This window comes from Demequina aurantiaca, from assembly GCF_050598105.1.
In the GTDB taxonomy this organism is placed as follows: Bacteria; Actinomycetota; Actinomycetes; order Actinomycetales; family Demequinaceae; genus Demequina; species Demequina aurantiaca_A.
This window is the reverse complement of record NZ_CP192436.1, coordinates 400,706-514,126: the sequence shown is the minus strand read 5'-3', so window position 1 is coordinate 514,126 and position 113,421 is coordinate 400,706. Positions and strand designations below refer to the sequence as shown.

The 113,421-nt window shown below is 66.7% G+C and carries 106 protein-coding genes and 2 tRNA genes (1 of these 108 running past the window's edge); 30 read left to right on the top strand and 78 right to left on the bottom strand.

The window, feature by feature from the left end; all coding sequences use genetic code 11:
- From ACQU6B_RS02320 to purN, 4 genes are all read right to left on the bottom strand, one after another.
- Positions 1 to 256, bottom strand: partial view of a DUF6395 domain-containing protein gene (locus ACQU6B_RS02320; RefSeq protein ID WP_430868433.1) — the 5' end (the start) only. Its footprint begins 833 nt before the window's first position; 256 of the gene's 1,089 nt are visible here — the first part of the coding sequence; it begins with the start codon at positions 254 to 256; its stop codon lies off the left edge, out of view.
- A 280-nt stretch (positions 257 to 536) separates the two neighbouring features.
- A complete protein-coding gene (locus tag ACQU6B_RS02315) occupies positions 537 to 806 on the bottom strand; it encodes a DUF3017 domain-containing protein (RefSeq protein ID WP_430868432.1) in 270 nt (89 codons plus the stop codon).
- A 35-nt stretch (positions 807 to 841) separates the two neighbouring features.
- Positions 842 to 2,401 (bottom strand): bifunctional phosphoribosylaminoimidazolecarboxamide formyltransferase/IMP cyclohydrolase, encoded by a 1,560-nt coding sequence (gene purH, locus ACQU6B_RS02310; protein WP_430868431.1) that lies wholly within the window; start codon positions 2,399 to 2,401, stop codon positions 842 to 844.
- A gap of 13 nt (positions 2,402 to 2,414) precedes the next feature.
- Entirely contained in the window at positions 2,415 to 3,065 is a 651-nt protein-coding gene (gene purN / locus ACQU6B_RS02305; RefSeq protein ID WP_430868430.1) for a phosphoribosylglycinamide formyltransferase, read from the bottom strand.
- 50 nt (positions 3,066 to 3,115) lie between these two features.
- Between purN and ACQU6B_RS02300 the strand changes: the two genes are divergently transcribed.
- Positions 3,116 to 3,529 (top strand): hypothetical protein, encoded by a 414-nt coding sequence (locus ACQU6B_RS02300; RefSeq protein ID WP_430868429.1) that lies wholly within the window; start codon positions 3,116 to 3,118, stop codon positions 3,527 to 3,529.
- Here the strand turns inward: ACQU6B_RS02300 and ACQU6B_RS02295 are convergent.
- From ACQU6B_RS02295 to ACQU6B_RS02275, 5 genes are all read right to left on the bottom strand, one after another.
- Positions 3,516 to 4,769, bottom strand: coding sequence for a cell division protein PerM (locus tag ACQU6B_RS02295; protein WP_430868428.1), 1,254 nt, complete (start codon positions 4,767 to 4,769; stop codon positions 3,516 to 3,518). The genes ACQU6B_RS02300 and ACQU6B_RS02295 overlap by 14 nt on opposite strands.
- Before the next feature lie 74 nt (positions 4,770 to 4,843).
- The gene (ptsP, locus tag ACQU6B_RS02290; protein WP_430868427.1) at positions 4,844 to 7,264 is read right to left on the bottom strand and encodes a phosphoenolpyruvate--protein phosphotransferase; all 2,421 of its coding nucleotides are present in this window, start codon (positions 7,262 to 7,264) and stop codon (positions 4,844 to 4,846) included.
- On the bottom strand, positions 7,261 to 7,905 hold the full coding sequence (gene dhaL, locus ACQU6B_RS02285) for a dihydroxyacetone kinase subunit DhaL (protein WP_430868426.1): 645 nt from the start codon (positions 7,903 to 7,905) through the stop codon (positions 7,261 to 7,263). The genes ptsP and dhaL overlap by 4 nt, the downstream gene beginning before the upstream one ends.
- A 12-nt stretch (positions 7,906 to 7,917) precedes the next feature.
- Positions 7,918 to 8,916, bottom strand: coding sequence for a dihydroxyacetone kinase subunit DhaK (gene dhaK, locus ACQU6B_RS02280; protein WP_430868425.1), 999 nt, complete (start codon positions 8,914 to 8,916; stop codon positions 7,918 to 7,920).
- Positions 8,913 to 9,695 (bottom strand): MIP/aquaporin family protein, encoded by a 783-nt coding sequence (locus tag ACQU6B_RS02275; RefSeq protein ID WP_430868424.1) that lies wholly within the window; start codon positions 9,693 to 9,695, stop codon positions 8,913 to 8,915. The genes dhaK and ACQU6B_RS02275 overlap by 4 nt, the downstream gene beginning before the upstream one ends.
- 176 nt (positions 9,696 to 9,871) lie before the next feature.
- Here ACQU6B_RS02275 and ACQU6B_RS02270 point away from each other — a divergent pair, with 176 nt between their 5' ends.
- Positions 9,872 to 10,639: an IclR family transcriptional regulator gene (locus ACQU6B_RS02270; protein WP_430868423.1), complete on the top strand. Its 768-nt coding sequence runs from the start codon at positions 9,872 to 9,874 to the stop codon at positions 10,637 to 10,639.
- Between the two features lie 125 nt (positions 10,640 to 10,764).
- On the opposite strand, the gene sucD is transcribed toward ACQU6B_RS02270, so the two are convergent.
- On the bottom strand, positions 10,765 to 11,655 hold the full coding sequence (sucD, locus tag ACQU6B_RS02265; protein ID WP_430868422.1) for a succinate--CoA ligase subunit alpha: 891 nt from the start codon (positions 11,653 to 11,655) through the stop codon (positions 10,765 to 10,767).
- Positions 11,656 to 11,668: 13 nt separating this feature from the next.
- Complete coding sequence (gene sucC, locus ACQU6B_RS02260; protein ID WP_430868421.1) at positions 11,669 to 12,835, bottom strand: ADP-forming succinate--CoA ligase subunit beta; 1,167 nt, start codon at positions 12,833 to 12,835, stop codon at positions 11,669 to 11,671.
- A 210-nt stretch (positions 12,836 to 13,045) separates the two neighbouring features.
- Between sucC and ACQU6B_RS02255 the strand changes: the two genes are divergently transcribed.
- Complete coding sequence (locus tag ACQU6B_RS02255) at positions 13,046 to 15,115, top strand: choice-of-anchor U domain-containing protein (protein WP_430868420.1); 2,070 nt, start codon at positions 13,046 to 13,048, stop codon at positions 15,113 to 15,115.
- A 71-nt stretch (positions 15,116 to 15,186) separates the two neighbouring features.
- Complete coding sequence (locus ACQU6B_RS02250; protein WP_430868419.1) at positions 15,187 to 16,020, top strand: L,D-transpeptidase; 834 nt, start codon at positions 15,187 to 15,189, stop codon at positions 16,018 to 16,020.
- Positions 16,021 to 16,034: 14 nt separating this feature from the next.
- On the opposite strand, the gene ACQU6B_RS02245 is transcribed toward ACQU6B_RS02250, so the two are convergent.
- The 5 genes from ACQU6B_RS02245 to ACQU6B_RS02225 all read right to left on the bottom strand — a co-directional run bounded on the left by ACQU6B_RS02245 (position 16,035) and on the right by ACQU6B_RS02225 (position 21,027).
- Positions 16,035 to 16,991 (bottom strand): L-lactate dehydrogenase, encoded by a 957-nt coding sequence (locus ACQU6B_RS02245; RefSeq protein ID WP_430868418.1) that lies wholly within the window; start codon positions 16,989 to 16,991, stop codon positions 16,035 to 16,037.
- A gap of 93 nt (positions 16,992 to 17,084) precedes the next feature.
- Positions 17,085 to 18,173, bottom strand: coding sequence for a hypothetical protein (locus ACQU6B_RS02240; RefSeq protein ID WP_430868417.1), 1,089 nt, complete (start codon positions 18,171 to 18,173; stop codon positions 17,085 to 17,087).
- A 52-nt stretch (positions 18,174 to 18,225) separates the two neighbouring features.
- Positions 18,226 to 18,804 carry a GNAT family N-acetyltransferase gene (locus ACQU6B_RS02235; RefSeq protein WP_430868416.1) on the bottom strand — a complete coding sequence of 193 codons (579 nt, stop codon included), beginning with the start codon at positions 18,802 to 18,804 and terminating at the stop codon, positions 18,226 to 18,228.
- Between the two features lie 48 nt (positions 18,805 to 18,852).
- Positions 18,853 to 20,088 carry a molybdopterin molybdotransferase MoeA gene (locus ACQU6B_RS02230; protein WP_430868415.1) on the bottom strand — a complete coding sequence of 412 codons (1,236 nt, stop codon included), beginning with the start codon at positions 20,086 to 20,088 and terminating at the stop codon, positions 18,853 to 18,855.
- Positions 20,089 to 21,027: a UTP--glucose-1-phosphate uridylyltransferase gene (locus tag ACQU6B_RS02225; RefSeq protein ID WP_430868414.1), complete on the bottom strand. Its 939-nt coding sequence runs from the start codon at positions 21,025 to 21,027 to the stop codon at positions 20,089 to 20,091. It abuts the gene before it with no gap.
- A 78-nt stretch (positions 21,028 to 21,105) separates the two neighbouring features.
- Between ACQU6B_RS02225 and ACQU6B_RS02220 the strand changes: the two genes are divergently transcribed.
- Positions 21,106 to 21,732 carry a 5-formyltetrahydrofolate cyclo-ligase gene (locus tag ACQU6B_RS02220; protein WP_430868413.1) on the top strand — a complete coding sequence of 209 codons (627 nt, stop codon included), beginning with the start codon at positions 21,106 to 21,108 and terminating at the stop codon, positions 21,730 to 21,732.
- A 9-nt stretch (positions 21,733 to 21,741) separates the two neighbouring features.
- Positions 21,742 to 22,008, top strand: coding sequence for an FmdB family zinc ribbon protein (locus ACQU6B_RS02215; protein WP_430868412.1), 267 nt, complete (start codon positions 21,742 to 21,744; stop codon positions 22,006 to 22,008).
- Positions 22,009 to 22,036: 28 nt separating this feature from the next.
- Here ACQU6B_RS02215 and ACQU6B_RS02210 read toward each other — a convergent pair whose 3' ends face one another.
- The 5 genes from ACQU6B_RS02210 to ACQU6B_RS02190 all read right to left on the bottom strand — a co-directional run bounded on the left by ACQU6B_RS02210 (position 22,037) and on the right by ACQU6B_RS02190 (position 30,134).
- Positions 22,037 to 26,443: a hypothetical protein gene (locus ACQU6B_RS02210; protein WP_430868411.1), complete on the bottom strand. Its 4,407-nt coding sequence runs from the start codon at positions 26,441 to 26,443 to the stop codon at positions 22,037 to 22,039.
- Between the two features lie 320 nt (positions 26,444 to 26,763).
- Positions 26,764 to 27,210 (bottom strand): arsenate reductase ArsC, encoded by a 447-nt coding sequence (locus ACQU6B_RS02205; RefSeq protein ID WP_430868410.1) that lies wholly within the window; start codon positions 27,208 to 27,210, stop codon positions 26,764 to 26,766.
- Complete coding sequence (locus ACQU6B_RS02200; RefSeq protein WP_430868409.1) at positions 27,200 to 27,646, bottom strand: ArsR/SmtB family transcription factor; 447 nt, start codon at positions 27,644 to 27,646, stop codon at positions 27,200 to 27,202. The genes ACQU6B_RS02205 and ACQU6B_RS02200 overlap by 11 nt, the downstream gene beginning before the upstream one ends.
- The gene (arsB, locus tag ACQU6B_RS02195) at positions 27,643 to 28,764 is read right to left on the bottom strand and encodes an ACR3 family arsenite efflux transporter (protein ID WP_430868408.1); all 1,122 of its coding nucleotides are present in this window, start codon (positions 28,762 to 28,764) and stop codon (positions 27,643 to 27,645) included. Before arsB ends, ACQU6B_RS02200 begins: the two co-directional genes overlap by 4 nt.
- Positions 28,765 to 28,832: 68 nt before the next feature.
- The gene (locus ACQU6B_RS02190) at positions 28,833 to 30,134 is read right to left on the bottom strand and encodes an MFS transporter (RefSeq protein WP_430868407.1); all 1,302 of its coding nucleotides are present in this window, start codon (positions 30,132 to 30,134) and stop codon (positions 28,833 to 28,835) included.
- A gap of 191 nt (positions 30,135 to 30,325) precedes the next feature.
- Here ACQU6B_RS02190 and ACQU6B_RS02185 point away from each other — a divergent pair, with 191 nt between their 5' ends.
- The 5 genes from ACQU6B_RS02185 to ACQU6B_RS02165 all read left to right on the top strand — a co-directional run bounded on the left by ACQU6B_RS02185 (position 30,326) and on the right by ACQU6B_RS02165 (position 33,960).
- Positions 30,326 to 31,063 carry a response regulator gene (locus ACQU6B_RS02185; RefSeq protein WP_430868406.1) on the top strand — a complete coding sequence of 246 codons (738 nt, stop codon included), beginning with the start codon at positions 30,326 to 30,328 and terminating at the stop codon, positions 31,061 to 31,063.
- Complete coding sequence (locus ACQU6B_RS02180) at positions 31,060 to 32,199, top strand: sensor histidine kinase (protein WP_430868405.1); 1,140 nt, start codon at positions 31,060 to 31,062, stop codon at positions 32,197 to 32,199. The genes ACQU6B_RS02185 and ACQU6B_RS02180 overlap by 4 nt, the downstream gene beginning before the upstream one ends.
- 117 nt (positions 32,200 to 32,316) lie before the next feature.
- The gene (locus ACQU6B_RS02175) at positions 32,317 to 32,607 is read left to right on the top strand and encodes a hypothetical protein (RefSeq protein ID WP_430868404.1); all 291 of its coding nucleotides are present in this window, start codon (positions 32,317 to 32,319) and stop codon (positions 32,605 to 32,607) included.
- Positions 32,608 to 32,609: 2 nt separating this feature from the next.
- Complete coding sequence (locus tag ACQU6B_RS02170; protein WP_430868403.1) at positions 32,610 to 33,269, top strand: DUF3105 domain-containing protein; 660 nt, start codon at positions 32,610 to 32,612, stop codon at positions 33,267 to 33,269.
- A 58-nt stretch (positions 33,270 to 33,327) separates the two neighbouring features.
- Positions 33,328 to 33,960 (top strand): CueP family metal-binding protein, encoded by a 633-nt coding sequence (locus ACQU6B_RS02165; protein ID WP_430868402.1) that lies wholly within the window; start codon positions 33,328 to 33,330, stop codon positions 33,958 to 33,960.
- A 48-nt stretch (positions 33,961 to 34,008) separates the two neighbouring features.
- Here ACQU6B_RS02165 and ACQU6B_RS02160 read toward each other — a convergent pair whose 3' ends face one another.
- The 7 genes from ACQU6B_RS02160 to manA form a co-directional block, all read right to left on the bottom strand.
- Positions 34,009 to 36,099: a heavy metal translocating P-type ATPase gene (locus ACQU6B_RS02160; protein WP_430868401.1), complete on the bottom strand. Its 2,091-nt coding sequence runs from the start codon at positions 36,097 to 36,099 to the stop codon at positions 34,009 to 34,011.
- A 119-nt stretch (positions 36,100 to 36,218) separates the two neighbouring features.
- Positions 36,219 to 36,291, bottom strand: a tRNA-Arg gene (locus ACQU6B_RS02155).
- A gap of 25 nt (positions 36,292 to 36,316) precedes the next feature.
- Positions 36,317 to 37,303 (bottom strand): aldo/keto reductase, encoded by a 987-nt coding sequence (locus ACQU6B_RS02150; protein ID WP_430868400.1) that lies wholly within the window; start codon positions 37,301 to 37,303, stop codon positions 36,317 to 36,319.
- Between the two features lie 126 nt (positions 37,304 to 37,429).
- A complete protein-coding gene (locus ACQU6B_RS02145; protein ID WP_430868399.1) occupies positions 37,430 to 38,155 on the bottom strand; it encodes a C40 family peptidase in 726 nt (241 codons plus the stop codon).
- A 182-nt stretch (positions 38,156 to 38,337) separates the two neighbouring features.
- Positions 38,338 to 39,021, bottom strand: coding sequence for a metal-dependent transcriptional regulator (locus ACQU6B_RS02140; protein ID WP_430868398.1), 684 nt, complete (start codon positions 39,019 to 39,021; stop codon positions 38,338 to 38,340).
- The gene (locus ACQU6B_RS02135; RefSeq protein ID WP_430868397.1) at positions 39,018 to 40,352 is read right to left on the bottom strand and encodes a UDP-glucose dehydrogenase family protein; all 1,335 of its coding nucleotides are present in this window, start codon (positions 40,350 to 40,352) and stop codon (positions 39,018 to 39,020) included. The genes ACQU6B_RS02140 and ACQU6B_RS02135 overlap by 4 nt, the downstream gene beginning before the upstream one ends.
- Positions 40,353 to 40,362: 10 nt before the next feature.
- Positions 40,363 to 41,562, bottom strand: coding sequence for a mannose-6-phosphate isomerase, class I (manA, locus tag ACQU6B_RS02130; protein ID WP_430868396.1), 1,200 nt, complete (start codon positions 41,560 to 41,562; stop codon positions 40,363 to 40,365).
- A 43-nt stretch (positions 41,563 to 41,605) separates the two neighbouring features.
- Here manA and serC point away from each other — a divergent pair, with 43 nt between their 5' ends.
- Both serC and ACQU6B_RS02120 read left to right on the top strand, forming a co-directional pair.
- The gene (gene serC / locus ACQU6B_RS02125) at positions 41,606 to 42,730 is read left to right on the top strand and encodes a phosphoserine transaminase (RefSeq protein WP_430868395.1); all 1,125 of its coding nucleotides are present in this window, start codon (positions 41,606 to 41,608) and stop codon (positions 42,728 to 42,730) included.
- Positions 42,727 to 43,530: a CAP domain-containing protein gene (locus ACQU6B_RS02120; protein WP_430868394.1), complete on the top strand. Its 804-nt coding sequence runs from the start codon at positions 42,727 to 42,729 to the stop codon at positions 43,528 to 43,530. Before serC ends, ACQU6B_RS02120 begins: the two co-directional genes overlap by 4 nt.
- On the opposite strand, the gene ACQU6B_RS02115 is transcribed toward ACQU6B_RS02120, so the two are convergent.
- The 3 genes from ACQU6B_RS02115 to ACQU6B_RS02105 are packed head-to-tail and all read right to left on the bottom strand — an operon-like array spanning position 43,527 to position 46,126.
- A complete protein-coding gene (locus tag ACQU6B_RS02115; protein ID WP_430868393.1) occupies positions 43,527 to 44,744 on the bottom strand; it encodes an MFS transporter in 1,218 nt (405 codons plus the stop codon). The genes ACQU6B_RS02120 and ACQU6B_RS02115 overlap by 4 nt on opposite strands.
- 8 nt (positions 44,745 to 44,752) lie before the next feature.
- A complete protein-coding gene (locus tag ACQU6B_RS02110; protein WP_430868392.1) occupies positions 44,753 to 45,736 on the bottom strand; it encodes a DUF3027 domain-containing protein in 984 nt (327 codons plus the stop codon).
- A 6-nt stretch (positions 45,737 to 45,742) separates the two neighbouring features.
- Entirely contained in the window at positions 45,743 to 46,126 is a 384-nt protein-coding gene (locus tag ACQU6B_RS02105; protein WP_430868391.1) for a cold-shock protein, read from the bottom strand.
- A gap of 195 nt (positions 46,127 to 46,321) precedes the next feature.
- Between ACQU6B_RS02105 and ACQU6B_RS02100 the strand changes: the two genes are divergently transcribed.
- From ACQU6B_RS02100 to ACQU6B_RS02090, 3 genes are all read left to right on the top strand, one after another.
- On the top strand, positions 46,322 to 47,041 hold the full coding sequence (locus ACQU6B_RS02100; protein WP_430868390.1) for an HD domain-containing protein: 720 nt from the start codon (positions 46,322 to 46,324) through the stop codon (positions 47,039 to 47,041).
- A gap of 118 nt (positions 47,042 to 47,159) precedes the next feature.
- A complete protein-coding gene (locus ACQU6B_RS02095; protein WP_430868389.1) occupies positions 47,160 to 47,450 on the top strand; it encodes a WXG100 family type VII secretion target in 291 nt (96 codons plus the stop codon).
- 46 nt (positions 47,451 to 47,496) lie between these two features.
- Entirely contained in the window at positions 47,497 to 47,772 is a 276-nt protein-coding gene (locus tag ACQU6B_RS02090; protein ID WP_430868388.1) for a DUF4031 domain-containing protein, read from the top strand.
- Positions 47,773 to 47,884: 112 nt separating this feature from the next.
- On the opposite strand, the gene groL is transcribed toward ACQU6B_RS02090, so the two are convergent.
- The 3 genes from groL to ACQU6B_RS02075 all read right to left on the bottom strand — a co-directional run bounded on the left by groL (position 47,885) and on the right by ACQU6B_RS02075 (position 50,680).
- Positions 47,885 to 49,513 (bottom strand): chaperonin GroEL, encoded by a 1,629-nt coding sequence (gene groL, locus ACQU6B_RS02085; protein ID WP_430868387.1) that lies wholly within the window; start codon positions 49,511 to 49,513, stop codon positions 47,885 to 47,887.
- A 243-nt stretch (positions 49,514 to 49,756) separates the two neighbouring features.
- Positions 49,757 to 50,368, bottom strand: a complete 612-nt coding sequence (locus ACQU6B_RS02080) for a LytR C-terminal domain-containing protein (protein ID WP_430868386.1) — start codon at positions 50,366 to 50,368, stop codon at positions 49,757 to 49,759.
- A 9-nt stretch (positions 50,369 to 50,377) separates the two neighbouring features.
- Positions 50,378 to 50,680, bottom strand: a complete 303-nt coding sequence (locus ACQU6B_RS02075; RefSeq protein WP_430868385.1) for a DUF3263 domain-containing protein — start codon at positions 50,678 to 50,680, stop codon at positions 50,378 to 50,380.
- Positions 50,681 to 50,810: 130 nt separating this feature from the next.
- On the opposite strand from ACQU6B_RS02075, the gene ACQU6B_RS02070 reads away from it, so the two are divergent.
- Positions 50,811 to 51,500, top strand: coding sequence for a uracil-DNA glycosylase (locus tag ACQU6B_RS02070; RefSeq protein WP_430868384.1), 690 nt, complete (start codon positions 50,811 to 50,813; stop codon positions 51,498 to 51,500).
- Here ACQU6B_RS02070 and ACQU6B_RS02065 read toward each other — a convergent pair.
- The 7 genes from ACQU6B_RS02065 to ACQU6B_RS02035 form a co-directional block, all read right to left on the bottom strand.
- Positions 51,497 to 52,315 (bottom strand): hypothetical protein, encoded by an 819-nt coding sequence (locus ACQU6B_RS02065; protein ID WP_430868383.1) that lies wholly within the window; start codon positions 52,313 to 52,315, stop codon positions 51,497 to 51,499. The two genes, ACQU6B_RS02070 and ACQU6B_RS02065, sit on opposite strands and share 4 nt — an antisense overlap.
- Positions 52,312 to 52,866, bottom strand: coding sequence for a signal peptidase I (locus ACQU6B_RS02060; RefSeq protein WP_430868382.1), 555 nt, complete (start codon positions 52,864 to 52,866; stop codon positions 52,312 to 52,314). Before ACQU6B_RS02060 ends, ACQU6B_RS02065 begins: the two co-directional genes overlap by 4 nt.
- Before the next feature lie 37 nt (positions 52,867 to 52,903).
- Complete coding sequence (locus ACQU6B_RS02055; protein ID WP_430868381.1) at positions 52,904 to 53,320, bottom strand: hypothetical protein; 417 nt, start codon at positions 53,318 to 53,320, stop codon at positions 52,904 to 52,906.
- Positions 53,321 to 53,621: 301 nt separating this feature from the next.
- Positions 53,622 to 53,697: transfer RNA gene (locus tag ACQU6B_RS02050), tRNA-Thr, on the bottom strand.
- An 84-nt stretch (positions 53,698 to 53,781) separates the two neighbouring features.
- Positions 53,782 to 54,555 (bottom strand): DsbA family protein, encoded by a 774-nt coding sequence (locus ACQU6B_RS02045; protein WP_430868380.1) that lies wholly within the window; start codon positions 54,553 to 54,555, stop codon positions 53,782 to 53,784.
- Between the two features lie 3 nt (positions 54,556 to 54,558).
- Positions 54,559 to 55,086, bottom strand: a complete 528-nt coding sequence (locus tag ACQU6B_RS02040; RefSeq protein ID WP_430868379.1) for a MauE/DoxX family redox-associated membrane protein — start codon at positions 55,084 to 55,086, stop codon at positions 54,559 to 54,561.
- Positions 55,087 to 55,218: 132 nt separating this feature from the next.
- Entirely contained in the window at positions 55,219 to 56,832 is a 1,614-nt protein-coding gene (locus tag ACQU6B_RS02035) for a protein kinase domain-containing protein (protein WP_430868378.1), read from the bottom strand.
- Between the two features lie 167 nt (positions 56,833 to 56,999).
- On the opposite strand from ACQU6B_RS02035, the gene ACQU6B_RS02030 reads away from it, so the two are divergent.
- Together ACQU6B_RS02030 and ACQU6B_RS02025 are read left to right on the top strand one after the other, a co-directional pair.
- Positions 57,000 to 58,160 (top strand): ABC transporter ATP-binding protein, encoded by a 1,161-nt coding sequence (locus tag ACQU6B_RS02030; protein WP_430868377.1) that lies wholly within the window; start codon positions 57,000 to 57,002, stop codon positions 58,158 to 58,160.
- A 166-nt stretch (positions 58,161 to 58,326) separates the two neighbouring features.
- A complete protein-coding gene (locus ACQU6B_RS02025; RefSeq protein ID WP_430868376.1) occupies positions 58,327 to 59,826 on the top strand; it encodes a DUF4032 domain-containing protein in 1,500 nt (499 codons plus the stop codon).
- Here ACQU6B_RS02025 and rlmB read toward each other — a convergent pair.
- The 5 genes from rlmB to ACQU6B_RS02000 form a co-directional block, all read right to left on the bottom strand.
- Positions 59,823 to 60,791 carry a 23S rRNA (guanosine(2251)-2'-O)-methyltransferase RlmB gene (gene rlmB / locus ACQU6B_RS02020; protein WP_430868375.1) on the bottom strand — a complete coding sequence of 323 codons (969 nt, stop codon included), beginning with the start codon at positions 60,789 to 60,791 and terminating at the stop codon, positions 59,823 to 59,825. The two genes, ACQU6B_RS02025 and rlmB, sit on opposite strands and share 4 nt — an antisense overlap.
- 26 nt (positions 60,792 to 60,817) lie before the next feature.
- On the bottom strand, positions 60,818 to 62,236 hold the full coding sequence (gene cysS / locus ACQU6B_RS02015) for a cysteine--tRNA ligase (RefSeq protein WP_430868374.1): 1,419 nt from the start codon (positions 62,234 to 62,236) through the stop codon (positions 60,818 to 60,820).
- A 96-nt stretch (positions 62,237 to 62,332) separates the two neighbouring features.
- Positions 62,333 to 62,812: a 2-C-methyl-D-erythritol 2,4-cyclodiphosphate synthase gene (gene ispF / locus ACQU6B_RS02010; RefSeq protein ID WP_430868373.1), complete on the bottom strand. Its 480-nt coding sequence runs from the start codon at positions 62,810 to 62,812 to the stop codon at positions 62,333 to 62,335.
- Positions 62,809 to 63,546, bottom strand: a complete 738-nt coding sequence (locus ACQU6B_RS02005; protein ID WP_430868372.1) for an IspD/TarI family cytidylyltransferase — start codon at positions 63,544 to 63,546, stop codon at positions 62,809 to 62,811. The genes ispF and ACQU6B_RS02005 overlap by 4 nt, the downstream gene beginning before the upstream one ends.
- A complete protein-coding gene (locus tag ACQU6B_RS02000) occupies positions 63,543 to 64,025 on the bottom strand; it encodes a CarD family transcriptional regulator (protein WP_430868371.1) in 483 nt (160 codons plus the stop codon). The genes ACQU6B_RS02005 and ACQU6B_RS02000 overlap by 4 nt, the downstream gene beginning before the upstream one ends.
- Positions 64,026 to 64,186: 161 nt before the next feature.
- Here ACQU6B_RS02000 and ACQU6B_RS01995 point away from each other — a divergent pair, with 161 nt between their 5' ends.
- Positions 64,187 to 64,684 carry a hypothetical protein gene (locus ACQU6B_RS01995; RefSeq protein WP_430868370.1) on the top strand — a complete coding sequence of 166 codons (498 nt, stop codon included), beginning with the start codon at positions 64,187 to 64,189 and terminating at the stop codon, positions 64,682 to 64,684.
- Between the two features lie 88 nt (positions 64,685 to 64,772).
- On the opposite strand, the gene pstB is transcribed toward ACQU6B_RS01995, so the two are convergent.
- The 6 genes from pstB to ACQU6B_RS01965 all read right to left on the bottom strand — a co-directional run bounded on the left by pstB (position 64,773) and on the right by ACQU6B_RS01965 (position 70,710).
- Positions 64,773 to 65,552, bottom strand: coding sequence for a phosphate ABC transporter ATP-binding protein PstB (gene pstB / locus ACQU6B_RS01990; RefSeq protein WP_430868369.1), 780 nt, complete (start codon positions 65,550 to 65,552; stop codon positions 64,773 to 64,775).
- 18 nt (positions 65,553 to 65,570) lie between these two features.
- Positions 65,571 to 66,536 carry a phosphate ABC transporter permease PstA gene (gene pstA, locus ACQU6B_RS01985; RefSeq protein WP_430869268.1) on the bottom strand — a complete coding sequence of 322 codons (966 nt, stop codon included), beginning with the start codon at positions 66,534 to 66,536 and terminating at the stop codon, positions 65,571 to 65,573.
- Positions 66,537 to 66,550: 14 nt separating this feature from the next.
- Complete coding sequence (gene pstC, locus ACQU6B_RS01980) at positions 66,551 to 67,558, bottom strand: phosphate ABC transporter permease subunit PstC (protein WP_430868368.1); 1,008 nt, start codon at positions 67,556 to 67,558, stop codon at positions 66,551 to 66,553.
- 82 nt (positions 67,559 to 67,640) lie between these two features.
- Positions 67,641 to 68,771 carry a phosphate ABC transporter substrate-binding protein PstS gene (locus ACQU6B_RS01975; RefSeq protein WP_430868367.1) on the bottom strand — a complete coding sequence of 377 codons (1,131 nt, stop codon included), beginning with the start codon at positions 68,769 to 68,771 and terminating at the stop codon, positions 67,641 to 67,643.
- A gap of 134 nt (positions 68,772 to 68,905) precedes the next feature.
- Positions 68,906 to 69,601: a response regulator gene (locus ACQU6B_RS01970; protein ID WP_430868366.1), complete on the bottom strand. Its 696-nt coding sequence runs from the start codon at positions 69,599 to 69,601 to the stop codon at positions 68,906 to 68,908.
- Positions 69,598 to 70,710 (bottom strand): sensor histidine kinase, encoded by a 1,113-nt coding sequence (locus ACQU6B_RS01965; protein WP_430868365.1) that lies wholly within the window; start codon positions 70,708 to 70,710, stop codon positions 69,598 to 69,600. Before ACQU6B_RS01965 ends, ACQU6B_RS01970 begins: the two co-directional genes overlap by 4 nt.
- 141 nt (positions 70,711 to 70,851) lie before the next feature.
- On the opposite strand from ACQU6B_RS01965, the gene phoU reads away from it, so the two are divergent.
- A complete protein-coding gene (phoU, locus tag ACQU6B_RS01960; RefSeq protein WP_430868364.1) occupies positions 70,852 to 71,511 on the top strand; it encodes a phosphate signaling complex protein PhoU in 660 nt (219 codons plus the stop codon).
- A gap of 109 nt (positions 71,512 to 71,620) precedes the next feature.
- Here phoU and ACQU6B_RS01955 read toward each other — a convergent pair whose 3' ends face one another.
- From ACQU6B_RS01955 to dacB, 19 genes are all read right to left on the bottom strand, one after another.
- Positions 71,621 to 72,361 (bottom strand): phosphoglyceromutase, encoded by a 741-nt coding sequence (locus ACQU6B_RS01955; RefSeq protein ID WP_430868363.1) that lies wholly within the window; start codon positions 72,359 to 72,361, stop codon positions 71,621 to 71,623.
- Between the two features lie 75 nt (positions 72,362 to 72,436).
- Complete coding sequence (locus tag ACQU6B_RS01950; protein WP_430868362.1) at positions 72,437 to 73,420, bottom strand: lactonase family protein; 984 nt, start codon at positions 73,418 to 73,420, stop codon at positions 72,437 to 72,439.
- Positions 73,421 to 73,576: 156 nt separating this feature from the next.
- Complete coding sequence (locus ACQU6B_RS01945; RefSeq protein ID WP_430868361.1) at positions 73,577 to 73,891, bottom strand: histone-like nucleoid-structuring protein Lsr2; 315 nt, start codon at positions 73,889 to 73,891, stop codon at positions 73,577 to 73,579.
- Positions 73,892 to 74,252: 361 nt separating this feature from the next.
- Positions 74,253 to 75,719, bottom strand: coding sequence for a lysine--tRNA ligase (gene lysS / locus ACQU6B_RS01940; RefSeq protein WP_430869267.1), 1,467 nt, complete (start codon positions 75,717 to 75,719; stop codon positions 74,253 to 74,255).
- Between the two features lie 49 nt (positions 75,720 to 75,768).
- Positions 75,769 to 76,668 (bottom strand): carboxylating nicotinate-nucleotide diphosphorylase, encoded by a 900-nt coding sequence (gene nadC / locus ACQU6B_RS01935; RefSeq protein WP_430869266.1) that lies wholly within the window; start codon positions 76,666 to 76,668, stop codon positions 75,769 to 75,771.
- A 40-nt stretch (positions 76,669 to 76,708) separates the two neighbouring features.
- Positions 76,709 to 78,409 carry an L-aspartate oxidase gene (locus ACQU6B_RS01930; protein ID WP_430868360.1) on the bottom strand — a complete coding sequence of 567 codons (1,701 nt, stop codon included), beginning with the start codon at positions 78,407 to 78,409 and terminating at the stop codon, positions 76,709 to 76,711.
- 97 nt (positions 78,410 to 78,506) lie between these two features.
- Positions 78,507 to 78,995: an aspartate 1-decarboxylase gene (panD, locus tag ACQU6B_RS01925; RefSeq protein ID WP_430868359.1), complete on the bottom strand. Its 489-nt coding sequence runs from the start codon at positions 78,993 to 78,995 to the stop codon at positions 78,507 to 78,509.
- 89 nt (positions 78,996 to 79,084) lie between these two features.
- The gene (gene panC / locus ACQU6B_RS01920; RefSeq protein WP_430868358.1) at positions 79,085 to 79,927 is read right to left on the bottom strand and encodes a pantoate--beta-alanine ligase; all 843 of its coding nucleotides are present in this window, start codon (positions 79,925 to 79,927) and stop codon (positions 79,085 to 79,087) included.
- Complete coding sequence (locus ACQU6B_RS01915; protein ID WP_430868357.1) at positions 79,924 to 80,907, bottom strand: Rossmann-like and DUF2520 domain-containing protein; 984 nt, start codon at positions 80,905 to 80,907, stop codon at positions 79,924 to 79,926. Before ACQU6B_RS01915 ends, panC begins: the two co-directional genes overlap by 4 nt.
- A complete protein-coding gene (locus tag ACQU6B_RS01910) occupies positions 80,900 to 82,507 on the bottom strand; it encodes a PH domain-containing protein (protein ID WP_430868356.1) in 1,608 nt (535 codons plus the stop codon). Before ACQU6B_RS01910 ends, ACQU6B_RS01915 begins: the two co-directional genes overlap by 8 nt.
- Positions 82,504 to 82,983, bottom strand: coding sequence for a PH domain-containing protein (locus ACQU6B_RS01905; protein ID WP_430868355.1), 480 nt, complete (start codon positions 82,981 to 82,983; stop codon positions 82,504 to 82,506). The genes ACQU6B_RS01910 and ACQU6B_RS01905 overlap by 4 nt, the downstream gene beginning before the upstream one ends.
- Positions 82,984 to 83,025: 42 nt before the next feature.
- Positions 83,026 to 83,517 (bottom strand): DUF3180 domain-containing protein, encoded by a 492-nt coding sequence (locus tag ACQU6B_RS01900; RefSeq protein WP_430868354.1) that lies wholly within the window; start codon positions 83,515 to 83,517, stop codon positions 83,026 to 83,028.
- A 3-nt stretch (positions 83,518 to 83,520) separates the two neighbouring features.
- Positions 83,521 to 84,576: a 2-amino-4-hydroxy-6-hydroxymethyldihydropteridine diphosphokinase gene (gene folK / locus ACQU6B_RS01895; protein WP_430868353.1), complete on the bottom strand. Its 1,056-nt coding sequence runs from the start codon at positions 84,574 to 84,576 to the stop codon at positions 83,521 to 83,523.
- A 4-nt stretch (positions 84,577 to 84,580) separates the two neighbouring features.
- Positions 84,581 to 85,438 carry a dihydropteroate synthase gene (gene folP / locus ACQU6B_RS01890; protein ID WP_430868352.1) on the bottom strand — a complete coding sequence of 286 codons (858 nt, stop codon included), beginning with the start codon at positions 85,436 to 85,438 and terminating at the stop codon, positions 84,581 to 84,583.
- Positions 85,439 to 85,442: 4 nt separating this feature from the next.
- Positions 85,443 to 86,027, bottom strand: coding sequence for a GTP cyclohydrolase I FolE (folE, locus tag ACQU6B_RS01885; RefSeq protein WP_430868351.1), 585 nt, complete (start codon positions 86,025 to 86,027; stop codon positions 85,443 to 85,445).
- Between the two features lie 9 nt (positions 86,028 to 86,036).
- Positions 86,037 to 88,148 (bottom strand): ATP-dependent zinc metalloprotease FtsH, encoded by a 2,112-nt coding sequence (ftsH, locus tag ACQU6B_RS01880; RefSeq protein WP_430868350.1) that lies wholly within the window; start codon positions 88,146 to 88,148, stop codon positions 86,037 to 86,039.
- Positions 88,149 to 88,240: 92 nt separating this feature from the next.
- Positions 88,241 to 88,777 (bottom strand): hypoxanthine phosphoribosyltransferase, encoded by a 537-nt coding sequence (hpt, locus tag ACQU6B_RS01875; RefSeq protein ID WP_430869265.1) that lies wholly within the window; start codon positions 88,775 to 88,777, stop codon positions 88,241 to 88,243.
- A gap of 14 nt (positions 88,778 to 88,791) precedes the next feature.
- On the bottom strand, positions 88,792 to 89,799 hold the full coding sequence (gene tilS / locus ACQU6B_RS01870; protein WP_430868349.1) for a tRNA lysidine(34) synthetase TilS: 1,008 nt from the start codon (positions 89,797 to 89,799) through the stop codon (positions 88,792 to 88,794).
- 34 nt (positions 89,800 to 89,833) lie between these two features.
- Positions 89,834 to 91,261 carry a D-alanyl-D-alanine carboxypeptidase/D-alanyl-D-alanine endopeptidase gene (gene dacB / locus ACQU6B_RS01865; RefSeq protein WP_430868348.1) on the bottom strand — a complete coding sequence of 476 codons (1,428 nt, stop codon included), beginning with the start codon at positions 91,259 to 91,261 and terminating at the stop codon, positions 89,834 to 89,836.
- Positions 91,262 to 91,327: 66 nt separating this feature from the next.
- Here dacB and ACQU6B_RS01860 point away from each other — a divergent pair, with 66 nt between their 5' ends.
- Positions 91,328 to 91,849 (top strand): inorganic diphosphatase, encoded by a 522-nt coding sequence (locus ACQU6B_RS01860; RefSeq protein ID WP_430868347.1) that lies wholly within the window; start codon positions 91,328 to 91,330, stop codon positions 91,847 to 91,849.
- Between the two features lie 77 nt (positions 91,850 to 91,926).
- Here the strand turns inward: ACQU6B_RS01860 and ACQU6B_RS01855 are convergent, their stop codons facing one another.
- A complete protein-coding gene (locus tag ACQU6B_RS01855; protein ID WP_430868346.1) occupies positions 91,927 to 93,345 on the bottom strand; it encodes an NlpC/P60 family protein in 1,419 nt (472 codons plus the stop codon).
- A 230-nt stretch (positions 93,346 to 93,575) separates the two neighbouring features.
- Between ACQU6B_RS01855 and metX the strand changes: the two genes are divergently transcribed.
- Positions 93,576 to 94,772, top strand: coding sequence for a homoserine O-acetyltransferase MetX (gene metX, locus ACQU6B_RS01850; protein ID WP_430869264.1), 1,197 nt, complete (start codon positions 93,576 to 93,578; stop codon positions 94,770 to 94,772).
- A 91-nt stretch (positions 94,773 to 94,863) separates the two neighbouring features.
- Here the strand turns inward: metX and ACQU6B_RS01845 are convergent, their stop codons facing one another.
- Both ACQU6B_RS01845 and ACQU6B_RS01840 read right to left on the bottom strand, forming a co-directional pair.
- Positions 94,864 to 95,124 (bottom strand): hypothetical protein, encoded by a 261-nt coding sequence (locus ACQU6B_RS01845; RefSeq protein ID WP_430868345.1) that lies wholly within the window; start codon positions 95,122 to 95,124, stop codon positions 94,864 to 94,866.
- 242 nt (positions 95,125 to 95,366) lie between these two features.
- Positions 95,367 to 99,302 carry a fibronectin type III domain-containing protein gene (locus ACQU6B_RS01840; protein WP_430868344.1) on the bottom strand — a complete coding sequence of 1,312 codons (3,936 nt, stop codon included), beginning with the start codon at positions 99,300 to 99,302 and terminating at the stop codon, positions 95,367 to 95,369.
- Between the two features lie 551 nt (positions 99,303 to 99,853).
- On the opposite strand from ACQU6B_RS01840, the gene galE reads away from it, so the two are divergent.
- The 7 genes from galE (at position 99,854) to ACQU6B_RS01805 (ending at position 108,176) form a co-directional block, all read left to right on the top strand.
- Positions 99,854 to 100,813, top strand: a complete 960-nt coding sequence (gene galE, locus ACQU6B_RS01835) for a UDP-glucose 4-epimerase GalE (protein WP_430868343.1) — start codon at positions 99,854 to 99,856, stop codon at positions 100,811 to 100,813.
- Positions 100,810 to 102,270, top strand: coding sequence for a GT4 family glycosyltransferase PelF (gene pelF, locus ACQU6B_RS01830; protein ID WP_430868342.1), 1,461 nt, complete (start codon positions 100,810 to 100,812; stop codon positions 102,268 to 102,270). The genes galE and pelF overlap by 4 nt, the downstream gene beginning before the upstream one ends.
- Complete coding sequence (locus ACQU6B_RS01825) at positions 102,267 to 103,772, top strand: hypothetical protein (protein ID WP_430868341.1); 1,506 nt, start codon at positions 102,267 to 102,269, stop codon at positions 103,770 to 103,772. Before pelF ends, ACQU6B_RS01825 begins: the two co-directional genes overlap by 4 nt.
- Positions 103,769 to 104,494, top strand: a complete 726-nt coding sequence (locus ACQU6B_RS01820; RefSeq protein WP_430868340.1) for a spherulation-specific family 4 protein — start codon at positions 103,769 to 103,771, stop codon at positions 104,492 to 104,494. The genes ACQU6B_RS01825 and ACQU6B_RS01820 overlap by 4 nt, the downstream gene beginning before the upstream one ends.
- Positions 104,491 to 105,483, top strand: coding sequence for an endo alpha-1,4 polygalactosaminidase (locus tag ACQU6B_RS01815; protein ID WP_430868339.1), 993 nt, complete (start codon positions 104,491 to 104,493; stop codon positions 105,481 to 105,483). Before ACQU6B_RS01820 ends, ACQU6B_RS01815 begins: the two co-directional genes overlap by 4 nt.
- Positions 105,484 to 105,599: 116 nt before the next feature.
- Positions 105,600 to 106,733, top strand: a complete 1,134-nt coding sequence (locus ACQU6B_RS01810) for a glycosyltransferase (protein ID WP_430868338.1) — start codon at positions 105,600 to 105,602, stop codon at positions 106,731 to 106,733.
- A 75-nt stretch (positions 106,734 to 106,808) separates the two neighbouring features.
- Positions 106,809 to 108,176: an O-antigen ligase family protein gene (locus tag ACQU6B_RS01805; protein WP_430868337.1), complete on the top strand. Its 1,368-nt coding sequence runs from the start codon at positions 106,809 to 106,811 to the stop codon at positions 108,174 to 108,176.
- On the opposite strand, the gene ACQU6B_RS01800 is transcribed toward ACQU6B_RS01805, so the two are convergent.
- From ACQU6B_RS01800 to ACQU6B_RS01785, 4 genes are read right to left on the bottom strand one after another with little or no spacing between them, the layout of a single operon-like run.
- Complete coding sequence (locus tag ACQU6B_RS01800) at positions 108,149 to 109,339, bottom strand: glycosyltransferase (RefSeq protein ID WP_430868336.1); 1,191 nt, start codon at positions 109,337 to 109,339, stop codon at positions 108,149 to 108,151. The genes ACQU6B_RS01805 and ACQU6B_RS01800 overlap by 28 nt on opposite strands.
- Positions 109,336 to 110,805, bottom strand: coding sequence for a lipid II flippase MurJ (locus tag ACQU6B_RS01795; RefSeq protein ID WP_430868335.1), 1,470 nt, complete (start codon positions 110,803 to 110,805; stop codon positions 109,336 to 109,338). The genes ACQU6B_RS01800 and ACQU6B_RS01795 overlap by 4 nt, the downstream gene beginning before the upstream one ends.
- A complete protein-coding gene (locus ACQU6B_RS01790) occupies positions 110,802 to 112,007 on the bottom strand; it encodes a glycosyltransferase (RefSeq protein WP_430868334.1) in 1,206 nt (401 codons plus the stop codon). Before ACQU6B_RS01790 ends, ACQU6B_RS01795 begins: the two co-directional genes overlap by 4 nt.
- A gap of 13 nt (positions 112,008 to 112,020) precedes the next feature.
- Positions 112,021 to 113,403, bottom strand: a complete 1,383-nt coding sequence (locus ACQU6B_RS01785; RefSeq protein ID WP_430868333.1) for a sugar transferase — start codon at positions 113,401 to 113,403, stop codon at positions 112,021 to 112,023.
- Positions 113,404 to 113,421 lie beyond the last annotated feature (18 nt).

The following is a 113,421-nucleotide window of genomic DNA, read 5'->3' as shown; positions in this document are numbered from 1 at the left end:
TGGCCACAGGGTTCTCTACGAGCTGGAGGACGGCGGCAGAGTCCACCCCTCCCGAGAACGCGACCGCGGTTCGATTACCCGGAGCGGAGCCCGACTCGAGCACCTCAATCTTTTCCCCATAGGGCGTGAGGAGGACGTACTCGGCAAGCGACAGGATCGCTCGGCTTGGCATCGAGAATCCGGCCGGCATAACCCAATAGAGGTCGCCCTTCGGATGATGCAAAATGAGCTTGGTCTCAGTTAACGACCACTCCATCGACTACACGCTCACTTTCGTATCCACATCTCGTTGCCTTAGTTCACGTCCCCGGTACCGACGGTCCTGAAAACCCCTCAACCGGCATCGGGCGGTTCAGTGTTTATTCGGCGCACGGCAGCCCCGCCAAGGCCTTGGAATTCACACCTAGCAACGTCGCTAGGTTCGTCACTATACTTCACGGCACCCTGTCCAATTGAGGCTACTCGCCTGGGGCGGCGGACTCGCGAGCCTACGATTGCAAACCCGACAATGTCGCTTTCACTAGGACTCTCGTGGTCTAGCCGAGCGGCGTGGTGAACGCCAGGAAGAGCAGCACCGCGGCGAGCACCGCGAGCATCGCCACGTCAACTGCGCGGCGCCTCACCGCGAAGGCCTTTTCCACGGGCATCACGATGCGCGCGACCGCGCCGCCCAGCGCGAGCAACCCAAAGAGCACCAGCGCCAGCTGGACGTTGACCAGTAGCGCCACGGCGACGATCACGAAGCACGCCGCGACCGCGCCGACGGCGAGCCGGACCGGCACGATCCTGATCTGCTTCGGTGACATGTGATCCCTACGGTTCAAATGAGGGCGCCAGGCGCCTAGTGGAAGAAGTGCCTGGTACCGGTGTGGTACAGCGTGATTCCGGCATCGGCCGCGGCCTGGATGACCTCGGCGTCGCGCACCGAGCCACCCGGGGAGACCACCGCGCGCACGCCGGCGTCGATCAGCACCTGGAGCCCGTCCGCGAAGGGGAAGAAGGCGTCGGAAGCGGCGACGGACTCGCTCGCACGTTCGGCGCCCGCGCGCTGGACTGCCAGCCCGCAGGAGTCGACGCGGTTGACCTGGCCCATGCCGATTCCGACTGCCGCGCCGTCCTTGGCCAGCAGGATCGCGTTGGACTTGACCGAGCGGCACGCGCGCCACGCGAACTCGAGGTCCGCCAGCAGCGCGTCATCCGCGGCGGGCCCGGCTACTAGCTGCCAGGTCGCGGCGGCGTCGCCCGGGGCGTCGATGTGGTCGGCCACCTGCACCAGCAGTCCGCCGGTGATGCGGCGCATCTCGGTGGCCATGGGCGCGGGATCAATCTGCAGTATGCGTATGTTTTTCTTGCGGCTCAGGATCTCTACCGCCTCGTCGTCGAACCCGGGGGCGACTACCACCTCGGTGAAGATCTCCGCGATCTGCGCGGCGGCCTCCGCCGTCACCACCCCGTTGGCCGCGATCACGCCGCCGAAGGCGGAGATCGGGTCCGTCGAGTGCGCGCGACGGTGAGCCTGCGCGATCGACTCCCCCACCGCGATGCCGCAGGGGTTGGCGTGCTTGATCACTGCCACGGCGGGCAGCGAGTGGTCGTACGCCGCGCGCACGGCGGCGTCGGCGTCGATGTAGTTGTTGAACGACATCTCCTTGCCGTGCAGTTGGCGCGCGTTGGCGATGCCTCCGGCCTGGCTGGGGTCCGCGTAGACCGCGGCGGCCTGGTGCGGGTTCTCCCCGTAACGCAGCGTGGCCTTGCGCTCGAACGAGGCGCCGGTCCACGCGGGCAGCGCGCCGGCATCCGGCTCGGGCGCGACAACCTCGGTCATCCACGTCGCGACGCCAAGGTCGTAGTCGGCGGTATGGCGGAACGCCGCGGCGGCCAGGCGCTGGCGCTCGACCAGCGTGAAGCCGCCGTCCGCGACGCCCGCGACAACGTCGCCGTAGGAAGCGGGGTCAACGACAACCGCGACCGACGGGTGGTTCTTAGCCGCGGCACGCACCATTGACGGCCCGCCGATGTCGATCTGCTCCACCGTGTCGCCCTGGCTCGCGCCGGAGGCGACGGTGTCCGCGAACGGGTACAGGTTCACCACCACCAGGTCGAACGCCTCGATGCCGAGCTCCTCGAGCTGTGCCACGTGGTCGGGCAGCCTGCGGTCCGCGAGGATGCCGGCGTGCACGCGGGGGTGCAGGGTCTTGACGCGTCCGTCGAGGCACTCGGGGAAACCGGTGACGTCCTCGACCTTGGTGACCGCGACGCCGGCGGCGGCGATGCGCGCGGCAGTGGAGCCGGTGGAGACCAGCTCGACCCCGGCATCGGCCAGTCCACGGGCGAGGTCCTCGAGCCCCGTCTTGTCGTAGACGGAGATCAGCGCGCGGCGCACCAGTTGGCGTTCAGACATTTAGATACCTTTCCTAGGCTTGACCCACCGTGACGGTGCGTCCCTCTACGGTCCATCCCTCGCGCGCCATGCGGCCCACCGTCGTCACGACCAGCTCGCGCTCGACGTCCTTGATGCGCGCGTGCAGGGAATCCTCGGAATCATTGTCCCAGACATCGACTGCGGCCTGCGCGACGATGGGACCGGTGTCGATCCCTGCGTCGACGATGATCACGGTGCACCCGGTGACCTTGGCGCCGCCCGCGAGCGCGTCGCGCACACCGTGGGCCCCGGGGTAGGCGGGCAGGAGCGCGGGATGGGTATTGACGATGCGGCCGCCGAACTGCTCGAGCGCTGCCGGGCCCAGAATCTTCATGAAGCCCGCGCACACCACCAGATCTGGGGAGAACGATGCGACGGTCCGGGCGAGCGCGTCATCCCAGGTCGCGCGGTCGGGGAAGTCCTTGAGGGACACCACCGCCGTCGCTATCCCCGCGGCGCGAGCGATCTCGAGCCCCGCCGCGTCCGCGCGGTCCGCGATGACGCCCGCGATCCGGGCACCGTAACTGGGCTCTCGGCTGGCCTGCTCGATCGCCGCCATAATGGACCCGGTACCCGAAATCAGGACCACAAGGGCCTCGGACGATGCTCGGGCTGGGCTGGGATGCGGGTTCCGGTTTGTCACAGGGCGAGCCTATCGGCATGCTAGAGGCCACACCTAGTACAAGGAGACGCGTGACCGACGCATCGAAGCAGCCCCCCGAGGCGTCGCCGCGCGCCCGCAGGTACATCCAATTGTTCATGGGCTTCCTGCTGCTGACGCTTCTGCTCTACTTCTTGTCTATCCCGTTCCTGTACTTCACCTGGATCTCCGCGCCCGCCACCATCGTGTTCGCGATCCTGGCGCTGGTCGCCTCACGGACCAGGACCGGCATCACCGGCCTACGCGTGGGACTGTCCCTGGGAATCGCCATGTCCTGCCTGGCGATGCTGCTCGCGCTAGGCACGTTCTTCTTCCAGGACTCGTTCATCGCGCTGCGCGACTGCCAGGCGCGTGCGCTCACCATCAGCGCTCAGCAGCAGTGCCAGGACGACTACGACGCCGCGTACGAGAAGGAACTCGAGAAGTTCGGGGTCACACTTCCGTAGTCACCGGCTCGGCAACAGGCTTGGCCGCATCGGCCCGCCCGAATCCTCGCTTCAATCGCGGCGCGATCACCCGCGTGACCAGCAGTTCAATCCCGGCCACCGCGGCGAACCCTCCGGCCACCAGTCCGGCGGTGACGAGCGTCACCGGCAACCACGCGATGCCGACGTCCGCCATCCGGCCGGGGCCCATCGCTCCCGATGCGACCATGCTGAGCGCGGCGACGCTCACCGCCACCACGCCCACGGCGATCGCCGAGCTCGTGACGTCCGCCCAGCGCAGGTCGAGCTTGCGCCTCATGGCCAACCGCGCGATAACCGCGACCGCGACGATCACGACCGGCGCCCACACCAGCAGCCCGCCAGACGCGCTGGGCAGGGCTCCGAGGATTGGCACGTGCGGCAGCGCCCCTGCCTCAATGGCGTGAGGGGAGTAGAGGCTGTTCTCGCCAACGATGAAGCCCTGACCCGTGAGCCAGGCGAGCATCCAGATCACCATGACCGGGATGTAGAGGGTCTCGGTGACCGCGAGTAGGGTTCCGCCCACGGCGTCCAACCCCAGCGAGGACGCGGAGTCCGCGATCGCCCCCCTGCCCACGAAGGCGAACGCGGCGCCCGCGACCGCTGCGGCGCACAGCATCAGGAAGACGGTGCCCGACGCGAGGCGTAGACCGGTGCGCACCTGCATCGGCACGCGCATCAGCCAGCCGAACTCGGCGCCGTGGGCGCGCCAGATTCCCCAGGCGACGGACGGCGCGGCCATGATGACCGCCACCACCGTCGCAGTGACGACGGCGCTAGCCGCGTCCGCGGACGTGGCGTACATGACGGCCGTGACCAGCGCGACCGTACCCGCGTAGGAGCCTACGGCGATCGCCCAACTGCCCCACGACCGCGTGGCGAACCTGCGGGCAATCGCAACCAGCATCGCCATGGCGATGAGCGTCAGCCCAAGCGGCGGGATGGAGAAGGTCGCGGCCTGCGTCACCAGCGGCACGCCGTGCGCGAGAAGCCAGAAGTGGGTCCCGATGCTGGCAGCGCCGGCCCAGTCCACCGCGCTGGAACTATCGGCCGTGGGGGCCGAGGCAGCGATGGTGAGGGCCGGAGCGATGACCATCAGCAGCGACAACAGCGCCGCCTGCGAGCCCACCAGAATTCCGCCGAACCACTCCGGGACGCCGGTGAGCGACTCGCTCACTCGTTTACGCGCGCCGCGGAGGTCGACTGTCAGGGATCTGGCCATGGTTCTATGGTCGCCCGTTCATGCCTCAAACCCCCGCAGCGGCTCGCACGCGTCTGCGACTAGGCGCCGCCCCCTCAGCCGCCCTGGGCCTCCGTGAGCACCAGTTTCGCGGCCGAGCGGGCCTGGCTCACGCTGGGCGATGACAGCGCCGCATCGGCCGCCATCCGGCAGTCCGCCATGGTCACCGAGGCGATGGACGCGCCCACCGGCGGGATGGCTCGCGGGCTCATCGACAGGCTCGTCACTCCCATGCCCACCAGTACCGCGGCCAGTTCCGGGTTGGCTGCGGCCTCGCCGCACACTCCCACGGGGGTGCCCGTCTTCTTGCCGGCCGCGGCCACTAGCGCGATGCTCCTCAGCAGCGCGGGTTGCCACGCGTCGGTGAGGTCGGCCAGTTCGGTGGCCATGCGGTCGGCGGCCATCGTGTACTGAGCCAGGTCGTTCGTGCCGATGCTGATGAAGTCCACCACGTCGCACAGCTCCTCCGCCATCAGGGCGGCGCTCGGCGTCTCGACCATGATGCCGGCGCGCTCGATTCCCGCGGCGCGCGCCAGCCCCACGAACTCCTGCGCCTCCTCGACCGTAGCGATCATCGGGGCCATCACCCATAGATCCGCGTTCGTGCCTTCCGCTGCGGCGGCGATCGCCTCAAGTTGGCGCGTCAGCACATCGTGGTCGCGGCGAGCCGTGCGGAACCCCCGTACTCCCAGGGCGGGGTTCGCCTCGCCAGGAGAGGTCAGGAACGGTAGCGGCTTGTCGCTGCCGGCGTCCAGGGTCCGCACCACGACACGCTGGTTCGGGTACTCGGACAGCACGGCCCGATACTTGGCGATCTGCTCCTCGATGGTGGGCTCCTCGGAGCGCTCCAGGAAGCAGAATTCCGTGCGGAACAGGCCGACGCCTTCTGCCCCCCACTCGACGCCGGCCATGGCGTCGCGCGCCGAGCCCACGTTGGCGCTGATCAGCACCTTGTGCTCATCCGTGGTCTGACCCGGCCCCGCGAAGCGTTCCCACTCGACCCGACCCAAGGCGCTCGCGCGCTCGGAGTCCGATGGATTCACGATGACCTCGCCGGTCGAGCCATCGACCAGCACCTCGGTGCCGTCCGCCCAGTCGGTCGCGCCGGTCATGCCGACCACCGCGGGAATCCCGATCTCGCGCGCGATGATCGCGGAGTGAGAGGTGGGGGCGCCGAGCTCGGTGATGATGGCCAGGCACGTGGCGGGGTCGAGGCCCGCGGTGTCGGCCGGCGCGAGGTCCTCCGCCACCAACACAAAGGGCTCAGTGCCGCCGATGAAGTCGGGCGCGGCCTGGCCGCGCAGCCTCAGCACCACGCGATCGCGCACATCCAACAGGTCCGTGACGCGTTCGGCGAGCACTCCTCCCGCGTCGCGGTATGCCGCGGAGATCTGGCCGACGGTGTCCCACACGGCCTGCTCGGGGTCTACGCCCGAGTCCGTGACCAGGCGCGAGGCTGCGCCGGAGATCGCGGGGTCCGCCGCGACGGCGGCCGTGGACACCATGACCGCGGCTCTCTCACCCACGAGCGCTTGGGCACGGTCTCGATAATCCTGCGCCACGTGCGCGCAGGCCTCGTCGACCCTGCTTGCCGCGTCGGCGCGATCTGCGGGTGCGATGCTTCCGCGGGGCTCGGGTGGAGCCACTCGGGCGCCGGTCTGCCGTACCCGACCCACCACGCGGCCCGGCGATACTCCTAGGCGCATCGGCGCTGGGCGTGGGGCGACCCTGACGGGCTCAGCCGGGGCCACTAGGTCCTCCCCAAATCCCTGATCGATCTGCGCGATGAGCGCCGCGACAGCGTCGGCCGCGTCGTCGCCGGTCGCCGCGACCGTGACGGAGTCGCCAGGGCGCGCGTTGAGGGTAGCCAAGGCAATCGGGCTGCGTGCGTCGACCGGGCCACGCACCGCCGTCGCAAGGGTCGCGTTCGCAGTGAATCCGCTGGCCGTGGCCGCGATCTGCGCCGCGGGGCGAGCGTGCAGCCCGCCCACGTTACGAATGTGAGTGGAGGCGGACTCCTCCGTGGCGGAGGCGCCGGCGTCCGTGTTGTCCACCGGCTCAACCGGGCTCTCCCCCAGGTGAGAGGTCTTGGCGCCGAGCGCGAGACTCGCCTCGCGAGCAACCTCGTCGAGGGTCGCGCCTCCCGCTGCGCGCACCACCGCGGCCAGCAGGCCCTCCACAAACGGGGCCCCCACCAACCGCACGTCGATGTCCGACTCCAGGAACTCGAGCGCCATCTCAGCGCTCAGAATCGCCGACCCCAGGTCCATGATGACGACGACGCCCTGGCCGTTGTCCGCCTCCTGGATGGCCTGGGCCACCCGACTCGCGTCCGTGCCCAGCCCGCCGTCCGCGGTGCCGGCGGCGAGCTTAACCGTGGGCGGCGCGTCGTAGACCATCTCCATGGCCAGGGCTACCGCGGCTTCCGCCAGCGCAGGGCTGTGGGAGACCGCGACAATGCCTACTCCGTTGCTCATCCGTCGGCCGTCGCTTCCGCGAGGGCCTCGAACAGCAACCCGGTGGAGGCCGAGCCCGGGTCGATGTGGCCGATCGAGCGCTCGCCGAGGTAGCTCGCCCGGCCCTTGCGAGCCAGGAGGTCCCGGGTCGCATCGCGCCCAAGGTTCGCCGCCTCGGAGGCCGCCGTCGCCGCCGAGTGGAGGTCGCCTCCGGACGCGAGGTCCGCGTCGAAGGCGTCGAGGGCAGGCGCCATGGCGTCGAACATCGTCTTGTCCCCCGCCTCCGCCTTGCCGCGGTCAACCAGGCCACCCAGACCCGCGCGCAGACCGGCGGCGAACGTCGGGGCGTCGCACTGGGCGACCTCCCCCACGTTCATGCCGATGCGCAGGAAGAACGTCCCGTAGAGCGGCCCGCTGGCGCCGCCGACCGAGGTGACAAGGGTCATGCCTACGCCCTTGAACAGCTCGCCGACGGTCGCCGCGGGCGCGGCCGCGATTTTGTCCATCACCGCAGCCATGCCCCGGACCATGTTGGCCCCGTGGTCGGCGTCCCCAATCGCGGAGTCCAGTTCCGTGAGGTACGGCTGCTGTGCCGTGACTCGCTCGCGGAACCCCTCCAGCCAGGAGGTGCAGTGGTCGATGTCCATCGTGCCGTTGCTCATCAGTTTTCCTTTCTACCGGCCCCAGCGCAGACCAGCGGTCTGAACGGGCGCATCCCATAGTCGTAGTATTTCGTCGTCGGCCTTGAGGACGGTGACAGAGCAGCCGGCCATGTCGAGCGACGTGATGTAGTTGCCCACCAGGTTGCGGGCGATGGTGATCCCGGCCTTCTCGAGCAGTGCCGCCACCTCGCCGTACATGAGGTAGAGCTCGATCTGCGGAGTGCCGCCCATGCCGTTGAGCATGACGATCGCGGGAGCACCTGTGAAGTCGAGATCCGACAGGATCGGCTCGACCAACTGCGCCGCAATCTCCTTAGCGGACGCCAGCGGCTCGCGGTGGCGTCCGGGCTCTCCGTGAATTCCTACGCCGATTTCCATCTGGTCCTCGGGCAGGTCGAAGGTGGGCTTGCCCGCTGCGGGCACGGTGCAACTCGTCAGCGCCATACCCATCGAGCGTCCCTGCGAGTTGACCTGCTCCGCCAACGCGGTCACCGCGTCGAGGTCCTGGCCCTCTTCAGCGGCGGCGCCGACAATCTTCTCCAGCAGCACGGTCACGCCCACGCCACGGCGGCCCGCGGTGAACAGCGAGTCCTTTACCGCGACGTCGTCGTTGACCACTACCGACCGGACCTCAATTCCGGCCTCGGCGGCCGCGAGTTCAGCCGCCATCTCAAAGTTCATGACGTCGCCGGTGTAGTTCTTGACGATGTGCAGAACGCCCGCTCCGCGGTCGACCACCTTGGTGGCGGCCTGCATCTGGTCCGGGGTTGGCGAGGTGAACACTGCGCCCGCACAGGCGGCATCCAGCATTCCGTGTCCGACGAAGCCTCCGTGCAGCGGCTCGTGTCCGGTGCCGCCGCCCGAGACGATGGCGACCTTGCCGTCGGCCTTGGTCTCAGATCGATAGATCACGCGGTTCTCAAAGTCGACCGTGACGTTGTGGTCAGCGGCGTCGATTCCTACCAGCGCGTCCGCGAGGACGGTGTCCGGGGAGTTGATGAGTTTCTTCATGATGCAGCCTCTTCTCTTTCTGTAGCCGTCTTCGCGGCTCCGTTGACTTCATTGTCTACCTTGTCCTGCTTGTCCGCCTTGGTATGCGCGATCGCGGCGAACGCGATCGCCGCGGCGACTCCCGCGAGGAGCTCGGCGGTGACGTACACGGGCCACTGCTCCCAGGCGACTTCTCCGCCGAGAATCTGCTGGACCAGCATCGGCCCCGTGGTGCGTGCGGGGTTGATGGAGGCGCCCGTGGCGGGTGCCACGGGGATGATGGCGGCGAATACTACGAACCCGATCGCTACGCCGGCCCACCCTGCGGCTGCCTTGCGGTAGATCACACCGAACACTCCGAATACCAGGATGAACGTGCCTACGAACTCGGCGAAGAACGCCTGGTACCAGGGGATGTTGGCGTAGGAAGCGATGCCCAGGCCTACGTCCGAGGCCACCATGCCGAGCACGCCGACGATGGCGAATGCCCCAACAACGGCGCCGACGAGCTGCGCGCCCATGTAGGCGGGCACGTCCTTCCAGGGAAACTTCTTCGCGATGGCGAGGCCGAGCGTGACCGCCGGGTTGATGTGGTTACCCGAGACGTAACCGAAGACGTAAACGGTCACCAGCACAATGGCGCCGAAGGCGAGGGAGATGAATCCCAGGTCCGCCATGGTCATGGGCGTGCCACCGTTGATGATCAGTGTCGCAGGGACCGAGCCCACGCCGACAAAGACGAGGAAGGCCGTGCCAAGTGCTTCAGCGGCGAGCTTCTGCCACCGCGTGTTGTCGTCCATTTGTACTCCTTTGAACATCTGGATTTATCGATGCGGGACTCCCCGCAAACGCCCCGTCTTTGGAACGCCATTCGATAATGTCGAATATCGTACAGAAAAGGACGGTTGTCAAGCGCGCGACCCAGAACGACCACGGAGTCGTAGTACATAATGGGCAGTGACTAGGAGGCTCGACGATGATTCAGGCGATCGACCGTGCCGCGAAGGTGCTGCAGTCCCTGCAGGGGGCCCGCCACCTCGGCATCAAGGAGCTCTCAAACGAGCTCGGCCTGCCGCCGTCGACCGTTCACGGGATAGTGAAGTCGCTGCAGGCACACGGCCTGGTGGCCAAGGAGCCCGGGTCCAACCGCTATATGCTCGGACCCGCGCTGCTCAAGCTCTCCAACGTCTACCTGGACACGCTCGACGTGCGCGCCAGGGCGATGCGGTGGACCAGCGAACTAGCTCGCAGAACCGGGCTCTCGGTCCGCCTGGGGGTGACGCTTTTTGACGAGGTCATCATCATTCACCACAACCTGCGCCCCGACGGAAGCCAGCAGATGGCAGAGACCGGCATCACGATCCCGGTGCACGCGTCCGCGCTCGGGAAGGTGCTCATGACGTACGACCCCGCCATGGCCGACCAAGTCCTCGCCGGCGAGTTGCGCAGCCTGACGGGCGACACCATTACCGCGGCTGAAGTGCTCAGTGCCGAGCTAGAGATGACCCTCTCCCGGGCGATGGCCACGGAGCGCGACGAGGCCGTCCTGGGCGAGTCGTCGATCGCAGTGCCCATCGCGGACCGCTCCGGCGCCGTGGTTGCGGCGCTCTCGGTCGTCCTGCCCACCAGCGAGTACCCGCCCGCTGACGCGGTCTTCAACGACCTCCGTGAGGCCGGGCGCAACATCTCCCGCGAGCTCGGGCTACAGTCGTGGCCGCCGCTCGCCCCCAACGCCGGCGAGTAGCCGGGCCTCGTCCCCGAACGGGATGACGCGCCGAGAATAGACGCGCCGAGGGCGGACGCACGAACGGCCCGCACCAACGCCCGGGAGGCGCCGGCACGAGCCGTCTTTGCGTTCTTGAGGAAGTGCTAGCCGTTCAGGATGGCCCGCATGAGGTCCGCGGTCTCGGTGGGGGTCTTGCCTACCTTGACGCCTGCGGCCTCGAGGGCCTCCTTCTTGGCCTGAGCGGTGCCCGCGGAGCCGGAGACGATGGCGCCTGCGTGGCCCATGGTTTTGCCCTCGGGAGCCTCGAAGCCAGCCACGTAGCCCACGACGGGCTTGGTGACGTGGTCCTTGATGTACGCCGCCGCGCGTTCCTCGGCGTCGCCGCCGATCTCGCCGATCATGACGATTGCCTCGGTCTCGGGGTCCTCCTGGAAGGCCTTGAGGCAGTCGATGTGCGTGGTGCCGACGATGGGGTCACCGCCGATTCCGACAGCGGTGGTGAAGCCAATGTCGCGCAGCTCGAACATCATTTGATACGTCAGCGTGCCGGACTTGGACACGAGTCCGATCTTGCCGGCTCCGGTGATGTTCGCGGGCGTGATGCCCACGTTCGCCTGGCCGGGGGTGATCAGGCCGGGGCAGTTGGGCCCGATGAGCTGGGTGCCCTTCTCGGTGGCGTAAGTAAAGAACTCCGCGGTGTCCTTGACCGGGACGCCCTCGGTGATGATCACGGCCAGCGGCATGCCGGCGTCGACGGCCTCGACCACTGCCGCCTTGGTGAATGCCGGGGGGACGAACAGCACGGACACGTTGGCGCCGGTAGCCGCCATCGCATCGGCGACGGAGCCGTAGACCTCGACCGAGACGGTCTCGCCGTTGACGTCGAAGTCCACGGAGGTGCCTGCCTTGCGGGGGTTAACCCCCCCGACGATCTTGGTGCCTGAGGCAAGCATGCGGGCCGTGTGCTTCTGGCCCTCTGCCCCCGTCATGCCCTGGACGATGACTTTGGAGTCGGAGTTAATGAAGATTGACATAGCTAGCCGTCCTTTACGCGTTGGCCAGCTCGGCGGCCTTGGCCGCTGCGCCGTCCATGGTCTCGATGATGGTCACGAGCGGGTGGTTGGCTGCGGCGAGGATCTCGCGACCCTCCTCCACCGAGTTGCCGTCGAGGCGGACCACGAGGGGCTTAGTCGCCGTGTCGCCCAGCGTCTCGAGCGCGCCCACGATTCCGTTGGCCACCTCGATGCAGCTGGTGATGCCGCCGAACACGTTGACGAAGACGCTCTTGACCTGCGGGTCATTGAGGATGACATCGAGGCCGTTGGCCATGACGGTGGCCGATGCTCCGCCGCCGATGTCGAGGAAGTTGGCAGGCTTCACGTTGCCGTGGTTCTCGCCCGCGTACGCGACGACGTCCAGGGTCGACATGACCAGTCCCGCGCCGTTGCCGATGATTCCGACGGAGCCGTCGAGCTTCACGTAGTTAAGGCCAAGCGCCTTGGCCTTGGCCTCGAGCGGGTCGGCAGCGTCCTTGTCCTCGAGGGCCGCGTGGTCCTCGTGACGGAACTCCGCGTTCTCGTCGATGGTGACCTTGCCGTCAAGCGCGACGATCTTGCCGTCCGCCGTCTTGACCAAGGGGTTGACCTCCACGAGCGTGGCGTCCTCCTCCTTGTACACGGTCCACAACTTCTGAATCACGTCGGCCACTGGCCCCGCGAGATCCGCGGGGAAGTTGGCCTCGGAGACGATCTGAGCGGCCTTCGCCGCGTCGATGCCGACGATGGGATCGATCGCGACGCGTGCGAGAGCCTCGGGGCGCTCAACGGCGAGCACCTCAATTTCCACACCACCCTCGACCGAGCACATCGCGAGGTAGCGGCGCTCGGAGCGGTCCAGCAGCACGGAGAAGTAGAACTCCTGCTCGATCTGCGCGCCCTGGGCGATCATCACGCGGTGCACGGTGTGCCCCTTGATGTCCATGCCCAGGATGGCCTCAGCGTGCTGCTCTGCCTCCTCTGGAGACTTGGCGAGCTTGACGCCGCCCGCCTTGCCGCGGCCTCCGACCTTGACCTGGGCCTTGACGACTACTACGCCGCCGCCCAGCTTTTCGGCCGCGGCGCGTGCCTCGGCGGGGGTTGTGGCAACGATGCCGCCAAGCACGGGAACGCCGTGCTTTTCGAACATGTCACGTGCCTGGTACTCGTACAGGTCCATGTGAGTCCTTGTCGCTGGCGCGCGCGGGGGTAGAGCGTGCGCAATGAACGGTGGTGCTCCCAGCCTAACGTCACGATGTCAGCAAGGCCTTCACACCCTCCGTCTTCTCGCCCTGCGAACCGCACGTCAGCCCTGCTAGGGTCCAGTAGCAGGCCAAGCGCACCGCGACGTTGGGGTGTGCATTTCATGCAATTTGAGGGGATTACTGAAGTGTCACTATTTTTGACGAAGAACCGGCCACGTGGTTATGCAGCGCTCGCCACCGCCGCGCTTGCGTCCACCGCAATACTCGGAACGGGCACAGCGGCGACGGCGGTGCCGTCGCCGGTCGGGGCCGTGATCGAGGTGTCAACGGCAGCGGAGTACGTCAACGCGCTGACCGCGATCAACTTCTACGATGACCAGGCGCACACCATCCGCATCACGGCAAACTTCACGCTCGACGCTGGCGAGACACCCCCCTACGAGGGCGACTCGGACCTCACCATCGACGGCGGGGGCTTCACGGTATCCGGCCCAGGCGTGCGATCCGTTGACGGGGGTTCGCCGTACCAATACATGTTCCTCGCCGTGCTCGCCAACGAGTCCAATGGCGGTGCGGAAGCCGCGACTCCCGCCATCACCTTGGAAGACCTCACGATTCAGGACTTCGTCACTACAGGTGCCGTGGTCCTCGACTCCGAGGGGGCGCACACCCTGACTAGCGTGGCGCTGCGCGACAACGCCAACGATTGGAGTGCGCCGGAACTCGGCATCGAGTTCTTCGCGGGCGGCGTCAGCACCACTGGTGGTCTCACTGTGGAGAATTCCGAATTCTCCGGCAATGACGGGTTCCTTGCTGGCGCTCTAGGCAGCATGGTGTCCGGCGCGGATGCGTCACAGCCAATGACGGTCAGCGACTCCGTCTTCCACGACAACAGTGCAGCAGTAGGCGGCGCGCTGTTGTCCTTTGGTCCACTCACCGTCACCGGTTCGCAGTTCTCAGAGAACGTGGCCGAGAGCGGTGGCGCGATTGCCTCGACCGAGAGCGCAGTCATCTCCACCAGCACGTTCGTCGACAACCTCGCGATGCTCCTCGAGAATCCCGACATGAGCGAGGGCGAGGCCCATGGCGGCGCTATTCTGGCCGGCAGCGTCCTCACCGTCGCGTCCAGCACATTCTCCGGCAACCTCGCAGGCTCCGGCGGTGCGATCGCGCACGACACGACGTTCAGTGGCCCCAACAGCGCCCCGGAGCCTCCGCTGCTGGAGCTCGTGGTCTCGGACTCGACCTTTGAGTCCAACTCGGCGCTGTACGGCGCGGGCGCCATCGAGGTCGGAAACCCCAACGGCAATCCTCAGATGTCCTCGGCGAGCGTCGACATCTCGAACTCCACGTTCGATGCCAACACCACGGAAACTGAAGGCGAATATCTCAGCGCTGGCGCGATCGTCTTCAGCCCCATGGACGGCTATGACGTGCTCGTGGCGCAGAACACGTTCTCCGGCAACGCGGGCGCGGACGCGGCTCACATTGCAGCCGACCTGCTCCCGGCCGACAGCTTCGTGCTTGGGTTCAACGCGTTTGCGGACGCCGACGGCCCTGGTTGTGCCGTACCGTCCGAAACCGTCACCGTCGCGAACTTTGATTCCGACGGTACCTGCACCGACGGCTGGTCCGGAGACAGCGACTTGGGCGACGGGCTCGATGCCCAGTTGGGAGACCTCGCGGACAACGGCGGGGATACGCAGACCCTCCTTCCCGCGGCCGGTTCGCCTCTCATTGACGCCATCGCGACGGAAGACGGCGCGTGCTTTTTGGACGCAGATCAGCGTGGCATCGAGCGCCCTCAAGGCCCCGCGTGCGACATCGGCTCGGTCGAGGTAGTCCCCGACGTTGCGTCCGAACCCGTGGCCTTCACCGTCGAGACGCCGCTAGGAAACATTGAGGCGCTCGTCTACGGAGCGACCGCAGTGAGTGACATCGTATGGACCGCTACGGCGGACATCACCTCGACCCCTCCCGCGGGGCTCGTGCTGCCGCTGGGAATCGCCGGCTTCGACATCACGGTTCCTAATGCGGGCGACAGCGTGCGCATCGAGCTCACGCTACCCATGGCTGTCACCCAGTTCTGGAAGGTACAGGACGGCACGTGGAGCCAGGTTGATGGGGCGACCGTGTCCGGCACATCGATCAGCTACGAGCTCACCGATGGCCAGGCCGGGGACGAGGACGGCACCGCCAACGCGGTGATCGTCGACCCGATCGCTCCCGCTATTGGCGCTGCCTTCACCGGATAGTTCTCAAAGGGGCCGCCCGCGCTAAGCGTGGGCGGCCCCGCTCACCATCGTTTTTCCACGAGGGAACACTCATGAGTAGACGCGCTTGGATGGCGACTGCAGCCGGGGTCGCCCTGGCGGTGGCGCTCGTCGCTGCCTTGGTGATCGGTTCCCGGCCGGACCAGGCCGTCCCGCTCGCGGAGCCGACTCAGGGGCCAACAACGGCTCCCATCACCGCGCCCAGCATCGCGGCGGCCTCCGCTGCTCCGCTGCCGGAGGTTGCGGGGATAGCGCCCGGAGACATCATCGCCACCATCTCAGGAGACACGGTGGACGTGTACGACGCCCCCGGCGATGGAGCGCCCCGCGAGACCCTCGGCCGCTTCAGCTACTACGGCAACGTGCGCACGTTCATGGGGCTAGAGACGGCAGAGATAGCCGGCGAGCAGTGGATCCACGCTCAACTACCTGAGCATCCGAACAACACCATTGGCTGGATCAAGGCCGACCAAGTCACCACCGACTCCACCACCACCCTGGTGAACGTCTACCTGGACGAGCGCGAGGTGGACCTGATCAACGACGGCACGGTGGAGCTCACCTCGACGGCGGTCATCGGTGCCACGGCTAGTCCCACTCCCCTCGGGGCGTACTTCATCGCGGACCCGGTCGACTTCACCGCGAATCCGACCGGCACGTACGGGGCGTACGCGCTCGGGCTGTCGGCCTATTCGGAGACGCTCGAAACCTTCAAGGGCGCGCTGCCGCAGATCGCGCTGCACGGGACCACCTCGGACAGCTTCTTTGGCGAGGCGGTCTCCAACGGCTGCGTGCGCCTTCCCGACGAGACCATTCGCGCGCTCGCCGCCCAGACGGCGCTCGGCACGCCCGTGGTGATCTACCAGAGCCGCGCCGACGCCGCGTAGGCGCGCCAGCTCTCCTAGACGACGCCGAACTTCTCCGCTGTGGCGCGAATCGACCGGGCCGAAGCCGCTAGCGCCTCGGTCTCCTGAGGGTCGAGCGGCACCGGCACGGAGTGGTTGATGCCCGCGCGGCCCACGACCGCGGGAAGCGACATGCACACCTCGCCCACACCGGGGAAATCGATCAGCGTGGACACCGGCAGCACACGGTTCTGGTCGCCCAGGATCGCCTCCACGATGCGCGCGCCGGCTACTCCGATCGCGTAGTTCGTCGCGCCCTTGCCCTCGATGATCTCGTAAGCGGAGCGCACCACGTCGTGGTGGATGCGCTCGCGAACCTCACGGGTCATCACGGGTCGCCCGTTCTCGTCGTGCCAGTCGCCTATCGGCACTCCGCCGATGGTCGCGGAGGACCACAGCGGCACCTCGGAGTCGCCGTGCTCACCCGCGATGTACGCGTGGACGTTGCCCACCGCCACCCGGCACTCCTTGGCGACCTGGTGGCGCAGGCGGGAGCTGTCAAGAACCGTCCCCGAGCCGAACATCTTCGCGGGGCTGATGCCCGACTTCTTGATGGCGGCGAAGGTCACGACGTCCACGGGGTTAGTCACCAGCAGGTAGACGGCGTCGGGCGCGACCTCTAGCAGCGGCGGGAGCACCTTGTCCATCAGCGAGATGGTGGCGCCGGCCAGGTCCATCCTGCTCTGGCCCGGCTGCTGCTTGGCGCCGGCGGTCACCACGACCACGTCGGCATCTGCACACACGTTGACGTCGGATGAGCCCAGCACCGTCGCCTCGCGCATGAACTGGATGCCCTGAGCGAGGTCAAGCGCCTCTGCCTCGACCTTGGCCTCGTTGATGTCGTACAGCGCGACGGTGCGCGCGAAGCCGCGCATGAGGCCGGCGTAAGCGAGCGTCGAGCCCACCGCACCCGCTCCGACAATGGCTACCTTGGACGTTCTTGGCTCCTGCATAGTGCTCTCCAGACAAGTAAATGATGAGGCAAGCCTAGCGACGATGCCGCGCCACAAAAGAACGTTTCGCGTCTCAACGCGAGGCCCGGACTGTTAGGCGCTGGCCTGGCGGCGCTTGGCGAGGATCGCGTCGAGGGCTCCGACGGTGGACGCCTCGTCGTCGCGCTGCGGCGCGAGCGGTGAACTGTTCGCGGGGGCGGGAGCCGAGACGCGCGCCGTCGCACGCGTGGCCGGGTCTCCGGCCGCTCGCTTGGACGCCTTGGTGGAGCGCGAGTCGATGTCGCGCTCGGCGTTGACTGCAGATGCGGCGAGGTCTTCGTCGGTGATGGGGCGCGCCACAGAGCGGCGTACGGAGGCCTTGAGCGTGTACGCGGGGGCGGGCACCTCGGTGGGCGACCACGTCGCGCGGGCGCGCGCGGGCTCTTCGTCGGCGCTAATCACGCGGTTGGGCAGTTCGGGCGCGGGGACCGGCGCGGGCGCCGCGAGCGGGGCGAGGTCCTCGGTGGTCACTACGCGGATGGCCTGCGTTTCTACGTCTGAGGGCACCGACTCTTGGCCGGCGGCACGCTCGCGGGCTACCCGGCGCAGCGCCTGCGTCGCGGTGGCGGCGGCTTCGACCTCGCGAGCAATCAAGCGAATGTTTTGGTCCGCCTTGCGCTGCGCGGCGGCGGTGCGTGCTCCTGCGACGACGACGCCGCCGAAGCCCGCGGTAGCCAGGGCCGCGAAGAACGCGGGGAACCCGGTGGCGACAACCAACACCCATCCGACAACGGCTAGGAGGGCGACAACGCCGGCGACGACGCTGCGACGCTTGGCGCGCTGTGCACGCTCGACGAGCACCGTGTTGCGGTCGGAGCGCAGCGCTAGTCGCTCGCGCTGCGCTGCGGTGGCTGCGCGGTCGAGCGGGCCCGAGGGCCGTGACATTTGTTCCTCGCCTAGCGCGGAGATCGAGGCGCGCGCGGCACCGGTCACCAGCAGCGGCACTTCGCCGGAATCCGTCGACGGCCGCGCTGCGGCCCGCTGAGCCCGTTCCGCGGTCGACTTCACCACGCGCATCTCGGCGGAATACCGGTCCTCGGTACGCACGAGGGCGTAGTCGGATCGCTCCTTGATGCGCTGAGGGAGCACATAAGCGAGGACCATGCCTACGGCAATGATCGCGAGCAATCCGGCTGGGGTCATGAGACGACGGTACGGGCGCGCGGGCTCAAGGCCCCGGAGCGTTATCGGCGTGTCAGAATGCTGGGCTCCAGAATGGCCCGTTGCGCGGCTCATCCGAGGCCAGCGCGAAGATCAGGTGGTCCCGCCAGTCGCCGTCGATGAACAAGTATCGTTCGCGGACTCCCTCGGCACGGAAGCCTAGTTTCTGGACCACGCGCTGACTGGCGTCGTTCTCGGGACGTAGCGCGATTTCCAGCCTGTGGAGCCCCTGCCCGAAGGCGTATTCGCTCAGCATCGCGACCGCGGTGGGAACGATCCCCTTGCCCGCGTGGTCCGCCGCGATCCAGTACCCGATTGAGCCCCCGCACTGAGCGCCCCACTCGATCGCGTGGACGGTGATGCGACCCACCATGACGCCGTCGAACTCGATGATGGTGCCGTAGGCGCGGCCCTGTGACCAGCGCCGCCGCTCCCCCCGCACGTACGCGGGGAAGCTGGAGCTAGGAATTGGCCTGCCCGGAGGGGTGTTCGCCTCCCAGGGCTTCAGCCACGCGCGATTCTCCTGGCGCAACGCGAGCCACGCATTCTCGTCCCCGCGCCGCAACGGGCGGACCGTCACCGGGCCCCGCGTCAGGACCACGTCGCGGGTCAAGGCGCCTCCGCCCGTGCCTCGGCAGCTGGATTGGCTGCGGCGCGCAAGCTATTCACCCCAGAGCGTGCATCGGAGCGAGTCTCCGCGCCTGACTTCCTCGACGTCCGCGTCCACCCAGGCCAGCGCATCGGACGCGACGATGCTGGCCAGCGACATCTGCCCGGGCTTGCCCACGAGCGTGGCGAAGTGCTGACCCGACCCGGTGGTCTCGATGGTGACCGGCACGGGCTGGACCTCGCCTGCCGGCGAGCTCCACGACGAGATTGCTCGCGCGTGAATGGTGCGGCGCTCCACCTCCGCGCGCCCGCTCATGACCCTCAGCGCGGGGCGCACGTACGCCTCAAACGCGACCAGCGCGGCGACGGGGCTTCCCGGCAACGCGATGACCGGGATGGGGCGCTCGCCGTCGCCAGAGCTCACGAGGCCAAAACCGTGTCGCTTCCCGGGCCACAACCCCACCTCACCCACGTGCACGTCGCCCATGTCTCGAAGCACCGCGGCCACCGTGTCGTTGCGGGCGTCGGACAGGCCGCCGGTGGTGAGCACCACGTCGGCGCGCACGAGTTGATCCTCGATTGTCGCGCGCAACCCAGCGCGGTCGTCCGGGACCACTCCCACGCGGTAAGCGTTCGCGCCGGCCTCGCGCACCAGCGCGCTCAGCATGTACGCATTCGATTCGGACACCCGGGAACCCGGCCTGCCGGCCCCGGGCTCCTCGAGTTCAGAGCCCACCGAGATCACCACGACGCGAGGGACCGGGCTGACGGTGAGGCGAGGCTTGCCGAGCGCAGCGGCGAGCGCGATGCGGCGCGCGTCGAGTCGCTCTCCCTTCTCGATCATCACTGCTCCGGCCGCTGCCTCTTCGGCGGCGGGGCGCACATTTTCTCCCGCGGGGACCGCGGACCAGACCTCTACCCGAGCGACCCCGCCGTCCGTGTCCGCGACGGGGATTACGGCATCGGCGCCGATGGGGATGGGCGCGCCCGAGCTGATCCGTGCCGCGGCGCCACGGATATGCCTGCGGGGTGCGCGCGCGTCAAAGGACACGTCGTGCGACACGGTCAGTGACACTGGATGGTCGGCGCCCGCGTCCGCAACGTCCGCGGACTGCACCGCGTACCCGTTGCAGGTGGACACATCGGTGGCCGGGAGCGCGTGGGAGGCTACGACAGCCTCGACCAGCGTCGCGCCTGCCGCATCGGCGACGAGCACGTCGAGCGAGGGAAGCGGAGAGAGCCCCTCCGTCACCTCCGCGCGGTGCTCGGCAAGACTCCGTGGATTCATCTACGCATTGTCGCGTGCGGACACGAACCCACGCAACCATGCGGTGAAGTCGGGGCCCAGGTCATCGCGCTTGGCGGCCAACTGCACGACGGCCTTCAGGTATTCGAGTTTGTCGCCGGTGTCATAACGGTGACCACGGAACACGACGCCGTACACGCCGCCGCCGTCCTCGGGAGGCATCGACGCGAGGGTGGAGATGGCGTCGGTCAGCTGGATCTCTCCCCCGCGTCCGGGAGGCGTGGTCTTCAGCACCTCGAGCACCGCCGGGTTGAAGACGTAACGGCCGATGACCGCGAGATTGGAGTATTCGTCGCCGGGAGCTGGCTTCTCGTTCAGGCGGACGATGCGGTGGATCTCCAGTCCGTCGGGGACCTCTCCCTGGCCGGGGAGGTCGGCAGCGTCCACCGCGATGGGGTCGACCGAGCCGTACATCTGGATCATCTTGGCGGGGACTTCCAGCAACAGGATCACCGAGCCGCCCGTGCGTTCCTGAATCCGGCACATCGCGTCCAGCATGTAGTCGTCGGCGTCCAGGAAGTCGTCGCCCAGCAGGACCGCGAACGGTTCGCCGTTCACCCATTCTTCGGCCCGCCCCACGGCGTGGCCGAGCCCCTTGGGCTCGCCCTGATTGACGAACGCGATCTCCCCCTTGGAGGAGGTCTCGCGGACTGCGTCCAACCGGGCCTGGTCACCCTTACGCTCCAGCGCCGCCTCGAGGTCAGGGGCCGGCGCGAAGTGGCGCTCCATAGCCTCCTTGCCGGGGTTGGTGATGAGGCACACCTGGTCCAGTCCGGCGGCGAGCGCCTCGTCCACCACGTATTGGATGGCGGGCTTGTCGACCACCGGAATCATCTCTTTGGGGATCGCCTTGGAGGCTGGCAGAAAGCGGGTGCCGAGGCCCGCCGCGGGGATAACGGCCTTGCGAACGTGTGCACTCATGCTCCGACAGTAGCGGTGACCTGGGCCGCATCGGCCCGGCGAAACATACTGTTTACGGAAAGTTGGCACAATGGAGTCATGACACAGCAGTCGACAACCTCTCAACGTGCCCTTGAACCGGAAGACGCTAAGGCACAACTGCGCTCGAAGATCCGCAAAGCACGCGCAGACCGAAGCGAGCGGCGACTGCATGAGCACGCTGAGGTTCTCCGTGACCTGGTGCTCGCGCTGCCCTCCGTCGACAGCGCCACGTGCGTCTCGGTGTACGCCTCCCGCCGGTTCGAGCCGGGCACCCTGCCGCTGATCGAGGCATTGCACCAGCGGGGTGTGAAGGTGCTGATCCCGTTGCTCGGCGACGGGCTCCGGCGTGGGTGGGGCCTTTACCAGGGTGCGGAAGACCTGGTGGAGCGTGCCCCCGGCAGGCCACCCGAGCCGTCGGGAGAGTTCCTCGGCCAGGAGGCGCTGCGCGAGGCGAACGTCATAGTGGTGCCGGCCCTCGCGGTTGACACCCTCGGCACTCGGCTGGGACAGGGCGGTGGTTGGTACGACCGGGCGCTATGCGACGCGTCCCCCGATGCCCCCATCGTGGCGCTCACGTTCGCGGGCGAGTTGTGGGACAGCTCCCACCCACTGCCCCGCGAGGACCACGACGTCACCGTGCAGGCCGTCATCACCCCGCAAGGTGTGACCCGACTCCCGGCGTAGGATACGTGCATGCCCACGTACACCTACTCCTGCAACGCGTGCCAGCACCGCTTTGACGAGGTGCAGTCAATTCACGACGACGCGCTCGCGACCTGCCCCGAATGCGGCGGCTCCCTGCGCAAAGTGTTCGGCTCAGTGGGAGTGGCCTTCAAGGGCTCCGGCTTCTACCGCAACGACTCGCGCGACTCGCGGAAGTCCACGCCTAGCAGCAGCACTAGCAGCACTAGCAGTAGCAGCTCCACTACCACCGGCAGCAACAAGAGCAGCTCTTCCTAACTACTGCACGGAGCGCGGGGGCACGCGATCACCAGTGCGGTGGCTTGTCCCGCTTGATCTCGTCGTCGCGGGAGGACCCGCCCTCGGATCCTCCCCAGCCCTCGTCTAGGTCTTCTCCTGCTCGAGTGGGGATCAGCGGGCGGTCTGCGCCGCGGTGGCGCGCCTTGACCTCGGGCAGAGGCTTCTTCTCCTGCTCGGCATCAGCCGTAGGGGATTCGGGCTGGTCCGCGTCGATCGGTTCCACTTGTTCCTCATCGCTTGGCGCGTCGGGCTCGGTCTCGTCGACGCTTGGGGGCGTCGCCGCCGCGAGCTTTGGCACGCCAAACCCCATGCTGTAGACGGGGGCAGCCGGCGCGGGTTCGGGCACGGGTTCGGGCTCAGGCTCGAGTTCGGGCTCAGGCTCAGGCTCGAGTTCGGGCTCAGGCTCAGGCTCGAGTTCGAGTTCGATCTGGGGCTCCGCGTCCACTGGCAATGGCGTCCGCGCGTCTTCGGCAACCGCGTCCACAACCGCGTCCACGACCGCGGGCTCGTCCGCCGGCTCGCCGCCAATCTGCTCGTCGAGCAGCGCGGAGATTCCGAGCGTCTGAGGGTGGGGGTCGTCGCCAACGTCGAGGGGGCCCAACTCATCTGGGCTCGCATCGTCGAGACCCGTCTGCGCAGCCCTCAGGTCCGCTATTGCGAACTCGTTTCCGTCGTCGCGCGCAGCGTCCAGGGCATCGTGCTCCCGAGGCAGTTCGACGCGCGCCACCTCGATGTCGAGTGCCGGCTGGAAGACCTCCGGCGCCAGGCCTACGCCGGCCGCGCCGTCAGGGCCGTCGTCGGGACGCGACTCCCCGAGCGCCGCCAAAACCTGCTCGATCGCGGCATCGGGATCCATGAAGACGTCGAGCGTCCACAGCGAGACAACCGTCCATCCGAGCGCCTCCAGGGTCGAGTACTGCCAGCGCATCCTGTCCCGCAGGCTGGCGGCCCCAACGGAGGCGGCCTCGTCGGTCACCACCGCCACGCGGTAGTCGCGGTCGTGGCGACCACCCACCACCATCGGGATGGTGTCTGAACCGTTGCCGTACCGCAGGCGCACTGCCAGCCCGTGACGGCGCAAGCGTCGGGCGATGTCGGCCAGCAGCCAATCGCTGGGACCTGGGTCGGGACGCTCGGGCGACACCGCGGGTTGATCCACGGAGGAGATCAGGTCGCGCACGTCGTCGATGCCGTGTCCCTCGTCGCCGCGGGTGGCCGCACCGGCGAGCTGGTCCAGGGTGAGCGCGCTGAAGACCGAGACCCGCTCGGTCGACGCCACCAGCGCCTGGATGAGCGCCTGGCGGCCCCACGTTTCGGAAAGCGCGCCGAGCCTGGCGGGAGAGACGCCACGAGCATCGGCCGCGTAGCCGAGCGTGAGGATGACGTCGTCGGCGACCACTCCGGCCGCGTCGCCGAGCGCGACGACGCTGACGGCGTCGGCCAACCTTTGGTCCCGCTCCGCGAGCGAGTCCACGATGCGCGCGGCGTGAAGATCGTTTCCGGTGACCACGGCGACTTCTCGCCGCGGCAGGGAATCGCGCACCCGAGCGACGTGCTCGACAACCGCGTTCACCTCGGCACGCGTGGACTCCGCGGCAATGGCGCCGGCCACGGGCGCGCCCACGGCATCAAGCACCGTCACCGACAGTTCGCCGCGCGCGTCCGCCGCGGGAAGGGCCGACAGCGAGCGCCCATACGCGGCGCCGGCGAGCAGCGAGGTGACCCGGGGGTCGCGAGGCTGCGGTACCGCGTGCATCACGATGTGCGGCAGCAGGCTCGCGAGCGCAGCGACGCCGGAGCGCGTGGCCGTCTGCGAGTCGCCGAGGACTACTACCTGCCGGGCGCGCGCGAGCGTCGAGACCAACTCCGCGAGGGCGAGCGACTCGCCGGCGACTATGACCGCGAGGTCGATGCAGCGGCTGGGGGGAGCCATCCGCGCGACCTGCTCGGGGCCGGCCAGCACCACTGGGCGCAGCGCAGTCACGAGCGGCGCGTAGTCCCGCCAGAGTTCCTTCAGCGAGCCGTCGCCCCCCTCGACCAGGGACGCGAAGAGATCGCGCGCGTGGTCCGGGTGGCGCGCGATCGCGGTCCTCCTGCGTTCGGCTACTGCCCGCATCAGCGGCCCCACCCGCGAGAGCGCGAAAGAAGCGTCTCGGTCCAGGAATTCCTCGACAGACCTGCCCAGCGCCCCGGTCTCGGTGAGCCTGGCGTCGGTCGCGACGATCGAGTCGAAGGCCGCGGCCCACCACGAGAATTCGAGGTCCAGGCGCACTTGCTCCGGGTTCGCCTCGCGTGCGCGTAGATCCGCGAGCAGCTCCGCGAAGCCCACCGCCTCGATGTCGACTTCGAGCGGAACCGCCTCGACCGCGTCGAGGGATCCGGGGATACCCTCGGCCAGCCGGCTCAGCACGGCCGTCATGTCCTCCCAGGGCTGCTCGGCTAGCTTTTCCTCGCCGGATGCCCGTTCGACGACGTCGACGATCATTCCCCATAGTTCGGCCGAGCTGTGCAGCCGCTCACTGAAGATGTCGAAGTCGTCGGGGACCACCGGCCAGCCGCCTGACGGGCTGTGGGCGCGCCACTTGAGTGCCTGCTCGTGGGCCTTCACGAGGTTCTCGTGCAGGTCCTCCTTGCCACGCCCTGGCCGCAACAGCTCTACCGCGCGGCGCACCATCCCGCGCCGGTCGCGGCGAGGAAGGTCCTGGTAGCGCGGCGATGAGTGCGGGGCCGTGGCCGCCACCAGGTCATGCAGCGAACGGTGAAACACCGCCGGGGAGAAGACGTCGAGGGTGACCTGGATGTCGTCGAACATCGTGACCTGATCGGCCCACACCGCGAGCGAGGGCGCCTCGTCGACGCCCGTCTCGTGCGCGGCGAGCGCGGCCTCGGTGCGCATCTTGGGTATCTGGCGGACCAGGATAGTCGCGAGCGCCTCGTCGTACTTGGTGCCCAACTCCGCGTCGTCGGTCGACCCCGACCACCACGGGATCAGGTCCTCTGCAGGCGCCTCAGGCGTGCTCGGCTCTTCCTGTTCGGGAGCGGCAGACTCGTCCGGCGCATCGGCCGCTGCGTCTGAGAATTTCGACAACAGCTCGGCGGCGACCGACGCGAAACCGTGGTCGGCGACGATTGCGCCGGCGTCCGCGCCCAAGCGCACCACGGTCTGGGGGCCGGGCTCGCTGGACGTGAGGCGCACCACGGCCTGGACCGCCTCGAAGGCGCTCACTCCCCACGGGCGGTGTGGCCGGTGCAGGGAGTCGAAGCGTCGTTGTAGGTCGTACCGCGCGTTGAGCATGCGCTCTCCGCCGTCACGTAGCGCCGCATCGTCTACCTCGACGGCGCCCAAGGTGATGGCGGCCAGGAGTCGTGCCCGCGCCTCGGCGTTCCACGCCTTCGCGCCGCCATCGATATACAGGTCGGCGGCCCCTAGTCGGTCCAGACGGCGCCCGATGCTGTCGAGCGCACCGCGGCTGCCTGACACCACCGCGACGGCCTTGCCGGATGCCGCGGCGTCGGCGGCGACCGCAGCGGCCATAGACAGCGCGTCGGAGCCGGGGGGAGCCTGAAGGAACACGCTGCGGCCGGTGGCCACCACGTCGAGGGCCGCGAATTGATTGTCGTCCAAGTCGCCGATGCCGCGCTCGGCGAAGGGGTCGCGGTCGCCCTTGGGGAAGGCCGGCAGCGGACTCGCGAGGCTCTGGCGCGCGTCCTGGTCGCCCGCGACCGCCGCGAGGATATCGGAGGCGCCGATGACCGCGTCGCAGTCGTCGAGGTCGTCGAGCAGGCGCTGTTCGGGGTCGTCGTACGCTCCCACGAGCAGGTTCTCGACCACGGCAAAGTCGGGGCCAAACCGCTCGCCACGCTCGCGCAGTGCGTTCCAGATGGGCCGGGGGTCGAAGGCCTTGCCCGCCCCGGGCGGCGGCACCAGGTCCGCGAGGGAGGTGACGTCACCGCGCATCCTCAGCTCCGTGGCGATGATGGGGTTGAGGCTCACGCCGTCCAGCAGGGTGAGGAAGAAGTCGCGGTCATTCAGCGGCTCAACGAGGATCGGGCGTAGCAACACGGGAACCTCGCGACGCGCGTCGCCCTGCGACCACGTCGCGGTGCCCACGGCCATCGCCGCGGTCCATACCCCGGAGGAGGCCTTGACTTGCGTGGCTTCGCCGTAGATAAGGCCGATGCGGTGCAGCGCCGCGGCCTGCGGCCCTTCCTCACGGATCAGCGCGGAGAGCTGCGTGGGGCGGCCGGCGAATAGGGGGGCGATGCCCGCGGGATGCGCGCCGCGCAGATCGATGACGTTTGCGCCAGCGGACACGAGGTCTCGCAGCGGCGAAACGGTCGCCGACTGCTGGAGTTGCTCTCGCCATTCTTGAAGCGCCTCGGCAACCAAGGCGCGGCCGATGTAGTCCACCACTCCCCTACGGTACCTAGCCCATCAAATCCGGGCGTGACACCACGCCGCGAGGCGGGCTGCGCAGGGGTGAGATATGTCTCAGGTTCGCTAGCCTTTTTGCGCCGCGGAGAACGTGCATTGCGGAACCGCTAGGGGGTTTGCCAGGCCATAAGTCGGCCCCGGGCAAAAAAAGACAGTGCGCGCCGACTTATCCAGCCGACACGCACCGTTGATGAAATTGTGGCGCTCCGGACGCTCCGCGTCAACTCGGACCCGCGCGGCGACCCGGCCACCCCGACGGGCGCCGGATCTGTTGGGTAACGGCGCCGCGATCGCGGGGTCTAGTTCGGTGCGGCGATCTCGACGGGCTCGACTCCCAGCTCGCGGATGAGGGTCAGCACCCGCCCGCGAATGTCGTCGCGAATGGGGCGCACGGAGTCGATGCCCTGGCCAGCGGGGTCGTCCAACTTCCAGTCCTCGTAGCGCTTGCCCGGGTAGTACGGGCACGCGTCGCCGCAGCCCATGGTGATCACGGCATCGGACGCCTGGACCGCCTCGGGGGTGAGGATCTTGGGCTGCTCGCCGCGAATGTCGATTCCCACCTCGAGCATGGCCTCGACCGCGATCGGATTGATCTGGTCGGCTGGCATGGAGCCGGCGGACCGCACCTCGACGGCCCCGCCGGACAGCGCGCGCAGGAAGCCAGCGGCCATCTGCGAGCGGCCCGCATTGTGCACGCACACGAACAGTGCGGAGGGGGAATCGGTAAGAGTGGATTCAGCGGTCATTGTTGGCTCCTAGATCTTGGGTTTCGTGACGGGGAAGTGTTGAGGCAAAGCCGACGAGCAGGGCGTCGACGGATCCGACATAGGCCGGTGCTATCGAGTACCAGACCCAGGTGCCGCGGCGCTCGGCGGTGAGGATGCCCGCCTCTCGCAGCACCTTGAGGTGATGCGACACGGTGGGCTGAGAGACGTCGGCGAGTTCCGCCAGGTCGCACACGCACGCCTCCGCGTTGCCTGCCTGCACAAGATAGGACAGCATCCGCAGACGCAATGGGTCCGCGACGGCCTTCAGCACGCTGGCGACGCCCGCGGCGTCCCCGGGCGATAGCGACGGGCCGCCCTTAGCGGGCGAGCAGGCCTCGACTGACCCGTCCGCCGCGGCGACGTTATCCGTCGTCACGTCAGTCAGCGGCAGCAACGGGCTCACGGTGGTGCTCATGCGGGCACCTTCGCGGGCTCCGGCAGCGGCAACCCGGTGGCCGGATTCACACGCCACCAGCGCCGCGCTAGCCACAGGGACACGTAGACCAGTCCGACCAGCACCGGAACTTCGATGAGCGGACCGACGACCCCCGCCAGCGCCTCTCCTGAGGTCGCGCCGAACGTGCCGATCGCCACTGCGATGGCGAGTTCGAAGTTGTTGCCTGCCGCCGTGAACGCGAGCGTCGTGGAACGCGCGTAGCCCATGTTGAGGAACTTGCCTGTCGCGATCCCGAGCCCCCACATCACCGCGAAGTAGACCAGCAGCGGAACCGCGATGCGCGCCACGTCCCAGGGGTTGGAGGTGACGGCCTCGCCCTGAAGGGCGAAGAGCAGCACGATAGTGAACAGGAGGCCGTAGAGGGCCCAGGGGCCGACGCGCGGCACGAACGTGGACTCGTACCACTCGCGCCCCTTGGCGCGCTCACCTACGTAGCGAGACGCGAGCCCGGCCGCGAGCGGGATGCCCAGGAACACCAGGACGTTCAACGCGATCTCGCCCATCGACACCTCGAGCCCCTGCGTGTCTAGGCCGAGCCAGCCGGGCAACACCGTGAGGTAGAAGTAGCCGAGCACCGCGAACGCGAACACCTGGAACACCGAGTTGATCGCGACCAGGACCGCCGCGGCCTCGCGGTCACCACAGGCGAGGTCGTTCCAGATCACGACCATCGCGATGCAGCGCGCGAGGCCGACGATGATCAGGCCCGTGCGGTACGCGGGCAGGTCCGCGAGGAAGATCCAGGCGAGCGCGAACATCAGCGCGGGGCCCACGAGCCAATTGAGCAGGAGGGAGCTGACGAGCAGACGCTTGTCCCCCGTCACGGCGCGAACCTTGTCGTAGCGAACCTTCGCGAGCACCGGGTACATCATCACCAGCAGGCCGATGGCGATGGGCACGGAGATGCCCCCCACCTCCAGCGAGATCAGCAGGTCGGAGACTCCGGGGATGAAGCGCCCGAGCAGGATGCCGCCGACCATCGCGAGGCCGATCCACATGGGAAGCCAGCGGTCCAGGCTCGACAATTGCGCGGGGCCCGTAGTGGCCAGGGTCGTGGCAGGCGCTTGATTAGACATGTGCCTATATTGACAGGTGTCAATTCACGACGCAACCCCCGCGCATCGGAAAAAACGCGCCTGCTCCTCTACTCGCCGCGCGACTGACGCCTGAGCGAGTCCCGCATTCGAGGCACGAGCACTCCCACCGACGCCATCTGAGCGCGCGTGCGCTTGCGGCTACGCAGCACGCCCACCAGCCCGATGACCCACGGAATCGCGAGAGCGGCGAACCCTGCACGGAACTGATTCAGCGTGTACTCGGAGGCGCCGGGAGGCGACGTGAGCTGCAGGACCAGCCCAATCAGGAGGACGGCGATGATCGTGGAGAGGAACCCGCCAATATTCACGAATCCCGTGGCGGTGCCCAATCGCTCAGTCGGGGAGAAGGTGCGCGCGAAGTCGATCCCGACCAACGAAATCGGTCCACCGATGCCGAGGACCACGCAGAACAGGGCAAGCTGCCACATCGGCCGAGGGGTGGAGAACGACAGCAGTGCCGCCCAAGCGACAGCCGATGCGATGGCCGAGCCCAGCACGATCCAGGTGCGCCGCATCGGGAACCGGGAGGTGAACAGGCCGGTCGTCGGGCCCGCGATCATGGCCGTCACGGTGAGCACCACCAGCATGCCGCTTGCCTGCGCGGGGGTGAGGCCCTGCGCCATCACGAGGAACGGGACGCCCCAGAGCAGCGCGAAGGCATTGGAGCCGAAGGGCGCCAGGAAGTGACTCCAGAATCCAAGCTGCGTGCCGGCGGGCGTGGTCGCGGCACGGACCGACTTCCAGAACCTCTCACGCTGCACGAGTTCCGGCGACTTCTGCTCGCTGGCGGGCATGCGGACGCCCAAGAAGGCTCCCAACGCCGCGGCGACACCGAGCGCTGCCAGGGTGGCGAACGTCGCAGACCAGCCGCGCGAGTGCAGCAGGATCGCGACTGGCACCGCGGTGGCGAGTTGGCCCGCCTGGCCTATCAATCCGGTGACCTGAACCAGGACCGGCACCCTTCGCGGCTCGAACCACTCCGCTACCAGCCGTGCGGCCGAGATGAAGATCGGCGCATCGCCGGCTCCGATCAGAACCCGCGCGACCAGCGCCAGCGCCACGTGATCCGTCACTGCTAGCAGGAGTTGGCCGGAGGCCATGACCAACGAGCCCGCGACCATCACGGACCGGGGCCCCCAGCGGTCCAACAGGTGACCCGCGGGGACCTGCATCAGCGCGTAGGCGGCGAGCTGAACCACGGAGAACAGCGCGAGTCCGGTCGCCTGAATGCCGAATCTCTCGACGGCCTCGACTCCAGCGACGCCCAGCGCGGTGCGCTGGACCACCGCCACGAAGTAGACGAAGACGCCCGCGGCGAAGACCGCCCACGCGAGGCGGGCCGACGGCACGCGCGCGGTCAAGACGCGCGAATCACGGACGTATTTTGCATACTTCCAGCGTACGCTCGGTCGAGGCGAGCCAGTGCCCCCCGTCAGACTCGCAGCGCAGGGCGCTGGAACGCGGCGGAGGTGTCCGCTTCACAGCTACCGAACCACGACGGCGTGGGCGGGCGTTGCTCGCGAGGTGCCAGGATGACCGTATGACAACCGCACTCGACCAACCCGCGCCGTCCTCACGCGCCCGGGTCCTAGTAGTGGAGGACGAGCAGCACCTGGGGCGATTGATCGCGTCCTACCTGGAACGCGACGGCTATGACACGCACGTGCTCACGGACGGGCTTGAGGCTATCGCGCACGCGCGGGCGAATCCGCCAGATGTCGTGGTGCTTGACCTCGGGTTGCCCGGCACTGACGGGATAGAGGTCTGCCGGACGTTGAGGACCTTCAGCGACTGCTACGTCATCATGCTGACCGCACGGGTGGAGGAAGTTGACCGCCTCATCGGGCTGTCGGTCGGCGCCGACGACTACCTGACAAAGCCGTTCAGTACCCGCGAGCTAGTGGCTCGCGTCGGGGTCATGTTGCGGCGCCCGCGAGGATTTGCGGGAGGCGTCACCTCTCCGGCCGCACCCGAACAACTCACCGTTGGCGACCTTGTCCTGGACCTCGCGGCAAGGGAGGTCCGCGTGGCTGACCGCGTGGTCGCGCTGACGCGGACAGAGTTCGATCTCCTCGCGGCCATGGCGCAGCAGCCACGCAGGGCGTTCTCTCGCACTCAGCTCACCGAACTGGTCTGGGGACCAGCGTGGTTTGGAGACCCGCACCTCGTGGACGTTCACGTAGGAAACCTGCGCCGCAAACTCGGCGACGACCCCTCCACCCCCCGCTTTGTTGAAACCGTGCGGGGTCACGGGTACAGAATGGGGCCCTGCACGTGAGTCGCTCGACGGCCCTCGCAGACCGTGCGGACCTCGCCACCCGGTTACTCCTGGCGATCGCCGCGGTCGCGGGGGTGGGCGCCGCCACCGCGTGGGCCGTGGGCGCCTCAGTGGGGCCGCGCCTCTTCCACGAGCACCTCCTGCGCGCGGCCGAGACCGGCGAAAGCCCCACGGAGCACGCCGAGCGCGCCTACGCGGCCGCCTCTGCCGTCTCCCTGTCAATAGCGTTGGTGACCGCGCTCATCACGTCAGCAGGCGTGAGCATCCTCATCGCTCGCCGCATTCGCCGCTCCCTCGCCCCGTTCGCTTGGGCCGCACAACAGGTGGCGGGCGGCGAAAGGAACGTAGTGGTCAGGCCTCCCGGCATCGGGCCGGAATTTGACCGCGTCGCCCAGACCTTCACCGCGATGGCCGCCGAGCTCTCGCACGTCGAGGACACCCGCACGCAGATGCTCGCGGACCTCGCTCACGAGATGCGCACGCCTCTCGCTGTCATCGCCGCCTACCTCGAGGCCATCGCAGACGGAGTGGAACCTCCGGACGAGCGCGCCATTCGAACCATGCAAGACCAGGTGGCCCGGCTCACCAGACTGTCCGCCGATGTCGCCCTCGTCACCTCGGCGGAGGAGGGCAGGCTCACGCTGGACCGCAGCACCATCGACATCGACCGCGTCGTGAGGGACGCCGTGGCTCAGGCCTCGAGTCGCCTGTCCGAGCACGGGGTCTCCCTCGATCTGGTCAGTACGCCAGGGTTGGTTGCCGATGCGGACAAGGACCGCATCGGCCAGGTCCTTACCAACCTGCTCGAGAACGCTCGCCAGCACACGCCTCGGGGCGGCGCGGTGCACGTATCGGCGGCATCGGACGGCGAGCTCATCCGTGTCACGGTTGGCGACAACGGCGAGGGCATTGCGCCACAGGACCTCCCCCGCGTGTTCGACCGCTTCTTCCGTGCCGACGCCGCGCGAGATCGCGCGCGCGGCGGCTCCGGGATTGGCCTGTCCATCGCCAGAGCCATCGCCATCGCGCACGGCGGCACTCTCGTCGCCACCAGCCCCGGGCTGGGAATGGGGGCGACCTTTAGCGTCACGCTTCCGCGAGCGCCGAGTAGCCTCCCCCGCCCCGCGGGCGACTAGTTTCTACTCCCGCGCGCGGGTCCGTGGCCCATTCTTCGTCAAATCTTTACTCAACCCCTACTAAAAGCCATGCCCGCCTGGTAGATGCTGAAAGCAACTACACGGAAGGACGAGATCATGATGGGTTGGAACGGCGGGGGCATGAACGGTATCGCTTGGATGGGCATGGGCCTTTTCTGGCTAGTCCTACTCGGGCTCATTCTTTGGCTCGTGATTCGGCTATTACCAGGCAGGTCTGAAGAGCCCCTACCAGCCACGTCCCCGGCAATCGCGCCGAGGACAGCACCCACGGCATCGGCGGCCGAGCCGGCCCTCGCGATACTCGACACGCGCCTAGCCAATGGCGAAGTAGACCTGGAGACGTATCGCACTATTCGCGCGACCCTGCTGAAAGGACGCGAAGGCTAGCCATGACAAAAAGTAACGCAAAGAGCGAGGCCGCAATCGAGCTTGGCCGCGTGCGCGCTCAACAGAAGGCACGCGAAAAGCGCCGCCGCGTCATCGTGATCGCCGCCTCTTCAGTGGTGGTACTCGGGCTCGCCGCCGTCGTGACTTCGGTCTTCGCGGGCGAGATTCAACGCAATGCCGCCATTGAACGAGCAGCGAGTGAGCCTATCGAGGGGGTCGCGGAGCCGTCGGCAGCGCCCGCGGTCCATGTTGAATCAGTGCCGGAGCCTACCCCGGCGGAGCCCGGCGGGACGGTACTTCCGCCAACCGGCGGTGAGCACGACCCCGTGGTACAAAACTGCGGGGTGTACACCGCCCCCGTCGCTACCGCCAAAGCGGTGCACTCGCTCGAACATGGCGCGGTGTGGATTACTTATCAGCCCGGGCTGGACGACAAGCAAATTGGCGCGCTCACCAAGCTCGCCGAGAACCGCGACTACACGCTACTGAGCCCCATGGACTCACTGGGCTCCCCAGTGGTCCTCACTGCGTGGGGTACGCAGCTCGAAGTCGACGACGCCTCCGACCCCCGGGTCGAGCCGTTCCTCGTCAAGTACCTTCAGGGGGAGCAGACTCCCGAGCCCGGCGCACCCTGCACCGGAGGCTTCGGCGATCCCGCCTGACGCCCACACAAGTCGCACCGCACCACTGATCTAGACCACCACAATTAGAGGACCACTTATGTCACACCGCACCATGCCTCGCTTCACCCGCCGTTCCATCGCGACGGTCGCAGTCGCCGTCGCTTCAATGTTGGTGCTGGCCGCATGCAGTTCGCCAGCCACCACACCCGGCGACCCTGGCGCTGAGGATGACGTGCCCGAACTCGGCGAAGCAACGTTGACGGACTACGGACTGGATGGAATGGACGCCCGCGAGATCATCGACTACCTCGATGCGATGGCTATAGTCGAACGCCCAGACGACCTGATGGCCTCGATCCGTCCGAGCGCACTCACGCTTACTTCCGGTTCGCAGAACGAGACCACGCTACCGATGCCCGACGACCTGTTCTACGTCTCTATCGCCCCGTACGAGGAACAGACGCACGAGTGCTATTTCCATAGCCTCACTACGTGTACCGGGGAGCTCCAGAACGCCGACGTGGAGGTGCTCGTCACCGATGCGTCCTCGGGAGAGGTTCTGGTCGACGAGACGCGTACGTCGTTCGACAACGGGTTCGTGGGGATGTGGCTGCCTCGCGGCATCGACGTCAACGTCGAACTCGAGTACGACGGGCTTTCTGCCGCGACCGAACTGACGACCAGCGGTGGTGACGCCGCAACCTGCGTCACCACCATGCAACTCACCTGACCACATCGGGGCCAGGCCCTCTTTAGGGCGTTGCCGGCGGAGGGGTTCTCAGCCGGCAACGTCCTCCGGAGCCAGATTCACGCGGCGCAGCAACTGCGCATTCGCTGCTACCACGATGGTCGACACGCTCATCGCGACGGCCGCCATCGCAGGCGCGAGGGTGACGCCCGCCCACGCGAAGGCCCCGGCCGCCACCGGGATCGCGACCACGTTATAGCCGGTCGCCCACACGAGGTTTTGGCGCATCTTCCTATACGACGCGCGCGAGAGCGTAATGACGCCCAGCACCGCTCGGGGGTCCGACCCCGCGAGCACAACGCCCGCCGCCTCCATCGCCACATCGGTACCGGCAGCAATCGCAAGACCCACGTCGGCGCGGGCGAGCGCGGGAGCATCGTTCACCCCGTCGCCGACCATCGCGACGCGCTTGCCGCGTGCCTGAAGCTCCCCCACAGCCTTGTCCTTGTCTTCAGGCAAGACCTCGGCGAACACGTCATCAATTCCCAACTGATTCGCTACCGAGTCTGCTACCGCCTGCGAGTCGCCCGTGATCATGGCGACGTCGATGCCGCGCGCGTGGAGAGCCTCAACGGCCGCCTTGGACTCCGGGCGTACCGGGTCGGAGGTGGTGAAGGCCCCTACCACCTCGCCGTCTACCACCACGTGCAGCACGGCGCCGCCATTGTCACTCCAGCCGCGCGCCGCTTCATCCAGGCCTTCAGGCAGGGAGGTGTTCAGCGACTCCAGCAACGCCGGTCCTCCCACCGCAACCTCACGACCGTCTACGGTCGCGCGCACGCCCCGCCCTGGCATCGTCTCTGTGCCGTCGGTGGAGGGGAGGTCGACGCCACGATCCTTGGCGGCCGCAACCACAGCCCGACCGATCGGGTGCTCCGAATCGGCCTCGACGGCGGCGGCGGCGGCCAGCATGCGATCGTCGTCCCAGCCATCGATAGTGGCGATGTCAGTAAGCTGGTGCGAGCCGGCGGTGAGTGTTCCAGTCTTGTCGAACAGCACCGTGTCGATAGTGCGCATGCGCTCAAGCGCGGCGGTGTCCTTGATGAGGATTCCATGCTTCGCTGACGTCGCTGTGGATATAGCAATCACCAGCGGTATCGCGAGTCCGAGCGCGTGCGGGCACGCGATCACCAGGACGGAGACGGCGCGCGATAATCCGGTTGCGGGGTTGTCGACTGCCGCGGTAATGGCAAAGGTAAGCGCCGCGGAGGCCAGTGCGATCCAGAAGAGCCAGGCCGCCGCGCGATCAGCCAGCATGCGGGTGCCTGACTTGGACTCTTGCGCGTCCATGACCATGCGCTGGATGCCCGCAAGCGCTGTGCCGTCGCCAGTGGCGGTGACCTCGATGCGGAGCGATCCGTTCGTCGAGACAGTGCCGGCCACCACTTTGTCGCCTTCGGACTTGCTGACAGGCGCGGATTCCCCGGTGATCATTGCCTCGTCGACCGCGGCGTCCCCACGAATGATCGTGCCGTCGGCAGGGATTCTCCCACCTGGACGTATCACCACCGTGTCGCCATTCTCGAGGTCGGAGATCGACACGTGCTCCGTCTCATCATCTCCGGTGACTCGCTCGGCGTCGTCGGGCAAGAGCTCGGCAAGCGCAGCCAACGCGCCCTGCGCCTGACCGACGGCCTTCATCTCCTGCCAGTGGCCCAAGAGCATCACCACGATAAGCGCCGCCAACTCCCACCAGAAGTCGAGCTCACCGATTCCGAGCGTGGACGCTGCCGAGGCGAGGAACGCCACCGTAATCGCCAGGCTGATGAGCGTCATCATCCCCGGCGACTTGTCGCGGATCTCGTCCTTGGCCATGGTGAGGAACGGCCGTCCTCCCCAAAAGAAGATCACCGAGCCAACCACCGGCGCGATCCAAGCGGAGCCTGGCAAGTCGTACCCGAACCAACCCTCAACCATTTCGCTTGTCGCAATGACCGGGACGGCTAGCAGCAGGTTCCACCAGAACAGGCGGCGAAACATCTCGGCGTGTCCAGCGTGGTCCGTACCGTGTCCCGCGTGGGCGTCGCCCTTGCCGTGCATGGCGCGCCCCACCTGGTCGCGCGCGCTTTCATCCCGGTGCTGGTCTACGGTCTCATCACCACTGGTGTTCGTCTGAGCCACGGCGGCCTCCCTGGTTGCGCGTCTAGTCCATGCTAGACATTCCCCCTCACTGGAAGGTCAAGGGGGCGGGCGAAACCAGTCTCCTGCTGCGGCAACCGTGCGCGGCGATACGCGCGATGTGCGCCTGGGCAGACTCGAACTGCCGACACCCGCTTTAGGAGAGCGGTGCTCTATCCTCTGAGCTACAGGCGCTTTACGGGAAAAAGCCTACCTGGGGTTACCACCTCGAGTGAACGTGACCTCGAATATCGCGGTTGTAAATCTCCGCAAGCTGCGCCATCGTCGCGTCGTCGAGGTGCGGTAGGTCCCCTGCCGCAGCGTTGAGTCGCGCCTGCTCGGGCGTGCGCGCACCGGGAATCATGGTCGCGATTCCCACCGACGCCAGCCAGGCCAGCGCGAGCTGCGACGTGGTCCAGCCAGCGGGCGTCAGCTTGGCCACCTCACGCGCGGCCTTAACCCCTACCTCGAATGGCACGCCGGCAAAGGTCTCCCCCACGTCGAACGCGGAGCCGTCACGGTTGTAGTTGCGGTGATCGTTCTTGGCAAACGTGGTGTGCTCGTCGTACTTGCCCGACAGCAAGCCAGAGGCCAGCGGCACTCGGGCGATGATCCCGACCCCAGCTTCGTCCGCCGCGCTCAGGACTCGCTCGAGTGGCTTGCGCCTGAAGACGTTAACGATGATCTGAATGGTCGCGAGGTCCGGCTCGCCTAGCACCCGCATGGCATCGTCAACCAGCTCAACCGACACCCCCCACTTCGCAATCCGACCCTCGTCGACCAGCGTGCGCAGGTCGTCGAACGTCTGCGGGTCCCGCAAGACCTCGGACGGCGGGCAGTGCAACTGAACCAGGTCGAGGCGGTCCACCCCGAGGTTCTCGCGCGAACGGTCGGTCCAGCGCCTGAAGTTATCGAGGTTGTACGCGCTGGCGACGTGGGGGTCGGCACGCCGGCCCATCTTGGTGGCGACGGTGAACCGGCCCTTGTCCGGGTGCGCGTTCACAAAGGCGCCCACAGCACGCTCCGAGCGCCCGTCGCCGTACACATCTGCGGTGTCGAAGAACGTGATGCCGGAATCAGCGGCGGCGGCGAGGACCTGTTGCGCCTGATCGTCGCTCACGTCGCCCCAGTCGGCGCCTAATTGCCAGCACCCGAGCCCCACCTGAGAAAGGTCACGCGCTAGCCGGGGAACTCGATTGGTCTGCATCTATCCACGCTAAACCACTCGATGCCATGCTCAACACCGAGTTTGACAACGATTCAGTCGCCAAACCCCTACAGATACGACAAAAGCCGCCACCAATATGGTGACGGCCTTTGCTCGAAGCGAAATTTAGCTCACGCGAACGTAAACCGGGTTGTTCTGCCAGATGGAGTGGAAGCGTACGGGGGTGCCGTACGTCGACGCGTCGATCTGCAGGTTGGGGCCGGCGTAGATGCCAACGTGACCGGGGGTCACGATGATGTCGCCCACCTGAGGTGAGGACACGCGAGTGCCGACGCTGTAGTACGCGGCTGACGAGTGGGGAAGACTGATGCCGAACTTCCCGTAGACGTAGGAAATGAATCCTGAGCAGTCAAACGCGCTCGGGCTGCTGCCACCGCGCTGGTAGGGAGTTCCGACGTACTTGGCTGCCTCGGCGATGATCGCGCTACCGCTAATGGCCGCCGAAACCGACGCCGAGTTAGCTACGGGACGAGCGCTCGTCGTAGTGCTGCGGCTCGTCGTCGTGGACGTGGTCGTCGGTGCGACGACTACAGGTGCCGGGTTCTTCTTGACCTTGAGGTCGGGGGTGTTGAGCGTGAGCTCGACATCGTCAGATGCGGCTACGACCGCGGGAACCTCGCTGACATCCGCACTGTCGACTGCGGGCACTTCGTCCGCTTCGATCGGGGTGGGCAGGTCCGCCTGTACGGGCGCCACAGCGTCCGCGAAACTTAGTGTCGACGTCGCACTCACCTGAATGGTGGTGGTGTCGGGCTCGGTCGCCACGAGGGCGGCCGCTGCGGCTCCTGTAAGGGGAACCACAATGATTGCGGCGCCTACAGCTGCTGTCACCGCTCGCGCTCTTGCGCGCATGTATCCGTGAGTCAAAGTCAGTCCTTCCGCGCCACGTGCGCGTTTTTTGTCTTGGTGCCCAACGCCCCTCAGTTGCGGGGCGTTCCCTCCGAAAACAGGCACCAGGAGGAAGTTCCTCAGGTCGTACGAAGATCCACAGTACCTAACAAAGCGCCGTCTTGCTAGCGAGCCAAGACGAAAACGTGCCGCGCAGCCTCGTGGCTGATCGTTACCGTTCCGTTATCGGTCGTAACCAAAACGTCATCATTAACCGCGGCGATCGAAATCATCGCCCCAGGTACGAGGCCTGCTTTGACGGACTCCTCTAAGAAGCCCCGGGCAGCCTGCGGGTTCTCCCCGATGCGCACCAAAGTGGCCTCGGAAATTCCTTCAGAAATAATCTGATTCAGGGAGACTCCGGGCTCATTCGGCACCGCTTGTCCCCCCATGCCTAGTTCCGCAAGGCCCGGAATGGGGTTTCCGTAAGGGGATACCTGAGGATTCCCGAGAATCTCCATCAGTCGTCGTTCCACACGGTCGCTCATGACGTGCTCCCACCGGCAGGCCTCCTCGTGGACGTAGGGCAACTCAAGCCCCACCACGTCGGTCAGCAGCAGCTCGGCCAGCCGGTGCTTACGCATCACGCGCACGGCAATCGCCTCACCCTCCGCAGTCAGCTCCAGGTGGCGGTCACCGGACACGATCACGAGGCCGTCGCGCTCCATGCGCGCGATGGTCTGCGACACCGTCGGTCCAGCGTGACCCAACTGCTCCGCGATCCGGGCGCGCATCGGCGTCACGCCATCCTCGATCAGTTCGTAGATAGTGCGCAGGTACATCTCGGTGGTGTCAATAAGGTCACTCATCCGCTGTGCCGCCCCATTCCGTAGTATTCCCAGCCGGCGTCGATCCAGTCCTGCGCGACGAGGCAGTTGCGCCCGTCGATGATCCGGGGTTGACCCACCGTCGCCGCCAGCGCCGCGGGGTCGATCGATCTGAACTGCGCCCACTCGGTCGCGACCAGAACGAGGTCCGCGCCCGCGCAAGCCTCCTCAATGCTCTGAGCAAAGGTCAACGTGGGCCACACGGCGGCCGCGTTGCGCATCGCCTCCGGGTCATACACGCGCACGTCCGCGCCCCGCAAGTGAAGGCTGCCGGCGACGTCGAGCGCGGGGGAATCGCGCACGTCATCGGACTGCGGCTTAAAGGCCGCGCCAAGGACCGCTACGTGGATACCCGACAAAGAACCACCGACCACGCGAGTAGCCAGCTCCACGACGTGCTTGCGTCGGCGCATGTTGACATTGTCGACTTCGCGCAAGAAGGTCAAGGCTTGGTCAACACCGAGCTCTCCCGCGCGCGCCATGAACGCGCGGATGTCCTTGGGTAGGCAACCGCCGCCAAAGCCGAGTCCGGCGCCAAGGAACTTGCGGCCGATGCGCTCGTCGTAGCCGATCGCGTCCGCGAGCGCGGTCACGTCCGCGCCGGAGGCCTCGCACACCTCGGCGATAGCGTTAATGAAGGAAATCTTGGTGGCGAGGAACGCGTTCGCGCTGACCTTGACCAGTTCGGACGTCGCGAGGTCGGTCACGATGAAGGGTGTGTTGCGCTCGAGCATCGCCGCGTACACGCTGCGAGCCACCTCCTCGATCCGGCCGGGGTTCTCAGGGTCTACCCCGATCACTAGCCGGTCGGGACGCAGGGTGTCCTCCACAGCGAAGCCCTCGCGGAGGAACTCCGGATTCCAACCCAGTTGCGCATCGGCTCCGACGGGCGCGATCTCGCGCAGCCGTTCGGCCAAGCGCGCCGCGGTGCCAACCGGAACCGTCGACTTGCCCAGGATCACTGCAGGGCGCGTCAGCAGCGGCCCTACCGTCTCGATCACGTCGTCGACGTACCGCATGTCAGCCGCGTACTCCCCCTCCTTCTGAGGGGTGCCGACGCCGATGAAGAACACGTCGGCGAATTCGGCTGCCTCGCGCGCGTCGGTGGTGAACCGTAGCCGACCGGAGTCCACGTGGCGGCGCAGGACGTCGCCCAGGCCGGGCTCGTAGAAGGGGACCTCGCCGCGGCGCAAGAGGTCGATCTTGGCGGAGTCGATGTCGACGCCGATCACCTCGTGGCCCAGCTCGGCCATACCCGCGGCGTGGGTGGCACCGAGGTACCCGGTACCGAAGACTGCTATACGTTCTGGCATGGCGCCAAGCCTAGCCTCCCGCGGGGCCGAAAGTTCCGCTGTCGCCGCCCAGGACCGGAACCGACGCGACAACGGCGTGACCGCGGGCACGCACCGTGATCTCGCCATCCCCGAAAGGAACAAAGACAGCCTCACCGCAGGCCAGTTCGCGCGTCTCGTTCGCGCTCGCGACGGTGGTCTGGCCATCCAGGCAAAGGACGATGCGCGGGCCGGCGGGGGCCTCCCACTCGCCATCGCGCACCGACGCCAGCTCGAACTCCGTTACCGGCACGCTGTACATGGTCACCGCGCCGTCGGTAGTGCAGTGGGGCCGCTCCGCAGTCGCCGGCACCGCATTCATGAGGTCGAGCAGCAGCGGCACGTTGATGGGCTTTGGGGTGAGGCCGGCGCGGACCACGTTGTCCGAGTTGGCCATAATCTCCACCCCGACGCCCGACTGATAACTGTGGACTGTGCCGTCTCCCACGAAGCAGGAGGCGCCAGGCGCGAGGTAGACCACGTTCATCGCGAGCGCCACCAGCGCCCCCGGGTCGCCCGGATGGGACGCGAGCGCGCTACACGCGGCCCGCACCTGCGCGGAGGGGTCGGCGCTGGAGTTGAGGGAGGCGAGGGTGGTGACGACGTGCGCACCCCTCGGAAGCGCCAAAACACTCCTTATATATGCGGTCACCGCTGCCGCGGGGGAATTGGCGTCTTCCACCAGTTTTAGGAGCGCGGCGCCATCCTTGCCGAGCAGGTGCAAATCGCCGCGCAGGCCGGGCAGGTCGCGGAACCCCGCGAGCACGGTCATGGCCGTGAGCGCGACGATCATCTCGGGCTTGTGAGAGCGATCGCGAAAGGTTCGCGTGGGCGACGTCGCCGCCACGCCTTGCGCCTCCTCGGCCTCGAAGCCCACGATCGCTCGCTCCATGCTGGGATGAACCTGGATCGACAGCGGCGCGTCGATGGCGAGGACCTTGAGGAGGAACGGCAGCCGCCCCTGAAACTCGCGGGCGACGTCAGGTCCGAGCGCGTAGTCGGCATCGCGATCGATGAGTGCGTCAAGACCCAGCTGCGCGGAATCGCAGGCCACGGTGGCTGGGGACGCAGGGTGGGCACCCCACCAAGCCTCGGCGACGGGGGTGTCTTTTGGCGGTATCCCCAGCAACTCCGGGATCGAGTCAGTACGGCCCCAGGCGTAGGTCTTCAGCGACGGATTCAACAAGTACACCCCGCCATCATGCCACCCGCACCGCGCCCAGTACGCTGTTGCCATGTTTGAACCCATCTCAATTCCTGCCAATCTCCTTCCCGCCGATGGTCGTTTTGGTGCCGGACCCTCCAAGGTGCGCGCGGCTCAACTCGACGCGCTGATGGCCGCGCAACCCACTGTGCTCGGCACCTCACACCGCCAGGCGCCCGTGAAGGACCTCGTCGGCGACGTGCGCACGATGCTCGCGACGCTCTTCGCCATCCCCGATGGCTACGAGGTGATCCTCGGCAACGGCGGTTCGACTATGTTCTGGGACGCCGCCGCCTTCGGGTTGGTGGAGCGCAAGGCGCAGCACGCGGCCTTCGGCGAGTTCGGCCAGAAGTTCGCCAAGGCGACGCTCGCCGCCCCGCACCTTGAGGCATCGTCCGTCCGTAGCGCTGAGCCGGGAGGCGTCATCCTGCCCACCGCGGAGGCCGGCGTGGACGTCTACGCCTGGCCGCACAACGAGACGTCGACAGGCGCGATGGTCGAGGTCCTGCGGCCCGACGGAATCGGTGATGCTCTCACCGTCGTGGACGGCACGTCTGCGGCCGGCGGGCTGTTCCTCGACGCTCGCCAGAGCGACGTCTACTACTTCGCCCCCCAGAAGAGCTTCGCCTCCGACGGCGGCATCTGGTTCGCACTGGTCTCCCCCGCTGCTATCGAGCGGATCGAGCGGATCGCTGCGAGTGGTCGCTACATTCCCGAGTCGCTGTCGCTCTCCGCGGCACTCACCAACTCCCGCGTGAACCAGACCCTGAACACCCCCGCCGTCGCCACGCTCGTGCTCATGAAGGCGCAGTTGGAATGGATGCTGGCAGGCGGCGGCATGGAGTTTGTGACGACCCGCACGTCGCGGTCAGCGCGCATCGTCTACGAGTGGGCCGCCGCGCGGGACTGGACTGAGACGTTTGTCACAAACCCTTCAAACCGTTCTTCCGTCGTAGCTACCATCGGACTCGACGACAAGGTTGATTCGGCCCTTTTGCGCCAGCACCTCAGGGCGAATGGCGTCGTGGACGTTGATCCGTACCGGAAATTGGGCCGCAATCAGATCCGAGTCGGAATGTATCCGGCCGTAGATCCCGAAGACGTCTCGGCGCTTACGCGCAGCATCGACTACTTAGTGGAGAGATTACTGACATGACTGAACAGCAGGATGTAACCAGCCCCACGCGTCGTCGACGCCACGGCAACACCATCCTGCTAGGCACCATCCCAGTCGCAGTAGCCCTCACCGCCCTGCTCACCTCGGGCACGTGGGCCTCCACCCCCGACGAGTCTCAACTCGCGGACGGCGCGCCCACCGGCGGGATCGCTGCGCCCGCCCCGGCCCCGATGCCCAGCATCGTCGCTCCCGGAACCGTCGCCGATGCGGCCGTCGTGACGCAGAAGATTACCGTGACGCTGCCCCCCAAACCGGTCGTGGTGGCCGCCCCGGCAGCCGCCGCGTCGACGTCGTCGAACAATTCCACCAGTACGGCAAAGAAGTCGACCGGATCCTCGACGAGCAGTTCGGCGAGCTTCCAGTCCTACTGTGCGAACCCGCAGGGGCCTTACTCCGCCTCCGGCGGGGTGCAGTCGCTGCTGTCGGCCGCCAACAAGGAACGCGCACGCATTGGGATCAAGCCCCTCTCGTGGTCGTCCTCGCTGGCCGGATCGGCCACCAGCTGGTCCAAGACCATGGCCGCTAAGGACTCCAAGACCTCGGGCAACGCCGACGCGCTGTCACACAACCCCAACCGTCCGGGCGCGGAGAACGTGGCCGTCAGCTACGTGAGCACGGGCCTCAGCCAGAGCGGCGCAGTGTCTCGCGCCCACCCCAACTGGATGTATTCGAACGGGCACTGCCTCAACATTATGAATCCCGCGTACTCCACGATGGGCGCCGGAATGGCCGCGACCAGCGACGGCAAGACCTGGTACACGACCGCAAACTTCCGCTAGAGGTCCAGCGGGGTCGCGGGCTGCGGATGCGACGCGTTGCCGCGCCACGGGGGAATCCAGCGGTAGAGGCCGTACGCCGTCGCCACCCCGGCGCCGCCGACGAGCCAGAATCCCACCGGTAGGGCAATCGCCGCGCCCGCGGAGACGGCCGCCGGCCCGATGAATCCGCCCACGTCCTGAGCGATCATCCAGACCCCAGTGAAGACAGAGCGCGTCGCGCGCGGGGCGACGTCCGCCGCGAGCGTCATGATCACGCCGGAGCCCCAGCCGTTGCCTATGCCCAGCGCGATGGCCGCGAGGGTCACCCCCACCGCGCCCGACGTGGCCGTCAGAGCGATAGTGCCCAACCCCAGGATGAGGGTAGACGGCACGGCCGTCCAGGCGCGACCGAAGCGGTCCATCACGACTCCGGCGGGGTAGAAGAGCACCATGTCTACCGCGGCGTTGATGCCGAAGATGAGCGTGGCTACCTGCGGGCTAAGCCCCACGTGCGTCGCCCATAGAGGGATCACCACCAGGCGCGCGGCCCGCACGGCCCCGGTGAAGACGATCGCCACGCCAAGGGTACGGAACACCTTCGCGTTGTCCTTGACTACCTTGAGGGGCGAGGCCTTGTCCTCGGGCTCGGCATGGCGCCGCAGGTTCCATGCATTGGACAGCCTCAGCGCGACCATGGCGGCCAAGGCGGCGATTGCGGCGGCGACGTACACCCAGTGGATGCCCCAGATGCCGATGATGGCGGCACCCATGAGGGGGCCGACGAAGTTCGCGATCCGCCACACGCCCGCGAGCGTGGTGAGGGCGCGGGCCCGGTACTGAGGCCGGACCGCAGCGTTTATTTGGCCCTGGCGGGAGATGTGATAGCCGGCGTGGCCGACACCGATAGTGAAGGCACCCACCACAAACAGCGCAATCGCAGGTGAGGCCGCGCAGATGACCGATCCCGTCGCGATCACCGCGAGCGCGACCATCGCGGCGCGCGCCGGTCCCAGCCCTGCTGAAAGCCTGCCGCCCACGGCCGATCCGGCGATGCGGCCCACGGCGTACGCGGCCACCGCCAGCGAGGCGATCACGGAGCTGTAGTCGAACGCCAGCACCGAGAGCGCGAGTACGGGGAGAACCGCGCCGAGCCCAATCTCGGCGAGAAAGGTCGGGATGTAGGTCGAGGTAGCGAGGTCGCGCGCCACCGTGGCGCGCGAGCCCCCTTTAGCCATCGGTACTGCTAGTTCGCGTCTGGCTCGGCGTTACCCTCCACGGGCGCGTCGGTCGGTAGGTCGGGCGCTGCATCGGTCGGCGACTCTTGCGAGACGTCGGTCGGCGACTCCGGCGCGGCTTCCGCCGTCTGGTTCGCTGCCTCGACAACTTCCGAAGCATCACTGCCCTCAGCGTCCTCATTGGTCTCCGCGACCTCCACCGGGGCGGCCGCCTCAACCTCGGGCTCGGGCTCGGGCTCCGGCTCGGGATCAGGCGTGGTCAGGTCGAAACCTACCGGCACGTCGTTCTCGAACACGGGATCGGCCTCGGGCCACTGCGACTGCTGCCGCTCGACGTCGGTCTGCGAGTGGGCGCCGCAACCGTGGTCGACCGCGACTACGCGGCCGTCGGACTGCGACCACTCGTTGGTGCAGGCCCCAAAGGCCATGCGCAGCGAGCCGGTGAGCGGGACAAAGAACGCGCAGGTGGAACACGGAGCGGCGGAGGCTACCGCGGAGGGTGCCGTCTTGCCGTGCGATCCGCGCGCCCAGCGCTGAGCGACATCCTCGCGACCTTCGGGGCCAAGCACGCGTTCGCGGCCCAGCCCGAACTCCCAGATTGCCAGCTCGTCCGCGTCGGCGTCGTCGGTGGCCTCGTACCCGGGCACCAGGCGCGGGTCCTCCTTCACGAACGGGAGCATCATGCCTGCGTCGAGGTCTCCGGGCTGCACACGGTCGGCCCAGGGGACCCACGCGGGCGCCAGCAACGCGTCGTCCGTCGGAATGAGTTCCGACTCGCAGACCGTGGCCGTCTTGGCCCGCGGGGCGCGTGCAAGCGTCACTGACCAAACCCAACCGCGGTACCCGGGCAGCGTGCACGCGAAGAGGTGCGTGACCAGCCTCTCGCCGGCCTTGGCCGACCCTACGTGGGCGCCGACTGCAGCGTCGTCGTTCGCGGTCTCGACCGCCGCCTCGCGGGCGACGTCGAGTGCTTGGTCAAGAACGGTATCCATGAAGTCCTAAGCGTCCAGCTGTTCGGCGACCGCACGCAATACTGCGGCCACTTGTGCGCCCTTGGCGGGCTCGGGATAGCGTCCCTTGCGCAACGTCGTGGAGACGCCGTCCAGCATCTTGATCAAGTCCTCCACGATCACAGTCATGTCGTCCACCGGCTTGCGCAGGTTCTGGGACATCGACTGCACGGGCTCGAGCATCGTGACTGACAGTGCCTGCGGTCCGCGACGGCCATCGGCCACGCTGTACTCAACCTTCGCACCCTTGCGAGGATTAGTGACATCCGCCGGCAGTGCGGAGGCGTGCAGGAAGACCTCGTCGCCTGCATCACTCTGGATGAAGCCAAACCCCTTGTCGGCGTCGTAGAACTTCACTTTTCCGGTTGGCACATTAACCTCGCGTCAATCAGCAGCGCCGCGTGTTCGGCACCGCCCACCAGTCTAGCCGGACGAGTAGCCACCAGCCACGTTCCCATCTTCGCGCGTAATGGGGGTAGTGTGCCGTGGTCGGTTGAACTCGTCCCGTTGAACCGCGTGGCAACACACTGAAGCAGGACGTGTTGTCTAGACACCACTGAGGAGACCATGCCACTAAGCCCCACCCCCGCGTGGTTGCTGCCGACGTTTGTGCGGGCGGCGACTGGCGCAGGCTCGGCCGCCTCAACCGCCAGCATCGAGCGCGCCGGAAGGCGGCTCCTGGCTCGCTGGGAGGAGCCTCGTCGGCACTTCCACAACGTGCGACACCTCATCGACCTGCTGCAGCACGTGGACGAACTCCAGCAAGAAACCCATAACCCGCATGTGGTCCGCCTCGCGGCTTGGTATCACGGGGCGATCTTCTCCTCGGATGAGGCCGACGCGTACGCACACCGCGGTGGCGAGGACGAGGACGCGAGCGCCGAGTACGCCCGCCTGGAACTCGCCTCTCTCGATATGCCCGCCACAGCCATCGACGCCGTGGCGACCATGGTCAAGGCGCTGTCACGTCACACCCGCAACCCGGTCAGCTCGGACTGCGCGGTACTGTGCGACGCGGACCTGGCTGTGCTGGCCTCAGACCCGCAGCGGTACAAGGACTACGTCAGGGACGTCCGCGAGGAGTACGCCTACATCCCCGAACGCGAGTTTCTCGTGGCGCGCAAGGCAATCGTCAAGAAGCTACTCGCCCGCGAACAGCTCTACGTATCCCCGCTCGGAGCCACGTGGGAGCAAAGCGCCAGGCAGAACCTCGCCGCCGAGGCATCACGGATCGATAAGGCGCTGGCTCAGCTTGTCGCTAACGACGGCGAAGTCTCGGCCAACTAGCCGGACGCGCTCTGCTCCGCAGTTATCCACAGATCTCCGGCGCGCCCACGCCCTGCGCCGAAGCGTGCCTAGCCTCGTAGGTGAGCCCATCCAGTGGCTCCTCACCTAAGGAGCAGCAATGACGCAGTACAACGTTGATGCGGGAGAAATCCTGCGCGGGGCGCAACGAGCCTCCCATTCCGGGGAGAACATCCGTGCGGAGGTCGCGGGCCTCCTGGGCACCCTCACGGCGCTGGAGGGCACCTGGCAGGGAGGCGCCGCGAGCGCCTTCACCGGCGTCCTGGAGCAGTGGCGCGCTGCCCAGGCGCAAGTGGAGTCCGCTCTCGACTCCATGGGGGTGGCGTTGGGGCAGGCGGCCCAGGAGTACGAGTCCGCGGAGACCCAGGCGTCGCGGCTGTTTGCTCGCTGACCGGGTGCGCTACGGCTTTGCCGCGTGCCTCCCGTAGGCTCTGCGCATGAGCGTGCTGATCGATCCCCCGCTGTGGCCCAACCACGGCACCGTGTGGGGGCATCTCGTGTCCGACACGTCGCTAGACGAGTTGCACGCGTTCGCGCGAGCGGCGGGTATCCCCGAACGCGGATTCGACCTGGATCACTACGACGTGCCCGTCGAGCGCTATGCGCAGTTGCAGGAGCAGGGCGCGCACCTCGTAGACGGGCGCGAACTTGTGCGCCGGCTGCGCGCCTCCGGCCTCCGCGTCACCTCCGCACGCCGACACGGCCGCGCCTGAACCACCTGGGAGGCGGCGGCGCACGACAAAGGCGGCGCGGTGCCGCGCTCAACGGAGGTCAATGACCACCCTCGAGACGCGGCTCCACGCCGCCTAGGAGTGCCTGCGTGAGCTAGAAGCCCATGCCGCCCATGTCGGGCGCGCCGCCGCCACCCATGGCGGCTGCGGGCTCGGGCTTGTTAGCCACAACCGCTTCGGTCGTGAGGAACAGCGCCGCGATGGAGGCTGCGTTCTGCAGAGCAGAGCGCGTCACCTTGACCGGGTCGTTGACGCCAGCCGCGAGGAGGTCCTCGTACACACCGGTAGCGGCGTTGAGGCCGTGTCCGACGGGCAGGGTCTTGACCTTCTCGACAACAACTCCGCCTTCGAGGCCGGCGTTGATGGCGATCTGGCGCAACGGAGCCGAGATCGACAGCTCGACGATACGAGCACCGGTTGCCTCGTCACCCTCGAGGTGAAGGTTGGCGAATGCCTTGGTGCCAGCCTGAATAAGGGCAACGCCACCACCGGCGACGATTCCCTCTTCAACAGCAGCCTTAGCGTTACGCACTGCGTCCTCGATGCGGTGCTTGCGCTCCTTGAGCTCGACCTCGGTCGCGGCTCCGGCCTTGATGACTGCAACGCCACCTGCCAGCTTGGCAAGGCGCTCCTGCAGCTTCTCGCGGTCGTAGTCCGAGTCAGAGCTCTCGATCTCGGCACGGATCTGACGTACGCGACCCTCGATGAGCTCGGCTTCGCCGGCGCCCTCGACAATCGTCGTCTCGTCCTTGGTGACAACGACCTTGCGTGCCTGACCAAGCAGTTCCAGACCAGCGGTGTCGAGGGACAGGCCCACGGACTCCGAAATCACGGTACCGCCGGTGAGGACGGCCATGTCCTGGAGCATCGCCTTGCGACGGTCTCCAAAGCCGGGAGCCTTGACGGCAGCAGCCTTGAACGTGCCACGGATCTTGTTCACGACCAGGGTCGCGAGGGCTTCACCCTCGATGTCCTCGGCGATGATGAACAGCGGCTTGCCCGCCTGCATGACCTTCTCAAGCAGCGGCAGGACGTCCTTGATGTTCGTGATCTTCGACTCGACCAGGAGCACGTAAGCGTCCTCGAGGACGACTTCCTGACGCTCGGGGTCGGTGACGAAGTACGCGGACAGGAAGCCCTTGTCGAAGCGCATGCCCTCGGTCAGCTCCAGCTCGAGGCCCAGCGCGCTGGACTCCTCGACGGTGATGACGCCTTCCTTGCCGACCTTGTCCATCGCCTCGGCGATGAGCTCACCGATGGCGGGGTCGCCAGCGGAGATGCCAGCGGTCGCGGCGATCTCTTCCTTGGTCTCGACTTCCTTGGCCGCCAGCAGCAGTTCGGCGGTTACGGCCTCGACAGCCTTCTCGATGCCCTTCTTCAGAGCGATCGGGTTGGCGCCGGCTGCGACGTTGCGCAGACCCTGCGTCACCAGCGCCTGTGCGAGCACGGTGGCGGTGGTGGTGCCGTCGCCGGCTACGTCGTCAGTCTTCTTGGCGACTTCCTTGACGAGCTCGGCGCCGATGCGCTCGAAAGGCTCATCGAGTTCGATTTCCTTAGCGATCGACACACCATCGTTCGTGATGGTGGGCGCTCCCCAGCTCTTCTCGAGTACTACGTTGCGGCCCTTCGGGCCGAGGGTGACCTTGACGGCATCGGCGAGGGCATTCATGCCCCGTTCCATGCCGCGGCGGGCCTCTTCGTCAAAGGCAATAATTTTTGCCATGGGTAAATCCCCTTGTCACATGGGTGGTGGCTGTGCGCTGCCCGCGACGGACGATGCAGGGCCACGAGTTCACGTCACTCGCAGTCCGGACACCTCAACAACACAACCGAGGTCTATTAGCACTCTCGGGTCGAGAGTGCTAAGTCCGATTTTGGCACTCTGACCCGCCGAGTGCAAGCCACGAGCACGTGTTCCGCCCACGGCGGAGCGCCGAACGCCCGCGCATCGGCGCCGCGGCGGAGGCTAGGCGTCGGGGTTAGAGGCGAGCAGCACTTCGATCTCGGCGCCACCGGGCGTGGATCCGCCCTGAACCGCCTCGATTCCGAGCGTCTGCGCGACGTTCGCGGCGGTGTCCGCGAGTCGGTCCTCGGAATACGTCACGGTGTTCTGCCCGTCGGGGATCAGCGAGGACGAGATGTTATTTGCCTCGATGTTCGTGTAGCCCGCAGCTTCGAGGTCCGCCTGCTGCTCGGCCGCGAGACCCGCGACGCCGGAACCGTTACGCACGTGAACCTGCGCGTCGTAGATGATCTCCGGCTCGGGCTCGGCGGTCTCGGTTGGGGTGGGCGTCGGCGAGGGCGTCGGGCTGGGCGTGACAGAAGGCGCCACCGACGGCGTCGCCGAGGGGGTCGCCGAGATGCTGGCGGTCGGGCTGGGCGTGGCCGCAGCATCCGTCGTCGAGTCTTGGTTCCACAGGAAGGTCGCGATCACGTAGGCGAATAGGCCGGCGGCGATAAAGACGAGCAACGGCGGCAGCAGCCTGACGTACCACTTGCGCGGGGCGCGGTGGACGCCCACAGGTCCGCCCGATCGGGCGATCTCGTCGAATTCGTCTGGCTCGTAGATGTCAGGCACGTGAGAACCCTACCCGTGCGTGCCAGCGTCCCACGAACGGGTGACGCGGCCACGTTGGCGCGCGGAACGCATCCGGCGCAGGCGCTTCACCAGCATGGGGTCGTGAGCGAGCGCCGTCTCGTTATCGATTAGCGCATTAAGTACCTGGTAATACTGGGTGCCGGACATCGAAAATAGCGAGCGAATCGCGTCTTCCTTGGCCCCCGCGTACTTCCACCACTGGCGCTCGAAGGAAAGGATCTCCGCGTCGCGTTCTGTGAGCCGCGCGGGTTCGGGTTGCGCTTCGGCGAGACGGACTACGTTGTCTGTCACGATCGCCCCTCCAACGCTCTGTTCGCTACGCGCTCGTGCATAGCAATACAGATTTCACATTACCTGCGAACCACCACCCCGCCTTTAGGCGCGACGGCGGCGTTTCGCAACTGGCACTAGCGTAGTTGCCATGAGCGAGTGGTGGCGCAGCGGCATGGCCCCCGACTGGGCCGACGCCCTCGAGCCGGTTGCCGGCGACCTCGACGCGATCGGGGCGACGCTCTCTCGCGAGCATGCGAACGGCGTCGAGGTACTTCCGGCTTCCCAGTTGATCCTGCGTGCGTTCCAACGGCCGCTAGCTGACGTCCGCGTGCTGATAGTCGGTCAAGACCCGTACCCCACCCCGGGAGACGCCGTGGGGCTGAGTTTCTCGGTGGCTCCCGGCGCGCCGATGCCACGGTCGCTTAAGAACATCGCGACGGAGTTGGCCGCGGACACCTCACAGAGCCTTCGCGACGGGGACCTGAGCCACTGGGCCGACCAGGGGGTGCTGCTTCTCAACCGTTTTCTCACGGTGCGGGCGGGCGCTGCTGGTTCGCACCGCCGCATCGGCTGGGAGGCGGTGACGGATCACGCGATTCGGGCGCTCGTGGCCCGCGGCGGGCCACTGGTTGCGGTGCTGTGGGGACGCGAGGCCCAGTCCGTGACGCCGCTCCTGGGCGACGTTCCGATCATCGCCAGCGCGCACCCCAGTCCCCTCAGCGCCCGTCGAGGGTTCTTTGGGTCGCGACCGTTCTCGCGCGTGAATGCTTTGATGACCGCCCTACACGAGACGCCCATTGCGTGGGCAACTCCCGTGCCGTCGATCAAAGAACCCTAGGAACAGATACTTCCGGCGTTGCCGACAGCGCTACCTGATAGGTAACCATCCATTCGGTTACTCGATCCCCAGGTGAGGTTCGCCTGGCCCACGAAAATCGGAAGCTGGCTGCATGCGTAGCCCGGCGCGGCGAGAGGGTTTCCGTTGCCGCTGATGTTCGTCGGCAGCAAGCCTTGGAAGTATGGATCAGCGAAGTCGATGGTCACACGCCAGTTGCCCGTGGTGACACCGGACACGGTGAAATACAAGTTGAAGTGCTTGGGAGGAGTTCCACCCCACGCGTCAAAGTTGGTATAGGAGACCGTACAAGAGTTCCCGGTCGGAGTGCCGTAGCTCGCCGGGGCCTCCCAAGAGTTGCCTGGCCACGCGGTGAGTTCAACACACGAGTATGGGCCGGTCGCTGGCGCCGTCCAGGTGGTGTTGAGCCACCAGGTGTTGACGAACACGCCAACGCTGGCCACGTTCGCGGTGTTGTACGCGGAGACGGTGACATTGTTGGTGCCGGTGGCCGCGCTCGCGAGCGTCCCTGTCGCCAGGATCGTCCCGCCCGTTCCGACGATGCTGACTGACACGGGAAGACCCGCGCAGGCCGAGGGCATGCTTGAGATGCGCAGCGTCGTGCTGGCGGTACTCGATGCCGGGGCGGTTGTCGCGGCCGTGGCCGTCGAGCACCGCGCGGCCGTGTTGATCACGGGGTGAGACGCGCTGACGCTGAGCTGCGCCGCAGAGGCGGGTGACGCCACCGCGAGCGCCAGGAGCAACACGACGATGGCGGCGACTGCTGCAGTGAGCGGCGCCGCGAGACGCCGGGTCACTCGCGCACCTGGTCGCGATCCGCGTCGGTCTCGTCCTCGGAAAGCTCCGGGCACTCCTTGGAGGGCCAGATAATAAGTCCGAACGCGATCAGCAGCATGCTGCCCCACACCAGGGGGCTGCTCAAGACTGAGGCCACCGCACCTAACGACGGGACGCTGAACTCGGCGATGCCAATGACGTCCTCGTTGGTGGGGTGGAACGGGTCGACAAAGTCGTTGTTGTCGCCCTGGAGGTCCCAGCCGGTCTGGCCGTCTCCCCCGATGATGCGGTGCACGATTTGCCCGCCGCCCAGGTCCGCGGTGGTGTAGACCACCACGTCGCCGATCTGCGGTTCGCCCGTGCGCGCCACCACGATGTCGCCCGTGTAGTACGTGGGTTCCATCGAGACGCCGTTGACCACGATGGTGGTGGTTCCGCCGCCCAGGCTGGACGGCCAGATGAAGAAGGCCAGCAGCGCGAGCAGCCCCCATGCCAGCACCGATCCGAGCGCGCGGAGTCCCCGGCGGCCAGTGCGGCCGTCGGTTTCCTGCGTCTCGAGGGTGCCGGACATGGAGTCTGCTCGTCGCTCTTCTACTGGCTAAACGCGATTAGTTGATCGAGACGGCGGCGCCGTAAACGTTGGCCGGGTTGATCGTGGTCGCGGGCGACGTGGCGGTAGGCGTCAGCGTGACGGACGTCGCGGCGGTCAGCGTCGTTGCGCCGGTGCCGAGCGTGACGGGCGTCGAGGCGTTGTTCTGCACGTAGACGGTGATCGTCTTGCCGGTGCAGGCCGCGTCGATGCCGGTGACCTTGATCGTGTCGACCTTGAACGAGTTGCTCGCGAAGGAGGTCGTGTACGCAACGTTGACGCCGTCGGTGTCGCAGCCGTTGTCCACGCCGATGCCGACGAGCGGCGAGGTCTGGGTGACGTTCAGCTGCGCTGCGGAGGCGAGGCTCAGTCCGGCGATGCCGACGATGCCGAGTGCTACTGCCGCGTACTTGCGCTTGTTGTTCTTCTTAGCCATGGCTGTGTGTTCCTTCTTTGAATTGGGATAACGCGGGGGCGGGCCGGATCTGGCTTCACCTGCCCGCGTGGGCAAATGCTCTAAGTCCGAGGTGACTCATGGAGGCTGCCCCCCATTCGGGGGGCACCTACACATCATGAGACGTGTGAGGTACGTCACTATGACGCATGTCACACCAGAAATGTTCCCCTGGGGGTATTTCGTGGCACTAGAATCCGGCTCGCAACGTTGCGTCATGCCGAATACCAGGCGTGTCGGCGAATCCGGAACATGTGATCCGAATAGCGATTTCCGTAAAATATGGAGCTGGCAGTGGGACTTGAACCCACAACCTCCCGATTACAAGTCGGGTGCGCTACCAATTGCGCCATGCCAGCTAGCTGCGCGATCACCGGGATCGCGAGCCCATTGTCTCACCCTCCGGCGCCCCGCTTTTCAGCGATGCGCCGGAGAGGCTGTCGCTAGAGCGACTCGAGGTATGCGCGCAGGGTGCCCGGGTTGAAGTAGCTCACCTCGGTCTGCTCGAGGATTTCGCCGTTCACCATGACGGTCGGGGTTCCGCCCACGCCGTCCTTCGACGACTGGTCGGTCGCAGCCAGCACCCACTTGTTGAAGTCGCCGCCGGAAAGCGAGTCCGCGACGTCCTGAGGCACGCCGACCGAAACCGCGATGACAGCGATCTCGTCATCGGACAGTCCCTCGGTTCCCTCTTCGGGCTGGTTCGTGTAGAGCAGCTCCGAGAACGCGTGGAAGTACTCGGGCGCCTGGTCGGCGACGGTTGCGGCTGCGTTAGCGGCCCGCGTGGAGTAATTGGTACCTAGCGAGTAGCTGTCCAGGATCGAGATGGGGTGGTAGTAGACCGAGATGTCTCCGGCCTCGCGCAGCGCGTCGAGGTCGGCGGCGTTGGTCTCCTCGAACTGCCCGCAGATGGGGCACATGAAGTCCTCGTAGATGTCTACGCGGGTGGCGTCCTCGGGGACGTCGACGGCGACGACCCCGGTGGTTCCGACAGGGATTCCGCCTGAAGCGTCCGATCCCGCGGGCAGAACCGCGCCGGACTCATCCAGGCCGGGCACCTTGGAGCTCGACACGATGAAGTACACAAGCCCGGCGAATAGCGCGAGGCCCACCACCGATGCGGCGATGATGATCATCGTCGACTTGCGCTCCTTCTTGTGCACCTGCTGCTGTGCGAGCAGGCGCGCCTGCGCTGCCTTTTCGTTCTTGCTTGCCATTGCTTAAGATCCTTCCGGGGTCTGCGGGACATTGTTCTGCGGGACATCATAGGGCGTGGAGTTCATCCAGCCATCAAGCGAAAACTTGCTGCGCGGGAAGATCAGGAGATAGGTGCCGAGCACGATGAACCCCACTCTCTCCGCCATATGCGCGTAGTAATTGACGGTGCCTTCCGGCACGTCTCCGCCGCCGCCGAAGCAGCCGCAGTCAATCGAGTAGCCGTGGGCCCATACCCAGATGACGCCGACGCTGAAGCCGACCATCATCGCCAGCCACATGATCGACGCGAGCCGCGTGAACAGCCCGAGTATCAGGAATAGCGCGAGAAGCAGTTCGAGGAACGGCAGCATGTTGCCCACGAGCGGGACCACCGCCTCGGGAAGCAGCCGGTACGCGCGCACGGCGCGAACCGAGGCCGGCAGGTCCTGCATTTTGGGGATCGCCGCAAAAATCAGGATTCCGGCCATTCCTAGCCGCACCAGCAGGCTAAGCCATGGCTGGGTCACGCCCCATCGCTTCTTGCCAGTCACTGGGTGATCCTCTCAACTGCTCTTGCTGGTCCGCGCGCCATCATAAAAAATACGCGGCGACCAGCAATGTTGCGGCAACGGCGTTGTCGGCTAAACGTACCGTAGAGCCGACTTGTTCCCGCCCGTTGGGACCTAGGTCGCAGTCGGCATCTGGGGCAATGGCCACCACCAGATATCCGCCTGCAGGTAGACGGCGACGGCGACGATCCCAATCGCCGCCAGCGAGATCACTACCCAGAGCGTCGCGACGCCCCTGGTAGGAGACAGCGTGGCCGCGACTCGATGCGCCCCCGCCCTCGTTCCTGCAGTGAGCGGCCCGCGCGCGAGCATGAAGACGGCAACAACCCCGCCAGCAACAAGCGCGAGGGCGTGACCCCAATTCTGCCCCGCGCTGGTGCCAGCGGCCAGGTGCTCCGCGCTTACTAGCCACCAAGCCGCGGCGGCCGTTCCTACTCCCGCCGCCGCGGAGAGCAGCGCCGACGGCAGCGACTCCGCCGCCGACCGGAGGAGATACCAAGGAAGCCCTATGGTGTGGACCACGCCGTCTCCGCGTCTCACGCCCTTGCGCGAGCGAGCGGCAGTCAGCGCCTGGTTCCGCCTAAAGGCGGTGCGTGCGACGATCGCGAAGATCACCATGGCCCCAAAGGCCACCACCGGCGCAACCGCCGCGCTGGCCACTAGCGCCGCACCCCACGCCATCAGCACCGTGTGGCGGGTGGGCTCGGCCACTACCTGCTCCTCGGAGCCGAATTCGTCCTCGGGATAGCCCGCGTCCGCCGGGTCAAGGACGCCCTCGCCGCCCGACGTCTGAACCGCGCCACTCGTGGCGGTCTCCCAAGTCTCAGAAGAGTCGGCCGCGTGCATTCCGCTCACATCGACGAACTGCGTGCCGCTCGGTGCGGCCGCCGCCATCACCGCCGTGGCCGCAAGCTCGTGCTCCTGGCCGCCCCGCTCGAACACCGTCGTGGCGCCGCGCAGCGCTGCCACCACGTCTCGCATTCCTGGGCGCCCGCCGACGTCCCGCCCGAGCGCCGCCGCGACCGCCTCCGCCCCGAGCACCTGCGCGATGGTCAGGTCACCCTCGAGCGTGCGACCTATCGCCTTGGAGCCCGAACCAAAAGGCGCGGTGCCGCTCATCGCATACGCGACCGTCGCCGCCCAGGACCAGTCGTCCGCGATGGGTCCCGGATCCGCGCCGTCGATGACCTCGGGCGCTACGTAACCCGCGGTCCCGCTGACTAGGCCGTCCCGGGTGAGCCGATCATCGTCCTGACGATGCGACAACCCGAAGTCGATCAGCACCGGGCCATCCGGGCCCATCATCACGTTAGACGGCGTGACGTCGCGATGCACTACCCCGGCGGCGTGCGCGGCCTCGAGCGCGCTGGCCATGCGCTCCGCGAAGAAGGCTAGCTGCTCGCCCTTGAGCGGCCCGTTCTCCTGCACGTAGTGGAACAGCGAGGTGCCCGGCACCAACTCGAAGACCACGAAGGTCTCGTCGGCGTCGAGTTCCGCGTCGATCACGCGCGGCACGGCCTCGTGGCGCAGTGACTGCAGCGCTGCCACCTCGCGCTCGAGCCGAGTAGCCGCCACCGCATCGGCCCTGGCGTCGACCAGCTTCAGCGCCGCGGGCGCGCCGGACTCGTCCGCGACCTGATAGACCGCGCCGGAGCCACCTCTGCCGAGAACGCCGGTCACTTGATATCCACCGATGCTGTCACCGATGCGTCGATCCACGCTAGCCATGCACTTACGCTACCGCCCCAAGGCTTGGATTGAACGCGGTGCTGTGGCAGGATGAATGCACGGTCGCATCGACGCAGCCGTAAGCAAGTGTCACAGTGGACACCACCTCGACACTCTTCACCACGGATCGTCTGGCACGTACCTGCCAGTGAAGGGATTTATCAATCATGGCAACAGTCACTTATGACGGCGCCTCGCGCATCTACCCGGGGACCGAGCGTCCTGCGGTAGACAACCTCAGCATCGAGATCGCCGACGGGGAATTCCTCGTCATGGTCGGACCCTCCGGTTGCGGAAAGTCCACCTCACTGCGCATGCTCGCGGGCCTCGAGGACATCGACGCCGGATCCATCTGGGTCGGGAACCGCGACGTCACCAACGTGCAGCCCAAGGACCGCGATATCGCGATGGTTTTCCAGTCCTACGCGCTGTACCCCCACATGTCCGTCGCGGACAACATGGGCTTCGCGCTCAAGATCGCGAAGTTCGACAAGGCCGAGATCCGCTCGCGCGTCGAGGATGCTGCCAAGATCCTCGACCTCACCGAGTACCTGGACCGCAAGCCCAAGGCGCTCTCCGGTGGTCAGCGTCAGCGCGTGGCCATGGGTCGCGCAATTGTCCGCCAGCCTCAGGTGTTCCTGATGGATGAGCCGCTGTCGAACCTTGACGCCAAGCTGCGCGTTCAGACCCGTACGCAGATTGCCGCGCTTCAGCGTCGTCTGGGCACCACCACTGTCTACGTCACGCACGACCAGACCGAGGCGCTGACCATGGGAGACCGCATCGCGGTTCTCAAGGACGGCCTGCTCCAGCAGATCGGCACCCCGCGCGACATGTACGACACGCCCAAGAACGTGTTCGTCGCCGGCTTCATCGGCTCGCCCGCGATGAACCTGGGCACCTACCAGGTATTCGACGGTCAGGCGCAGGTTGGTCGGGCCAAGGTGACCCTCACCCGCGAGGCTCTTGCAGCACTCAAGGCAGACGACAAGAACAACGTCGTCCTGGGCTTCCGTCCCGAGTCGCTCGACCGCGCCGCCCCGAACGCAGAGGGCGCCATCCCGATCGACGTCGACCTCGTCGAAGAGCTCGGCTCTGACGCGTTCGTCTACGGCACCATCCCCAACGAGTTCGGCGCAGCCAAGGACGTTCACTTTGCCGCCGGCGACTCACAGGTCATCGTCCGCATTGACCCCCGCGACGTCCCCGCCAAGGGCGACACGATCTGGGTCACGATCCGCACGGGCGAGCAGCACGTCTTCTCCTCCGCGACGGGCGACCGCCTCAACACCGAGCCGGTCACGACCGCAGCTTCGCCCGCGAAGTAGCACTCGGACGCACGTAACACCTCGCCTCGGGGCGGACAGTTGAACTGTCCGCCCCGAGGTTTTTTACGCCCGCGATGAGTACAACCGCGGGATTACTCAAGCTTGTCCCCGCTCCCGGGCGTGGCCCTGGTGTGTGCGCCAACGCGCGGATCGCTACGCTGGAGCAATGCCGCTACACATCAACGGAGCAGGTCACCCCGAGTTCATGACGCTGCCCTGGTCCCTGCCCCTTCAGCACTGGCCGACCGACCAGATCGCGGCGCTGCCCCGCGGTATTTCGCGTCACGTGGTCCGCTTTGTGAAGCTGGACAACACGGTGGTCGCCATCAAGGAGACCAACGAGACCATCGCGGACCGGGAGTTCGCGCTGCTGCGCGAACTCCAGCGCCTGGGCGCCCCCTGCGTCGTGCCCCTAGCGGTGGTGTCAGGGCGCAAGAACGCGCTCGGAGAGCCGCTCGAGGCAGCGCTCATCACCGAACACCTGCAGTTCTCGCTGCCGTACCGCGCCCTCTTCTCGCAGGCGCTGCGCGGCGAGACCACCACCCGGTTCGTCGACGCCCTCGCCGTGCTCCTGGTGCGCCTGCACCTGCTTGGCTTCTACTGGGGCGACGTGTCGCTGTCCAACGCGCTCTTTCGCCGCGACGCCGCCGAGTTCACTGCGTACCTCGTGGATGCGGAGACCGGGGACCTGCACGCCAAGCTGAGCGAGGGGCAACGCTCGTATGACGTGGAGATCGCGTGCACCAACATCATCGGTGAGCTCATGGACCTCGACGCTCAGGGCAACCTCGAGGACACTGTCGACCCGATGGCGATCGCAGAGCGGCTACAGGAGCGCTACGCGGAGCTGTGGGAGGCACTGACCCAGACCGCCACGTACACCTCCAACATCCCCCTGCGCATCGCCAACCGAGTCAAGGAGCTCAACGACCTGGGCTTTGACGTCAGCGAGATGGATATGCGCGAGACCGAGGACGGCGACGCGCTCGTGCTCCGCGCCAAGGTGGTCGACGCCGGACACCACGCGCGGCGACTCATGCGGCTCACCGGCCTGGACGTCCAGGAGAACCAGGCGCGGCGGCTACTTAACGACCTCGACGAGTACCGCGTGCTCGTCTCACACCCGTCGGAGGACGAGGGCTATTCGGCGCATCAGTGGCTCATGAAGGTGTTCGAGCCCACCGTGCGCGCCGTCCCGCGGGAATTCCGCAAGAAGCTCGAGCCCGCGCAGGTCTTTCACGAGGTCCTCGACCACCGCTGGTTCCTCGCGGAGGCCGCCGGACACGACGTCGCGATGCCGGTCGCGGTCGCGTCCTATGTCAAGAGCGTGCTGCCCAACCGCCCCGACGAGCAGTCGGTGCTGGGCACCCCAGCGTCCGAACTCAACGCGGCGGAGATCACGGCTGAGCTGCCCGCCTTGACCAAGGAGGTCGCGGCGCGGGCCATGGAGGCGCCCACCTTCGAGGGCGACAACTCGGGCGCGTGGGGCGGGGAGATGGACCCCTGGGGAAGCGAGGACGGCGACGATGAGGACGACGCCGAGATCGACGGCGACATGTACGGCGAGGAGCCCGACGCCGCTCGGGCGTCGGCGCCCGAGGTCACGCGCAAGTCAACCAAGCGCGAACCCCCGGAACACCACCTCCCGAGTGGCGACGACGACTAAGCGGGAAGTGCGCGCCGCGCCTCGTAGAGCGCGATCGAGGCCGCAACTGAGGCGTTGAGGCTCTCCGTGGTTGCCACGATGGGGATCGACACGATCTGGTCGCAGGTCTCGCGCACCAGGCGCGACAGGCCGGCGCCCTCCGAGCCGATCACGATGACGATCGGGCCGTCGAGCAGGTTCGAGTCGTGCAGGTCCACCTCGCCGCCGGCGTCGAGGCCGATCACGAAGATTCCCGCCTTCTTGTACTCCTCGAGTGCACGCACCAGGTTCACCGTGCGCGCGACGGGCAGGCGCGCAGCGGCACCAGCGGAGACCTTCCACGCAGCCACCGTCACGCCCGCGGCACGACGCTCGGGGATGACGACGCCGGTGGCGCCGAACGCCGCGGCCGAACGCATGATCGCGCCCAGGTTGCGCGGGTCCTGAATCGAGTCGAGCGCGACGATGCGCGCCGGCCCGTCCGAGTTGTCCATCAGGTCCTGGTACTGCAGGTACTCGTACGAGGGCACCTCAAGTGCGATGCCCTGGTGCCGCGTGCCGTCGGCGAGGAGATCCAGCGAGCCCTTGGTGACCTCGCGGACCTCGATGCCGTGCTCGACGGCGAGCGAGACGATCTCGGTGACGCGGTCATCGGCGTCGATCCGGTTGAAGACGTGCAGGACGTGCGCGGGCATGCCCATGCGCAGCGCCTCGAGCGTGCTGTTGCGGCCGATCACGAGCTCGAGCGACGCGGACGTGCGGTCGCGCGGCGGCGCCTTGGGTGCGCGGCCCTGAGGCCGCTTCGACTCTTCGTACTCGGCCTTCGCCTTGGCCTTGTACGCCTTGTGATTGGGGCGGTCGGAGGCCTTGGGCGTGGGGCCCTTGCCCTCGAGTGCGCGCCGCTGGTGCCCGCCGGTGCCGACCTGCTGGCCCTTCTTGGAGCCTGACTTACGAATTGCGCCCTTGCGCTGTGAGTTACCTGCCATAGTGCGAATCCTACCTAGCCTGAGGGCTAGTCGTCTGCCGCGAGCGACCAGCGGGCCCCATCGGCACTGTCCTCGATCACGATTCCGGCGCCCGAGAGGCGGTCGCGAATCGCATCGGCAGCGGCCCAATCCTTGGTTGCGCGGGCCTCAGCGCGGGCGTCAATGTCGGCGCGCACCATGAAGTCGAGCGCGGCCAGCGCACCCGACGTCGAGGATTCGTCTCGCCACTGGTCCGAGCCAGGGTCCAGCCCGAGCACGTCGAGCATCGCGCGCACAGCCAGCAGCGCCGCGGACGCGGCGGCGTCGTCTCCGGCGGTGAGCGCCGCATTGCCTGCCCTGACCGTCTCGTGGATGTGGGCGAAGGCGCGCGGCACTGAGAGGTCGTCGTCCATCGCGATCACGAACGGCTCCGGGAGGGGCGCCGAGCGGACCTGCTCGCCGCTGGGAGCGCCGACCTTGTCGCTCGCCCGCGACACGAATCCGGAGAGCCTCACCCAGGTCGCCGTCGCGTCGTCGAGGGTCGAGTCCGCGTACTCCAGCATGGACCGGTAGTGCACGCCCGCGAGCGCGAGCCTCAGCGCAGCCGGGTGATAGTTCTCGAGCACCTCTGAGACCAGCAGCCCGTTACCGAGCGACTTGGACATCTTGGCGCCCGACTGCGTCACCCACGCGGAATGCATCCACAGGCGGGCGAACGGGTCGCCGGCCGCGTGCGACTGCGCCTGCTCATTCTCGTGGTGCGGGAAGCGCAGGTCCAGGCCGCCGCCGTGAATGTCGAACTCGTCGCCAAGGTAGCGCTTGGCCATGGCCGAGCACTCGATGTGCCAACCCGGGCGCCCGGGGCCCCACGGGGAGAGCCACGACGCCGTCTGAGGCTCGGTCTCCTTTCGGGCCTTCCACAGCGCGAAGTCGCGCGGGTCGCGCTTGTCGTCCGTCGGCGCGTCGGGCGCGGGGGTCAGGTCGTCGAGAGCCTGGTTGGTGAGCGAGCCGTATTCCGCGAACGAGCGCACGTCAAAGTAGACCGAGCCGCCGAGCTCGTACGCATGGCCGTTGTCGATGATGCGCGAGATGAGGCTGACCATCTGCTGAATGTGGCCCGTCGCGCGCGGTTCCGCGTCCGGCGCGATGACGCCCAGAGCCTCGTAAGCGTGGGCGAACTCGCGTTCATACTTGAGCGCGCGTGCCCACCACTGCTCGTGGTTCTCCGCGGCCTTGGCCAGGATCTTGTCGTCGATGTCGGTGACATTGCGCACTAGGGTCACGGTATTGCCGCTGCGCTCGAGCCAGCGCTGCAACACGTCGAACGCGACGGCGGAGCGCATGTGGCCAACGTGCGGGGAGCTCTGCACCGTGGCACCACACAGGTAGATGCCCACCCTGCCTTCAACCAGCGGCGTGAAGGCGCGCTCGGAGCGCGTCGCGGTGTCGTACAGGTGCAAGGTCACGGGGTTCAGGCTACCGCTCGCGACGTGCCAGGCAAAGGTGGCGCCACCGAGCGTCGTCTAGCGCGGCCGATGCGCATTCGCGCCAGGCGGTTCGCTTCAGCCCTGGCGCTGCACCACTAGGGCAGTGGCGAGCGCGGCGATGCCCTCGCCCCGGCCGGTCAGCCCGAGTCCGTCGGTGGTGGTTCCGGCGATGGACACCGGCGCGCCGATGCACTCGCTGAGGACGCGCTGGGCCTCCTCGCGGCGCGGCGCAAGCTTGGGCCGATTTCCCACCACCTGGATCGCCACGTTGCCAATCTCGTAGCCCGCGGCACGCACCATCCGGGCGCACTCCGCGAGCAGCGTCACGCCCTTGGCTCCTGACCACTCGGGTCGGTCCGTGCCGAACGTGGACCCGAGGTCACCCAGGCCCGCCGCGCTGAGCAGAGCGTCGCACGCGGAGTGCGCTGCCACGTCCGCGTCGCTGTGGCCCTCGAGCGAACGCTCGTCGGGCCAGTCCAGACCGGCGAGAGAGAGCCCAAACTCGTCCCCGTAGGCGTGGATGTCGACGCCGATTCCGGTGCGCGGGATGATCATGGAGCCTGCCTTTCCAGAGCGTTCTGAGACTCGGCGCTCAGCAGCACCTGCGCAACGTGCTCCGCGAGCGGGAGGTCGCTCGGCAGCGTCACTTTGAAGCCCCACTCGTGGCCCGCGACCGCCACCACCCTGCCGCCCGATGCCCTGACCAGCTGGGCGTCGTCGGTCGCCGACGCATCGGCGTGCGCCAGGTGTGCGGCACGCAGCGCAGCCCCCGCGAATACCTGGGGGGTTTGGACCGCACGGAGTTGATCGCGGTCGACGCTTTGGCCGAGCGTTCCGGCACAGGACGGCGACTCCACGAGGGTGTCGACCACCGGCACCACGGGGATGGCGCCGTCCGCTCCGTCCTGAACGGCGGCTATCGCCGCGCGCGTCACGGACGGGTCCTGGAAGCCGCGTGCGGCGTCGTGAACCAACACCACGTCTGGCGCGGGTTGCCCCTCGGCGAACAGCACGTCCAGCGCCGCGGAGACCGACTGTTGCCGCTCGGCTCCCCCGCTTATCACGCGGATCCGCTTGCCGTCGAGCGCGGGGAGGCCGCGCAGGGCGTCCTCGAACTCGGCCAAATGGGAAGTTGGCGCCGTCACGACTACCTCATCGCACGCATCGGCAATCCGCAATACTGCCCACACGACCAGCTCACGCCCGGCGAGGGGCACGAGCGCCTTGGGGAACTCTGCGCCCAGGCGTGAGCCCGAGCCGGCGGCCGTGACGACCGCCGCTATCCTCACGAGGCGAGGACTGCGTCCAGGCGGGACTCCGCGGTCGGCTCGTCGCACTTCTCCGCGAGAGCGAGCTCGCTGACAAGAATCTGACGTGCCTTGTGGAGCATCCGCTTCTCGCCGGCGCTGAGGCCCTTGTCCGTGTCGCGGCGCGACAGGTCACGCACCACCTCGGAGACGCGAATCACGTCGCCCGATGCGAGCTTCTCGACGTTTGCCTTGTAACGACGCGACCAGTTGGTCGGCTCTTCGATGTAGGGCTCGCGCAGCACGTCGAACACCTTCTCGAGTCCGGCCTGATCGACAACGTCGCGGACGCCGACGAGGTCGACGTTTTCCGCGGGAACTTCAATGGTCAAGTCGCCCTGCGCCACCTTGAGCTTGAGATAGGTCTTCTCCTCGCCCCTGACCGTTCGCTTCTTGATGTCCTGAATAAGCGCGGCCCCGTGGTGCGGGTAGACGACGGTTTCTCCGACGACAAAGTTCATAGTGAAATGTTCCCCTTCATTGCGGAGACCCATTCTACCACCGTAATTTGGTCCACTATCAGGTGCCCTATTTGCCGGGCGGTAACGACGCGCCGGTGGCAACGCATCGTGGAATGCGACTATTCTGGTGGGGCACTCAAGCCCTGGAAAGGACTCCCCCTGTGAAGCTCTTCGCGCCCGCCCGCGTGGCGATTGTCGCCGTCGTAGGCGCCGTGGCCCTCGCTGGCTGCACCTACGTCAATCCCATCATCACTCAGCAGCACTACGCCCCCGCCGACGGGCTACAGGCGCAGATCGGCGAGGTGCACGCGAGCAACCTGATCATCGTCACCACCGCTGTCGACGAGCCGGCCTCGCTCATCGGGAGCCTCTACAACGCTGGCGACGACGACGCCGACATCGTGTTCGCCCTCGACGGCTCGCACGGCGTCACTGTGACCGTGCCGGCAGGCGCCCAGGTCAGTCTCGGCGTCGATGCCGACGTACCCGTGCTCGCGTACGCGCCGGTCGCACCAGGGCTCGTCGCCGATGTCGCTATCCAGTCCGAGGCGACCGGGGTGTTCACCACCCCCGTGCCCGTCCTCAACGGCGCGCAGGAGGAGTTCATCCCGGAGCTCGAGGCGCTGTCCGAGGTCGAGGTCCCCCCGTACGAGTCCTAGCCTCGCGCTGCTTACTCTTTAAGCCATCAACGACGAAGGGCCCGGGGATAACCCCGGGCCCTTCGTCGTTCAAGTATGCGACGTCGACTCAGCCGAAACGGCCGGAGATGTAGTCCTCGGTAGCCTTCTCCGAGGGCGTCGAGAACATCGTCGCCGTGTCGTTCATCTCGATGAGCTTGCCCGGTAGACCGGTACCAGCGATGTTGAAGAACGCGGTGCGGTCGGCGACACGTGCCGCCTGCTGCATGTTGTGAGTCACGATCACGATCGTGTAATCGTTCTTGAGTTCCTGCATGAGGTCCTCGATGGCCAGCGTGGAGATGGGGTCAAGCGCCGAGCACGGCTCATCCATCAGCAGGACGTCGGGGCGGATAGCGATCGCTCGCGCGATGCAGAGCCGCTGCTGCTGGCCTCCGGACAGGGACGAACCGGGCTTGTCCAGCCGGTCCTTCACCTCGTTCCACAGGTTTGCGCCCTTGAGGGACTCCTCGACCAGGTCCTCGGCGTCGCCCTTGGAAATACGACCGCTGTTGAGCTTGACCCCCGCGAGAACGTTCTCCGCAATGGTCATGGTCGGGAACGGGTTGGGGCGCTGGAACACCATGCCGACGTGCCTACGCACCGCGACCGGGTCGATGTTGCTGGCGTAGAGATTCTCTCCATCCATCAACACCTCACCCTCGACTCTGGCTCCCGGAATCACCTCGTGCATGCGGTTTAGGGTGCGCAGGAAGGTCGACTTGCCACAACCCGAGGGGCCGATAAGGGCGGTGACCGAGTTGGGCTCGACCGCGAGTGAAACATCCTCTACAGCAAGGAACTTGCTGTAGTAGACGTTGAGGTTATTTACATCAATGCGCTTCGACACGTGAGCTCCGGATCTTTTCTAACGGCCAGTCTTGGGCGAGAAGTACTTGGAAATAAGGCGCGCTATCAGGTTAAGCGCCATAACAATGAGGATGAGAACCAGAGCCGCAGCCCAGGCCCGCATCTCGGTGATCTCTGCGACACACGGGATGGTGGGGTCGTTGCAGGGCTGTTCGCCCTTGCGCCACTCGGCCACGATGTACACCGGCAGGGTCATCATGCGGCCCTCAAAGAGGTTGAGGTTCATCGAGTCAGCCGCGCCCACCGCGATCAGCAGCGGGGCGGTCTCTCCGATGACGCGGGCGATCGCGAGCGTGATGCCGGTGGTGATACCCGCCATTGCCGTGCGCATGACCACCTTGGTGATGGTGAGCCACTTGGGAACGCCGAGGGCGTAGGCAGCCTCGCGCAGCTCGTTGGGCACCAGGCGGAGCATCTCCTCCGAGGCGCGCACCACGACGGGGATCATCAGGACGGACAGCGCGACCGCGCCGACTATCCCGAGTTTGGTACCCGGCCCCACGATGATCGCGAACACGGCGTAGGCAAACAGACCGGCGACGATGGACGGGATACCGGTCATGACGTCCACGAAGAACGTCACGGCCTTCTTCAGCTTGCCGGTTCCGTACTCGACCAGGTAGATCGCGGTGAGCAGCCCGATCGGCACGGAGATGATGGTCGCTGCGAGCGTGATGAGTAGCGTTCCGTAGACGGCGTGAAGGATCCCGCCCTCGGGCATCCCGCCAAAGACTCCGCGCATCGACTGCGTAAGAAAGTCCATGTTGAAGTTGGCGTCGCCGTTCGAGTCGACGAAGAACCGCTGCGTGCCGCGGCTGACTACGGTGACCGAGAGCCAGATGAGCGGAATCACGGCGAGCGAGAATGCCAGGTACACCAGCACCGTCATGCCCGAGTTCTTGAACCGTCGACGCGAGCTCAGCTGACCGATCGTCGACTTGCCCGACGTTCCGGCCGCGTTCATGGTGGTTTGAGACATCAGTTGGCCCCCGAGAATTCAGAACGGCGCGAGACTATCCAGCGCGCGAGCATGTTGACGAGCAGGGTGATCACGAACAGCGCGAGGCCCATTGCGATGAGCGCTGACACGCCCTCCGAGTTGGCCTCGGGGAACTTGAGCGCGATATTGGCGGCGATAGTGTTCTGCTGTCCTGCCTGCAGGACAGCGACCGAGTACGAAAGCCCCGGGGAAAGGATCATGTAGACCGCCATGGTCTCGCCGAGCGCACGTCCGAGCCCTAGCATCGTGGCCCCGATCATGCCGGAGCGGCCGAAGGGGAAGACGGCCATCCGCACCATCTCCCAGCGGGTGGCGCCCATGGCTAGCGCCGCCTCCTCGTGAAGCTTGGGGGTCTGCAGGAAGACCTCGCGCGTCACGGCGGTGATGATCGGGATGATCATGATCGCAAGCACGATTCCCGCCGACATCGCTACACGGCCGGTGTTGGACACCGTCCCGGTCAGCGGGTCGGGGGCGAAGAATGGGATCCAGCCGAGGTTTGTCCCCAGCCAGTTGTAGAACGGCTGCAGCACCGGCAGCACCACGATCGCGCCCCAAAGTCCGTACACCACGGATGGGATTGCTGCGAGCAGGTCGATGACGTATCCGAGGCTCGAGGCGAGCTTGCGCGGTGCGTAGTGAGAGATAAAGACTGCGATGCCGATGGACAGCGGCGCGGCAATCACGAGCGCGATGCCCGAGATCAGCACGGTGCCGAACACCAGGTAGCCGATGATCTCGATAAGGCTCTGGCCCTGGTCCGGGCGGATCCAGTCGACCTTCTCCGCTAGCTCGGCGCTCGACGAGGTCATCGCCGGCCACGCTTCGACTAACAGGAACGTCGCTACCGCGGCGAGGGTGACGAGGATAAGGCTGGCAGATACGAGGGAGACGCCGCCGAAGATCTTGTTGGCCTTCGAGGCCTTGTGCTCCGTCAAAGGCACTGCTGACGCCTCATAGTTCGGGTGCTCTTCAGTCGTTGTCACGCGCTATCTCCGTTAGAGGCCGACATGGGAAGTGGTGGACTCATCCTCGCGGATGAGTCCACCACCAGTCCAGTTGAATGTACTAGTTACCCGAGATGGTGTTGAGGATTCCCGTGATCTCTGCGGACAGGTCCGCGGAGATGGGAGACGAGCCGGCTGCGGAAGCCGCTGCCGCCTGGCCCTCGGGCGATGCGATGTAACCGAGGAACCCGGTTACGAGGTCGAGCTCTGCTGCATCATCGTACTGCTGGCAAAGGATCTCGTAGGAGACGAGCACCAGCGGGTAAGCACCTGACGCGGTCGTGGTGCGGTCCAGCTCGTATGCGAGGTCGTTCGCGCCGTTCGCGCCCTCAGCGAGGGGCGATGCGTCGACAACTGCTGCAGCTGCCTCGGCGGAGAAGGGCACGTACTCGTCGCCGACCTTCAGCGAGACGGTACCGAGCGAGCCGGCGCGCGAAGCGTCGGCGTACCCGATGGTGCCGCTGGTGTCCTGGACGATCTGGATGACAGCGGAGGTTCCGGGGCCGGACTCGCCGAGGTCGTTGGGCCATTCGCCCGAAGCCTCGTAGGGCCACGAGGACGAGGCCTTCTCGAGGTAGTCAGTGAAGTTGTTCGACGTACCGGACTCGTCCGCGCGGTGCACGGTGGTGATCTCGAGGTCGGGAAGGTCGACGCCCTCGTTCTGAGCCGCGATAGCCGCGTCGTTCCAGTTGGTGATCTTGCCGTCGAAGATCTGCGCGATGGTGTCGGCGTCCATGTTGAGGTTGTCGATTCCATCAAGGTTGAAGACGACGGCGACCGGCGAGATGTACAGCGGCAGGTGCACGGCACCCGCGTCGCCGTCGCAACGCTCAACAGCGGTTGCGTACTCGTCAGCGTCCATCAGGGAGTCCGAGCCGGCGAAGAGCGTGCCGCCGTCGAGGAACTGGGTGCGTCCGCCGCCCGAGCCGACCGGGTCGTAGTTGACGGTGACGTCAGGGTTGGCGGTCTGGAAGCCGGCGCGCCATGCTTCCATAGCGGATTCCTGCGATGAGGCACCGGCACCGTTGAGCGAACCGCTCAGTGCCATGGCCTCGGGTGCCGCGGTAGCTGCATCGGTTGCTACAGCCGACGTAGATTCGGTGGGCTCTTCGTTCGAGGGCGAGCACGCGGCCAGGGCGAGCGTCAGCACGGTCGCGGTGGCGATAACGCCGGTGCGAGTTGCGATCTTCACAGTCGATTTCCTCACTTGCTTGGGTCACCGGCTCTTTGCCGGACATCACCCAATCTAAGGAGCCAAGGTAACGGCACCATAGGGCAAATCTGAACGCTGGGTGAACGTTGGGTTAACGCAGACGGGGGCATATTTCAGGGCTCGAGCGTGTAGCCCACTCCGCGCACAGTTTGGATGATGACCGGCTCCGAAGGAACCGCCTCGATTCGGCTGCGCAGGCGCTTGATGTGGACGTCCAGCGTCTTGGTGTCTCCGAAGTAGTCGGCACCCCACACCCGGTCGATGATGACCTGACGCGGCAGGACGCGGCCCGCGTTCTGCGCCAGCAGAAAGAGCAGAGCGAACTCCTTGGGAGGAACCGACTCCGCGGCGCCCTCGCGGGTGAGCGTGAGGCGCTCGGGGTCCAGGGTCATCCCCGCGACGGTGAGCCGCTCGGGCTCATCCGGGATGCCATTCATGCCGTTCGCCTGGCGACGCAGCACGGCGCGCACTCGGGCGACCAGTTCACGCCCGGAGTACGGCTTGGTGACGTAGTCGTCAGCGCCAAGCTCGAGTCCGATGATCTTGTCGACCTGGTCGTCCTTAGCCGTCACCATGATGATCGGGACGTCGGAGCGCTCGCGGATCTCGTGGAACACCTCCGTGCCGGAGAGACCGGGGAGCATCAGGTCCAGCAGGATCACGTCTGCCCCGTCGCGGGCGAAGGCCGCTACCCCCTGCGGCCCAGTCTCCGCGAGCATCACCTCGAAACCCTCGCGTCGCAACAGGAAGTTGAGCGAGTCGCGATACGACTCCTCGTCCTCGACTACAAGGATGCGTGCCTCGGTCATTGTTCCCCCTGATGTGTCTGAAGCCTAAGTGTGAACGTGGAGCCGACGCCGGGCTGAGACCAGACGTCGACAGCCCCCGCGTGCTGCAATGCGACGTGCTTGACGATGCTGAGCCCTAGCCCCGTGCCGCCGCTCTCTCTGGACCGGGCCGGGTCCGTACGGAAGAAGCGCTCGAAGATGCGCTCCTGGTCCTTCAAGTCGATGCCGATGCCCTGGTCCATCACCGCGATTGACACCGTGTCGTCGGCCTCCGTGCAGGAGACGGTTACCCGCTTGCCCGGATTCGAGTAGTGGACCGCGTTATCCACCAGGTTGCGCAGCGCCATGAGCAACAGGTCGTGGTCGCCGAGCGCCATCGGGGTCGCCTTGATATCCGCGGTGATGGTGATGTCCTTGGCTTCCGCCGCCAGGTGGGCGCCATCGATAGCCTCTGCGATGACGGCCGCGATGTCCACGTCCGCGTGAACCAGCACCGAGTCCCCACCCTGGAGTCTCGATATCTCGATGATCTCCTGGATGAGTTTGGTCAGGCGTCGTGTCTCCTTGCGCATCTTGCCGGCGAAGGACCGCACCATGTGCTCATCGTCGGCGCCCTCCTCGATGCTCTCGGCGAGCAGCGACAGGGCACCCACCGGAGTCTTGAGCTCGTGCGACACGTTGATGGCGAACTCCCTGCGCGACTGCTCGGCTAGGCGGAGCTCTGTGTTGTCGTTGACGACGGCGAGGACCAGGTCCTCATCTAGCGGCACTGCGCGGACGTGCACCTGGGACGTGACGCCCAGGACTCCCCGCTTCACCGGGATCTCCTCCTCAACGGCCTCGCCGCGCTTCCAGGCCACCTCCGCGAGGTCCGCGACCGCGGGCAGGAGAGCGCCGTCCGGGCGCGCGACCCCGATAGCAGTCGCAGGGTTATTCACGAAGGCCGCCCGGCGGTCGCGGCGCACAATCACCGCGCCTGACTGGAGTACCGACAGCAGTTGGCGGGTCCGGTGTGGCACCAGCGTGCGCGCGATAATCTCCTTGCGACGCCTACGGTGCACCACCAACGCGACCGTCAGCGCGCCAACAGCGGCGCCTATCACTGCGGCAAGCCACACGTCGGGGTTCATGTGGTCACAGTAACGAGCCAATGGGGTGTTTACCCAATGTTCACGGCTTGCACCGAATGTTCACCCTGATAGCCTCACAGATCCGTCCTACTGACGGCAACCGATGCGACACTAATGGGGACATCACCTTCTAGGAGAACTATGCGCACGCTGTTTACCGCCGAACTATCGGAACTCGCCGACGACCTTATTGCGATGAGCCAGCACGTCGAGTCCGCGATCACTCGCGCCTCGGAGGCGCTGCTGACGGAGAACGTCGAACTCGCGCAAGCCGTGATCGCCGACGACGCCAAGCTCGATGACCTCGAGCAGATTGTCGACGAACGCTGTGTCCTGCTCATTGCCCAGCAGCAGCCGGTCGGCCTGGACCTGCGCACGCTCGTCACGAGCCTGCGCATCTCCGCTGGACTCGAGCGCATGGGCGACCTTGCGCAGCACATCGCCGAGGCCGCGCGCCGCTCGTATCCCGAGTCCGCGATCCCTGCTTCGCACCGTGACATCTTTGAGGGAATGACGGTGGCCGCCAAGCAGACCGCGTCAGAGGTGATCGAGCTCATGCAGAGCCGCGACCTCAACGTGGCCGCGCGCATTGTGAGCGACGACGACCTGCTCGACGACCTGCACTCGAAGGCCTACGGATCCCTGCTCGCCGAGGGCTACACCGGCAGCACTCAGGAGACGCTCGACATCGCGCTGATCTCGCGGTACTTCGAGCGCTTCGGTGACCACGCCGTGAACGTCTCGCGCCGCATCGTCTACTTGGTCACGGGTGACCTGACCGGCGGCCGCGGCTCAATCTAGACGCGAGGCATCTCAGCCGGCCCAGACATAGGTGAGGGGCCCCGATCAGGTTTCAATTGAAACCTGATCGGGGCCCCTCACTCGTCTACGGGCTTAACTCCGCCTGCGGCTACTTCTTACCCTGGTTCGCCACTGCGGCGATGGCCGCCTCAGCGGCGCTGGGGTCGAGGTACGTGCCGCCGGCCTTGATCGGCTTGAAGTTCTCGTCGAGCTCGAACACCAACGGGATTCCCGTGGGCACGTTGACGCCGGCGATGTCCGCGTCGGGGATGTCGTCGAGGTACTTGAGGATGGCGCGGATTGAGTTGCCGTGCGCGGCAACCAGCACCGTCTTGCCTGCCTTGAGGTCCGGCACAATGGCACCGTTCCAGTAGGGAAGCGCGCGCTCTAGTACGTCCTTGAGGCATTCGGTCTTGGGGGTGTCCTCGCCGGCGTAGCGAACGTCGTCCACCTGAGTGAACTCGTTGCCCGCGGAGATCTCGGGCGGCGGCACGTCGTAGCTACGGCGCCACATCATGAACTTCTCTTCGCCGAACTGCTCGAGCGTCTCGGCCTTGTTCTTGCCCTGCAGGTCGCCGTAGTGGCGCTCGTTGAGGCGCCAGTCGCGCTTCACCGGGATCCAGTGACGATCAGCCGCGTCGAGTGCGAGGTTGGCGGTCATGATCGCGCGGCGTAGCAGCGACGTGTGGACCACGTCGGGGAGGATGCCCTCCTGCTTGAGAAGCTCGCCACCACGAATTGCTTCGCCCCAGCCCTTCTCGTTGAGGGGCACGTCCACCCAGCCGGTGAATAGGTTCTTGGCATTCCATTCGCTCTCGCCATGGCGGAGCAGGATCAGTGTGTAGGTCATTTTTCTATTCTTACGCATTCGCCGCCTCAGCGCGAATGACCTTTGTCCCAGAAACCAGACCGCATGAGGCTGGGCCTAGCGGCTCGCGCCCACCACGCATGCTGGGCTCGTGACGGGGAAGCTAGCGTGTGGCACTTGGGCCACCTCCGCTACACCGGATTCGGGCGGCAGGGCGAGCACGTCCGCAAGCCCGTAACGGCGCACCTCGTGCCCGCGCTCGGCTCCCACCCAGAGTTCCTCGTCGATCACCGCGAAGTGCCGCGGCCAGAAGCCTGCGTCGAAGGAACCCCGATACCGCGCCTGACCCTCCGGGCTGAGATCGAATAGGGCGATCACGTCCGCGCCGCGCACGCTCACCAGCAGGACGTCAGCCCCCCGGGGGTTGCTCACGATCGCGATATGCCCGTCGGCGACCTCCTCCCCGGTGCGGTGCGGCGCCGTCGTGGACGCCACCTCCGCCACCACGTCGGCCGATGCCGAGGCGGGGTCCCAGCGCAGCGTCCGCAGTTGGTGATCAAGTTCGCACGTGACGTAGATGAGGTTGCCGAGCACGGCGAAGTGCCTGGGACCGGAGCCGGGCGGCAAGGTCGCGGCGATGCCGTCCTCGGCCAGCGCCCCGGCGTCATCGATCCGGTAGCGGCGGAGTTCATCGGTCCCGAGGTCGGCCACGAGCAGGTGCCTTCCCCCTGGGGCGAACCCGGACGAGTGCGCGTGCGGGGCCTCCTGCCTATCTGGCCGGGCGCCGCTACCCGCGTGCCCCAGCATCTGGTCGGGACCGTCTGCGGCAAACCTCCCGTCCTCCAGGAGGCCGAGAACCGCGACGTCGCCGCTCATGTAGTGGGTGACGTAGAGCGTACGGGCGTCCGGCGCGATGAGCAGGTGGCAGCCGGCGTGACCCCCCGTCGAGAGCGACTGCACGAGCGCGGGCTCGGACGGCTCGTTCACGTCGATCAGGTGGACGACGCTCGGGTCCGCCTCGGTGACCGCATAAAGCAGTGGCAACACGGGATGCACTACGACAAAACTGGGCGCCGGTAACTCAAAAGCCAGCTCGGGCACGCCGCCATTCAGGCGCCACAGACCCTCGCCTAGTCCCTCGGGAGTACCTAAGCCCGCCGCGGGATATGTCCCCCACCACTGCACCGATTTCCGGGCGGAACATTCCGCCGCCGTTTCCGGTTCGGGGGATTGTGCCGAGTGCCCCTCAGTAGTCAATTACTGAGCCGCGTAATACGCCTCGCGAATCTTGGCCGGGATGCGACCGCGTGAGGAAACGTCGTGACCGTTGTCCTGCGCCCATGCGCGAATCTTCGCAACGTCGCCCTGCGTGCGGGGACGGGCAGCGCTCTTGCGGCCAGTAGTGCGGCGGCCGGCTTCGACGTAGGAAGAGAAGGCAGCGCGCAGTTCCGAGGCGTGAGCGGCGTTGAGGTCGATTTCGTACGTCACGCCGTCGAGAGCAAATCCAACCGTTTCGGTTGCGTCTCCACCATCGAGGTCATCGACTAAAACAACTTGAATCTTCTGAGCCATGGTGAACGCCAATCTTTAGGGACTAGTTGAATACAGACTCACATACTACGTCCCGTATCGCAATCATTCGGCCGAAACATTGGCATTACACCTAGAGCGAAGTAATTTTTAATAAACGCGCAACTGCCATGCGAGACACTCGCCTAAAGCGCATCGGCTGGCTTATCGGATTCCTAAGTCGTAGGGGACTGGGCATTCCGTGTCTTCGCAATTGCGGCTTGCTCGGCGTCATACGCCGCGTCCGCTACGGCGAGCGCAGCCCGCTCATTGCGGTCCGCCCGCAGCACGCCGCGCATCGCATACCAGAACAGGAGACCGACGCCGATTGACGGAATTATTCCCACGGCATAGGGCACCCAGTTCACGATTCCTCACCGGGCTTCACCAGCGGGAACGTGATGGTTTCCCGGATGCCGAGGCCGGTGAGTGCCATGAGCAGTCGATCAATCCCCATGCCCATTCCACCGGCGGGCGGCATCGCGAACTCCATTGCAGTCAGGAAGTCCTCGTCAACGCGCATAGCCTCGTCGTCACCCGCCGCGGCCATCCGCGCCTGCTGCTCGAAGCGCTGGCGCTGGATAACGGGGTCGACCAATTCCGAATACGCGGTGCCGAGTTCGAAGCCTCGGATATATAGATCCCACTTTTCCACAATGCCATCGATGGTGCGGTGATCGCGCGTCAGCGGCGAGGTCTCAACCGGGAAGTCGCGCACAAAGGTGGGCGCGTATAGGTCGTTCCCTACGTAGTGCTCCCACAGTTCCTCCACGAGCTTGCCGTGATTGACATGCGCGGGATTTACGCTGATATCGACCGCGTTGCACCACTCGAGGAGCTGCGCCACCTCCGTCTGCGGCGTGACCTCATGCCCGAGAGCCTGGGACAAAGACCCATACATTGTCAGCGCGGCCCATTCGCCACCGAGGTCATATTCGGTGTCGTCCGCGAGTGTCACGACCGTCGATCCGAAAACGTCGGTGGCGGCGCCCTGAATCATCGACTGCGTAAGTTCCGCCATCGTGTTGTAGTCGCCATAAGCCTCGTAGGCCTCGATCATCGAGAACTCCGGCGAGTGCGACGAGTCGGCGCCCTCGTTACGGAAATTGCGGTTGATCTCGAAGACCTTCTCGATTCCGCCGACTACCGCGCGCTTCAGGAACAGCTCGGGGGCGATACGCAAATACAGGTCTAGATCAAACGCATTCATGTGGGTCACGAACGGGCGAGCCGCCGCCCCACCGTGCTGAGTCTGCAGCATCGGCGTCTCGATCTCGATGAATCCACGCTGATGCAGGCTCTCGCGCAGCGAGCGCATGACGTGCGAGCGGTTGCGAACCGTGTCGCGGGCCAGCGGCCGCGCGATCAGGTCAACGTAGCGCTGACGCACGCGACCCTCCTCGGAGAGCTCCTTGTGCAGGACCGGCAGCGGGCGCAGCGCCTTGGCGGCCAGCGCCCAGGAGTCCGCGAAGACGGACACCTCGCCGCGCCGCGACTTGATGGCTCGTCCGTGCGCGAACAGGTGGTCGCCAAGGTCGACGTCAGACTTGAAGGCCGCGAGAGCCTCCTCGCCAACCTCCGCGAGCGAGAGCATGATCTGCAGCCGCTCGCCCGTCCCGTCCTGAACCGTGGCGAAGCACAGCTTGCCGGTGTTGCGCACGAACACCACGCGACCGGCAACGCCGACCACGTCAGTGGTTTCCTCGCCGTCGTCGAGGTGCGCGTAGGCAGCCTTAACGTCGGCAATCTCGTGGGTCCGGGGGACAGAGACCGGGTAGGCCTGTCCGCCAGAGGCGATGATGCGGTCGCGCTTATCGCGCCGTACGCGCATCTGTTCGGGGAGGTCTAGCTCGTCAGTCACCCTCTTAGGGTACCCGCGCCTACCGGAGGTCGAGCGCGAGGTCGATGATTGGCGACGAGTGGGTCAACGCACCGACCGACATGTAGTCCACGCCGGTGCGCGCGACGTCTGCCGCGTTGGCCACGGTGAGTCCCCCGGTTGCCTCGAGCCAGACCTTGCCGATGTCGTGCTCTAGGGCGCGCACCGACGCCACCACGGAGGCCATCCGCTGACTGTCCATGTTGTCCAGCATGAGGAACGTCGCTCCGGCCGCCAGCGCCTCGTGGGCCTGCTCCCAGGTCTCCACCTCCACCTGGATGGGCGCCTGCGGATAGGCGGCCTGGATGGCGTCGAAGGCTGCGCTCACCGAGCCGGCGGCGACGATGTGGTTGTCCTTGACCATCGCGCAGTCGTACAGCCCCATCCGCTTGTTGATCCCGCCCCCGCATCGGACCGCGTACTTTTCCAACTCTCGCAGGCCCGGAGTGGTCTTGCGCGTGTCGAGCACCTTCGCGCCGGTGCCCGCGAGTGCGTCTACCCAGCGCCGCGTGTGCGTGGCCACCCCACAGGCCCTCGACATGAAATTCAGCAAGGTGCGCTCCCCCATCAGCACCACGTGGCCGGGGCCCTCGAAGTGGGCTACTGCGGTCGCGTCCGGGACCACGTCGCCATCGTGAACCAGGATGTCGAGCATTGGCACGGGAAGGTCAAACCTGTGCGCGACCTGGGTGAGTACCTCGCGCGCGATTTCCGCGCCCGCGACCACTCCGCTCTCGCGCATCACGAGCGACCCCTCGACGGTGGTGGAGGCGGAGATGGTCGACTGCGCCGTGACGTCGCACCCGGGGTCACCCCCGAGGTCCTCGTCCAACGCGCGCGCCACTGAGTCGGCGAGCCACTCGGCGTTGAGGGGGGCGCTCTGGTCCATGTGCTCCGGCATCTTCACATGGCCAGGCTACCGCCACTCGTGTTTCGAGTTGTTAACCGAGTTCTAGCGGCGCGTGCACGCGCTTGAGCTCGCCGCCCGGACCCAGCAGCGAGGCGAGCCTGAGTCGCCAGTGGTCGTCGTCGCGCTCGGGGAAGTCCTCGCGGACGTGACCGCCGCGGGACTCCTGGCGCGCCTGCGCTGAACCCACCAGCACCGCTGCAGTCGCGAGGATGTTCGAGGTCTCCCATTCCGCCAACTGCGGCACCGTGGGCGCCTCGTCCTCGGTCTGGAACCTCTCCCGCAGCCGCGAGAGCTTCGCCGCCGCGGCGCTGAGTCCCTCCGCGGTACGCACGGGGCCGGCCCCGGCGTGGGTGATCGACTGAATGCGCGGGCGCATCGTCGCTGGCACCAGCGTCGTGGGACCCGCCCGGTCCACTGGTTCGTGTTGAGAGACCAGCCCGTCAGCGACCACGGCGGCCGCGTCGGCGGCGGCGCGCTTGGCGAACACCAGGCCCTCGAGCAACGAGTTGGACGCCAGTCGGTTGGCGCCCTGGACGCCCGTGCAGGCGGCCTCCCCGATCGCGTAGAGACCCGCCTTGGTGGACCGCCCGCGCAGGTCCGTGAGGATCCCTCCGGAGTGATAGTGCTGAGCCGGCGCGACCGGGATGAGGGCGTGCGCCATGTCGATCCCGCGTTCGGCAAGTCGCGCGTGGATGGTCGGGAAACGCTCGCGCAGGAACCCGCTGCCGAGGTGGCGGCAGTCCAGGAAGACGTTGTCGGAGCCCTCCTCGTCCATCATCGCGACGATTCCCTTAGAGACCACGTCGCGGGGCGCGAGCTCGGCCATGTCGTGCCGGCCCACCATGAAACGCTCACCCGCCGCGTTGAGCAGGTAGGCGCCCTCGCCGCGCACCGCCTCGGAGATGAGCGGCTGCTGACCGGTGGCCGCGGCGCCCTGCCAGAGGACCGTCGGGTGGAACTGAACAAATTCGATATCCGCGATCGCCGCGCCCGCTCGCAGGCCGGCGGCGAGCCCATCGGCCGTCGCACTCGGGGGGTTGGTCGACGACCGGAACACCTGCCCGATGCCGCCCGTCGCGATGATCACTGCCTTGGCCAGCGCCGCGCCGACCCCGTCGCGGGTGCCCTCGCCCTTGATGTGCAGCGTGACGCCGCAGACCGCGCCAGCGTTGCCGTCCGCGTCGGGCGCCGCGGTGAGCAGGTCGACCACCATCGCGTTCTCGATGACCTCGATGCCGGGGTCGCTGTAGACGGCCTCGAGCTGGGCGACCAACGCCCGGCTGATCTCCGCACCCGTCGCGTCGCCGCCGGCGTGGGCGATGCGGTCGCGGTGGTGTCCGCCCTCGCGAGTGAGGGTGATCTCGCCGTTGGCCTGCAGGTCGAAGCGCGCACCGCGCTCCATCAGCTCGCGTACGCGGTCGGGCCCCTCGGTCACCAGGGCGCGTACCGCCTCCTCGCTGCACAGCCCCGCGCCGGCGACGAGGGTGTCCTGGAGGTGCTCCTCCGCGGTGTCCTCCGGGTGCAGCGCGGCGGCAATTCCTCCCTGCGCCCAGACCGTCGAACCTGAGCTGAGCTCCCCCTTGGTCACCACGAGCACCCGGTCCACCTTGGAACGCAGCTCTAGCGCCGTGGTCAGGCCGGCAATGCCGGAGCCCACCACGATGACATCGGCGGAGGTGGTCCACCCGGGCTGTGGTGCGGCGAGGCGCTGGACGAATCGGACGTCGGTCATGAGTGAACGCTACCCGTTCGACCGCTTGCTACGTGCGCACCGTAAATCGAGGGGTGCGTTGTCGCACTACGCACGCGCGAAGCGCGGCGGGTGCGATTTACGGTGCGGACGTAGTGGGCGAGTCCTTGAAGGCCTGCCATCCCGTCGCGCGGAAGTCGCGCAGCGGCAGGCCCGAGCGCTCGAGCCCGGATCCGTCGGGGACGTCTCCCGGCTCGTCGCACTGTTGCACCACTCGGTTCTGGGCGTCGACGAACACCACAGCTGGCTGATAGTGGTGCGCCTCCTCGTCGCCGATCATCCCGTAGCTAATGATGATCACCAGGTCGTCGGGGTCGATCAGGTGCGCGGCCGCGCCGTTGATGCAGATCTGCCCGCTGTCGGGCTCACCCGGGATCGCGTAGGTGGTCAGGCGCGCGCCGTTGGTGACGTCGACGACGTCCACCTGCTGACCGGGCATGAGGTCTGCCGCCTCCATGAGCGTGGCGTCGATCGTGATCGAGCCCACGTAGTGCAGGTCGGCCTGAGTCACGGTGGCGCGGTGAATCTTGGAAATCATCATGGGGCGCTGAAGGGTCTTGAAAGTCATGGGGTCCTCCCTGGTAAAACTCGTAAAGGATGGGATTCGGTCGCGATAGCCGATGCGCGGGCTCGGTCCACCCCGGCGGCGCGGCTCACCTAGCGTTCTCGGGCTATGTGAGAGGAAACGTTGTCGATGAGCCGTGTCTTCCCGACCCTCGCCGCGACCGCGATCACGACCTCACCACGGTAGTCGCCCCGCACCGGTTGCGCCGACAACGGGTCCAGCGCCGCGAAGTACTCCACCCGCGCGGACGGGACGCTCGCCAACACCTCGGCCCCGGCGCGCAACGCCTCCGGGACGGCGGCTCCCCACCTGGCCGCGGCATCGGCCGCGAACAGGGCCCGCGACAGCACGAGCGCATCGGCTCGCTCCCCCGGCGACAAGAACACATTGCGCGAGCTGCGCGCCAGACCGTCGTCGTCGCGCACCGTAGGCGCCACCGCGATCTCGACGGGCACGTTCAGGTCGCGCACCATGGTGCGGACTGCGATCACCTGTTGCGCGTCCTTCTCGCCAAACACGGCCACGTCCGGGCGCGTCAGGTGCATGAGCTTGAGCACCACGGTCAGCACCCCGTCGAAGTGTCCGGGTCGCGAGGCGCCCTCGAACACGTCGCTGATCGCGCCCGCGGACACCGTCACGATGGGGGTGCCGCCCGGGTAGACGTCATCCACGTCGGGCGCGTAGAGGATGTCGACGCCCTCCGCCTCCAACAACGCGGAGTCGGCGTCTAACGTGCGCGGATAGCCCTCGAGGTCCGCCGGGTCGTCGAACTGCAGGGGGTTCACGAACAACGTGACCAGCACCTCATCCGCGATGGCGCGCGCGTGGCGCACCAGCGCCAGGTGGCCGCCGTGGAGTGCGCCCATCGTCATGACGACGGCACGGGTTCCCTGCGGCGCTCGGCTCAGTTCACTTGCCCGGGTCACTGTCCTCATGGCATGACCTCTCCGGTCGAACCCAGCGCGGCAATCAGGTCCGCGTACTGCGCGGGGCCGATGCGCTGGCCCGCCAGGGCGAGGTCCGCCGTCGCGCGCGCCATCGCGACATACGCGTGCAGCATGTCCGGATCCGCCGACAGTGCCGCGACGTGCGCGGCCACGGTCTGGGCGTCGCCGCGGACCACGGGCCCGGTGAGCGTAGTCACCGCTCCCGGAGCCTCACTCAGCGCGCCCTCGACCGAAGCGTGGACCACGGGGCCGAGCAACCTGCCTGGCTCCTCGATACCCAGGCGCGCGAGCACCGCGCTGGATTGCACCACCGCGGTCACCACGTGGTTCGCCGCGTGGCAGATGGCCGCGTGATAAGCGGGTCGATCCTCGTCGGCAATCACGATGGGCTCGCCACCCATCTCCACCGCGAGCGCCAACGCGATAGGGAGCACGCCGGCCGGGGCGCTCACTGCGAAGGTCGCGTTGGCGAGGCGGGTGTGGTCGAGTGACGTGCCCGTGAATGTCATCGCCGGGTGGATCGCCAGCGTCAGCACGCCCTTCTGAGCGGCGGCGGCTAGCACCTCGGTGCCAAAACGGCCGGCGGCGTGCACCGCTATCTGGCCCGGGCGCCACGCGTCGACAGCGGCCAGCCCCGAGACCAGCTCGCTGAGCGCGTCATCCGGCACCGTCAGCAGCACCAGATCGGCCGCCCTCACCACCGACTCCGGGTCCAGCTGCGGGACCCCCGGCAGTAGCGTCTCAATCCGGCTTACCGATTCCTCCGAGACCCCAGACGCGCCCACCACGGTGTGTCCGGCGCGCCGCAGCGACGCCCCAAGGACCGCGCCGACGCGCCCGGCTCCCACCACGCCGACCGCGAGGCGGCCCGGCTTGGGCCTGGTGGCCTCGACGGCTTCAGTGGCGCCGATGGTCACCAAGTTCTCCGAATTCTCCGAGTTCGCCAAAGTCTCCGTGTCGTCAGGCATCGAGGCCCACCGCCTTCATCCACTGTTCTGGCGTCTGGTGCCTGCGTCCCTCGCGCGCGCGCTCTGCCTGCGCGTCGAGCAGCGCGATCGCGTCGTCGACCCCCAGGTGCTTCGCGACGGGCTTGACCGGACCGTTGGTGGAATGGACCTCGACAGTCGCCAACCCGAGCGCGCGCTGGAGGGGCCCCTGCTGCAGCGCGAGCGACTGGGTGCGGGCGTGGGGCACGATGCTGACCTCCCTGACGAATCGCCCGCTGCGAATCAGCAGCGCGGACTCGGTGGCGCGGACGCCGCGCTGGCGCCACTGAAGCAGGTCGTAGGCGCGGGCGCGCGCCGGCGAGGCGGTAAATCCATGGTCGCCACCCGTGCCGCTCATCGCGGCGAGAATCGGGCTGTCCGCGCTGGCGCCGTCCGCGCCCACCAGGCCGAGGTCAGGCAGCACCAACCAAATGGCCTCGAGCGCCTCCGCCTCGCTGCCCACCGGGAGCAGGGTCGACACCGCACCCTGGTCGTCCTGATATCCGGCGACGTTGATGGTGACCTCCCACCAGCCTGACCTGCGCCACCACCACGACTGGCGGAGCTGCACCGCCTGCACACGCCCGGGGGGAACAGTCTGCCTGCGCGTCTCGAGGAGGCCGTGACGCAACCTGATTCCGTCCTGCGAGACCCCGGCGGTGAAGCCGAAACCGCGGTTCAGCTTGGTCCAGAAGTAGCCGAACAGACCCGCGATGACGGGCACTGCGGTCACCAGCGAGGTGCCCACTACTGCACTCAGCACGTCGCCGATGTCGACCCGGAAAATGATCATCAGCGCTACCACCCACACCGGGGTGAGTACCAGCCAGAACGTGGGCCAGGACAGCGCGATAGAGGCGATGAGCCTGCCGTTGGGCACCTTGTACATCGGGCGCTCCGCGGCGGCCGGGCGGTCCGTGCGGTCGCCCGCCGCTGACTGCCGCAGGCCTCCGAACACGATGTTGTCGCCCTGCAGCGCTCCGGCGCTGGCGTCCGCGGCATCGGCCTGAGAGGAGTCCGTTGGCGGCGTCGGGTCGGAGTCGGCACCGCGCCGCTTGTAGCCGGCGGCGAGCTCCACTATCTCGTTGCGAAGGGCCTCGGCATCGCCGATGCGCAGGTACTCGAGGGCAATCCCGGAGTTCTCGCCCCCGGCCACCTCGATGCGAATCGCGCCAAAGCCGGTGAGCCGCGCCAAGAGCGGCTGCACCACGTCTACCGCCTGCAGTCGGTCCAGCCGCGCCTGCCGCTGCTGGCGGAACAGCACTCCCTTGCGCTGGTAGACGGCGTCGTCGCCGATCCGGTACTCGTTGAAGCGCCAGGCAACGTAGCCGCCGCCCGCGATGAGCAGGACAATCCCAAAGAGAACCGCCGCGATGAGAATGACGGAGATATGCGTCGCGCTAATTGCCTCAGTGACGCCGTCGTCGCCGGCGACCCAGTCGGGCGCGCGCGAGATCACCAGGTAGAAGAGCACCGCTCCCACCAACGGCCATGCACCCAGGAAAGGGGACACGGGGTGCACCCTGGTCCACTCGCGCGGCGCGCGGTACACGCGACCGGCGCGCGCCTGGACGTCGCTCACAGGCCCGCCAACTGGGCCTCGCCGCGCGTGGTCAGCCGGTCACGCAGGCGCGCGGCCTGCGCCACCGGGACGCCGGAGATGTGGGCATCGGTGCCCGGGGAAGCGGTGTGTAACTGGATGCTCGCGATCCCGAACATCCGCGCAACAGGGCCAGCCTGCACCTCGACGTACTGCATGCGGCCGTAGGGCACCACCGTCATGCGCCGCTGCATTCGGCCGCGCTTGATCACCAGGTCGTCGTCCCGCTCGGCCCACGCGTGCGCGCCTACCTGCCGCACCACAACCCAGGTTCCCCACAGGCCCGCGACGAGCGCCACGATGACCCCGACGAACCACCACCCGCCGACGAGCGCCTGCACCACGACGAACGGGACGATAAACACCGCCACCGTCACCCACACCGAGATCAGTCGTGCGGGGATCAGGCGTCGCGACACATACGTCCATTGGGCATCTTCGGGATTCAACCAGCTCATCCCGCTAGTCTGCCACCCGCAGGACGGCGGGGGCACTCAGGTCTAGCTTGCGCCGGCCGGGGACGCCCCACGCGCGTCGTTGTCGGGTCCGTCGTCGTCGCTCGGGTCGGTCTTGCACCAGTGCTCGGCGAGGACTCCGGCGCCGAGCAGCGCTAGCCCGCCGAGGACCGCGATCAACGCCGAGATCGCCGTCTCGCGCCGTGGGGCGTGCGCCCACATGTCGACGAGCGCGGCGGCGTAGCCGCCATAGACTCCCGCAACCACTGCGCCCGCGTAGGCGCTCGCCTGCGCAAAGGCCGCCGTCCTCGCTGCCCTCAGCCCACTCAGATTTGGCCGCTTGCCGCGCTTGTACTGGCGTACTGCCCACGCGAGCACCAGGGCGACTCCGGCCAGCGCCAGACACACCACGGCGACGGTCCAGGGCACGGACACCGGCGTGGCCCCGCGCGACAGCCCGATGCGGGCCGCGATCCAGGCCACGGCGCCCACACCGGCCATAACCAGGACGATGCGGCGCCAGGTGAGATGCGTCACGACTCAGGGACCAGCCGGGGGTTCGGTAGCGTCCGCCACGGCCTGCGTCGGCCACGGATTCGCGACGACGTCGACACCCGCGTGCCCGATGGCATTCGCGAGGTCGCCGATGCGCCCGCCGCGGGGACCCACGAGGGTCTCGTCGGGAGCCAGGTAGGCCCAGGGAATCAGCACGAATCCGCGCTCGTGTGCACGCGGGTGAGGGATCACCACATCCTGCGCGTCGAAGAACGCGTCGCCGTAGGCCAGGAGGTCGATGTCGAGCGTGCGCGGGCCGTTGATCTCCACGCGCTCCCGCCCGTGGACCATCTCGATCCCCTGACACGCGGCCAGTAGTTCGCGCGCGGCGAGGTCGGTGCGCACCGCGATAACCGCGTTGAGGAAGTCAGGCTGCTCGGGGCCGCCGACGGGGTCCGTTCGCACCAGTGGCGAGCAAGCCTCCACGGTGATCCCATCAATGCGGTCGAGGTCCGTGACTGCGGACCGGAGGGTGGGCTCGACGTCGCCGATGTTCCCGCCGAGCGCGAGGTAGGCCAGGACCGGAGCCTCCGGCCGCTCGTCGGCGGGGTCGACCGCGATCGCGAACGACGGAATACCGACCGGATCGTGCGGGAGGTTGGCCGACGACCCGATGCGCCGGTCGGCGTAGAGGTCTCCGTCGCGCAGGTCGCGGCGAATCCGCATCACGACGTCCTTGAACTCGACGTGCAGAGGCGCCTGCGGCTTGTGAATCGCGACGTCGACGCACTGGACGCCCTCCATCTCGAGCACCACGCGCGAGACCGCTGCGGCAACGGTCTCGAGCAGGTCCGCGGGTTCCCCCGCCAGCACCTCCGCCACGCGATCCGCGATGTCCGAGTAGTTCACCGTGTACGCGAGCAGATCCTTGCCCGCCGCGGCGCGTGTGCTGACGTGAGCGACGACGTCGGCGATGAACAGCTGCCCCGTCTCGCGTTCAGTCTCGAACACGCCGTGGTAGCCGGTAACTCGAATGCCCTCGACCATGATCTGATCGAGCTCGATTCCGTCTTTGAGATAGGGCCTCACTGTGAGCGTCATGGGTTCATCGTGTCGCGTCAAAGGCATTCTGCCAAGCGGACACGACCCGCACAGCATCACTTGAGGCGCGCGCGTCATGCACGCGCACCGCCCAGGCTCCGGCCTGCGCGGCCAAGGCGGTGACCGCCGTGGTCGCGTGATCCCGTCGCGCGGGGTCCGCTGCGTCGATTCCGGGACGCGCGATAACGGTGCCGAGGAAGCGCTTACGGGAGGCGCCGATCAGTACGCGGTGGCCGCCGCTCCACTCGTTCAGGCGCGCCAACAGCGGCCAATTGGTGTCGGAGACTTTGGAGAAGCCAAGTCCGGGGTCAACGATGATGCGGTCCGCCGAGACACCCGCAGCCACCAGGGATTCGACACGCGCGGCAATCTCGTCGCGCACCTCGCGCAACACGTCCTCGTATCGGTCCTGAGCGTCCATGGTCGTGGAATGCGCCCGCCAGTGCATCGCGATGTAATTGACGTTCGTGGCCGCGACTACCGCACCCATGTCGCGGTCGGCGAGGCCGCCGGACACATCGTTGACGAGGGTCGCGCCGGCGACGACGCAGGCCTCGGCAGTGCTGGCGCGCATGGTGTCGATGCTCACCTTGATGCCGTCCTGCGCCAACGCGCGGACGACGGGAAGCACTCGCTGGAGTTCTTCTGCGGGCTCCACCCGCTGGGCGCCTGGGCGCGTCGACTCTCCGCCTACGTCCACCATGTCGGCGCCGTTCGCGACCATCCGGTGCGCGTGCGCGATCGCCGCGTCCGTGCCGGCGAAGCGCCCGCCGTCCGAGAAGGAATCCGGGGTCACGTTCAGAATCCCCATGACCAGGGTCGCGGCAGTGGACGCAGGGACCGCGTGCCGCGCAGCAGTCATGGCGTTAGTGCCCGGCGATGAGGCTCATCGCCTCGGCACGCGTTGCGCCATCCCGCATGACCCCGCGTACGGCGGACGTGACGGTGCGAGCTCCGGCCTTGCGCACTCCCCGCATTGACATGCACAGGTGCTCGGCCTCGACGACGACCAATACTCCTCGGGCTCCGAGGTGCTCGACGAGCGCATCCGCGACCTGGGTGGTCAGCCGCTCCTGCACCTGGGGTCGGCGTGCGTAGACGTCGACCAGCCGCGCCAGCTTGGAAAGTCCCGTAATGCGGCCGTCCTCGCCCGGGATGTACGCCACATGCGCCACCCCGTGGAACGGCACCAGGTGGTGCTCGCACATCGAGTACAGCTCGATGTCCTTCACCAGAATCATCTCTTCGTGACCCAGTTCGAACACCGCGCTGAGGACGTCGGCGGGACTCTGGTGCAGCCCCGCGAAGAACTCCTCGTAGGCGCGCGCCACGCGGGCGGGGGTGTCGAGCAATCCGTCGCGGTCGGGGTCCTCGCCCACCGCTACAAGAATCTCCCGGACGGCCGCCTCGATGCGCGCGTGATCGACGCCGCTGGGCTTGGGGGAAGTCATCTCGAGAGCCTAGTCGGCGTCTGTAGCGGGCGGCGCGGTGTCGGTGTCCGCGGGCTCGGTCTTGGGCGCAACGGGCTTCTTCGCCGCCGGCTTCCTAGCCGCGGGCGGCTTGACTGCGCCGTCGTCGACGGGGGTCGCGGGGTCCTTCTTAGGGGCCGACTTGGGTCCGGCGAGCTTGCGTGCCGAGACGCGCTTCGCGGCGGCCCTCTTGGCCTGCCTCGTGCGGGCCTGCGACCACTCGCCGCTGACCCACTCCGGCCGCACGGGGATGCGCTTGACCTTCGCGAATATCTCGGCGAGCTCGTCTTCGCCGAGCGTCTCCTTTTCAAGGAGCTCCTCCGCCAGCGTGTCCAGCAGCTTGCGGTTTGCCATCAGCGCGGTCACGGCCTCAGTCATGGCGTTGTCGAGCAGCGCCCGCACCTCCGCGTCGACGACCGACGCGACGTGCTCCGAGTAGTCGCGGCCGTGGCCCATGTCGCGGCCCAAAAATACTTCGCCGGAGCTGCCCGCGAGTCGCACGGAGCCCACCTTGGCGCTCATGCCGTACTCGGTGACCATGTTGCGCGCGATCTCCGTGGCCTGCTGGATGTCGTTCGAGGCTCCAGTGGAGGGGTCCCCAAACACGATCTCTTCCGCGATCCGGCCGCCCATGGCGTACGCCAGGTTGTCGAGCAGCTGGTTGCGAGTCTTCGAGTAGCGGTCCTCTTGGGGCATCACCATCGTGTAGCCCAGCGCACGACCGCGCGGCAGGATGGTCACCTTTGTCACGGGGTCAGTGTCGTTCATCGCGGCGGCGACCAGGGCGTGCCCGCCCTCGTGATACGCGGTCACGCGCTTGTCGTTCTCGTTCATCATGCGCGTGCGCTTCTGCGGCCCGGCGATGACCCTGTCGATGGCCTCGTCGAGCTGTTCCGCGCCGATGATCTGCAGGTCGCTGCGGGCGGTCAGCAGCGCCGCCTCGTTGAGCACGTTGGCTAGGTCGGCGCCGGTGAAGCCGGGCGTGCGTCGCGCGATGAGTTCGAGGTTGACGTTAGGGGCGATCGGCTTGCCCTTGGCGTGCACCTCAAGCACCTGCTTGCGGCCCTTGAGGTCGGGGGCGTCGACGCCCACCTGGCGGTCGAAGCGACCCGGGCGTAGGAGCGCGGGGTCGAGAATATCGGGGCGGTTGGTCGCCGCGATCATGATCACGTTGGTCGTCGCGCCAAAGCCGTCCATCTCCACCAGCATCTGGTTGAGGGTCTGCTCCCGCTCGTCGTGTCCGCCGCCCATGCCGGCGCCGCGGTGGCGTCCGACCGCATCGATCTCGTCGACGAAGATGATTGCTGGCGAGTTCTTCTTGGCCTGCTCGAAGAGGTCGCGAACGCGGCTCGCGCCGACACCCACGAACATCTCGACAAAGTCAGACCCGGAGATGTGGAAGAACGGCACTCCGGCCTCTCCTGCCACGGCGCGAGCAAGCAGCGTCTTTCCTGTGCCTGGAGGGCCGTACAGGAGCACGCCCTTGGGGATCTTGGCCCCGACGGCTTGGAACTTTGCGGGCGTCTCCAAGAACTCCTGGATCTCGCGGAGCTCCTCGACAGCCTCATCCACGCCAGCGACGTCCTCGAACTTGACCGTGGGGGTGTCCGGCGTCACCATCTTCGCCTTGGACTTGCCAAACTTCATGACCTTGCCGCCGCCAGCGCCACCCTGCATCGCGCTCATGATGAACCAGAACAGGCCCACGAGCAACAGGATCGGCAGCAACGTAAACAGCAAGGAAGTCAAGAACCCGGTTTTGGGGACCTCGGAGTTGTAGCCCATCGGCGGGTTGGCCGCGGCCACGTCGTCTACGACGGTCTCACCCTGGGGAACCACGTAGAAGAACTGGACCGATTCGGACAGGTCCGCCCATTCCTCGGGCGACCCCTCGGGGAGGTCCTTGAGCAGCGTCATCTCGACGCGCTGATCACCGTCCACGATCTTGACCTGCTCAACCGCGCCGCCGGCGAGCAGCGCGAGTCCCTCCGAGGTGTCGATTGAGTCGACCTTGGGGGAGAACAGGCCCGATACGAGCCAGCCGATGACGACGGCAAGCAGGATCAGTGGAATTAGTCGGCGCAGGCTAAAGGCTTTCTTCATGGTGAACAGCACTCTACGCGAGGCGGGTGACGCCATGGGCAGGTTTCGCCATCAGCGGGATACCCGGACGCGTCAGGCACCCGACTGAGACGCTATTCGCCGTAGACCTTGGGGCTCAGCACCGCCACGAACGGCAGCGTGCGGTACTTCTCGGCGTAGTCCAGTCCGTAGCCCACGACAAAGTCGTTGGCGATGTCGAAGCCCACGTACTTCACATCGATGTCGACGGTGGCCGCGTCGGGCTTGCGCAGCAGCGCCGCGACCTCAACCGACTCCGCTCCACGCGAGCGCAGGTTGCCCAGCAACCACGACAGCGTCACTCCCGAGTCGATGATGTCCTCGACGATCAGCACGTGCCGACCGTCCAGGTCCGCGTCCAAGTCCTTCAGGATCCGCACCACCCCGGAACTCTTGGTTCCAGAACCGTAGGAGGACACCGCCATCCAGTCCATCTGGACCTGTGGGGGCAGCCGGCGCGCGAGGTCGGCCATCACCATGACGGCTCCCTTGAGCACTCCCACGATGAGCAACTCGACGCCGTCGTAGTCCACGCGGATCTGGGCTGCAATCTCGTCCAGTTTCTTGGAAATCTGCTTCTCGCTCACGGCGATTCGCGTGAAGTCGTCCATGTCGTACTGCGCGTTCACTCGTTGCTCCCAAGATCGACCGTGCCGGAAATGATTAGCCTGCCATACTCGCGCCGTGCCTCGAAGCCACCGGGCAAGGCGACAGCTCCCTGGCCCTTGTATTGCATGACCAGCTTGTCCAGCATCCGCACGTGTGCCGCGGTGAGCGGCCCGGCGCCCTTGCCCTCGGCGAGCATCTTGAGCATGCGGGAACGGATTGCGTCGGGCAGCGCCGCCAGGTTGTCGCAGCGCCAATCGTCATCCGCCGATGTAGCAGCCGTCGCCTTGCGCAGCGTGGACCGCGCCTGGCGCTCGAGCTCGTCCGCGTCCGCCTGGAGCAGCGCCGCGGAACGCGCCAGGCCAGATACGACTCCAGCACCCAGGACGTCGACGAGAGCCGGCATCACCTTGCCGCGCAGCGCCGACCGGCGGGGGCCGCCGTCGCTCTCGTTGGTCGGGTCCATCCACGGATCGAGGCCCTGCTCGCGGCACGCGGCGACGGTGTCCTTGCGGCGGATCGAGAGGAACGGCCTGATGATCCGTCCACGGCGGGCGGGAATGCCGCTCAGAGCTCGCGCCCCGGAGCCACGAGCGAGGGCCAGCAGCACCGTCTCCGCCTGGTCATCCATAGTGTGGCCCGTCAGGATGTGCGGGTCCACACCGCCCTCGGCGGTGACGCGCGCCTCGATGGCGCCGTAGCGGGCCGTACGCGCCGCGGCTTCGAGCCCGCCGTCGCGGCCAACCACCACCCGTTCCACGAAGACCTGGTGAATCCCGGCCTTCTTGACCTCCATGGCCGCGCGCTGCGCCACCTCGGCGCTGTCCGGCTGGATGCCATGATCGACGATGATGGCGCCGGAAAAGTACCCCTCCTTGCGGGAGACGTACGCGGCTGCAGCCGCGAGCGCGAGCGAGTCGGGTCCCCCGCTGCACGCGACCCACACGCGGGTGCCGATGTCGTAGCCGTGCAGAGCCTCGCGCACCGCCACCCTGGTGGCGGCGACTGAGGGGTGTGGACCGGTCATGCGAGACGCCTTCCGGCTGCTGTCTGAGTGGACATCACTCACACCCACAGTCTGCCAGCGCGGTGACGAACTCGTCGATCGCCGCCTTGGGCAGCGATTGGCCGTAGGGCATCCCGTCCGCCATCGTCGCGAAGGCGAGCACTCGTCCGTCCGCGGTCGTCACGATCCCCGTGAGGGTAGTGACGCCCGTGAGCGAGCCTGTCTTGGCACGAAGATAGCCGGCCGCGCTGGTATCCGCGTATCGCGACTTCACAGTGCCCTCGAGTCCTCCGAGAGCCATGTAGTTCACCAGCTCGTCGGCGTTGGGATCCGTGCGCGAGGCGACCAGGGTGGAGGCAAGTTGATGGGGAGATATGAGGTTGTCCTCCGAGAATCCAGCACCGTCAAAAAGCGTCAGGCCAGCGGTGTCGACGCCCATGGCGCTCAGCTGCGCGATGGTCGCCGCAGCCGCGCCCTCGGGGTCCACGCTCTGCCCGGTCTCCATGGCCAGCACGCGCCCGGTGACCTCCGCGATGGTGTTGTCCGACACCGCTAGAAAATACTCTGAAACCAGGCCGAGCGGCGCGGACTCGACCGTCGCGACCACTGCCGCATCGGCCGGGGACACCCCGTGCGTCACGTCGCCCACCTGGAAGCCCTCGGCCTCGAGTGCGTCGGCGAAGTCCTGCGCGGCAGCGAGGGACGGATCCTGGTGCCGATCGCCGTAACCGTCGCCCTCGACGCGCGCGACATTGACGGCGATGCCGGTGACGGGGGCCGCGTAGCCGTTGACCCTGGCGTACTCGGGCCAGGCCTCGGGCCACGCCGGCCCGGGGAACGCAGAGTCGTCGACCGCGACGTTGATGGTCGCGGGCGCGTCGGCTCCGAGCGCGGTGCGAGCCATCTGGGCCAAATCCCCCAGCCCCGCCCAGCCGTTGGCCTGGTCGATCTCGCCAGCATGGCCGATGCCGTGGTGACCCTCGCCAGCGGCGAGCATGAGGTCCCCTCCCGCGACAAGCGTGAGAGTGTCCGTGGTGGGGTCCCACGTGACGGCCGTCGTCGTGGTGGAGTCAGGTCCCAGCGCGTGCAGGGCCGCGGCGGCCGTGAGCATCTTGGTCGTCGACGCAGGCACCTGGGTGTCATCGGGAGAAATCCCGCCCACGTACTCGCCAGTGAGATAGTCCAGCACCGCCACGTTCGTCGAGTCTCCCGTGCGTTCATCGGCGCGCAGCTGCGCGGCCAGCGCTTCGACGGCGGCCGACGATGGAATCGCGGCGTTGGGGTCGAGCTGTGCCACCGGACCGCTCGGGGTGGGCTCGACCGCCACAGGCGAGGCCGTCACAAATGGCGCCGGGGGGACCTGTGCCGGCGCGTTGGTGAGGACGCCGGGAACTAGATCCTCAGCATCGGCCCACGCGTACGCGCCGAGCGCGCCAAGCACTACAACTGGGGTCAGAATTGCTGCCCAAACCTTGCCTCGCACGCGTCACCTCTCAACATGCGCCAGACTAGTACCCAGGAACACCTAACTTGGACGTAAGGAAGCGCCATGGAATTTGATGTCACTGTAGAAATCCCAAAGGGTAGCCGCAATAAGTACGAGGTTGACCACGAGAGCGGTCGCATCCGGTTGGACCGAATGCTATTCACGTCCACGCGTTACCCCGACGACTATGGTTTCATCGACGGCACGCTGGGCCAGGATGGCGACCCGCTCGACGCGTTGGTACTCCTGGAGGAGCCCACGTTCCCGGGCTGCCAGATCCGCTGCCGAGTGCTCGGCATGTTCCGCATGCGTGACGAGGCGGGCGGCGACGACAAGCTGCTGTGCGTTCCGGTCGGCGATCAGCGCCAAGCATGGCGCCAGGAGCTCGAGGACGTCAGCGACTTCCACCGCCTTGAGGTGCAGCACTTCTTCGAGGTCTACAAGGACCTGGAGCCGGGCAAGTCCGTCGAGGGCGCGCACTGGGTGAGCCGCGAGGAGGCAGAGGCGGAGATCACCGCCTCGTTCGCGCGCGCCAAGGGCACGGTGTTCGAGCACCTGAACCCGCTCAGCCCGCCGCAGCACTAGCACCCGTACGACGAAGGCGGCCCCGGAATGATCCGGGGCCGCCTTCGTCGTATCTAAGCGTGGTGTGGTTGGCCCCGTTACGGGCGGCCCACGGTGGGGAGCATGTCGCTCACTCCCCATGCGTACAGCGAGCGGACTCGCGAAGGAGTGCCGTACGTCGCCGCCTCGGCCACCATGCCGCCGCCGATGTACATCGCGACGTGATAGATGCGCGACGAGCTGCGCCCTGAGCCGTAGAAGATCAGGTCACCCGCGCGCATCTGGCTGCTGCTGATCTTCGTCAGCCCGTTGTACTGCGTGGTCGAACTGCGGGGAATCGTGTATCCAGCGGACTTCCAGGCGGCATAGGTGACGCCGGAGCAGTCGTACGCGGGCCCGTTACCGCCCCACTGGTAGGCCGTACCCATCAGGGTGAGGGCCTTGGCGACCGCCGCGTTACCGTCGCTGGCGGAGGACTTCCAGGACTGCGTGGGGGGCGTCGGCGCGGGTGGCTCGGGGTCCTTCGTCGGTTCTGGCTCGGGGTCCTTGGTCGGATCCGGCTTGGGGGTGGTCGTGGGCTTAGGGTCGGTGGTCTGAACCGGGTCGGGGGTCGACGTGCTCGACGTGGTCGGGCGAGGCTGCGGCGTCGAGTTCGCGGGCGACGATGAGCCTGCCTCCGCCACGTCCTCGGCGTCCTGCGCCGCCTCGAATGCCGCGACCTCGCTCTGGCGACGCTCCGCCGCTAGGCCGTCCTGACGCTGCTGCTCTAGAGCGACAGACGTGTTGCGGACCTCGGCCAGGCGAGCGAGTGCACCGTTGCGCGCGGTGGACACCTCGTCGACGGCTCGTTCGGCCTGCCGCTGGGTTTCCTCCGCCGCGCCGAGTGCTTCGCTAGCCGCTTCCTGGGCATCGGTCGCCGTGGTCGCGGCTTCCTCGGCGTAGCCGCGCATTGCAGCAGCCACGACCTCAGCGGCCTTCACTGTCTGGATGCGGGAGTCTGCCTCCGACGACGCGCGGCCGATTACTTCGCTCTTGGTGATGACGTCGTCAAAGCCGCTCGCCGATGCGATGGCGGTGAAGTCCTTCATGTCCCCGCCGGTGCGGTACGCGTCCATCGCGACGGTGGCGAGGTTCTCGCGCGCCAACTCGAGCGCGGCATCCGCCTCGGCCGCGCGCTGGTTGGCGCTGACGAGCTCGCGGTCCGCCTCGTCCTTGTTCTCTTGCGCCTGCGCGTAGTCCTCGGCTGCGAGCAGGGAGGCCTGCTGCGCCTGGTCGAAAGCGGATTCCAGATCGACCATGGCGGCATCGAGTGCCCCCACGCCGGAGGAGGCGTCGGCGACGGCGGCGTTCGCGGCATCGATCTCGGACTGTCCGGGGTAGTCGGCTGCGCTGGCGGGGCTGGGGGGCACCGCGACGAGGATGGCACCCGCCGTAAGCAGGGCGGCCGATGCCGCGGCAAAGGCGCGCATGCGCGGGGTCGAGGCGGTACGCACGCGTACCGGGGTAAGCCACTTCATTACTTCCACTCGCCTCCTGCGCGATCCGTCGCCCAAAAAATCACTCTGCATCGTCGATGCCTAGTCCCAATTGTCACATGTGAAACATCAATATGTATAGATCGCATTTTGAGGGCCGCGCTGCGGCATGCCGCGAGGGCCGGCACGGCGCAGGCCATCAAGAGTGCCCTCAGTTCATCGTCACGAATCGCGTCAGACTCAAGCGTGCGTGCCCTAGTGTGGTGAGCGGTATGGATGACGACGGCATCGAGACAGAAGCGTGGGCGGCGGATCAGGGCCCGGGAATCGGCACGCCCATTCCCGCCTCGGCGGCCTGGCGCGAAGGCGACGACCCTGGTCGGCGCCAGTTCGTGGACATCGGCGACCTCCCGCTGGAGGCAGACCCGCTGGGCGTCCTGACAGGGGTGCGGATGGCGTACGAAACCTGGGGCACCCTCAACGCCTCCGGCGACAACGCGGTCTATGTGGCGCACGCGCTGACCGGCGATAGCCATGTCTTTGGGCCGGCGGAATCCGGGCACATTACCGGTGGCTGGTGGAACGCCATGGTCGGCGAGGGCAAGCCGATCGACCCCACCCGCCACTTCATCGTCTCCGCGAACGTGGTGGGAGGGTGCCAGGGCAGCACCGGACCCGCCACTGCTCATCCCGACGACGGACAGCCGTGGGGATCCCGCTTCCCCTACGTGACCATGCGCGACATGGTGAACGCCGAGATTGCCGTGATGGACCACCTCGGGATCAACCGCTGGCGGCTCATCGCCGGCCCCTCCATGGGCGGCATGCGCGCCATCGAATGGACGGTCATGGCCCCGGGCAGAGTCGGCGCCATCGCGCCCGTGGGCTCGACGGCGGCGGTCACCGCGGATCAGATTGCGTGGTCGACGACCCAGCTCGCGGCCATCGCCGCTGACCCACAGTTTCGCGGCGGCGACTACTACGGCGCGGGCGACGGCGACGGCCCGCACACCGGGCTCGGCATCGCGCGCATGATCGCGCACACCACGTACCGTTCGGAGGGCGAGCTCGGCGAGCGTTTTGGACGTACGTACCAGGGAGCCAGCGACCCGGTGGGGCGCGACGGACAGTTCGCGGTCCAGAGCTACCTGGCCCACCACGCGCGCAAGCTCGCGCGTCGGTTCGACGCCAATACCTATGTGCGACTAGCCCAGGCCATCCAGTCCCACGACGTTGGCCGAGGCCGCGGAGGCGTGGAGAGCGCCCTGGCCTCAGTGGATATCCCGGCCCTGATCGTCGCAGTCGACAGCGACCGCCTATACCCCGTGCACAACTCCGAGCGCCTCGACGCGGCGCTGTCCGGCTCCCATGGCGTGAAGGTGGTCCACTCCCCCGTGGGCCACGACGGCTTCCTGGTTGAGTCGGGCCAGCTCAATGCGTTCATGGCCGCGTTCGAGCGGGAGCTCTAACCTCCTAGGCGATCGCCTGAATTCGTGCCGCGGCCAGGTTGAGGCGGCCCTGCAGGAGACGCTTGAGTTGCGGCTCGAGGCCGGTCAGCCGCTACGGCTCCGGGCACATTGACAAGAGTTCCTCCGGTGCCTGCCCCTCGCCGCTTTCACAGGCGTCGCCGGTTTCGACCAGTTCCCATGGCCCGTTGGAGCGCATGAAGTAGACCTCGGACGTCGACGACTCCACCACAGCGGCCCACTGGTAGGGCGAACCCAGTGCGCACTGGAACTCCTGGATGCTCGAGCCAGCCGGGAGCATCGCCAGGAGCGACGCCTCCGCACAATGCCCCGGCGTGTCATCTGGATCGTTCACCGAGACAGATATTTCAGGAGGCGGTCCCGTTGGGGCCGCTTCAGCGGGTTGCGTCGGCACCGGCGATACCGCGTCAGCGCTTGTCGCCACCACCGACTCTGACGGCGACGGATTGTCCGACCACGCTGAACATCCGGCAGTCGCGGCAAGAGCGACACCGCTGGCCAGCGCGCCGAGTAAAAGGCGCTCAAGACGTTTCATTTCATCCACCTCCAGTAGTTATGCAACCCGTGCCGTCAAGGCTAAGGAAGCGTGCCCGCTGGCGCGGATATCGCGGACCGCGGACCCCAACCAGTGGCATTCCGTGCTGCCACCTGGAACACGTACTGCGTCCCCGGAGTCAGACCCGTGAGGGTCACGGACGTGGGAGCGGGGCTCCCCGTGACGTACACGGTCCCGGGGATCCATGAGGCGCCGCCGTTGGTTGACCGGAGCACCGCGTACTCCAGGATGGGGGCACCCCCACCATCGGGAGCCGTCCACGTCACGCCGAGCGAGGTCGACGTCGCGTTCGACGCCGCCACCCCCGTCACCCTTGCGGGCAGCGTTGGGGGCGTGTAGCTCGCGCTGGTCGCCGACCACCCACTGGATCCCACCGCGTTAGCGGCCACCACCCGGAACACGTACGCCGTCCCGTTCGTCAGCCCCGTCACGGTGTAATTCCGGGCAGTCAGGCCCGCTGCCGGAGCAATGGCCGTGCTCCACGAGGCACCGCTATCGCTGGAAAAGTCCACCCCGTAACCGGTGACGGGCGAGCCGCCAGTGCTCGTCGGAGCCGCCCACGTCAACGACACGGAGGCATTGCCTGCCACGCCGGCCACGCTGGTCGGCGCCGTTGGAGCACTTGCAATCGTGCCAACCGGCGCCGATGTCGCCGACCTCGGACCCCACCCGGTAGCGTTCTTCGCCGCCACCCGGAACACATACTGCGTCCCCGGAGTCAGACCCGTGAGAGTCACCGACGTTGCGGCCGGGCTGCCACTCACATACGTGGAACCCAACCATGACTGCCCACCGTTGGATGACCGAAGCACCGCGTACTCCAGCACCGGCACCACGCCACCCCCGGGAGCCGTCCACGACACGTCCAGCGAGGTCGACGTCGCGTTCGACGCCACCACGCCTGTCACCGCCGCGGGCAACGGAGCTGGAGTCGTGCCAACCGGCGCCGATGTCGCCGACCTCGGACCCCACCCGGTAGCGTTCTTCGCCGCCACCCGGAACACATACTGCGTCCCCGGAGTCAGACCCGTGAGAGTCACCGACGTTGCGGCCGGGCTGCCACTCACATACGTGGAACCCAACCATGACTGCCCACCGTTGGATGACCGAAGCACCGCGTACTCCAGCACCGGCACCACGCCACCCTCGGGAGCCGTCCACGACACGTCGAGCGAGGTCGACGTCGCGTTCGACGCCACCACGCCTGTCACCGCCGCCGGCAATGGAGCTGGAGCCGTGCCAACCGGCGCCGATGTCGCCGACCTCGGACCCCACCCGGTAGCGTTCTTCGCCGCCACCCGGAACACGTACTGCGTCCCCGGAGTCAGACCCGTAATGGCCACTGTGGTCGGAGCCGGGTTGCCGGTGACGTAGATGGTCCCCGGAATCCATGAGGTCCCGCCGTTGGAGGACCGCAGCACCGCGTACTCGGAGATCGGCGCGCCCCCGTTGTCTGGAGCCGTCCAGGACAGTTCGATCGATGTCGACGTTGCGCTGGAGCCGGTGACACCCGTCACAGTTCCAGGCACGGTCGGCTGCGGCGTGACCGCTGAACTCGCCGAGGACCACTCACCGACACCCACCGCGTTCGCCGCATTTACCCGGAAGACGTACGGAGTCCCATTCGTCAGGCCCGTCACCAAGAAATTCGTGGCAATCACTCCCGCGGACGGAGCGACGGCCGTGCTCCACGAATCGCCGCCATCACTCGAGTAATCCACCCCGAACCCAGTGACCGGAGAATTGCCGTCACCGCCGGGCAACGTCCAATTGACCATGGCTGAGGCATTCGCGCCCGTCACACTCACGTCCGGAACAGCCGGGGCGGCGTGACCGATGTAGCCGCCCATCGCGGTCGCAGTTTCAGCGACAACGGAGTCCGATCCTGATGCACCGAACCAGCCAGAGAGTTCGCCATCGTACGCGGAGAGCGAGGGCCCATTCAGGGTGGTGCCGGTCGGCACCGTAAGCGGGATGGTGGTGCCCTCGGGCCCGGATACGTGCACTCCCGTTGAGTCCACGTACGCGGTCACGTCGTCCTGCGCAGCGGTCCAGCTCGTCATGCGGTTCAACGCCTGGCCGATGCTTACAAGATCGGTGGTGATCAGCGGGGACTTGGCAACGTCGTAGGCGCCCTCGTACTCGTCGAGGACGCCCTCCACGGCGGGAAGCAGCACCGCATCCTCGGCAAAGTTCGACTGGTGCGCGTAGAAGGGGCGCGGGTCGTTGGTGATGACGTAACGAAAGGCGTTGCGCACCTCGATCGGGACGATGTAACCCCTAAAGCTGGCCTCCGCTTCGCTCGGATTGGCGTTAGCCAGCGGGGTAATACACGTGCTCGTCTCCGGGTTGGCGGTGCACAAACCGCTGCCTCCATCAGCCGCGCTGGTGTAGATCCAGTTGTACTCGTCGACCTCCTCGCCGTAGGTCGCGACGTTGTAGAAGATGTTCATCGGGTGGCGCGGCACGGTCATCGTGGATCCGCCCTGGACCAGGCGCGACTCGGTCTCGCGCGAGGCGTCCGAGCCGGTGTAAGCGATGCCGGTGGCAGCCAGTGCCGGAGCAAGGTAGGGGTTGTCGATCGGCTGCTGGGGCTCCGTCAGTAGGCCTGCGTGCTCGCCCGTGACGAGCGCCGTCGGGTCGTAATTGGGCAGCCCATGGGCGGTGGCCCACTGCTGGTTCAACGCGACCTGGGACTCGATCTTCGCCTGCGATAGCCAACGGATGCCATCGACAGTGGCTTCCGAGTCGGGCACGAGAGCAGGGTCGTAGTAGGGGCCGCTGTCCGCAGGAGTGGCGCAACGCCATGACTCGCCTAGCTGAGTGGGCGCGATCTGGATGCACCCGAGGAACGTGTGCGAATAAGTGTGATTGACCCAGACGAACTCGTCCTTTGCGGCCAGCAGCGCGTCCGTCAACGGGTCGGGCCCGCCGAGTTCCTCGATGGCGTCCACGCTGCCCTGGGCGTTGAACACCATGTCGAAGGTGAAGCCGTTGGCCGCCTGCCACGCGCTGAGTCGCGCGACGTCACTCGGGATCATCCGGATGTCAGTCGACGTCTCCTCCTCGCACTGACCCACGACGTCACCGGGGGTGCAGTTCAGGGTCGAGTTCCACCGGCCGTCACCCATGAACACGTCGTCGACCTGCACCGAGAAGTAGTTGCGGTGATACCCAAGATGCAGCCCTCTGGTCATCCACGTGACGACCCCGTGCGCGATCTCGTTGAACCATTGTTGATTGCTGTTGTACGAGGCCGTGATGTTCAATTCCTCACGGAAGTCGTGCGTGTAAACGCCGACGAGCGTGCCCGTCTGCCCATTCAGGGTGGCCTCGACCAGCGGGGTAAAGTCCGCGCCCGCCGGCAGCGTCTGCGAGGGCTGGGCGAGGTAGCCGTAGACCTCCGCCACACTCGGATCGAAGTTGTCGATCGTGAGCGGTCCGTTCAGGTAGGTGAACGGCCCAGCCAGTCCCGCCTCGGTCGTTGTCGCGGCGGCGCCGTCGAGCGTTCCCGAGAACGTGGGGCTGGCCTGTCCCGTCGTAGCCCCCGGGTAGACGTACGCGTTCACGTGCCGCACGCCGTACGAGCGCTCGTAGTCGGCCACGGCCGCGAGCTCGGCCTCGGACAGACCCCCGAACTGATTCGGCATCACGATCGCCTGGAATCGGCCGTGTCCCTGCGCGGAGTCGGCGAGGAACGCATCGTCGATGATGGGTCGCCCGGGGTCAGCGAGGTCCACCGCGGTATACGGCACCCCCTCGCGATCCATCTGGGTCGCGATCGCCGCGGTCTGAGAGTTGCCGTCGGCGAGCAGCAGCACCCTCAGGTCGACGCGTGTGCCGGGCGCCGCTTGGGCAATCGCCGCAGGTAGCACCGCCCAAACCAGCATCGCGACAGCGAGGGCGGCGATTCCTCGTCGCCACAAAACCAGTTGAAATCCACCGAGCAACCTCATCGTCGACCCCTCAAGACTTGAGCTACGGGACTGCAGCATTGCAGTCTCGGCCGAAGGATCACGCAATGGCCGAATGGCCATCCACACTCCACCGGAATGCGGACCTCGCCCTCCCCAGCGTCTTCCCTCGCGCTTATCCTATAGGTTCGCATATAGTCATATGCAAGAGATGCCGAACATTAGCCAATCAGCGAGTGTGAACTAAATCACACACGCGGCTGTCACATCATCGGGAGGGAACGATTCGATGTGCAGGATTCATGCGTGCCGCCCGATGGGGCGTCCCCGTGCTCGTTCGAGCGTGTTCGCCGAGTCCAGTTCGCCCCGCGTCGGCATCGTCCGCCTTCGATTCTCGCACTGTGCGGCTGCCGAGAGCAGCTCACCATTGCGCCAATTCGGCGCATCCTCAGCTTCCCCTGGCGCGCCAGCGCCCCTGCTTTCCGTCACTTGACGGTGCATTCAAAATACACGCGAGCGAGTCCCGCTCGTGACATTACGGAGGGTATATGTCCTGGTTATTGATAGGAGGAGCAGGCTATATAGGTAGCCACGTGCTCCGCGCTATGCGTCACGCTGGAATGTCCGTCGTCGTATTCGATGACTTGTCCACCGGGGTGGCCAGCAGAGTGCCTCACGACGTACCGCTGGTAACCGGCTCCGTGCTCGATGCGGCAGTCTTGCGAGCCACCTTCAGAGAGCACGCGGTCACCGGGGTCGTGCACCTGGGAGGCAAGAAGTCGGTCCCGGCTTCGATTGAGCAGCCCCTGTACTACTACCGCGAGAACGTTGCCGGCGCGCTCGTCCTGCTCGAGAGCATGGTCTCGGAGGGCGTGACCCAATTGGTCTTCTCGTCCAGCGCTGCCGTCTACGGAACGTCCGACGCAGACCTCGTCACGGAAAGCGACCCCACCCGACCGGACAGCCCGTACGGGCGATCCAAACTGATCACCGAGTGGATGATCAGGGACGCGGCGACTGCTCACGGATTGAGTTGTATGAGTTTGCGGTACTTCAACGTTGTCGGTTGCGCTGACCCCGCCCTCGCCGAGCACTCCGGGACGAACCTCTTCCCGCTCGTCTTCGGGGCGCTGGGCCGAGGCGACCGCCCCGTCGTGTTCGGCGACGACTATCCCACCCGCGACGGCAGCTGCGTGCGGGACTACATCCACGTCCAGGACTTGGCGGCGGCGCACGTGGCCGCCGTTCGTCGGGTGACGTCAGGCACCGTCAATCAGACCATCAATGTCGGATGCGGAGTGGGGCACACTGTGTTCGAGGTTCTGGAAGAGATCGGCAACGTGACCGGCAAGGACACGTCTGCCACAGTCCTCCCGCGACGTGCGGGGGATCCCGCGAGCATGGTGGCCGCGACGGAACTCGCCGAAGAGGTGTTGGGATGGAAGGCGAGTCTGGACCTAACCCAGATGGTGGAGAGCGCGTGGCGCGGCGCATCGGCGTCTCCTCAAGGTGAGCCGCATCGTTTCCGTCAAAAGGAGCACCGTGCATCATGAGGATTGCACTACTCGCTGAGGGGTCGTACCCGTTCGTCACGGGTGGGGTAAGCACGTGGTGCGACCAACTTATACGGGGACTCCCCGAGCACGACTACGAGGTAGTGGCGGTCGCGGGAAACTCCCGGGAACGAACAGCGCTCACCCTTCCCGCCAATGTCAGCAGACTCAACATCGTTCCGCTGTGGGAGCTCGCGCCCATCTCTCATCGTCGCCCTGCCGCAGCCGACGAGATGAGATTCCTCGCCCTGTACCGCCCATTCCTGATGACCGCGCTCGACCCCGAGGCCACGCAAGAGGAATTCACTGACGCACTGCGTGGGATCTTCCTCTTCGCCCAGCGTCGGGACCTCACCGCGGTCCTGCAAGCCGACTCGGCGATAGGCCTCCTCTCGGAAGTATGGGGCGACCTGCGCAGCGATCACCCCATGAGCATGCACGAGGCCGTCCAGGCCACCGAGCTCGTCGAGCACTTCCTGCGCCCGCTCTCAGCCCCTGTCGTGCGGGCCGATCTGTGCCACACCGTGTCAAACGGCCTGCCCGCGCTGTTGGCGCTGGCGGCGAAGTGGACGTTTGGCACGCCGATGGTGATGTCGGAACACGGGGTTTACCTGCGAGAGCGCTACCTATCCTTTCGCAACATCCAGTACCGGTGGCCGGTCAAGGCCGTCGTTCTCGCCCTGTTCCGGCGGGTGTGCGCGACCGCCTACGCCGCCGCGGACGCTATCGCCCCAGTCAACATCTACAACCAACGATGGGAGACGCGCCACGGGGCCGATCCAGACACAATCGCCACCGCCTTCAACGGCATCCTCGCCGCGGACTACCCGGCCGCGGGGCCGGAGCCCGACGCCCCCACCATCGGATGGGTTGGCAGGATCGACCCACTCAAGGATCTCGAGACGCTCATCAGGGCGTTTGCGCTCATCCACAAGCAGATTCCCGAGGCCGTGCTGCGGCTATTCGGACCCACCCCTGCCGGCAACGAATGGTATGAGAAGAGACTCCGCGACCTGACGGACAAGCTCGGGCTCACGGCCGCGGTCAGCTTCGAAGGGCCCATTCGACCGGTCACGCGCGCGTACGGGGAGTCGACCCTGGTTGCGCTGTCGAGCATCTCAGAGGGCCTGCCATACACCGTCATGGAAGCGATGATGTGCGGTCGAGCCACGGTGTCGACCGAGGTCGGAGGCATCCCAGAGCTCGTAGGAGATGCCGGGATGCTCGCACCCCCTCGCGACCCGGCGGCCTTCGCCGAGGCGTGCGTAGTACTGCTCTCCGACGACAAATTGCGCAGGTCAATGGCGGCGGAGGCCAGGGAGAGAGCACTCGGCCTCTTCCAACTCGAGCAGATGCTCAGCACCTTCCGCGGCCTCTATGCGCGCGTCACCACCCCTACCTCTGCGGCCATAGCGACGCCCGTGCGTAGCTCGTTCCAGTTGGTTCCCCCTCGATGAGCGCGCCAACCGCCCTCGACGCCGGCGCTCTCATCACGGGACTCGCGTGGACTGTCCGCCCACCACAAACGATCGATGAGTCCCCCGGTGCCGACTTCTCCGGCGACGAACAGCGAAGCAAGACGCGGATCGCGGAATTGACCCGCGAGCACAACGATCTATGCACCCAGGCTGTCGACCCGTTCGAAATCGCTGCGGGACTGGAGGCCGCGGGGTTAAGCGATCGGCAGGCGCGTACCTACTACGGAGCAGCCAGCGTCTTCGAGCTTGCGGAGGCGATGTACGGGCTCGTTCCGAGGCGCACCTCGAACGCTGTCGCTCCGATCGACCCGTGGAGCCGGCCTGTTCGTCGGCACCTTTTGCGGGGGCTGCTATACGCCTTACCAGGCCTGATGTATGCACTGGCGCTCGTGATGCTCCAGAGCGGGTTCGATGCCATCCTGCTCCTCGGCACGACGATAGTCGCCGCGGGACTCGGGCAGGGGCTGTCTCTGCTCGGCCACGTCCTGATCGGCCGAGGGCAACAGGGCGCGGCCGGCGCGATGTTCCGATCCGCCCTCGTCTTCGCGGGGATTCTCGGATTCGCGATCCTGCTCACGGGATGGATCTCTGGCACCCTCACGTCCGCAGTCATGGTGGCAGGATTCCAGGTGGCGTACCTGCTTGCCGCGACGATCCTCATCGTCGTGGAGGCGGCCCTTCTTCTGCTTACCGTGCTCGCGCCCGGCGTCATTCTCGCGGTCCTGGAACTCTCGGGCGCCACCGCTATTCGCAGCGAGATTGCGTTCGGGATCCTTGCGCTCTGCGTTGCGGGTGCCGTGGTCGCCGCCTGGACAAGGCTGGCCGCGACGCCACGTGAAACCGTCACACACCTGCGCGAGGGCTTCGGCCTTGCTCGCTACGAATACTCCATGGGCTCGGGCTATTTTGCCTACGGCATCGCCACCGCGGGACTCGTGGCGTTCGGCGTCGTAGACGCACTGACGCGTCACGGGAACCCCGCGGAGGGGCCGATCGCCTTGATGATGCTTCCCCTCGTGGGAAGTCTCGGCGTCGCGGAGTGGCAGGTCTACAGGCTCCGCAGTCGCGCCCTGATGGCACTGCGTGAGACCACATCTGTCAAGCGCTTTCGAGTCCTGGCCCGCTCCGAACTCGCTTACGCGGTGCTCAACTATGGCGCGGTTCTGGCCGTACTGTCAGCCACGGTGATCGTCGCGTTTCCCCAGCAACCTCCACTCCCCTTCATCCTCAGCACTTGCGCGTATGGGGTTCTGGGGCTGGCCTTCTTCTGCGCCACGCTACTGCTGTCATTGGGGCGATACCGACTGGCGCTCGGACTCTCTATTACGGCGCTGATTGTGGACAGTGCGCTGAGGTGGGCGTTCGCATCGGCCTCTCCCGAAGCACTCGCCGGACTGCACCTCATGGTCTTCCTTGTCCTGCTCGCGGTGATCCTTCCTGCTGCGGCTTCGCAGTTCTCCTACGCGGGGGCACACCGATGAGCGCACCAGCAGCCAATCTGTCCCTCGCCGTTCCCGCGTACTTCCATCCCGCAGTCTCAACGGCCAAGTGGCGGCGACTCGTTGAGCATGCCTTCTTGATGCGATTCGTCATCGTCAACGTCCACAACGGTCCAGGCGAGGCTCCGGATCCTTCGTACCTGCCCATCGTCGAGTCGCTCAGCGCGGCTGGGATAAGAATCGTGGGGTATGTCGACACCGACTACGGACGTCGCGCGCCGGCCGACGTTGCCCAAGAGGTGCGCACGTACCGGGAGTTTTATGGACTGCGGGGCGTGTTCCTGGACCAAGTCAGCAGTGGGCTCGAGCAGCTGGACCATTACGCCCAGTGCGTCGTGGCAGCGCGAACCGCCGGGGCGTCGTTCGTCGTGTTGAACGCCGGGGCCGAGCCGCATCCCGGCTACGTCGATCTCGCCAACGTCACCGTGACTTTCGAGGGCACCTGGAATGACTACAAGGCACTGCAGGTCTCCGACTGGGTACACCGGTACCCGCGCAAACGGTTCTGCCACCTGGTTCACTCACTTCCGCCGGGCAATTATGCGGAGGGGCTCGGCCTCGCTGCTGAGCGCCATGTTGGCAGCGTCTTCCTCACGAGCGGACACGGCTCGAACCCGTGGGATCGCGTCCCGCCCAGTCTCGTCACCGAGATTACCAAAGTGAGGGCGCAAGAACACGCCCCCATGGAAAGCGTGAAGTCATGACTCCCATCCGTCGGATTGCCGCGCTGGTCATTGTTGAGGTGCTCGTGGTGAGCCTGGCCGCTTGTAGTACTACAGTGCCGACCTCGCCGTCCGAGTTTCCGCCAACCGCTGCCCCCGTGCCGTCGATAACGGCGGGCAGTGGCGCGTCGCCCTCCGTCTCCCCCTCCGGCGATGCGCTGCCGTCGGTCACGGCCTCGCCCTCGACTTCTGCCCCGGCCTCCACGGAGGCACCCATGCCACCCGCTCCCGCGCAAACCGGGTCCGGTGCCGACTCCGGCTCCGGCCGCTGGAAGCCCTCCGTGGGTGCCTCCTGGCAGTGGCAACTCTCAGGACCGCTGGACCTCAGTGTGGATGCCCAGGTGTACGACGTTGACCTGTACGACACCTCTGCCAAGCAGGTGAGCCAGCTCCAAGCGCAGGGGCACAAGGTCATCTGCTACCTGTCCGCCGGATCGTACGAGTCCTACCGCCCCGATAGCAACCAGTTTCCGTCCGCGGTCCTCGGAAGCGAACTCGATGGCTGGCCCGATGAGCGCTGGCTCGACATCCGCCAGCTCGACGTACTCATGCCGATCATGGCGGCCCGCATGGACCTTTGCGCAGAGAAGGGCTTCGACGCCGTCGAACCCGACAACGTCGACGGCTACCAGAATGACTCCGGTTTTAGCCTGACCGCCAAGGACCAGGCGGCCTACAACAGGGCTCTCGCGGATCTCGCGCACGAGCGCGGGCTAGCCGTGGGACTGAAGAACGACCTCGACCAGGTCGCCCTGCTCCAGCCGGTATTCGACTTTGCCGTCAACGAGCAGTGCTTCGAGTACGACGAGTGTTCGGTGCTGTCCGCGTTCATCAACGCCGGTAAACCAGTTTTCCACGTTGAGTACGACCTTCCGCTGTCCTCCTTTTGCCCCACAACCGAGAAGCTGAAATTCAGTTCATTGCGCAAGTCCCTTGACTTAGATGCCGCCAGGGAGCCCTGCCCCTCATAGCGGAGAGGCCGGAGCACACATGAAGCAACCTGAGAGAAACACCGGGGAACGCAGATGGCGAACCGAGGCGTCATGAACCAGCCGGATAGCGCAGCACCTCAGCAGAGGGGGCGATGATGGCGGGCCTCATCGTCCACGATTGGCTCGCGAAAACGGGCGGCTCCGAGAGGGTCGTCGAAGCGATGATCGAGGCATTTCCGGACGCTCACCTTCAGGTTCTCTGGGACGACGCACCAGACGTTGACAGAGGAACGACCATTCACGACACCTGGCTCGCGCGCACACCCCTGCGTCTCCACAAGGGGGCGTGCCTTCCCATCACGCCCACGGTCTGGCGCCACGTCCGGGCGCCATATTCTCCCGAATGGCTCCTGGTCAGCAGTCACGCCTTCGCCCACCACGTGCGCCTGCCCTCTCTTCCCGACATCCCCAAGCTGGCGTACGTTCATACGCCCGCCCGCTACGTGTGGATGCCCGAGATCGACTGTCGTGGCGACTCGCCGCTCGCCCGGCTGGCAAGTCGCCCACTGCGCACTCTCGATCAGCGCCGAGCAGGGGAGTTGGACGCAGTTGCGGCGAACAGCCACTACGTCGCCGCGCGGATCGCTAGGTTCTGGGAACGCGAGTCTGAGGTCATCTACCCACCCGTAGACGTGGCCGACATTATCTCGACTACCCCCACGGCCCAAAACAGATTGTCCGATGGCGAGAGGCGGGTGATCGATGAATTGGGGCGCGAGCCGTTTGTCCTGGGGGCATCGAGACTGATTCCTTATAAGGAGGTCGGCCAGGCACTTCGGGTCGGCAGGCTACTCGGCTTGCCCGTTGTCATCGCCGGCAGCGGACCGGAGGAGGCACGTTTGCGAGCCGAGGCCGAAAGCCTCGGCGTTCACGCGAGATTTGTGATCGATCCGTCCACCGCCTTGCTGCGCGCCCTCTTCGCGCAAGCAGTACTTTACGTATTCATGGCGATTGAGGATTTCGGAATCATGCCGGTCGAGTCCATGGCATCAGGCACCCCCGTGCTGGCTTGCGCTGAGGGCGGCGCGAGCGAGTCGGTACTGGCCTGCGAGGGGGGTGCGGTCGTGAACGAACGATGCGACGACCTCGAACTCATCTCTGCCGCGCACGCGGCGCTGAGTGTGGACGTCTCCGAGGTAGCCCAGAACGCCATGATGTTCGATCGATCCCGCTTCGTGCGGGAGATCACCGCGTGGGTACCGCAAAGCGTCGGCACCAAGATTCCATGAACGGCCCTCCGTGCCGCGGTAAGTTGTAAACGTGCGCGCCTCACGACGGGCGAGAAGCGCGCCAGGAGGATCACTATGATCACCGTTGTGCTGGCTGCCGTGGCGCTGGTAGTGCTGGCGCTCACAGTGGTCATGAAACCCCACCACCGCCTCTACGTTGCAGCCTTCCTCGCGGTGCCACAGGTGCATCTGCCCGGCTTTCCCGCCTCAATCTTCCAGATGTGGATGATCATCATCCTTGTGTTGACCTTCATCGAGCCCAGCAATCGGTCGCCCATACGGCGAATCGAGATCCCGGTGGGCCTGCTGGCCATCGTGACTTTCCTCTACGTCTTCGTGTCCGCGCAGCCAACGTCCGCGCTTCTCATCGGGTCACAGCTCCTCGCCTTTCTGGCTTTTCTTAGGCTGGGCCATGCGGTCGGAGTCGAGAGTCGGCATATCTACCGCGCCGCTAGCCTTGTGGCTTTCTGGGTTGTCGTTGAAGCGCTCATGGCGATCGCGTTCCACCTGCGCCCCGCGTGGGAAATCGACTTCATGCGCACGTTGTTGGCGGATGTGTTCGTAGGCCCGAGCGCCCAGGCGCTTTTCACCACGGGCCCAAACAACGTCCTCGATCCGCTGAAGGCCGGCGGGCTGTTCGTCAACGGCAACGTTGCCTCAATGTTTCTGGGAACGGCGGCGCTCGTGTTCGTCGCCGTCGCGCTCCACTTTCGTAGGGCGTGGGCCGGCTGGGTTGCGGCTCTTGCTGCGCTCGGCGTCCTCGCGACCGGGTCCAAAACGGGTCTTCTCCTCTTAATCCTGCTGCCTATCGCCGCCGCGCTACTCGTGGTCGCGAGTGGACGCGCGGGGGTGTTGGCCGCGGCGGCGCTCCTTCCGGCCCTGGTGGCCGTGGGGCTTGCCATTCCACCGTTCCTATCGACTCGCTTCCCTCAGTATTTCTCGGAGCTCGACGCGTCGGCCGCCGACCGTGCGCCGCTGTGGCGGGCGGCGTGGCAACTATTCGGCGAGCAACCGCTGGTAGGGCTCGGCTATGGCAACTGGGCTGAACACGCCGAGGCAGCGGTCGGGCGAACGATACCGCCCCACAATCTTCTGCTCGCGTCCTGGGTCAACACGGGCATCGTGGGCTTGATCTTGACGATCGCCATCATCACGACGGTCACGGTTGCCGGTGCCGTTGCTCTGGCAAGGACAGCAGAGCGTCGCCAACGCGCCACCATCGCATGCGCCCTAGTGGCTACCTGGTGGGTGTTCCTTCATGGAATGGCTGACAACACAACCGTCTACGGCGAAATGAAGAGCATGGTCCTCGTCGCCCTCGCGATCATGCTCATGGACCTGCCGGCACGCGAACCAGAGACGGACGACCCCAAACTCAGCCGGCGCCGCGTCTCGGGAACACAGCCACCTGCACGCTATCCCCCCGCGAGGAAACCCCTGTAAAGCAACGACAGCTTGGCGGATTGCCTGGTCGAGTCAAAGAACATCTCCATGCGTTGCCGCCCGGCAGCGCCAAGATCACGAGCAGCCCGCCTGTCACTCAGCACCGCCACGAGGGCCTCCGCGAGCCCCTCGACGTCGCGTTCGGGCACCAGATATCCGGTTGTCCCGTCCACGACGGCCTCTGGGATTCCGCCGTGTAGCGTGGCGACAATGGGCCTGCCAGTGGCGCTCGCCTCGAGCAGCACCTGACCGAGCCCCTCCGCGGCACCAGTGCTCGCGGTGTAGCTGGGCTGGCAAAGCAGGGTGGACTGTCGAAGTGCCAGCGCGACCGCGGCCTGGTCTTGAACGCCGGCGAACTGAACGGCGTCACCTATCCCGAGAGCGGCAACCTGCTCCGCGAGCGGGCCTCGCTGTGGACCATCCCCGATAATCCGTAATCGCGCCTCAGGAACCTTTTTCAGCACGTGAACAAAAGCACTGATGAGATCCGCTGTGCCCTTCATCTCCACCAGTCGCGCGACGTGAAGAATAGTCGGCTCCTCAGGCGGTGGCGCTTGCGCGAACAACTTGAGGTCAATGCCGGTGTAGAGCACCGTGAGCGAATTCTCCCTCGCGCCCAGTTCCACCGCGTTGCGGGCGATGTGCTCCGACACGGCGATCAGGCACGCCGACTCCTTGAGGAACCTGCCCCTTGTCGCCGCGTAACGGATCCAGTTCACTCGCCCTGAGCGCACCAGCGCAGACCGGTTCAGCGACGCATCGAAACCGTGGAGAGTCGTCACGAGCGCGACATCCGCGGCCGCAGCCGGCCGCGTCGCGACCGAGCCCTCCACCCCAAAGTGCGCGTGAACGATGTCTGGATCGACGCGCCGTAAAAGCCGAGCGAGCGGGCGATGGTCACCAGCGGTGTGACGCAGCACCGCTAGCCGCCCCGATTCCGCAAGGGTCGAGGTTCTTCGATCCCCGGCAACTTCGCCCACGATCGCGTCACGAGCCATGTAGCAAACATTCTCGTCGAGCGCTTCCGCCTGCAGAGGTATAAACGGTTCGGAGGGGAGGAACAGCGTGTGCCGAAAAACCGAGACGTCGAGCCGCTCATCCATCAGCGGGCCCATCGTGCCGCTACCAGAGTGCGCCACGGCAGACCTGGCGCCACTCGTCATGTCCGCCACCCACTAAGCATTTCTCTCGCAGTATTGCGCAGACTCGGGGTAAGCCACAGCGCTAGGAGCCAAATCGCCGCGAAGGCGACCAGCACACCGATGCCGCCCAGGCCCATCCTTGCGCCCCATATCCCCATCATCACACTCAGCGTGACAGGGACAATCACCGCAAGGCACGCGCGCAGAAGCGCCGGCATGAGCCCCAGGAACGACGCCGCGACAACAGTCTGAACCAGCGCGCCCGCACTTGCGCCGATCCCGATGCCGAGGGCTCCCAGTTCCCGGAACAGCGCGAGGTCGACGGCGATCAGCGTGACCGAACCCAGCCCCAATGCGGCGAGTACCTCGCGATTACGGCGACGAGAGTTAAGCACCTTGATAAGAAAATAGGCCACGAGCTGGAACGCGAGGCCAAAGCTCAGGCCGAGCAGGTACTTGCCGGTGATGATTTCAGCTCGTGCGTCGAAGGCTCCCCTCCCGAACACCACGCCGACAATGTCCGTGCCGAGAAACGCGAGCACGACGGCAGGACCGGCACCGACAAATACCAGCAGGCGCACAACCTTCCGCGCGCTCCGCTTCACTTCGATGTCGGTCTTGTTCGCGTACGCGGACAGACTCGCCAGGCCGAGGGGCGTAGCGATGAGCACCACCAAGGTGTCTGAAATCACCCGCGCGTAGTCGAGGCTGGCGGTGGCTCCAGTGCCTAATAGCGTGGAGATCATCCGCTCGACCACGATCGCGCCCTGGAGGAGAAAGGGCAACGGAACGAGGGGCCGGACGATGCGCCACAGAGTTGCGTACGCCTCCCGCCGCTCGGATGGGGTGATGTCTTCTGCCGTGCCCGCCAGGCGGGATCTGTGAATTCGAGTTGCCGACCACGCCGCCAGTCCTACATACGCGCCAGTAAATCCACCCGCCAACCACACTGGCGCGTCGTAGATCACCGCGAGCCCCACGCCGACGATCAGCCCAACGCTCTGCGCAGACGCCCGCACCGAGGCGATCCGATACACGCCGTGCGACATCTCGAGGTAAGACGCGAGCGCGGTGTAGATGTACGGCGGTATGCCGACGGCCATGACGCCGAGCATCAACGCAGTCATGGCACCCGTCGACGCGTCGAACCCCGGAGCGATGAGGCGGGCCGCCACGTCACGCCAGATCCACAGGGCGAGTGCGAGCACCACGGAGACGCCTAGGAGGAGGTCTCGAATCGCCCGGTAATACACAGCCGCACGCCGCGGGTCAGTCACCAGGAACCGCGCATGAATAGGCACGAAGCCTGCTGACAACGCGTCAGCGGTGAAGAAGTTCACCGGGGCGAGCGTCGCCGTTTGTGCCGTGCGAAACGCGGCAACCGGCGCCGAGATCCCGAACGCTGCAGCCAGGAGCACCTCACGGAGGATGCCGAGCAGTTTGCCCGCCAGCCCACCCGCGAAGAGGCTCAGCGCAGCACGCCTCATGGGCGAGCGCCCCGCTCTTGGGACAGGGCGGCCAAAGTGGTCACCATCTCGCGAGCCTGCTCACCGCGACCCTGCCAACTGTGCTCCTGCGCTATCGCCACGCGCGCCGCGATCCGTTGCGGGGAAGGCACTTCAGAGAACTGCTCGGCCGCCGCGACGAACCCCTGCGGACCCGACGCGAGCTCGACCATCCCCGGGACACGGCGAACTCCGGGCAGGTCACTCGCGACGACCGCGAGTCCCGTGCCCAAATACTCGAAGGTCTTGAGCGGACTCACACCCCGGGTATAGGGGGAAACGATGTACGGGATGAGCCCTACCGTGGCCCGCGCAAATTCTTGCGCAAGTTCGGCGGGCGCGAGCATCCCGAGGTATTGCACTCCTGCACCTAGCGCCCGCGCGAACTCTTTGCCATCACCGTGGCCGCGCGGACCCGCCAACATCACCTGCCACCCCGCCCTTGTCAGCGCATGGAGCGCGGAGTAATCCACCTTCTCGGGCGTGAGGTTGCCGGCGAATATTGCGCGCCGAGCCACCCGCGCCGGGGCGCTCGTGAGTGCCGCCGAAAACACCTGCGTGTCAGCGACGTTTTCCCACAGAATTGAGTCGGCGAACCCGCGTTCCTCGAGATGCGTGCGCACCACCTCACTCGAGGCGACCGACGTCGCCCCGGCCTTTGCGAGCGAAACCTCACCCTCGTCGATGAGTTCGGGGTCGATCCCAGCGACCTGGCCGAGCAAATCCACGCAGTGATAAACCGTGGCGTCGGCATGCGCTTCGAGCCCGTACGTCACTGGCGTGTACGTCCACAAGATGCGCGTGCCGGCGCCCTGGAGCCAACCCCGCACGCTTCGGCGCAGCACCGCACCATTAGCGGGGTGCGCGACTCGCCACGAGGCGGGCGCGACCAGCGGCGAGGCGACAGAGACGCCGTCCGGGACCGCCCGGCTCACGCCCGCCGCGCCACGACGCGTGACCACCGCGCGCACGCGCCTAGCTATGCGTCCGGCGTCAGCGGCGGAAAACTCGGGCGCGCGCAATCCCAGTGACTCGACAAAGGTGACGGATACCCCCCGCTGCTTTGCGAGTTCGCGTGCGATGTAGTGCTGGTTGGTGGCAATCGCCTGGTTCCAGTCAGCAGTACCAAGGATGAGGACGTGCGTAGATGCGGAGGTTCCCTTTGGAGTCGACGATCCTGACACAGGTATCACGCCGCTAGTACGCGCCGCGGTGGCCAACCACCGCGCGTGCCGTCCTGAGCACAATCATGGCGTCACCTATCAGGCTCCAGTTCTCCGCGTAGTACGCGTCGAGCCGGATCGATTCCTCCGGCGTCAGCGCCGACCTCCCACTCACTTGCCACAGTCCCGTCAGACCGGGCTTGACCAGGAGCCTGCGGCCCGCCAACTCGGTGTATTGGGACACCTCCGACGCGACCTGGGGGCGCGGCCCGACAATCGCCATATGGCCGACGAGCACGTTGTAGAGCTGAGGCAGTTCGTCGAGCGAGTATCGGCGTAGCCGGCTCCCAAGCGGGGTGACGCGAGGGTCGTTCCTGTTCTTGTAGAACACGCCGACGGAGCCGCCCATTGCTTCGCTAAGCCGCGACTCGGCACCTACCGCCATCGACCTAAACTTGAGCATCGTGAAGGGCTTGCCATTCTGCCCGATGCGTTCCTGCCGGAAGAGCGCTGGCCCGGGAGCCGTCACCTTGATCAACAGGGCAATGAGGAGCATCGGCACCAGCGCTACGGCTAACCCCACCGCCGCGATCATTCGGTCGACCACGTACTTGAGGTAGTACTTACCGCCATCGAATGTTGGAGTGTCCACGTGCATCAGTGGCACACCCTCCACCGGGCTCATCTGAATTCGCGGTCCAGCGATGTCCACCATCGCGGGCGCGACGACCAACTCGATTCCCGTCCCCTCGAGCGACCAACTTAACCGGCGCGATTCATGCAAGGACATCGCGTCGTTGCCAGACAGAATGATGTACTCGACCCCCAGCCGCAGGGCCGCATCGGCGGCCACGTCGATGGTTCCGACAACCGGAACCCCAGCGACGGCATCGGGTAGTTTCTCGCCGGGAGTCGCCGGCAGGCAAACGCCAACGACACTCAGACCAGCGCGTCGTGTGCGGATTAGCCTCTCGATCATCTGCTCGCTTACGCCACGAGGCCCAACGATGAGCACCTGCGCCTGTAGATTCCCCGCGTCACGCTGCGCGTGTATCCACTTGCGCCACATTCCGCGGTAGATGAGGAGCGTGACGATGCCAACGGGCCCGGCAATCAGCAAGTAGCCGCGGGAAATGTCCCACTGGGTAAGGAACGCGAGTACGGCCACGGCCACGAACGTGCCGCCAGTGGCCTGCACCACCCTTTGGAACTCGTGCGGGCCATGTCCCAGAATCCAGGCCTCGCGTGAGCGGGTCATTCCTAGCGCAATCCACCACGCCACACCGATGCCTACGGTCACCAGCAAGTATGGCGGCGCTGCCGGCCCCGAGACGCTGTAATCCGTGACCGAACCAAACCGGGCGAACTGAGCAACGACCATCACGAGCAAGACCACAAAGGCGTCAGATAGCGCCAAGCGGGCGCGATAACTACG

Excerpts from the sequence above, each read along its gene's own strand:
- ACQU6B_RS02315 (WP_430868432.1), bottom strand. The coding sequence starts at position 806 with ATGTCACCGAAGCAGATCAGGATCGTGCCGGTCCGGCTCGCCGTCGGC.
- purH (WP_430868431.1), bottom strand. The coding sequence starts at position 2,401 with ATGTCTGAACGCCAACTGGTGCGCCGCGCGCTGATCTCCGTCTACGAC.
- ACQU6B_RS02295 (WP_430868428.1), bottom strand. The coding sequence starts at position 4,769 with ATGGCCAGATCCCTGACAGTCGACCTCCGCGGCGCGCGTAAACGAGTG.
- ptsP (WP_430868427.1), bottom strand. The coding sequence starts at position 7,264 with ATGAGCAACGGAGTAGGCATTGTCGCGGTCTCCCACAGCCCTGCGCTG.
- dhaL (WP_430868426.1), bottom strand. The coding sequence starts at position 7,905 with ATGAGCAACGGCACGATGGACATCGACCACTGCACCTCCTGGCTGGAG.
- dhaK (WP_430868425.1), bottom strand. The coding sequence starts at position 8,916 with ATGAAGAAACTCATCAACTCCCCGGACACCGTCCTCGCGGACGCGCTG.
- ACQU6B_RS02275 (WP_430868424.1), bottom strand. The coding sequence starts at position 9,695 with ATGGACGACAACACGCGGTGGCAGAAGCTCGCCGCTGAAGCACTTGGC.
- ACQU6B_RS02270 (WP_430868423.1), top strand. The coding sequence starts at position 9,872 with ATGATTCAGGCGATCGACCGTGCCGCGAAGGTGCTGCAGTCCCTGCAG.
- sucD (WP_430868422.1), bottom strand. The coding sequence starts at position 11,655 with ATGTCAATCTTCATTAACTCCGACTCCAAAGTCATCGTCCAGGGCATG.
- sucC (WP_430868421.1), bottom strand. The coding sequence starts at position 12,835 with ATGGACCTGTACGAGTACCAGGCACGTGACATGTTCGAAAAGCACGGC.
- ACQU6B_RS02250 (WP_430868419.1), top strand. The coding sequence starts at position 15,187 with ATGAGTAGACGCGCTTGGATGGCGACTGCAGCCGGGGTCGCCCTGGCG.
- ACQU6B_RS02245 (WP_430868418.1), bottom strand. The coding sequence starts at position 16,991 with ATGCAGGAGCCAAGAACGTCCAAGGTAGCCATTGTCGGAGCGGGTGCG.
- ACQU6B_RS02240 (WP_430868417.1), bottom strand. The coding sequence starts at position 18,173 with ATGACCCCAGCCGGATTGCTCGCGATCATTGCCGTAGGCATGGTCCTC.
- ACQU6B_RS02230 (WP_430868415.1), bottom strand. The coding sequence starts at position 20,088 with ATGAATCCACGGAGTCTTGCCGAGCACCGCGCGGAGGTGACGGAGGGG.
- ACQU6B_RS02225 (WP_430868414.1), bottom strand. The coding sequence starts at position 21,027 with ATGAGTGCACACGTTCGCAAGGCCGTTATCCCCGCGGCGGGCCTCGGC.
- ACQU6B_RS02220 (WP_430868413.1), top strand. The coding sequence starts at position 21,106 with ATGACACAGCAGTCGACAACCTCTCAACGTGCCCTTGAACCGGAAGAC.
- ACQU6B_RS02215 (WP_430868412.1), top strand. The coding sequence starts at position 21,742 with ATGCCCACGTACACCTACTCCTGCAACGCGTGCCAGCACCGCTTTGAC.
- ACQU6B_RS02205 (WP_430868410.1), bottom strand. The coding sequence starts at position 27,210 with ATGACCGCTGAATCCACTCTTACCGATTCCCCCTCCGCACTGTTCGTG.
- ACQU6B_RS02200 (WP_430868409.1), bottom strand. The coding sequence starts at position 27,646 with ATGAGCACCACCGTGAGCCCGTTGCTGCCGCTGACTGACGTGACGACG.
- arsB (WP_430868408.1), bottom strand. The coding sequence starts at position 28,764 with ATGTCTAATCAAGCGCCTGCCACGACCCTGGCCACTACGGGCCCCGCG.
- ACQU6B_RS02185 (WP_430868406.1), top strand. The coding sequence starts at position 30,326 with ATGACAACCGCACTCGACCAACCCGCGCCGTCCTCACGCGCCCGGGTC.
- ACQU6B_RS02175 (WP_430868404.1), top strand. The coding sequence starts at position 32,317 with ATGATGGGTTGGAACGGCGGGGGCATGAACGGTATCGCTTGGATGGGC.
- ACQU6B_RS02170 (WP_430868403.1), top strand. The coding sequence starts at position 32,610 with ATGACAAAAAGTAACGCAAAGAGCGAGGCCGCAATCGAGCTTGGCCGC.
- ACQU6B_RS02165 (WP_430868402.1), top strand. The coding sequence starts at position 33,328 with ATGTCACACCGCACCATGCCTCGCTTCACCCGCCGTTCCATCGCGACG.
- ACQU6B_RS02150 (WP_430868400.1), bottom strand. The coding sequence starts at position 37,303 with ATGCAGACCAATCGAGTTCCCCGGCTAGCGCGTGACCTTTCTCAGGTG.
- ACQU6B_RS02140 (WP_430868398.1), bottom strand. The coding sequence starts at position 39,021 with ATGAGTGACCTTATTGACACCACCGAGATGTACCTGCGCACTATCTAC.
- ACQU6B_RS02135 (WP_430868397.1), bottom strand. The coding sequence starts at position 40,352 with ATGCCAGAACGTATAGCAGTCTTCGGTACCGGGTACCTCGGTGCCACC.
- serC (WP_430868395.1), top strand. The coding sequence starts at position 41,606 with ATGTTTGAACCCATCTCAATTCCTGCCAATCTCCTTCCCGCCGATGGT.
- ACQU6B_RS02120 (WP_430868394.1), top strand. The coding sequence starts at position 42,727 with ATGACTGAACAGCAGGATGTAACCAGCCCCACGCGTCGTCGACGCCAC.
- ACQU6B_RS02115 (WP_430868393.1), bottom strand. The coding sequence starts at position 44,744 with ATGGCTAAAGGGGGCTCGCGCGCCACGGTGGCGCGCGACCTCGCTACC.
- ACQU6B_RS02110 (WP_430868392.1), bottom strand. The coding sequence starts at position 45,736 with ATGGATACCGTTCTTGACCAAGCACTCGACGTCGCCCGCGAGGCGGCG.
- ACQU6B_RS02100 (WP_430868390.1), top strand. The coding sequence starts at position 46,322 with ATGCCACTAAGCCCCACCCCCGCGTGGTTGCTGCCGACGTTTGTGCGG.
- ACQU6B_RS02095 (WP_430868389.1), top strand. The coding sequence starts at position 47,160 with ATGACGCAGTACAACGTTGATGCGGGAGAAATCCTGCGCGGGGCGCAA.
- ACQU6B_RS02090 (WP_430868388.1), top strand. The coding sequence starts at position 47,497 with ATGAGCGTGCTGATCGATCCCCCGCTGTGGCCCAACCACGGCACCGTG.
- groL (WP_430868387.1), bottom strand. The coding sequence starts at position 49,513 with ATGGCAAAAATTATTGCCTTTGACGAAGAGGCCCGCCGCGGCATGGAA.
- ACQU6B_RS02070 (WP_430868384.1), top strand. The coding sequence starts at position 50,811 with ATGAGCGAGTGGTGGCGCAGCGGCATGGCCCCCGACTGGGCCGACGCC.
- ACQU6B_RS02060 (WP_430868382.1), bottom strand. The coding sequence starts at position 52,866 with ATGTCCGGCACCCTCGAGACGCAGGAAACCGACGGCCGCACTGGCCGC.
- ACQU6B_RS02055 (WP_430868381.1), bottom strand. The coding sequence starts at position 53,320 with ATGGCTAAGAAGAACAACAAGCGCAAGTACGCGGCAGTAGCACTCGGC.
- ACQU6B_RS02045 (WP_430868380.1), bottom strand. The coding sequence starts at position 54,555 with ATGGCAAGCAAGAACGAAAAGGCAGCGCAGGCGCGCCTGCTCGCACAG.
- ACQU6B_RS02035 (WP_430868378.1), bottom strand. The coding sequence starts at position 56,832 with ATGGCTAGCGTGGATCGACGCATCGGTGACAGCATCGGTGGATATCAA.
- ACQU6B_RS02030 (WP_430868377.1), top strand. The coding sequence starts at position 57,000 with ATGGCAACAGTCACTTATGACGGCGCCTCGCGCATCTACCCGGGGACC.
- ACQU6B_RS02025 (WP_430868376.1), top strand. The coding sequence starts at position 58,327 with ATGCCGCTACACATCAACGGAGCAGGTCACCCCGAGTTCATGACGCTG.
- rlmB (WP_430868375.1), bottom strand. The coding sequence starts at position 60,791 with ATGGCAGGTAACTCACAGCGCAAGGGCGCAATTCGTAAGTCAGGCTCC.
- ispF (WP_430868373.1), bottom strand. The coding sequence starts at position 62,812 with ATGATCATCCCGCGCACCGGAATCGGCGTCGACATCCACGCCTACGGG.
- ACQU6B_RS02000 (WP_430868371.1), bottom strand. The coding sequence starts at position 64,025 with ATGAACTTTGTCGTCGGAGAAACCGTCGTCTACCCGCACCACGGGGCC.
- pstA (WP_430869268.1), bottom strand. The coding sequence starts at position 66,536 with ATGAACGCGGCCGGAACGTCGGGCAAGTCGACGATCGGTCAGCTGAGC.
- ACQU6B_RS01970 (WP_430868366.1), bottom strand. The coding sequence starts at position 69,601 with ATGACCGAGGCACGCATCCTTGTAGTCGAGGACGAGGAGTCGTATCGC.
- ACQU6B_RS01965 (WP_430868365.1), bottom strand. The coding sequence starts at position 70,710 with ATGAACCCCGACGTGTGGCTTGCCGCAGTGATAGGCGCCGCTGTTGGC.
- phoU (WP_430868364.1), top strand. The coding sequence starts at position 70,852 with ATGCGCACGCTGTTTACCGCCGAACTATCGGAACTCGCCGACGACCTT.
- ACQU6B_RS01955 (WP_430868363.1), bottom strand. The coding sequence starts at position 72,361 with ATGACCTACACACTGATCCTGCTCCGCCATGGCGAGAGCGAATGGAAT.
- ACQU6B_RS01945 (WP_430868361.1), bottom strand. The coding sequence starts at position 73,891 with ATGGCTCAGAAGATTCAAGTTGTTTTAGTCGATGACCTCGATGGTGGA.
- lysS (WP_430869267.1), bottom strand. The coding sequence starts at position 75,719 with ATGCGCGTACGGCGCGATAAGCGCGACCGCATCATCGCCTCTGGCGGA.
- nadC (WP_430869266.1), bottom strand. The coding sequence starts at position 76,668 with ATGCCGGAGCACATGGACCAGAGCGCCCCCCTCAACGCCGAGTGGCTC.
- ACQU6B_RS01930 (WP_430868360.1), bottom strand. The coding sequence starts at position 78,409 with ATGACCGACGTCCGATTCGTCCAGCGCCTCGCCGCACCACAGCCCGGG.
- panD (WP_430868359.1), bottom strand. The coding sequence starts at position 78,995 with ATGACTTTCAAGACCCTTCAGCGCCCCATGATGATTTCCAAGATTCAC.
- panC (WP_430868358.1), bottom strand. The coding sequence starts at position 79,927 with ATGAGGACAGTGACCCGGGCAAGTGAACTGAGCCGAGCGCCGCAGGGA.
- ACQU6B_RS01915 (WP_430868357.1), bottom strand. The coding sequence starts at position 80,907 with ATGCCTGACGACACGGAGACTTTGGCGAACTCGGAGAATTCGGAGAAC.
- ACQU6B_RS01905 (WP_430868355.1), bottom strand. The coding sequence starts at position 82,983 with ATGAGCTGGTTGAATCCCGAAGATGCCCAATGGACGTATGTGTCGCGA.
- folK (WP_430868353.1), bottom strand. The coding sequence starts at position 84,576 with ATGACGCTCACAGTGAGGCCCTATCTCAAAGACGGAATCGAGCTCGAT.
- folP (WP_430868352.1), bottom strand. The coding sequence starts at position 85,438 with ATGACTGCTGCGCGGCACGCGGTCCCTGCGTCCACTGCCGCGACCCTG.
- folE (WP_430868351.1), bottom strand. The coding sequence starts at position 86,027 with ATGACTTCCCCCAAGCCCAGCGGCGTCGATCACGCGCGCATCGAGGCG.
- ftsH (WP_430868350.1), bottom strand. The coding sequence starts at position 88,148 with ATGAAGAAAGCCTTTAGCCTGCGCCGACTAATTCCACTGATCCTGCTT.
- hpt (WP_430869265.1), bottom strand. The coding sequence starts at position 88,777 with ATGGACGACTTCACGCGAATCGCCGTGAGCGAGAAGCAGATTTCCAAG.
- tilS (WP_430868349.1), bottom strand. The coding sequence starts at position 89,799 with ATGACCGGTCCACACCCCTCAGTCGCCGCCACCAGGGTGGCGGTGCGC.
- ACQU6B_RS01860 (WP_430868347.1), top strand. The coding sequence starts at position 91,328 with ATGGAATTTGATGTCACTGTAGAAATCCCAAAGGGTAGCCGCAATAAG.
- ACQU6B_RS01855 (WP_430868346.1), bottom strand. The coding sequence starts at position 93,345 with ATGAAGTGGCTTACCCCGGTACGCGTGCGTACCGCCTCGACCCCGCGC.
- metX (WP_430869264.1), top strand. The coding sequence starts at position 93,576 with ATGGATGACGACGGCATCGAGACAGAAGCGTGGGCGGCGGATCAGGGC.
- ACQU6B_RS01840 (WP_430868344.1), bottom strand. The coding sequence starts at position 99,302 with ATGAGGTTGCTCGGTGGATTTCAACTGGTTTTGTGGCGACGAGGAATC.
- pelF (WP_430868342.1), top strand. The coding sequence starts at position 100,810 with ATGAGGATTGCACTACTCGCTGAGGGGTCGTACCCGTTCGTCACGGGT.
- ACQU6B_RS01825 (WP_430868341.1), top strand. The coding sequence starts at position 102,267 with ATGAGCGCGCCAACCGCCCTCGACGCCGGCGCTCTCATCACGGGACTC.
- ACQU6B_RS01820 (WP_430868340.1), top strand. The coding sequence starts at position 103,769 with ATGAGCGCACCAGCAGCCAATCTGTCCCTCGCCGTTCCCGCGTACTTC.
- ACQU6B_RS01815 (WP_430868339.1), top strand. The coding sequence starts at position 104,491 with ATGACTCCCATCCGTCGGATTGCCGCGCTGGTCATTGTTGAGGTGCTC.
- ACQU6B_RS01810 (WP_430868338.1), top strand. The coding sequence starts at position 105,600 with ATGGCGGGCCTCATCGTCCACGATTGGCTCGCGAAAACGGGCGGCTCC.
- ACQU6B_RS01805 (WP_430868337.1), top strand. The coding sequence starts at position 106,809 with ATGATCACCGTTGTGCTGGCTGCCGTGGCGCTGGTAGTGCTGGCGCTC.
- ACQU6B_RS01800 (WP_430868336.1), bottom strand. The coding sequence starts at position 109,339 with ATGACGAGTGGCGCCAGGTCTGCCGTGGCGCACTCTGGTAGCGGCACG.
- ACQU6B_RS01795 (WP_430868335.1), bottom strand. The coding sequence starts at position 110,805 with ATGAGGCGTGCTGCGCTGAGCCTCTTCGCGGGTGGGCTGGCGGGCAAA.